The following is a 115,343-nucleotide window of genomic DNA, read 5'->3' as shown; positions in this document are numbered from 1 at the left end:
GAGAACTCTTTTTCACGCCGGCCAATTTCGTGCTGGGATTCGGCCGCATCGGCGGCCGTCGCTGCATCGCAGCGGGCGAAGATTACACGATGAATGCCGGCTCGCCCAATCCGGCGGGGCTGCGGAAGAGCATCTATACCGAGGAAGTTGCTTTGAGGTACCGACTTCCGCTAGTGCGCCTGCATGAAGGATCGGGAGCGAGCATCACGGGCAGCGGCGGCAAGAATGCTCACACCTTGCCGGAGCCGGTCTACGCTCCCAATCGTTTCGAATCGATGGCACGATGCCTAAACGCCGTCCCCGTCATCAGCGCGGCCCTAGGGGCGGTGGCCGGCCTTCCAGCCGGGCGCCTGGCGGCCTCGCACTACACCGTGATGACGCGGTCGGCGCAAATCCTTGCAGGTGGCCCGGCGCTGGTCGAGCGAGCCCTGGGCGTCAAGGTAACCAAGGAGGAATTGGGCGGGCCCGATGTCCACGCACGCAGTGGGCTCGTCGACGACGTAGTCGAGGATGAAAAGGCCGCGTTCGAGCGGATCCGACAATTTCTGTCCTACCTGCCGCATAACGTCTGGGAGCTGCCGCCGAAAGCACCGCCGCGGGATCCGCTGGCGGAGGCAGCCGCGGCGCTCGAGACTATCGTGCCGTCAAACCGGCGACGAACATACGACGCGCGCAAGGTCATGGACGGCATCTTCGATCAGTTCTCGATCTTCGAAATGGGCCGACGTTTCGGTCCAGGCCAGATCACCGCATTCGCCCGGTTGTGCGGTCATCCGGTCGGCGTCTTCGCGAGTGACCCGCGCCATAATGCGGGATCGTTGACCGCCGAAGGCGCGCAAAAGGTCAGGCGCTTTGTAGACTTGTGCCAACTATTTCATGTGCCGATCGTCACCTTGGTCGACGAGCCCGGATTCATGATCGGCCCGGAGGCGGAAGCTGCCGCGACCATCCGGCACGGCGCTGCGGCACTCGCTGCGGTCGCGCTTTCTACTGTGCCGTGGGCGTCGGTCATCATCCGCAAGTCGATGGGTCTTGGCGCTTACGCCCATAAACCGACGGGCACGTTCGTTCTCGCTTGGCCCTCGGCAGAGAGCGGCGCCATCCCGGTGGAAGGCGGCGTCGCCATCGCTTTCAAGCGCGAGATTGACGCCGCTCCGGACCCGGGTGCGAAACGGGCCGAGTTGGAGGAGCAGTTCGCCGCACTGCAATCGCCATTTCGTCAGGCTGAAGCCTTTGCCGTTCACGACATCATCCATCCAGTCGAAACAAGGGCACGCCTCGCCGAGTGGATCGACATGGCCGAACCGAAACTCGCGGGCGAATTGGGACCTCCCCGCTTCGGCTTCCGACCTTGAGACTTGCTAAAGCGGATGTAGGCACGTTGATCACAAGGCCGTCCTGGAGGAGCGAAAGCGACGAAGCAATCCAATTTCTCTGCCTGGCGCTCGGTTGACAACTACGAGTCACTTCAATTAACATACTTACTAGTCAATAACTAATTTCGGCAGCTGCTTGAGAGCCATACCGAGCGGACCCGAGCGACGCCGTTGGAGGAAGCAACATCGAGCGAGCTGCCATCCGAGCGTCTGTTCGAATCTTCATTTCGATCGGTGGCTGATCGAAGCCTTCGCGAAGGGGTCGGCCCGATACGTAGAGCCAGAGATTTGGCAGAAATGACTTTGATCAAACTGAAGAGCGGGCCAGGTTTATGGGACCTTTGGTATGCCAAAGCAGGTCACGGCGTGAAATCGCAGGAAGCGCGCCTTGCGTGTGACAGCCTGCTGTTCGCCATTCAGATGGCCGGCCTAGGCGTCTTCTTGGCGCCCTTTCCTCTTCTGATTTCGCTCATCGCAAACAAGCGATTGGCGGCTGTGAAGGATTGAACATGATTTCTCGTCGGAACGTGCTTTTTGGCATTGGCGGAGCGGCAGCGGGAGGGGCGCTTGCCAGCTCGCTAGGTGGGACGACGTTTTTCAACTATGGAGACGCTCCGGTAAACGTTCTTGACTATCGCGAGCTGGCAAGGACGCGCTTGCCAAAAATTGTGTTTGACTACCTCGAGGGTGGCGCGGGAGGCGAGTGGTCCTTGTTGCACAACAGGGAAATATTCGAACGCCTTGTTTTCCGTCCCAAACGGCTGCTCGACATCAGCAAACGAGACATTTCGACTGTCTTGTTTGGAAAGAAGTATGATGCACCGATCATTATTGCTCCGACCGGCTTGAATGGCGCGTTCTGGCCTAACGGGGACATCGCGTTGGCGCGAGCCGCTGAGAAGACCAACATTCCCTTTGCCTTGTCGACCGCTTCAACAGCGTCCATTGAGGACGTGGCGCAAAATGCGGGCGGGGACAAGTGGTTCCAGCTCTATGTGTTGAACAAGACGTTGTCGCAACAACTGGTAGAGCGGGCCAAGGCAGCAGGCTACTCAAAGCTCATTCTAACGGTCGATCTCGGGGTTGACGGGCTCAGAGAGCGCGACAATCGCAATGGCTTCAAGTTGCCGTTGAATTACTCATCGAGCTTGCTCGTCGATGGCCTGACGCATCCAAGCTGGGCACTCGACTTTGCAAAGCACGGCATGCCGAAGGTGGCGAACTTTACCAGAAGAGACGCTTCGGATACGGCAAGTCAGGCTGGGCAAATGAGACGAGGCCTGGACACGACCTTCAGCTGGAAAGATCTGAAGTGGCTACGCTCCATCTGGCCTCATCAGCTATTGGTCAAGGGAGTGTTGCGGCCGGACGATGCCGTGCGATGCGTCGCTGAGGGCGCTGACGGCGTAATCCTGTCAAATCACGGAGGTCGGCAGCTGGGGGACGCGATCTCCCCGCTTCAAGTCTTGGCCGAAACAAGAAGCAAGATCACACAACCGATCCTTATCGACAGCGGTTTCCGCCGCGGCGCAGACATCGTGAAGGCGCTCGCTCTTGGAGCAAACGCGGTTCAACTTGGTCGCGCGACACTCTACGGGTTGGCGGCTCGGGGCGAAATTGGCGTAACGGAAGTGCTCAACATGATGTTCGCAGAGATCGACAACACCATGGCACAAATTGGTTGCCCCTCGATTGCGGACCTCAGCACGGATTGCATCGCTGAAGATGGATTGCCTCTGGGCGCTCGCTCATGACTGGACGATCCCAGCGATCTTCTGCCGCTCTTTCCATCCGCGGCATGACCTTCGGCAGACATATGGAGCTCTAAGCGGAACCATTCTCCGATGAATAACGCCTAGCCGAATTAACCGGAGCGCGCGCGATACGTCCATCCTATTGTTCTCATGACAAACTCATTGGAGCCGCGAGGAACTGCCCGGCCCACAAGTCCCCTCGATCTACCCCGTGACGTAACCTGCCGCTGAGCGCCACAGCGGAAACAACTTCAGTCACCTCACCAACAATACATCCAAGGAGATTATCATGCACTCACGTCGAAAGCTGATGAAAGCAGGCCTTGCCGCGGCCGCCCTTGCCACTACTAAGGTCAGTGCGCAGGCTGCGGGGGAAACGGCGTCGCGGAGCAACGGGAGCGATGAACTGCCTCGCAAGCTCACCATATTGTCGATACGCCAGGACGACGGGCGCGAAACCATGGGAGTGAAGACCGCTGCCGGCGTACTCGACGTGGCCGCCGCGACCAAGCTCCTCGGATTATCGGCGCCGCTCACTTTGGAGGCGCTCCTCGTCAACGGCGGCAATGCCGAGCTGAAAACCCTCGTAGATACTGCTCTCAAGGCGCCCAACGCAAAAGCTGCATTCCTTGATGAATCGAAGATCAAGTTCGGGCGTCTATTCAACAAGCCTGGAAAGATCGTCTGCCTCGGCCTCAATTACCGAGAACACGTCGAGGAAACGGGCCAGAAACTGCCTCCTCTACCTATCCTCTTCAACAAGTACAACAACTCGCTTGCACCGCACATGGTGACGGTGCAACTTCCGCCGCGCGACGTCTGCTACAAGTTTGACTATGAGACCGAGCTGGTCGTCGTGATTGGCCGCAAGGCGCGCAATGTCCCCGTTGAGGATGCTCTGTCATACGTCGCCGGATACGCCGTAGGCAACGATTTTACATCGAGAGATCTGCAACTGGAGGTTCCCGGCGGCCAGTGGATGGTCGGCAAGACGCTCGATGATTTCGCCCCCATCGGACCATATTTCGTTTCCGCCGATCAGATCGATCCCAACAATCTGGACCTCGAGACTCGCGTGAACGGAGAAGTGCGGCAATCGTCGAACACGACGAAACTGATCTTCAATCCTCAGAAGATCATCGCGTACGCCTCCCGGCTGCTCGCTCTCGAACCGGGGGACATCATCTTCACCGGCACGCCTTCCGGCGTGATCGTCGGATATCCCAAGGAGAAGCAGGTCTGGTTGAAAGCCGGCGATAAGATCGAAAGCACGATCCAGGGACTTGGGACGCTATCGTTCACCCTCGCCTGATGATTGTGTTTGCGCTCGACGATCATAGGATGAGTGGCCATTGAGCCAATTGGGGCAGACACCGATATCGGTCCTGCAGCCAGGTTCATCAGAGCTCTTGGCCACTCATCCCAATTCCAGCACATGCCCTCGCTTCTCGGTGAAAGATCAAGATGCTTCGTTTCGACAGAGTAACGATCTCGCTTGCGGTCGTCCTGCTTTGGCTGTCGCCTTTGCACGCGCAACAGACCGGAGGCGCGCCGTCCACTTCAGCACAAAATGATCAGACGGCTCGTATGGCAGAAATTCCTTACAGCCCTCGGACGAAGATCACGGTCGAACGCCAGGGACAGGTCGTATTGATCGGCATCAACCGGCCCTACATCGACAACCGGATCGACCCAGAGGCGCTGGAAGGACTGGCGAGAGCATACTTCGACTATGATCGGGACCCGTCGCTTCGTGCCGCAGTGCTGTTCGGCCATGGCGATCGCTTTTCCAAAGGCATCGATGTCGATGCCACCAAATCGTTCGCCCAGTCAGGAAGAAAACTTCTGGACGGGCCAGGCTTCATCGACCCCACGGGTCGGATCAAGCCAAGGCTCACGAAGCCACTGATCATTGCGGTCCATGGCGACACCTGGAACTTGGCCCATGAGCTCTTCCTTGCAGCGGACATACGCGTAGCTTCGGAAGACACGGAGTTCGGCCAAGATGAAAATACGCATGGTCGATTTCCTGGAGGCGGCGCCACGATCCGCTTTCCCAGAGAAGCGGGTTGGGGAAACGCCATGCGATACATTTTGACGGGAGACCATTGGGGAGCCAAAGAGGCCTTCCGAATGGGAACCGTTCAGGTTTTGGCTCCAAACCGGGAGGCGGCTCTCACGAAGGCGATCGAAATTGCGAACAAGATCGCTGCGTCCGGTCCGCTCGGCACCAAAGCCTCTCTAGCCAGCTCCCGCATGGCGCTTGAAGACCCGGAGAGCGCGGCCATGGCCACACTTGGCGAACAATATCGTGCGCTGCTCATGACAAGGGATTTCCAGGAGGGCCGCGATGCCGAAGCGCAGAACAGACCGCCGGTTTACGAAGGGCGCTGATTGCGTCGCTCTCTCCTAGGCCGGACCTCAGCCCGGATTGCATCGCTGAAGATGGATTGCCTCTGGGCGCTCGCTCTGGACGATCCCAGCTGATCGGTCATGCGCGTCTCAGCTGATCTCATTCACGTAGTGATGATGCTTGGTCGTCGCGCGGTGCTCGCTGAGCAGCGTCAACGCGCCCGCCTGGTCGTAAGCTTCCTCGCGGATCACGAGGACGGCATTTGGGGAAGGCAGCACTAGCAGGCGACGGTCGTGTTTATCGGCAAGTTCAGCCGTGAGCTTCTCACGCACCGCCGCAATCCGAATGCCGTAAGCATCGAGCAAATGGAGGTAGAGAAGCGCGGGCACCCGGGCCGCCACATCCGGGAAATCGGGAACGCGGCGCGCAACCAGGCGAATTCGCGAATGCATCACGGGTGCTCTGCCAAGCAGTCGGATGCGGTGCAGACGGATAAGTGGCTCGCCGACAGGCTCTGCAAAGAGCGCAGCCTCTTCAGGATCGGCAGGTCCAATCTGCACCGACAGGACCTTGGGCGTGGAATGCTGCAAGGTTCCGTCCTCGCCATGCAGGCGAAAATACTGAAAGAAGAAGCGAAGACTGTGCTGCGGCGCGCGGCCGGTCACGACCGTTCCGGTCTTGCGACGGCGCACCAGCATGCCGTCACCCGTCAGATCGGCCAGAGCGCGGCGCATGGTGCCGACCGCAACTCCATACCGTGCTGCCAGCGCGACCTCGCCCGGCAAGACAGTGCCTGGGGATAATTCCCCGATGAGGATCGCCTCGGCGATCTGCCGTTTTACGTGCTCGTACAGCGGAACCGGCAGGCTCGAGGGGTCGCCGGTCGGTGCCTTTGCCTGTTTGCCGGTCACACGTGCCTCATTATTTGGAATTGACAGCAGTCGGCGTCCATCGTCTATTTCTTTATAGAATATAGAAATCGGCCGCCGCAAATGAATTCGCCTCCATCGCCGCCCGGGCCGACCTTGGCCGACAGCTTCGCCGAGATCGAACGCACCGCTGAAAGTGCGATCGACGATCTCGCGCGGATGATCGCAGTGGATACAAGTTTTCCGCCTGGCGCGGGATACGGTGCATTTGCCGCTCTGATGGAGAACGTGCTCGCAACGCTCCGCCTGGAATGTCAGCGCGTCGACGTACCCGACCATCTGTGGCGCGTCGCCGGCGGCCCAGCGCATGGCACGCGCACCAATCTCATTGCACGCCGCCGCTCCGGCAAACCGGCCCTGGGGTTGTATTTTCACATCGATACCGTGCCTGCTTCGCCCGGCTGGACAACCGATCCGCTGCGTTTGACGCGCGATGGCGATCGCCTGATCGGCCTTGGCGCCGCCGATATGAAGGGAACCATCGCCGCCGTGCTGCTGGCGCTGCGCGCCGCCGAAAGAACGGGCCTGCAGCTGGGCTACGATCCAATGCTGCTGCTCTGCACCGACGAGGAAGGCGGGCTCTATCCCGGAGTACGTTATCTCGCCGAGCAGGGCCTGCTCGAAGGGCACATCCTCAACTTCAACGGCGTCGCAGCGCCACGGATCTGGGCCGGGTGCTTCGGTCTGTTCACATTGCTGGTGAAGGTCCATGGCCGGACGGTTCATGCGAGCGAGGCCGCGCGCGCCGGGGCCGGCGCCAATGCCATCGAGGCCGCGTTGCCGATCCTCAATGCGCTTGCCGCACTAAAGCCGGAGATCGCAAAGCGCGTCTCCGCCCTGCCCGCCCCGCCAGGCGCGACGGGTCCGCTCGCCGCGCAGCTCGACATTTCCGCCGCGCATGGCGGCGAATGCGGCGGCCAGATTCCGTCGCAGTTCGAGATCCTCATCTGCCGCCGCTACGCGCCGGAGGAGGACTTCCTCGCAGCGCGCAGCGAAATCGAAAACGCGATCCGCACGGCCGCGCTCCACGCTGCGATCGAGATTGTCCTCACGGGGCACCTGATGCCGACGTCGGATCCGACCGGTCCTCACTGGCCGCGCTGGCAGGATGCACTGTCGGCCGGGTTCGGCTACGCGCCCGACGAATTCGCCAAATGGGGCGCGACGAGCTGTTCCGACTTCGGCTGGGTGCAGGCGACCGGCATGCAGGAGATCCTTCTCACGGGCCTTGGTCGCACGAACAGCCGCATTCACGCGCCCGGCGAATTCACGACGCTCACCGACATCGTCACGCTCGCGAAGTCGGTCCTCGCCTATCTGTCCGCCGAATTCCGTCCCGATCTCTCGCCCGAAGCAACCGCCATTGGCTAACTCGAGGAGCCTCTCCCATGCTGTCCGTTACCCGTCGCGTGTTTCTTGCCGGCACGGCCATCAGCCTCGTCACTCTTCCCAGGATCGCCGGCGCCGATACCCCCAAGCGCGGCGGCGTGCTGCGGATGTCGCTCGACCAGGCCGCGTCGGTGATTCACCCGATGCTGGCGCGGGTCAATCCGGAATATCTCGTTACCGAGCTGCTCTATTCCAACCTGACCCGGCTGAAGCCGGACATGACGGTCGAGCCGGACCTCGCGCTATCCTGGGAGCCAAACGAGACGCGCACCGAGTGGATCTTCAAGCTGCGCCCGGGTGTGACGTTCCACGATGGTTCGCCGCTGACGTCCGAAGACGTCGTCGCCAGCATCAAGGCTATCCTCGATCCGAAAACGGCCTCCCCCGGGCGGACCAATGTCGGGCCGATCCAGGAGGTTGCAGCGATCGATCCGCTGGCCGTCAAGTTCACGCTCTCCGGCGCCTACGCCGACCTACCGGTGGCCCTCACTTACCTCAACGCGCGGATCGTCCCGGCGAAGGTCATCGCGTCCGATCTCGCCAGGCTGTCCACCACGGCGAACGGCACAGGGCCCTTCAAGCTGGTATCCTATGAGCCCGATCGAAAGATCGTCGTCGAACGCAACGCCGCCTACTACGACCCGACGCGGCCGTACCTCGACAGCGTGGAACTGCTGGTCTATCCCGATCGCACGGCCGAAGCCTCGGCGATGATCTCAGGCGAGATCGACCTGCTTCTGACGACGACGCCTGGCGAATATGAGCGACTTGCGAAGACCGGTGGCGTCAAGGCGCTGCGCGTCCCGTCCGGCCAATTCCTCAATATCATCCTTGGATGCGATCAGAAGCCCTTCAACGACATCAGGGTTCGCCAGGCGCTCGCCCTGGCGGTCGACCGCGAGGCGACCGTCGGTTTCGTCGCCGGCGGGTACGGCACGCCGGGCAACGATACCCCCCTGAACTCCGCCTATCACTTCTACAAGAACATTCCGATGAAGAAGCCCGACATCGCCAAGGCGAAGCAGCTTCTGGCCGAGGCCGGTTATCCCAACGGTATCGATCTGACGCTGATCGCGTCCGACAAGCCGGCGACCCGCACCCAACTCGGCGTCGCGGTTCGCGAGATGGCCGCTGCGGCCGGCTTCCGCATCAACCTGCAGACAATGCCCCACGCGACCTATCTCGACCAGGTCTGGAAGAAGGGGAGTTTCTACGTCGGCTTCTACAACATGCAGCCGACGGCGGATGCGATCTTCAACCTGCTTTTTACCTCCAACGCGACCTGGAATGAGACACGCTGGAACAACAGCGCCTTCGACACAGTCATCAATGCGGCCCGTGTCGAGACCGATGAGGCGAAGCGTGCCGCGCTTTATACAAAGGCGCAGGAGATGATGAATATGGAAGTGCCCTCCGTGATCTCGGCATTCTTTGATCTTCTTGCTGCGCAGCGAGCCTATGTCGAGGGCTACACGTTGCATCCGCGCGGTTCAGTATTCCGTCTCGATCTCGTGTCGCTCGGCGCCGGCGCGCCGAAGCGCGGCTGACGCGGAGACTTCGAGTGTCGCTCGTCTGGTTTGGGCGCCGTCTGCTGCTGATGGTCTACACCGTCATCGTGGTCTCGATGCTGGTGTTCGCCATCACGCAGATTCTGCCGGCCGACGCGGCCCAGTCACTGCTCGGCGAAAACGCGACGCCGGAGATGCTGGCTGCGCTCAGGGCGAGGCTTGGGCTCGGCGCTCCGGCCTGGCAGCAATATCTGCGCTGGGCCGGCCACGTCTTCACCGGCGATTTCGGCATCTCGATGCGGACCAGCCAGCCCGTCGGACCGGAAATGCTGAGCGCGCTGTCGCGTTCGCTGCTGCTCGCGGCATCGTCCATCCTGGTCACGCTGGTCGTCGCCGTACCGCTCGGCGTGGTGGCGGCGCTGCGGCAAGGCAGGTTCGCCGACACAGGCCTCAGCCTGATCGCATATCTCGGTGTCTCGTTGCCCGAATTCGTTACTGCCACGCTGCTTGCGCTCCTGCTGGCCGACACGTTGCATTGGTTGCCGGCAACGGGCTACGTCTCGCCGCTGGAACATTTCGGGGAGGGCATTTCTCATCTGGCGCTGCCCGTGCTGACGATTTCGGTGATCCTCATCGCGCATGTGATGCGCATGATGCGCTCCGAGACGCTGGACGTGCTGAAATCGGACTATATCCGCGCAGCCCGCTTGAAGGGCCTGCCGGAACGCAGCGTGCTGTTTCGTCACGCGCTGCGCAACGCGCTGTTGCCGGTGGTGACGATCATCGCGCTCGATGTCGGCTACCTGCTCGGCGGCATCATCGTGATCGAGGAGATCTTCGCCATTCCCGGCATCGGACGGGCCCTGATGGTCGCAATCACCACGCGCGACCTGCCGTCGATCCAGGCCGGCGCTTTGATCATGGCGGCGACCTATGCGGTCACCAACACGCTTGCCGACATGGCCTATGCCCTTCTGGACCCGCGGATCCGCTATGATTGAGCTGTTCGTCCGCCTGATCCGAAGACCGCAGGGGCTCGTCGGCGTCACACTCCTGGCACTCATCGCCATTGCATGCCTGTTCGGGCCGTCGCTTGCCCCGTACGCGCCCGAGAAAATCGATTTTCTTGGCCGGTTTCGTCCACCCGGCTGGCAGAACTGGCTCGGCGCGGACCAATTCGGCCGCGACATCCTGAGCCGCCTGATGGTCGGCGCCCGGTCGACCGTGCCGATGGCTCTGATCGCGACTTTTGTCGGCAGTGCGGCCGGCGCCATCATCGGCGTCGGCTCGGCCTATCTCGGCGGCCGGACCGACGAGGCCATCATGCGCACGAACGACGCGGTGATGGCGATCCCCGGCCTTCTGCTGGCCCTGTTGCTGGTCTCGACGCTCGGCAACGGCGCCGGCAACGCCGTCATTGCCATTGCGGTGGCTTTTGCACCCGGCATGGCGCGCGTCACGCGTTCGGTTGCGCTCAACGTGCGCAATCAGGACTACGTCAAGGCGGCCATCGCGCGTGGTGAGGGCGCAGGCTGGATCATCTTCCGCGAGATGCTGCCCAACGTCATGGCGCCGATCGTGATCGAATCCACCATTCGGGTGTCCTTTGCCGTAATGCTGTTCGCAACGCTCAGCTTCCTCGGTGTCGGCGCCCAACCTCCCGCATCCGAATGGGGGCTCATGGTGGCGGATGCCCGGCAGTACATGTACCAGGCGCCGTGGGGCCTGATCGTGCCTGCCGCGGCGATCGCGCTCACCGCCATTGCCTTCAACCTGCTGGGCGATGGCCTTCGCGACGCCCTCAATCCGAAGGATGAGCGGTGATGCCGGCCCTTGCCGTCAAGAACTATACGCTGGACTACGCGACGGCTGCGGGGTCCGTGCGCGTACTGCGCGACATCTCGCTCGAGATCGCACCGGGCGAAGTGCTGGGCCTCGTCGGCGAATCCGGCTCGGGCAAGAGTTCGCTCGCCTGGGCCTTGATGCGCCACTTGCCGGACAATGCCCGCGAAATCGCAGGCTCCCTCCATCTCGGCGATACCGACCTGCAGGGCCTGAGCCCGCGGGAACTGACCAGGATCCGGGGACGCCGGCTCGGCATGGTGTTCCAGGATCCCTCGACCTCGCTCAACCCGACCCTCACCATCGGTCGGCAGGTCACGGAGACGCTGATCAGGCATCGCGGCGTGGGGCGCCGCGAAGCGGACGCGCTGGCCGTCGACCTGCTCGGACATGTCGAACTGCGCGCTCCCGCCGCGATCATGCGCCGATATCCACACGAGATCTCCGGCGGCGAAAAGCAGCGCGTCATCATTGCCACGGCATTCGGCTGCCGCCCCGACATCATCCTCTTCGACGAGCCGACCACGGCGCTCGACGTCATCACCGGTGCGCGCATCCTCGAGCTGTTCGCCCGGCTGCGGCAGGAAACCGGCGTTGCCGCACTTTATATATCCCACGACCTCGCGCTGGTGACGCGGGTTGCCGACCGGGTCGCAGTGTTGAAACGCGGCCGTCTCGTGGAGCAGGCCCCAGCCGCCGACATCTTCCGTGCCCCACGCCATGCCGATACGCAGGTCCTCGTGCAGGCGGTGCCGAGACCCGAGCGGCGCCTGGTACATGACAAGTCCAGTGACGAGATTCTTCTCTCGGCCTCGGACATCGAAGTCCAATACGGCCGCGCCGGCCTTTTCAGCCAGGTGCCGGCGCCCGCGACCAGGAGCATCGGGCTCGACGTGCGGGCCGGAGAAATCCTTGGTCTTGTCGGTGAATCCGGATCGGGCAAATCGTCGGTGGCGCGCGCGCTCACCGGTCTTGCTCGCTTCTCCGGCAAGGTCTGCTTCGCCAATCAGGTGATCACGGGCGCCCGCGACATGAACGCGGCCTATCGCCGCGATGTGCAGATCATCTTCCAGCATCCGGACTCCTCGCTCAATCCGCGCCACAAGATCGGCGAAATTCTGTCGCGCCCGCTGAAGCTCTATGGCGGAAACGCCGCCGAGATTCCCCGCCTGCTCGAACAGGTCCGCCTGCCGGCCTCCTACGCCGGCCGCTGGCCGCACCAGCTCTCAGGCGGCGAGAAGCAGCGCGTCGCCATCGCGCGGGCATTCGCCGCGCGACCGAAGCTCGTGATCTGCGACGAGATCACCGCGCCGCTGGACGTCTCGGTGCAGGCACAGATCATCGAACTGCTGCTGGCGCTGCGCGCCGCGACTGGAACCGCCTTTCTCTTCATCACCCACGATCTCAACCTCATCCGTCAGATCGCCCACCGCATCGCCGTGATGCGCCGCGGTGAAATGGTCGACCTGTTGCCGGCCGAGGATTTCGACGCAGATCACGTTCATCCCTACACGCGCGAGCTGATGGCCGCCTCCCCCGTGCCAGTCGGCTGACGACAAGGATCTTTTCTCCATGGATCACAACACCCTTCTCACGCGGATCGATGTGCCTACCGCCCTCGACCTTTTGTCAAGTATGGTGCAGCACAAGAGCTATTCAAAATCGGACGGCGAGAAGCAGCTTGCAGCCTTCATGGCCGGTCGCATGCGCGAGATCGGCCTCGACACCGAGCTCTCGCCATTCGGCGACGAAGGCCGCGTCAACGCCGTCGGCCGCTGGAAAGGCTCGGGCGGCGGCAAGAGCCTGATGTTCAACGGCCATCTCGACACCAACCCGGTGACCGAAGGCTGGACTGTCGATCCCTGGGCCGGCAAGGTCGACGAATCCTTCATCTATGGCATCGGCGTTTCCAACATGAAGGCCGGCGACGCCGCCTATTTCTGCGCCGTCAAGACGCTGATCGATGCCGGCGTCAAACTTCGGGGCGATGTCATCCTCACCTACGTCGTGGGCGAGCTGCAAGGCGGGGTCGGCACCTACTCGCTGGTCGAGCAGGGACTGCGCGCCGATTACTTCATCAATTCGGAGCCGACCGATCTGAAAGCGATGACCATGCACGCCGCGGCCTTCATGTTCATCATCGAGCTCACCGGCAACACCCGCCATCTGTCCAAGCGCGAAGAGGCGGTCGACGCGATCACGGCGGCCTGTGACCTCATCCCGCGCCTGAATGCGATGAAGTTTTCCGGCGCGCTCTCGCCGGAGCATGAGCGGATCAATCGAGTCCATGTCGGCGTCGTCCACGGCGCGCTCGGACGCGAGCTGCACGAATGGCGCACGCCTCAGGTCGCGGACTTCGTGCGGATCAAGGGCTCAGGCCGCTATGCGCCGGGGCAAACCGAGGCCGGCGCGATGACCGACATGCGCCGCGAACTCGACGCGCTCGAAGCAAGGTTTCGGGGCCTCAAGGCCGAAATCAGGTCGGAGGACCGCTCTGGAGTTCCGACCATGCCGCCGTTCGAGGTCCCGCGCACGAGCCCGATCGTGGCGGCGGTCAATCGCGCCTATCGTACGGTGCGCGGCGAAGATCAGCCGACCGGCCCCGTTGCGCCGAGCTGCTTCTACGGCACCGATGCCGGACACCTGCACTATTTCGGCAAGATGGAAGGCATCGTCTGCGGGCCCGGCGGACGTTACAACACCATGCCCGACGAACGGGTCGATATCATCGATTTCGTTGACATGATCCGCATCTACATGCTCGCCATTCTGGAGATCTGCGGATAGATGCGCTCCGACGCTCCAATCCATCATTGGGACGACGGAGAAGCGGATAGCCTTGCGATTTCAGCGCAATATCCGACATTGTGATTGGTGAGCTGTGCAAGACCGGAGCCTTGGCCATTCGTGCGCATCCAATACGGCGCGGGCGTCACGCTTCGGAGGTTAGACCAGATGCATGGCCGGCAAAGCCACCTCGAAGGTCGAGCCGTGACGACTGGATTCTGCAAGAACCAAGCTGCCGTCATACCTTTCGACGATCATGCGGCAGATCGGCAGGCCCAGTCCCATCCCTGCCCGCTTGGTCGTGAAGAACGGCTCAAAAATGCGGCCTTGGTCGTTCGGACAAATTCCCCCGCCGTTATCGCGAACGAAGAGGATAACAGCCTCGCCGTCGAGCCGTGTTCCAACGTTCAATCTGCGACCGTCGGTCAAAGCGGAGTTCACCGCTTCGATGGCGTTTTTCAGCAGGTTCAAAATCACTTGTTGCAGTTGCACGGGATCCGCACGCACCAAGGCGCCATCGACTTGAAAATCGGTCACGACCGACACTTCGTTCAACTGCAATTCGTGCTGCAGTAGCCGCAATACCTGGCGTGTGATTTCCTCAATGTTTATCGTCGCAGGTTGATCAGCGGCGTCCTTGAAAAGCCCGCGAACGCTCCTGATCGTCTCATTCACCCTTAAACTTGCTTCTTCCATATCCTTGAGAATGACGTTGATCTCGTCCAGCCGAGGAGGTTGTGCCTGAAGCATTTGGAGAGCCGTGCTTGCATTCAAAGTGATCGAGCCCAGAGGCGACCTGACTTCATGGGCGATCGCCGCGGTGGCAGCGTCGATGCTCACCAAGCGATTGGCTCGCTCACGCCGCTGCATTGTCAGGGCGCTGGCGAGCCGAGAGTAGAGCACGGTCATTTCGGTCAGCAGGACCGACAGCATGCAACTTGCGACCAGCGCAAAGCCGCGAGCCGCATACCAACCAACCGAAAAGCGAACCGAGCTCGCGACGGCTGCCACGAGGAAGTTAGGCAGCCACGCCAACAAGGTCACCATCAGCCAGAGATCAAGCACCGTTCGCCCGCGTGCAAAAAGCAGCAAGAACAAGAATGCGCCGAAAACGAACAAAGCGACGTTGATCTGATTACCGAGCCGCGTCTGCAGCGTGACACTCGTCGTGTAGAAGCTCGGCAGGTGCCCGACCCAAGTGGTCACAAGCGTCGCCGCTAGAACCACCACCCCGAACACGAACGCAAGCGTGAGCGCGATGCTGGCAGCGGGTGACCGGGGAATTGCCGCTTTCATCTCTTTCAGCAAGACGTAGGACAGCACGCACAAGGAAAACGTCGTGTGCCAAAGGACGAAGAACCAGGCCGGCGTATTGTAGCCGTCACCGATGATGCCGTTAGGTGCGTAGCCTCCCGGAAAACTCAACGTCTGCAAGAAAGCGAACGAGGCGCTGAAGAGGTATGCGCTGGCGATGGCCAGCAGCGATCGATGCGGCTGGACCGAATACTGGGCCAACAGCAGAATTGCCGTAAGCAGGTCGGCTGCGCTCAGGACGGTTTGAAGAACCGGAACGAAACTGTCGATCCTGCCGATCTGGAGATGCGCAAAAGGCGCAACTAGCGCTGCAAGAGCGATAATCACAATGGCAAGGCCAACCGCGACTGCTCGCTGTTTCGGCGTTGCGGGCATCAATGCGACTACGACAGGAAGATCCCGATCCGATGCGGGCGTGTAACGCTGCGTTTCGACGTTCAGCATGGTGGCCGCCTGTGCTCCGGCGGTTGTTGATACTGTGGTTGTTCGAGTGCGCGGCGGCCCGAAGATCAGTCCATGGCTCCCGCTCACCTGGGCAGCCTCGGGTTTTAACAGGGGACATCCTGCCACGGTGTAGTGACCGCAGCAACTGAGCTTCCAGGTGCGGGCGATGAGGCCGTTCTCGTCATCGAACCTTCCCGGTCCCCGACAAGCCTGCCGTGCAGCCTTCTGGCCTACAGTCTTGGGTTGGCCGTCAAACCCTCGACACTGAGACTTGCCGCCTAATGTGCGACAGAAGTGTCAATCGCCTGCAACCTCATTTCGCAAGCGATATTGTGATCCCGCTGAGGTTGGCGGCAAACTCCAGGCCAGCCTTCGGCCCTCGCAGGACGATCACAACCCCCTTGTCGTTGCGCAAGTGGACACCGTTCACTCCCCCGACGAGCGCCGCGCCGCCGCCAACTGAGCTGTAGGAACCCGCAAAGTCGGAGATTTCGCGGATGCCCGAAGCCCAGCCATCGAGCCGGCCGATGGTCGCGCCGGCCGTGATACCAAGGCTAATTCCGGACACTTGGAAGGGATAGTTGTGGCCGCGATAGGTCAGCACCCCGTTGCCCGCGCCAGCGCCGACGAGCAGGCCCGCCTTCACTATCTTGACCCTGACCTGGCCTGAGGCCTGCGCGAAGGACGGTGTCGCCGGAACGACCAACGCAAGGAGCGCGATCGTTCCGAGGTAAATCACCGAAGTCCTCAACAAGGCAATGCAGCGCTCAAGGTTTCTCTGCATCGACTTTCTTCCAGGTCTGGTCGGGATCAAACAAGGAGGTACGCCTGGCGACGAAGTCTGTGCGCTTGCCGAGATCCTTCTGGTAGACGGTACCGTCATGATTGACGAGGAAGGTCATCACGCCGGAATTGCCATACTCGGCAGGCCAGGCAATCAGCCCGAAGCCGCCAATCATCTTGCCTTTCACGACGTAGTTGAGTGGGCCGCCCGGCGCGTCCATCCCCTGCCCCTTCAAGATCCGAAAATAGTATCCGTGATATGGGCTCGGCCCTACACCTGCAGCTTTGTAGCCTTCGGCAGAGGCCTCCGCCGCAAGCGGACCGAGCGGGCTCGGGTCGTTGTCGTCGCGCCAGAACAGCCCATCCTTCTTGCCGGGATTGCTGACGATGCGTTGCGCGTAGACGCCGACGCCCTCACCGCGATCTTTGCCGGCATATTCATTCTGGGCGTCGACATAGGCGAGTGCGGTCTGGATCGCGTCGAGCTCGTTCCGGCCGATGCGGCGGCGGAGCACTTCGATCCGCCCCTCGTCAGTGTCGAACGCCCATCCGGACTTGGTGTTGATCAGCGGGATCGGAAACGGAAAATCGTCCGGACCCAGCATCAGGGTTGCGGTCTTGTTACCCTCCGCCTTGAGGCCATGCTTGGCGTCATACATCGACGTGAAGCGCTGGCGTATATCGTTGTCGGCAATCTCGTCACCGGAGAAGACGATGTCCTCGGCGGCCTTGCCGAGCACTTTCAGGATGTCGCCCGGCCCGCTCTTGACCGCCGCCGCAAGCGCCGCGGCAGCGTCTTCCGGCGTCTCGTACGATTGCTGGGCCTGTGACGCAGAGCCAAGCAGCGCCAGGGCCATGATGCCGGGCAGAAACGCGCGGCGTAACGATTTCAGACCGGTCATGGTGACACCTCCGCGGGGATCTTCGCGCCGCCGGCGAGCCAGTCGCGGTAGGTGCGGAATGTCAGTCCGAGCTTCTCGTAGTACACGCGCAGATATCCGTCGCTTCCGCGCGTTACGGCGTTCGGCATCACCTGCTCGACCTCCTGCGCCATGACACCGACATAGGCCTTGTCGCTGCCGACGTAGCTGAAGCGGTAATAGCCGAGGCCGTTGCCGAGATAGCCGAGCAGGACGACGTCGTGCTTCAGCGCCATATCGGAGCGCAGGCCACCACCACCGCCGCGCCCGCCTCCTCCGCCTCCACCGCGGAAGCCACCGCCGCCACCCATCGACATCCCGCCACCACCGCCACGACCGGCCATGCTCGGTCCGCCGCCGCCACCGCGGGGTATGCTGGCCATGCTGGATCGCCCACGTGCCGATGCCGCGGCCGCCGATCGGCCGGAGGAAACGTTCATCGCGCCGCCACGATTGCCGCCTCCGCCACGGTTGGCCGCACCGCCACCTGCGCGGTTAGCGGCCTTGGCGCGATCGCCGCCGCCCTTGCCAGCATTCTTAGCGCGGTCACCGCCGCCCTTGGCGCCCGCAGCACCGGCGCGGTCGCCCGGCCGATCGCCACGATTGCCGGCACGGTCACCCGCGCGATCTCCGGCCCGGTCACCAGCGCGATCACCCGGGCCACCACGATCACCAGCACCGTCGCCCGCGCGGTCACGCACTCCTTGATCCGGCCGCAGCACCTGGTTGCCGTCGCGGCCGCGGAAATCCATCCGGTCCGCCGCGCCAGTCTTTAGATTGTTGTTACCGAACCGCTGCTGAACATTGGCGTTGTTGTAGCGCACGCCCTGACGGTGCGCCGCATTGTGCTGCCAGCCGGTGTTAATGTTGGTGTTGCGATGGTTGACGTAGACGTTGCGGTTGCCCCAGTTGCAGCCGCCGCCCCAGTAATTGCCCCAGCGTCCGATAGCCCAGGCGGTGCCGAACGCAAGACCAGCCGCGACAACGCCTGCGCCGATATAAGAGGGATAGCCGAAATAGTAGGGCGGGTATTCCGCGTAAGGCCATGCCCCATAAACGGCGGCTGGCTCGTAATATGGCACGTACATCGTCCCGGGCTCGGCCGGTTCGATGACGACCACCTGCTTGTTCTCTTGCGTCTTGACGCTGACCTTCTGCTGCTTGGTCGTAACGAGCTTCTTGTTGTCATAGGCCTTGGTGCGCAATCGCTGGATCGCATCCATCACATCTGCCTGCTGGGCAAGAAAGGCGTCCCCGAGATTCTTGGTCCAGTCGAGCTTGTCGCTCATCATGGTCAGCACCTCTGCAGTGCTCGCCAGCGCCTTGACGCTGTCATCCCATGCCTGCTTCTCGACCTCGGCCCTGAGCGCATCGCCCTTCAGCGACTTGCGCTCCTTCAGCCAGCGATCGGCCTGCACGACTTCCAGCGGATAGGTCGAGGCCGCCAGCACATTTGCCAATAATTCGTCGGGATAGAGGGCGACCGGCGCGACTAGCGCTTCGAGCTGTTCAGGCTTCAGGAGTTCGGCGCTCGGCGGCGGCGGGCTCCCCGGCTGCGTTTGAGCTACTGGAGCTGCAGGATTGTCTGCTGTCTGCGCCGAGGCGACGACCGGCATAGCGGTCAATAGCGCAAGCGTCACCAGAGCTTTCGCACAACCACGCATCACAATCCTCCATCGAATTCGCGATTGGCAGGATCGGTCCGCGACTGGATCGTTCTTTGACAAAGATCAAAGGAAGTTCGCTCCGCCGAGGCTGGCTCAATCGCCCTGCTGCAACGCGAAGGTCGATCGCAGGATCGGAAGCTTGACCGTGAACACAGCTCCACCGGGCGGCAGATTTTCCGCCGAAACCGTTCCGTGGTGCACCTCGACGATGGTACGGACGATCGCCAGTCCCATGCCCATTCCCTGCGGCTTGGTGGTGAAGAACGGATTGAAGATCGTCTTGAGATCATCCGCCCGGACGCCGGGACCGGTGTCACGGACCCTGACCTCGGCAAAGCTCCCCGTACGACTCAGGGCCACGCTGATTTCTCGCTTGCTTGTCTGAGCCTCAGCAGTCGCATCCAGCGCATTGATGATGAGGTTGAGAAGGACCTGTTGAAGATGAATCGGGTCGCCCCGAACATAAAGCTCGCTCGTCGCGGGAGCGTAGCTCAGTACGACGCCACGTCCCTGCGCCAGATCAGCGACGAAACCCACGACCTCGCGGATGGTACTGTTCAGTTGAACGTCACGCACCTCGAAGGGAGTCTTTTTCAGCATGCTGCGCAGCCGTCGGATCACTTCGCTGGCTCGCTGGTCGTCGCGCCTGATATCAGCCAGGATCGCTCTGAGTTCATCGAGGTTGGGAGAGGCGCTCTTCAGCATGAGCTCCGCTGTCTCGGCGTTGGTCAGGATCGAGCCGAGTGGCTGGTTAAGCTCGTGCGCTATGGAAGTCGTCATCTCTCCGGCGGCCGCATAACGGCTGAGATGCGCGAGCTCCGCGAGGCGCTGCCGCGACTCGACGTCAGCCAGCCGGCGGCGGCGACGCTCGTGCAGCAATCCGCTGATCAGCCCGCCCTGGACCAGGAACACCGCTGCGATCATTGCGATCTGCCAACGATACCGCTCCCACATTCGCGGCTCGCGAAACAGAACCTCGCTTCCCGGCGGCAAATTGCTCTCGCTGATGCCCCAGCGATGAATCTCGCGCCAGTCGTATTTTGGTGGCCCGAGTTCAATTGCTTCGTATTTGATGTTGGCGGGCTTCTCCCCGCGAAGGATGCGGATAGCGGCATCGATGGTCTTCGAACTGGTCTCGCCAACCGAATGCATCGGGCCGCCGACGCTGCTCCCGCCGAAGAAGGGCTCCTGGTAGGAAAAGATCGGCGCGTTGGCGACCGCGTGCAGGCTGCGCAAGGCGATGTCGCCTTCGTGAACGATGCCTGCGGCATCGACCGACATCAGGCCCCAGAACAGTACTGTGTGGGGCGGAAGCGTTGACGCGCTCTTCAGGATCTCCTCGAACGGCAGATCCGAATACCAGATGAGGTCAAGCCGGCCCGCCAGGGGCTTTAGCTCCCGCTTCACCTCATCGATCCAGAACTTCTCGAGCGGTGAGGCACCGATGACGACGGCGACCGTCTTGGTGTCCGGCAGGACCTGAAGGATGTTGCCGAAGGCGGCCATGAAATCGTTGCGGACCGCCACGACAACGTCGTCGTCAGTAAGGTCGAGGCCGTTCACCAGCCGCTGCTCGACGACGGTCAGCACCGCCGGCGTTTTGGGGAAGAGCTTTGCGCGGTATCCCTGCACGAACCGCGCCGCGGGCGCTCCGATGCTGAGGACGATGTCGGGAGGCGCGCCCTGGTAAAGCGAGCCGAGATAGTTGACGAAGGGCGCTTCCGGCCCAGGATCGTTGAAGCGCGCAGTGAGAAGCGTGTGCTCCTGGATGTCGAGCGGCCATGGCGACTGCCGCTTGAGTTCGGCCTTGATGCTCCGCGCATATTCGCTCCAAGGCCGGAAATCCCGACCGAAGGAATGGAGCAGCAAAACCCGTTTGGGTTCATTGCGCTCGGCGGCGAGCGCCGCAGGCCGCAGAGCCCCCCAAAACAGCAGGCAAAGAATGAGCCGGGCAACCGTGATCGGCCAATCCGACTTGATCGGGGCTGTGAAGATGCGCCCGCTCATGCTTTCTCCGGAAGAGTGGCTGCCTGCCGCAGTTACTCTAACTCGAACCGGGCAGGAGCCAATCATCCCGTTGGGTTTGCCATTAACAGCGCGTGGTCACCCTGCCGTAGGCATCCACAACCTGCACACACGACGAACCATAGGCGCCAGCCGCGCCGGCCGCCGCACCAACAGCCACCGCCCGGCGCGTCGTCCTACGGGCAACGCCGGCATAGCTCATGGGGGTCAGCGGTCGCCCTACTCTCGCTTGCGCCTCCGAGACAAAGGCGCCTTCGGCAAGGTGGCGAGTCCCATTCATGAATAGTCCTGCGGCAACTGCTATTGCTGCGGATGCGTAGATGAGGATTTGTCGCGACTTGATCATTTCTTTGCTCCTGACGGAGTTCCGGGAGGGAGTTCGTCGAATTCGGCTATCGCGACGGAATCGAGACCGACCTTGGTCGCGCCCGCAGGGGCCTTGAAGATGAATGTGTCGGCATCCGCAAAAGCATCGGTCTTCCAGTCCCTGATCCGCAGCGTGTATTGGGGCGCACCTGAGAGCGTCTTGCTGGTGATCACGTATTTCCGCGGCACTGGCTTAGCACCCTGCTCGATCCAGATCTGCCAGTCGATTTCGGGGTTCCGAAAAGCAAGGTGCTCACATTCGACGCCATCGACTACGCCTTGGCCGATATGCTTGCCTTCGCTGGCGCTGGCCATTAGCTCGTCGAAAGCGTTGGAGAGGATGAGGTCGGTGCCGGGCATGCCGAGGCCCGAGCTGGCTTGCATCGTCGCGATCATCTGGTCCACCGTGCCCGGCGCCTCCGCCTGAATATAGGACTTGGCATCGTTGCCGTAGAGCGAGACCGTCTTGCCGTCATAGATCAATTCGATATCGGCATAGCCGCCGGTGCGCCTGACGCGGAGCTTGTCGGGCCGGCTCAATTTGAGCTGACCCGAGCTCGCAAACTGGATCTTCTGCAGCTCCGGCGTAATGACCTCGATGTCGCTGTCGAAGGCAGCGGACAGTGTGTTCTGCGCGCCGAGATAGTCAGTCATGGATTTCAGGAGCTTGGCTGGATCGTCAGCGCGGGCCGAAGCGGTCGCGGCAACTATCACCGCTGCTGCGGCAATCGCCGAGCTGGCGCGGCATTTTGCGCGAAGGAATTCTTTCTTCTTCATGAGGATACTCCCGTGATGGAAGCGCATTCAGGACGCACCGGTCCCTGCATTGTTGATTTGAATCAAGAAGAGCGTTGGCGGCAATTTCCGTTGCGTGTAACCGTGTCAGTGCCCGCTCAGAACCAGCGTCTTGATGGGAAGCAGCAGCGCCTGGATGCGCAGGAGCAAGGCGTGTACCAGGCCGACGCCATCGACGACATGCAGCGCGATCTTGCGGCCGGTACTGGTGCCCTCGGCAGATATTTCTTCGTGGTTGCTGGTGTAGGCATTGACGATGCAACTGCTGCCCGGCGTGACGCCGTCCAGCCCTCCCTTGTAGAGCGGCTCCAGGAACACAAGGATCGTGCCGGGACGCACGATGTTTTGCGGATCGATCAATTGCTCGCCTGCGCGGAACTGCCCGGCGGCGATATAGTCCTGCACTGTCGTGACAACCATCGGAATGATCACCCAAGGCCTGGAGATGCAGGTCGCCTCCGCCACCATGCCTTCCTTCATCACCTGGGCCTCAATCTGACCGAAGCCTGCCTGCAGAGACTTCCGGCCAGCTCCCTCGGGAACCAGCACACCGGCGGGCCGCATCAACTGGTTGACGACGTCGCCTGTGCGGATCAGGAACTGTTCGACGCGTCCGTCGATACCGGCTCGGATAAAGGTCTTGTCGAGATCGACCTGGGCTTGGGCGAGAGCAGCCTCTGCGCTCGCCTTCTGCGCAGGAATCAAAGTCGATACTTGCAGCGTCTCCGATTCCTTTACGGCTTTCGCCGCGTCCACTCCGGCCTGGCGCTGATCGACCAGAACCTGGAGCTTCTCAATATCACGCTGCGGCACGATACCGGGATTGCGGCGCTGAAGGTCGGACTTCGTGTCGAGTTCGTCCTTGGCTTGCTGATAACTGGCCTTTGCCTCCTGGATTTGGGCTTCGGCCTTGACCACATCGGATTGCGCCGCCGTCATTGATGCATCGACCTCGGCAACCTTGCGCTTTGCCGTCTCGAGCGCAGCCTGCTGCTTGGAACTATCGAGCGTGAACAGCACGTCGCCCTGCTTCACCGGCGCGCTGAAACCAACCTTGACCTCGGCCACCCGTCCCGATCCCTCAGGCAGGATCGGCACAGTGCGAAAATAGAGCGCTGCCGAGGTGGTGGACGGATGGAAGTAGAAGATCATGGTGATCAGCGAGACCGTGAGCATCAAGCAACCCGTGATGCCCCATCGCAGCTCATACCAGACCGAGAAGAAGGTGATCTCCTTGCCGAAACGTTTGCCCTGGACATACCGGCGATAGAGGTAATCTGGCAGTATTGTGAGGAGAGAGCAGAACATGAGCTCAAACATGGCTGCGCTCCTTCTCCTTCATGACGCGGGATTTTTCTTCCGGCGGCGAACCGCCCTGATCATCTGGACGCGGCGTTCCGTCCTCGGGCATCGACGATTTCGGCTCTGTCGGCTGCCCGTCAGCGATCCTCTCGACGGAGTCGGCGATGCTGCGCATTGGCGTACCGAAATCGGGAAGATCAATAAGTGCGAGCAACAAGCCAGCCACCCAGAAGACATGCATATGGGTAAAGAGCGAAATCAGACCGAGCACGGCGACAAATTCAAATTGCAGCTTCTGCGACTTGTGCGCCATCCGCTCTGGCAGGCTGTGTAATTTCCAATAGAGCGTGCCGACCCAGAACACGACGCCGATCAGGAAGATGCCCATCACCACCATCAGCGGATCCACGCCACTTCCCGGCGCGAGATAGAACGGCAGATGATGCGGAGCCATCGGATGAAGTTGCTCGCTCAACGTTCTCTCCTCATCTGAGGCATGTCCGCCTGATTTTCCAACGCAGTGTCCGCAGCGGGCTGCGGAATTGCTTGATCTGGATCAACGGCCTGAAAACGGCGCCACCTAGCGTCGCCTGAAAGCTGAAATAAAGCAACCAAGCAGGAGCCCCCTGTCATGCCCGGCATCGATGATCTCATTCCCAGTGCCACGCAGATCCGGAAGGAAGCGGCCCTCAAGGAGGCCGAGAAAGCAGACGAATATGTCCGCCTTGCCGCCGCCGCCGAAGCAGAGAAGCGGGCCCTGATTGATCGACTGACAAAGCCGTCGGGCAAGACCGAGGACGAGAAGATCAAGCTCGCTTCGACCATTATCCAGCGTGCGGTGCGAAATGGATTGACCGAGGTTCAGGTCTATCGTTTCCCCAACACGCTGTGCACGGACAAGGGCCGCGCCATCAATCAGCAGGAAAAGGGCTGGGAGAGCACCCTGACCGGCATCCCGAAGGAAATCTTCCAGCTCTGGACCGACTATCTGAAGCCGCGCGGCTATCGCATTGCCTATCAGATCATTGACTTCCCGGGCGGCATGCCGGGCGATATCGGCGTGACCATCTCCTGGGGCGATGACTAGCGAGGAAGGCAGTCAAAGGAACGGACATGGCCAAGGACGACTCCTCTGAGCGGATGAAGCGCAAGGATTACGAGAAGGAGCTGGAAAAACTCCAGGTCGAGCTGTGTCACCTCCAGGATTATGTGAGGCAGAACAAGCTCCGTGTCATCGTCCTTTTCGAAGGTCGCGACGCGGCCGGCAAAGGCGGCACGATCAAGGCGATAACCGAGAAGGTCAGCCCGCGCGTATTTCGCGTCGTGGCATTGCCGGCACCTTCGGACCGTGAGAAGACGCAGCTCTTCTTCCAACGCTACATGGAGCAGTTTCCCGCCGGCGGCGAGATCGTGATCTTCGACCGAAGCTGGTACAACCGCGCCGGCGTCGAATACGTGATGGGCTTCTGCACACCCGCCGAGCACGATCGCTTCCTGTCGCTGTGTCCGCAAATGGAAAAATACGTCATCGACGGCGGCATCATCCTGATCAAGTTCTGGCTGGAGGTCGGGATGGACGAGCAGGAACGCCGCTTCAAGGCGCGCATCGACGACCCGGTCCGGCAATGGAAACTGAGCCCGATGGACCTGGAATCGTATCGGCGCTGGTATGATTATTCGCGAGCCCGCGACCTGATGCTCCGGAAAACGAGCACGAAAGACGCGCCGTGGTATATCATCCGCTCCGACGACAAGCGCCGGGCGCGGCTGAACTGCATCGCGCATCTCCTGAAGTCCATCCCGCACAAGCCCATCAAGAAGGACAGGATCAGACTGCCGAAACGCTCCGACAAGGGGCACTATAACGACCAGGCGGGCTTGCGCGGGATGAATTTCGTCGCAGAGCAATATTGAAGATCAGGCCGCGCAATGACCGGCCCGATCGCATGACGCAGACCTGCCGACGGACCTCTAGTCGGCCCGTCAGCAGCGCGTGATATCAATACGGATACTGAGTCTGCGGACAATTGTAGTAGCCTTAAGCTCCAATTGCGGCTGCGCCGTAGGCGGCGTCGCGGCGTGAACCGCGCCGCCGCCACCGTGGAAGCCCCCCGCCGCGCATGCCCCCTCACCCCGTGAAAGCCGCACCGCCGCGACGGGCGTGGGCATCATCGGGAATCAGAGTGATCGCGAGAAGAACGAAGGCCGCAACAGCCGCGAGAATCAGTCCTCGCGTCGAGCCGCGTGTTGGGCGGTCCGACCGTGCTCCGGGTCTATTTCAAACGGATGGTCACACCGCCCACCGCCGCAGATACTTCCGCTCCGACCTTTGGCCCGGTGAGCTGAAGGATGACGCCATTGCCATTCTGGAGCTGAACGGCACCGGCGCCTGCGGCAACCGCACCGCCCGCTCCGCCCACCGCATAGGAACCCTCGATCGACGCCGGCCCCCTCAGATTGAGCGCGCGACCCACGAACTTCGTGGTCGACGCCCCAATGGTGAAACCGACGCTCATGCCAGAGACAGTGAACGGATACTTCTTGCCCCTGAGGAGCAGAACACCCTCACCGCCACCGATGCCGACGATGAAGCCGCCCTTGGTGAAGACGACCGCAACCTCACCGGTCTCGGCACGCGATGGCGTGCTGAAACCAGCGGTAGCTGCAAGCGACCCAATCAGAGCGGCGCCGATGGCAAGCTTTCTCATAACTCTTTCCCCTTAGTTATCATTGCGCCAAGATCATTGCGAAGTAGCCGAAGATGGTGAGCAGGATGCCCGAGACGGCATAGCCGACCGGGAATCCGATCCAGGGCACGGAGCTCTGGATCTCGACCGCGGCCTCACGGCACGGACCGGAATGCGACCTCGCCCCGGCCACCCCGCCCATCAGCACTGCGGGGTTGATCTTGAAGACGTGATAGCCGATCGCCCAGACGATGAAGGGCGGGACGGTGCAGGCGATGAAGCCGGCGATGAAGATCTTCAAGGCCACGGCGCCCGTGAGCTGTGAGAGCAATCCCGCTCCGGCGTTGATGCCGACGATGGCGACGAAGACGACGAGGCCGAGATCCTCCAGCACGTTGCGCGCAGCGTTGGGGGTGTTGCCGAAGAAGCGCAGCCGCGACACGGCCGAGGACACGATGACGCCAGACAGCAGCAGGCCGCCGGCATTTCCGAGGCCGATCTTGGCGCCGAAGGCCGGGAATTCGATCATCCCGATCAGGAAGCCGAGGATCATCCCGGTGGCCAGCGTCAGCAGGTCGGTGGAGGTGTTGGTGCGCGCGATGCGGCCCCACATGTCACCGAGCTCGTTGACGGCGGACTTCAGGCCGACCACAGAGACGATGTCCATTCGTTGCAACTCGGTCTTGAGACCGGCGGGTATCTGCACGCCGCCGCGCTCGACTTTGGTGACCTGCAATTGGCCGGCGATTGCCGTTTCGCGGAAAGACTCGAAGGTGCGTCCCACCATCTCCTTGTTAGTGACGAGAATGTCGGCCTGGTCCATGGGAATACCCAGGGTCTTGGCATCCGCGACCTCCGGGCCGATCAATCCCATTTTGTCGGTGAGATGCTCGGTCGAGCCGCCCAGCGCGACAATGTCGCCCTTTCGGAGGACGAGATCGGGATCGGCTCCTTGCGGCTCACCGTTGCGCCCCACGTTGACGATACGGTATTCAGGATTCATCGCGCGGAATTTTGCAATGCTCATGCCGACCTGCGCCGGATTCTCCAGCCGGTAGGCACGCAGCCCGAATTGGCGATAGCCGGTCAGGCCGCCGCCTTCGAGATCCTTGACGCCGAACTCCGCCTCGTACTGCTTCGCGGCGGCCTTTGCGTCGACGCCCCACCAGCGCGGCAAATACTTGCAGATCAGGATGATGCCGACGGTGCCCCAGATGTACGTAATGCCGTAGGACAGCGCGATCATGCCCGCGGCATCTTCGGGTTTCATGCCCTCCGGCAGCTTGACGACGCCTGATGTCACCGCCTGCTCGGCTGAACCGATCGCGGCCGACATGGTCTGTGAGCCCGCCAGCATGCCGCCGGCCGCCCCCGGCGGCAATGCGAAGAGTTTTGCAAAAATAACGACAAGCGCCAGACCAATTACGCTCGACACCGTCGCCAGGACGACAAACTTAAGTCCGTCGCCCCTCAAGCTGTTGATGAAGGACGGGCCGACCCGCAGGCCGACGCCGTACATGAAGAGATAGTAGAACAGGCTCTTCGCAAACGTGTTCAGCTCGAGCTTGACGCCGTAGATCGAGGCCCAGACCGAGAGGCCCGCGCCCACCACGATGGCGCCGGCGACCATGCCGAGGCCGTAACCCTTGATGCTGGCCCGTCCGATCCAGACGGCGAGCCCGACGACGAAGAACAGCAGCAGATAAGGATTGTGCTGCAAAAAAGAGAAGAAACCTTGCATGTTCGTCCCCTTTGCGACTTATGACGCGGCCTTGAGCTTCGGCTGCGTGCCGGGCTTCGGCTTGCCGAGTTTCGCCAAGGCCTCCGTGCGTACGAGCTTCAGGCCTTCCTTGGCGTCGTAGCCGTGAATTTCCTTCACATCGAGCTTGCGCATGAAGTCGATGGTCTCCTGGGTGATGACCTGGCCGGGCACCATGATCGGGAAGCCCGGCGGATACGGGATCACGAAATTGGCGGAGACCAGTTCGGGACCGGCCTTCAGCCGCCGGTCGATCTCGGGATCGCTGAGACGGAGATGCTCGCAACCTGCGACGTCATAGGCGGCGTAGAAGCCGGTGCGGATGTCGCCTTCGTTGGTCTTGGCGCCTGCATCGCCGCGGAAGCTCGGGTGGAAATGCGAGAAGTTCGGCAGATCAGGCACGTCCTTCATCAGGCTCGTGACCCGTGCCTCGAAGGTCTTCCTGGCATTGGCGCCGCCCTGGGCCAGACCTCGGTCAATCTCGCCTGCGACCTCGGCGAGGACGCGAATGAGATGCGCAACGTCGCTGCGGGTGTTGTTGATGTTGGACTGGACCAGGACCGAGTTGCGCGAGGTCTTGTTGACCTGGATATTATACTCGTTGGCGAGAATGCCCTTGAACTGCGTGCCGTCATAGCCGGCCATGCCGCACACCAGCGTCATGCGGGTCGGGTCGAGGCAGAACTCGTCGTCGTCCAGGCTCTTGAGCGTATTCGCCCAGTTGACGCCGGGGGCGAGAAAGTCGGTGAAGCCACTCTGGCGGTATTGTGCCGGCACCATGACGTCGGCACCGAGGATACGGAAATATTTCGAGATCAGCGGATTGTTGTTGACCGCCTGGCGGATCGCGAACGCGATTTCGATCGCATTGGCGACGAGGCCGTAGCCCTCCAGCTCCATCTGCCGCCGCGAGATGTCGAGGCTGGCGATCAGCTGCTGGTTCGGGCTGGTCGAGGCATGGGTAAACACCGCTTCCTTGAACTGCTGTTCGACCGTGTGGAATTCAACGTCCTTGACCGAAAGCATCGACCCCTGGCGGATCGCCGACATCGACTTGTGGGTCGAGTTGGTCTGGTAGACGCGCAGGCGGATTTGCCTCGGGTCGGGGATGAGCCGGGTCTTGAGCAGCACCTCGTCGGATGGATTTTTGCCGAGCTCGGTCTGCTGCTTCTCATAGGCCGCGACCGACTTCGGATCGCGCATCCACGCCTCGATCTCGTTGGCGGCGCCGAGACCGGTGCGGCGGCGCAGGAACGGCGAGAAGCGCGCGAAGCCGAACCAGGCTTCGTCCCAGAGGAAGATCAGGTCCGGCTTGATCGCGAGACATTCCTCCATTACCCGGCGGGTATTGTAGATGTGACCGTCGAAGGTGCAGTTGGTCAGGTCGAGCAGCTTGACGCGGTCGAGCCGGCCGTCGGCCTTGGCCCCGAGCAGCGCCTGCTTGATCGTCTTCAGCGGCACCGCGCCATACATCGAATATTCCGTCATCGGGAACGCTTCGACATAGAGCGGTTGCGCTCCGGCCAGCACCATTCCGTAGTGATGCGACTTGTGGCAGTTGCGATCGACGATTGCGATGTCGCCCGGCGCGAGCAACGCCTGCACCGCCATCTTGTTCGACGTCGAGGTGCCGTTGGTGACAAAAAAGACCCGGTCGGCTCCGAGCGCCCTCGCCGCCTTCTCCTGCGCCTTCTTGATGTTGCCGGTCGGCTCCAACATGCTGTCGAGGCCACCGGTGGTGGCGCTGCTCTCGGCGAGGAACAGGTTCGGGCCGTAGAATTCGCCCATGTCGCGGATCCAGTCGGACTTGAAAATGGATTTGCCGCGAGCGATCGGCAGCGCGTGGAACGTGCCGATAGGGCGCTGGGCGTATTTCTTCAGATTGTCGAAGAACGGCGTGTCGTAGCGATCCTGGATACCTTCGAGGATCGACAGGTGCAGCTCCAGAAGTTCTTCGACGGAATAGAAGATGCGGCGAACCACGTCCGCCTCGGAATTGCCGGCGAGCTCTTCCACGTCGCGGTTCGAGATCATGTAGAGATCGAGCTCGGGCCTGACGCGCTTGATGATCTGAGCGAGCCGCAGCGCCGACCCGTCGGTTTCGTCGTTCAGACCGGCTGTAGCCATGATCGAACGCAGCACCGGGGCGTTATGCCGCGAACGAAGGCCAAAGCCCTCGTTGATGATGACTGCTCCGATGTTCGGATTGAGCATCGTCGCGCAGAAGGCGTCCTCTAGGCTGCCGACGATGACGGGTTCATAGACGAAGGCATCGACGGGACGCCGCAGCTTGCGCCATTCGGCGGCGAGCGTCGGCCACTGGCCGGGTGACACACCGGTCACGATTAGGGTCTCGAAATAGGGCCGGCGCGCCGCGTGCGCGCCGAAGCTCGGCGGCACTAGTTCGGGCGCATCGCCATTGCCATCATCCTTGGCACTCCAGTCGCCAGCATGCTGGCGGAAGGATCGCGTGGCCAGCGCCTGGGCAATCCTCGTCGCAAGGGCGAACGAGGTCGCTCCGTCGCCGGCGGCGGCAGCTTCCCGCAGCGCCGCCATCAACTGCAGACCGGGATAGCCGTGAAATTCCTCGATGATGCAGAGATCGGCCAGCGCCGCATCGTAAGCCGCGCGATTGCCCACCCGCGCCCAAGTCTTCGCAGCCTCCACGAGATCACGCCAGTCGTCCGCCCGTGCCCCCGGCCCCGAAAAAAACTGGTCGATGCGCTTTTGCGCGAGTTTGGTGTCCTTGGACATGCGTCTCTCCCGATCCCTTGGAGCAAAGGTGATGCGGGATCGTGAGTACGGTGGCGGTCGCTCCATTGATCCAAGTCAACGGTCGTGCGCATTCTAATCAGCCCTGACGAGACCGTTGGCAGCGCAGCGCAACAGCGTCAGGCCCGTCTGACATCGCCCAAGACGCTGTCGAGCGAGCGTAGCCACTGGCCGCTGTCGGTCTTTTCCGCGAGCCCTTCGGCCCGTAGCAGGTCGCGGAGCTGCGCATGCGCGCCGACGATACAGAACGTGACCTCACGCGCGGCGAGTTCGTCGTACAGATCGTGCAGCATGCGCGCGCCAGCGAGATCGATATAGGGCGATGCCGAAAGGTCGCACGCCACCAGCCGGATGTCCGGCGATCGCCGGAGCGCGATCAGGACTGCCTCGAGGATCGTTCCGACATTGATATAGAGCAGCGAAGCCTCCGGGCGGAACGCGAGGATGCCGGCTAGGGGCTCGACGTCTTCGTGCCGCGCGCTGTCGGAATAGCGGCCGCTACCCGGCAGCCGGCCCAGGAATGCCACATTGGGCCGCGAGGCCCGTGCCAGCAACAGGAAGATAGATGCGATCGATGCCAGCAGGACACCCTGCAGGATGCCCAGCAGCAGCACGGAGACGAGCGCGATCGACGCGGCACAGAAGTCGATGCGGCTGACCTGCCACATCCGAAGCAGCGCGCGGATATCCACGAGCTTGTACACCGCGGCAAAGACAATGGCCGCGAGCACCGCCTTGGGCAGGTTGGTCAAGAGCCCGGTGAAGAACAGGAGGCACAGCCCCAGCGTCACCGAGCAGATCACCAGCGCCAGCGGCGTTCGTGCGCCGGCGCTGTCGTTCACTGCGGATTGCGACAGGCCGCCGGCGACGGGGTAGCCATGGCCAAAAGCGGCCGCGAGATTCGCGGCGCCCAACCCCAAAAACTCCTGCCTGACGTCGAGAGGATAGCCGTGCTTCGCTGCAAAGCTGCGGGCAGCAGAAACGCCTTCGATGTAGGCCAGCAGCACACATCCGGCGGCGAGCGGGAACAGATCGTCGAACTCCAGCAGCCCGAATGTGGGCATCCCCAGTACCGGCAGCCCCTCGGGTATCTTCCCTGTGACGGGCACACCGAGCGCCGGGAGGCCCAGCAGCGAAGCGGCCAGGATTGCCAGCGCCACGATGGTGATGCCGACCGGCTTGCCCGGCAGCAGCCGCTCTCCGAGCAGGAGCAACAACACGGCAAACGCGCCGATCGCAAGCACAAGCGGGGCGATATCGCCGAGCTGCCCCATCAGCTTGACGGCGCGGTCGAAGAAATCATGGCCGCCGCCGGCAACCCCGAGCAGGCTCGGCAACTGGCTCATGATGATGGTGAGTCCCGCACCGGCCTTGAAGCCGACCAGAATACTGTCGCTGACGAGGCAGACGAGCACACTCAGCTTGAACAGCCAGGCAATGAAGCACAGCACTGCCACGGCAAAGGCAGCAAGGCTCGCGATCTGCGCATAGCGCACCGCATCGCCGCCGGCGAGTGCGCCGACGGTGCCCGCAATCATCAGGGAGATCGCTGAGGTTGGACCGATCGCGAGTTGCCGCGATGATCCAAGCAAGGCATAGCCGATGCCTCCGAGCATGTAGCCGTAGACGCCGACCTGTGGCGGCAGGCCTGCCAGCGCAGCATAGGCGAGCGAAACCGGGATGGCGTAGGCGGCCAGGGTGATGCCGGCGACGGCGTCGGAGGGAAGCCATTCGCGCCGATAGGCAGCAAGCCAGCCGAACGGCGGAAAGAACCGTGTCCAGCCGAGGCCACGTGGCGCGTTCACGACGCCACCTCGCGGGGCGTCGCCTCGCAGCGCAGCAATACGGCGAGCAACGCAACCACGGGAATGCCGAGCGCGAGATCGGGGATGCTTTTGGTGACTAAGGCACCGATCGCCGCGCCAAAGCCAAACACGGCGCACAAGGCGGCGAAGATGCCTGAGCGGCGCAGTGTTCCGACCGCCGCGTCGCCGGATGTTACTGCAAACATATTCTCGACCGCCTGGCGCATATTGCCCGTGATCATCACGGTGCTGCAAAGGACGCCTTCGACCTTGGTGAAGATGGCGGTCTGCATCGCGGCGACGAGCGAAATACCGAGCGTACCTGCAAGATCAGGCATCCGGTTGTGCACAATGCCGATTGAAGCCAACAACAGGATCTCGATCAAGATGCTGACCGCGCCAGCTCGTTCGCCGGTGGCGCGACGGAGCCATGCCGCGATGACGATGCCCACTGTGAAGGCGAGGATCGGCGGCACGAAGTGAAGCGCCTTCGCCCAATTCCCGGCGGTCGCGTAGCCCCAGAGAAATATCAGATTGGCGGTCTGGGCGTTCGCCAATACGCCATGGATGATCCAGGTATAGGCGTCGATATAGCCGCCGGCAAACGCCAGCAGCAGCACCACCTCGACGGTCTCCTCGCGGCGCACCACGCCGGCTGCGACGTCCAGGGTGCTCATGTCAGCAATGACGGCTGTCGCAATAGCTGCATGAATTCATAGCGGCATCCCGTCGCCAACGGGGCTTGATCTGGATCAAGCAATCGCTCCGCGCCGCAAATCATATCAGGCCCAAAGCGCCGGGGGATTGCCACATGGACACCGTCAGGTGGATCATCACCACCGCTCCGGAGATATTCCTGCTGCTGGCGGTCGCCATCGGCACGATCCTCGGCCGCATTAAGGTTCGCGGCTTCTCGATAGGGACCACCGCCTGTATCCTGGTCGTCGCCGTGCTGATGGGGCAGCTCGGAACGTTCACGTTTCCGTCGCTCTTGCGCGTCATCCTGTTCAGCCTGTTCGTGTTCACGATCGGCTATCGGTCGGGACCGGAATTCTTCGCTTCCTTGAGCTTCCGCACCCTTGCCCAGGTCGCCCTGGCGCTGGTGCTGGGGGGCACGGGTCTCGCGATCGTCTTGTTGTTCGCGCACGGCTTCCGGCTCGATCCTGGCACCGCCTCCGGAATCGCGGCCGGAGCACTGACGCAATCCTCGGTCATCGGCACCGCGTCGGGCGCCCTGGCCCAGCTCGGCCTGCCCAAGGATGTGCTCAGTCAGCAGGAGGCGAACATCGCGGCGGGTTATGCCGTCACCTACGTCCTCGGCTATATCCTGACACTGCTGTTCGTCCCCTTCGTTGCCCCCAAGCTGATGGGGATCGATCTGAAGGTGGAGGCCAAGAAGCTCGAGGCGGAGCTTGCCGGCGGCGATCCGCCCAAAAGCGAAAATCTCTCCTACCGCAAGTTCCAGGCGCGCGCCTACCGCGTGACCGCAGCCGCCGGCCGCACCGTCCGGTCGATCGAGGAAGAGATCGGAAGTCGCACGGTCGTCGAGCGCATCGTCCGCGGGCGCGCGGACATCGAACCGCATCTCGAAACTGTGCTCGAAGCCGGCGACGACATCGTCCTCGCCGGTCGCACTGCTGCCATTGTCGCGGCGAAGCCGATCATCGGCACCGAGATCGATGCCGACGAGATCCTGAAGACGATGCCGGGCAACGTGCTCGAGGTGCTCGTGGACAATCGCCATCTCCATGGCCGCTCAATCCAGGAGATCGCGTCCCGCGTCGGCACCGACGCTCGGGGTGTCTTTCTACGCGCCCTCACCCGTATGGGCCGAGAGGTGCCTCTAAGCGCGGACACGCGGATCTATGTCGGCGACGTCATGACCCTGGTCGGCGGTACGCGCAACATCGAGCGTGCCGCAACGGCGATTGGCCAGATCCTACGTTCGGGCGATCGCACCGACATCGCATTTCTCGCGATCGGCATTGCGGCCGGCCTGCTCGCAGGGCTCGTCAGCTTCAGGATCGGCGGCATCGCCCTCTCGCTTGGCGGCGGCGGCGGCGCGCTGATTGCAGGCCTTTTCTGCGGCTGGCTGCGGTCGCGCAAGCCGACCATGGGAGCAATGCCGCCGGCTGCGCAGCAGACCCTGAGCGATCTCGGGCTCGGCGGCTTCATTGCGGCGATCGGGCTTGGCAACGGCGCCGCCGCCTGGGCTGCGATCCAGGCCCACGGGCTGCTTCTTGTCGGCATGGGCCTTGTCATCACCGTCGTACCTCTGATCGTCGCGACGCTGTTTGCACGTCACGTGCTGCGCATGAACCCTGTCATCACCTGCGGCGCGCTGGCCGGCGCCATGACCGTCGATGCCGCCGTGACCGGTGCCTGCGACGTCGCGGAGAGCCAGACGCCGGTGCTCGGCGTCGCCGTCCCGTACGCGGTCGGAAACGTGGTGCTGACCGTACTCGGTCCGATCATCGTGGCCGCCACCTACACCGGATGAGGAGACCCGCAATGCGGCAACCAGTCAGCCCGGCGCTCGGGTGGTTCGCGGCCATGTTGCTGGTGCTGGCCGCTTTCACGACGACCGCACGCGCGGAGAAAGATGTCTCCATCCAGGAGGAGATCTGGGCGCTGCCACTACCGCTACCAATGTTCGCCTACCTGGTGCGTCCGGTCGGCGACGGTCCGTTCCCGCTCGTCATCATGAACCACGGGGTCTCACTCAATCCGACGGACCGCAGCTTCTTTCCGTTGGTGGAATTCCGCGACGCCGCCAAATGGTTCGCAAAGCGAGGCCACCTGGTGGTGGCGCCCGTAGGGACGGGGTATGGCGCCTCGGCCATCGATATCCCCGAGCGCGGCATTTACGGCCCGTTCTTTTCCAAGGTCGGCAAGTGCACCAACCCTAATTTCCGCGACGCCGGCCTGGCAGTGGCGCAGGTCGATCTCTGGATTATCGACTATCTGGCTGCCGAGAAGCGCATTGTGCCCAAGGATGTCATTGTCGTCGGGCAATCCGCCGGCGGCTGGGCTTCCATTGCGCTGTCCAGCGTCAACCCGCCTCAGGTCAAGGCGATCATCACCTTCGCGGCCGGCCGCGGCGGCCGTGTCGACGGCAAGCCGAACAACAATTGCGCGCCGGACAAGCTCGTCGAGGCGACCGCGAATTTCGGCCGCATTTCGCGCGTGCCGATGCTCTGGATCTATATCGAGAACGACACGTTTTTCGGCCCCGATCTGTCCAAGCGCATGCACGACGCCTTCACCGCCGCGGGCGGCAGGGCCGAGTACCATCTGATGCCGCCGTTCGGCAATGAAGGACACTTCTTCATTGGTTCCCCGGACGCCATTCCGATCTGGTCGCCGCTGGTGACGAAATTTCTCGACGCGCCGCACTAGGCGCAAGGAGATGTGGCCATGGCTTATGCACGTCACTGTTTGTCGGGCTTGCTGGTCGTCGTCACTGCCGGCGTAGCGTCCTCGGCGGTCGCCGCGACACGGCAAAATTCACAAACAGCGAAGCCCGCCGAGGTGACGACCCGGGGCCAACGCGAGGCAAAGGACATCACTTATGGAGACTGGCGCAAACTCTGCTTTAGGGCGGGTGGCGCCAAGATGCTGTGCCGGACTTCAATCACGGGCACCTTCCCGACCGGTCAAACCGCCGTGCGTGTGGACCTGATCGAGCGCGAGGGCGAGCCCGTTGCCAGACTGCAATTGTTTGTTCCGGTCGGCATGTATCTGCAGTACCCTATCAAGCTGACGGTGGATCAAGGAAGCCCTTACCGCCTACCCTATAGCTGGTGCGTCACCAATGCTTGCATTGCCGCCGATGTCGCCGATCCAAAAATCGTCAAGGAGCTGGAATCAGGAAAAGTGCTGGTCCTGGAGGTCGTCGATTCCAACCTTCTGTCGCTGGCGACGTCACTTCCGCTGGCGCAATTTTCCGTCGTGCACAAGGGAGCACCGGCGCAGACGTTCGAGCAGTATGTCGATGAATAAGCGTCTCGGCCGCGCTAGATGATCCCGCCGCAGGCCCGCTCAATTGGCGCAATAAGTGAGTGCGCCGCGAAGGGCTTAGTCAGATAAGCGATACACCCTGAGTCGATCGCGGCCGCGCGGTTCGCCGCGCTGTCATTGCCGGTAATGTAGACGACGGGGGCCATCACGCCTTCGTTCGTAAGCCGCTTGCGCACCGCAATCCCGGATTGATCGCTCAAATTGATGTCGATGATGATGCAGATGACGTTTCCGAAATCATCGTGATCGAATAGCGCCTTCGCCGAGGCGAACAGCAGCGCGCCAAAACCGTGTTCTCGCAGCAGTCGCTTGATGCTCATGCGCATCGATGAATCATCATCCAGGACGAAGACGGATTCTCGGATCGGCACGATTGTCGGCCTCTTCGGTACGAAAAATATGCTGGGCGATCGTCAAACGAACGGCTTGTTCGCGAGCTAGGTCCTGCTTCGACAGCCGACGATCTCCAGCATTATTGCGCGCTTTCAGCGGCATCCTGTCAACAATCTATGTTATGCACCAACGTGCAGGTCCACCTTACGCAGACTGACAAGCGACATGGTTTTCTGCTACTTGCCCGCATCGCCGTTTGGATCGAGCATTCCCAGTCGCTCTGCGACCGAAACAAGTTCCGCGAACGAAAGCACCTGCATTTTTTCCATCACCTGATGACGGTGAGCTTTCACGGTGCGCTCGGTCGTTCCGAGCTGGTAGGCAATCTGCTTGTTGATTTTGCCACGCACCATGAGGTCGAGCACCTGACGTTCTCGCGGTGTCAGCGACGCGACCAGAGCACGAAGCGCAACGAGCTTGCCGTGCTGCGCGCGCGTCATCTCATGGCGCGACATGGCCCGCTCGACCGCGTTGATCAACTCCTCTGACGACACCGGCTTGGTCAGGAAATCTTCCGCACCGGCCTTGATGGCCCGCACGGTTGTCTGCGTATCGGCGTGCCCGGTGAGGAAGACGATCGGCAGCGTCGAACCGAGTTCGAGCAGACGCGCTTGCAGCTCCGGCCCACTCAGCCCCGGTATCTGCACGTCAAGCAGGATGCATGCCGGCTTGTCTTCGGCTGGCAAGAGATCGAGCAGATCCTGCGCAGACGCATAGGTGACGACGTCATAGCCGGCAAGCTTGAGACGGCGTTCCATCGCCGTTCGGAACGAAACGTCGTCGTCTACGACGTGAATGAGGCCGGGCAATTTTACCTCTTAGCCGCAATGTCTCCCGGATTGGCTTCTGGGGAGCCAAGTCAGCGGGAAAAGACGCAAGTGCAGTCAACTCTAGGAATGATATCAGGCATAGCGAAAATGTGCGAATTGGACAGAAGACCTTACGAAGATCCCACCCTCTCGGTGCGGACGAATTCTCATTGCGTGCACGCCTTTACCCTCACTGTCCTTTGGTACAACGCCCTTAGAGACAATGGTTTGAAATGCCTCCTTCGTCTTAAATCAACCCCGGCGGGAGTGGGACAGCGCGCATTCCTTGCGATGAAATATTCGGTTGAGACCAATTCAGCGATCAACGTTGAGGAGTTGGCCTATGCTGGTGCGCACAAAGACCGCCCCCCTGCCCCGCCCCAATTCGCTCCACGACTTCGGAATGAGGAGTGATTCGAATCCGATCATCTGTTTAAACGAATTTACATACAAAAAAGGAACGGAGGTCTACGGGGAGAAGGAGCCTGCCGACTATGTCTATCAGGTCAAGTCTGGTGCCGTACGAAGCTACAAGCTGCTGTCAGACGGTCGCCGCCAGATCGGCGCATTCCATCTTGCCGGCGACATTTTTGGCCTGGAGAACGGCAGCGAGCATCGGTTTACCGCCGAGGCGATCGTGGACACCACTGTGCAGCTCGTCAAAAGGCAAAGCCTTGAATTGGTAGCCGAAAGCGACGCGATGGTGGCGCGCAATCTGCTCAGCATGACGACAATCAATCTGCAGCACGCAGAGGACCACATGCTCCTGCTCGGTCGCAAGACGTCGCTGGAGCGGGTGGCGGCCTTCCTACTCGAAATGGACAAGCGGCTGACCGCATCCGAAGTCATGGCACTGCCGATGTCCCGGCGCGACATTGCCGATTATCTCGGCCTGACACTGGAGACCGTCTCGCGTGCGATATCGCACCTGCATGATCTCGGCGTCCTCGGCTTTATCGGCAATACCCAGCGCCAGATCGTGCTACTGGACCGGCGGGAGCTCGCCAGTCTCGATCTACAGCATTGAGCGGCAGTCTTTTCCCGGGGTGTGTCCGCCCTTGCCGGTTCACATTGTCAACGTCAAATCACCGAGCACCCGGCAGCTTGGTCATTCCGAGATCGTCGAGCGTCTTGCGCAAGACCTCGAACAGAACGGCGGTTGACCAGCCGAACATCAGGATCCCGTTCATCGCGGTCATCGGTCCCGTCAGCCGCCACTCTTGCACGGGAGTGATGTCGCCATAGCCCAGAGTGGTGTAGTTGACGAAAGCGAAATAAAGCAGGTCGCTGCCGGCAGGGGCCGCGCCGATCACGGCGTAGGTCAACGCCCAGACCAGAACCTCGATTGTGTGCGCCACCATCAGCGCCGCCGCTGTCGCAACCATCACGGCCATCAGTGGCAGCCTTGGCCGCGCAAGATACCGAAGCCCGACGGCCCGGGCGATGACGATGGCCGCAACGGTTACCAAAGCGTGGATCACGATGTTGATCACGCTGACGATTGAGCCGACCAACAATTGAACCACCACCATTTAGCAGTCCCCGGTCCCAGTCGCATTTTCGTCGGTTCCGCGACACGCCTGGAACAACTCTCGTACGCTTTGCATGTCGTGCTCTCCTTCCCAAAGCAACGATCAAATTGGCCAGACGCGTCGTTGGTCTCCATTGAGCACCGTCAGAATGGAGCGAATTCGATGCGCTGCTGGACCGCGGCAATTTTCTAGCCGCGCGTCCGTGATTTATGGTCGAGACGCGATCTCTGCGTTCTCATGCGCTTGATTTCCTCGTTAAGTTTCTCGGTCCTTTCATCGCGCCGCTGATCTTTTGATTTTGCCTGATCGCTGCTGCGCAATTTCTCAAGCGCCTTCTCTACCGAAAGCTTTGTCGTATCCGCCATTTGTGACCTCGTATCAATCGCGAGTGCCTGCGAGCCAATAGCCTTGTCCCTGCCTCACGGCAGTCTCAGTTCTTCTGTCCGAACATGCCGGTTGCCGCCTTCATAGCGGACTCGCCAGCGCTCCTCGCCTGGTCGGTCAAGGCCTGGATCTGGCCCTGAAAGAACTCGGTCTGAAGCTTGAGCGCGTCCTGAGCGTCCTTGGCTTGAACGAGCTTATCGCCAAGATCGAACGTCGCGTTGACGTTGCGCTGCATGAAACTGCAAAACTGCTTGGCCTGGTCGGCCATCGGCAGCGGCGAGGAACTGAGCCCCCTTTCCAGCAGATCAAAATACTCCGTATGGGCCTTTCTCAACCGGCCAAGGGCTTCGGTGAGCATCCCGCGGATATCCTCGGCGGATGGATTGATCTCTGCCATGACGTTGCTCCTTGTGATTATGCCGCAAGCCCCCCGAACCAGGCGCCGAAGTAGCCGGCGTAGAGAGCCGGCCGCTCGAGGTTCATCGAATGCCCGACGCCGGGCACGATCACGAGCCGGCAGTCCGGCATCGCCTCCGCCATGGCGCGAAGATCCGCGGGCAAAATCCAGCCGTCCCACTCGCCCCATAGCACCAGGTGCGAATGCCCGATATCGGGCATACGCCGATCGAGTTCGCGGCTCTCCCTCTCGCGGGTGAGATTGACAGGCGTTCCGATCCAGATTCCCTCGGAGACGCTGAAGGTCTGCTCGATGATCCGGTCGAACAGAGCTTGAATTTCGCCGAGTCCTTCCCGGAAACGGGGAATCGCATTCGGGGTCATGCTATCCGGCACGAACAACGAGGTCGCGGCGGTCGCCATCACGATCCTCGTCAGTTCCTTGCTCGCCATCATTGCCCGGAAAAGGCCGATCTGGTCGGCATCGAAGGACATGCCCAGCGGCGTGACCGGATCGAGTGCGAACACACGACCAAAGCGCCGAGGCTGCATCAGCAACATGCGGGCTGCGATGATGCCACCGGTCGAATGAGTGGCGAGGTGGCAGTATCCGATATCGAGCTTATCAAGGGCCGCCAGCATATCCAGCGCATGCTGCTGCATCGAATAGTTGGCATAGTCTGCAGCGGGCTTTGGCCGATCGCTTTCGCCGCAGCCGCGCCAGTCGATCGCGACCACCCGCAGCCCGTTCGGAAACATCGGCGCGGCGAGCTCGATCCAGTCCTTGCTGGCGAGATTGCCGTGGATGAAGACGACGGTGACGTCGCCTCGTCCCCACTCCCGCCAGCCCAACTCGATTTCGCCCGCCTGCACCTTCGGCATGGACCGGCCTTATTTGTTGAGGCCAGCCGTCGGCGCCGCACCAGGCGGCGTCGGCGCGACCGGCAGGGCTGAGACCACCGCGCCCTTGATCATGCGGTCGGTGCCCTGCGGTGAGGAGGTGTCGATGGTCCCCTTGGTGACGAAATCAACCACGTCGGCGGAGAATTCCACCGGGTTGTCCGTGTGGATGAAGTGACCAGTTTCCGGATAGATCTTGAGCATCGGCCGGTTGCCGGCATTCGTCATCCGCGTCATGAAGGGCGTGATGACGTCGCGCCCGAGTTCAGTCAGACCGTTGAACGCGGGGGTCGGAATGAACGGTTCCTTGTCACCGAATGACAGGAAGATCGGCGCCTTGATCTGGGGCAGCCGCTCGTAAAGGTTCTTCGGGTCATCCTGCTGCAGCTCCGCTCCGATCGTGTAGATGTCGTAGATGAAGACGTTGCACCACTGCTCCAGCTCCTTGGGATTGCCCTTGGTCAGCCCGACGCGCTGCTCGGTGTGAAGGCGGGCATATTCGCTGTCGCTGAAGAAGTAACCGCTCTTCGCCGCCGATACCGTGCCCGTGTCCGGATCGCGCTTCTTGAAGTAGAAGAAGTCCCGGATGTTCGGTTCATCACGGGCCTTCTCAGCGGCCAGGATGCCGGTCTGGTCCCATGTCTGCCTCCACTTGTCGAAATCACGCCCGAAAGCCTCGTCGAACAGACGCGCCTTCTTGTCCTTGGCAATGGTGATCTCGCGCGGATATTCCTCGAGACCCGACGGCGCTTCGAGCGCAAGGCCTTGCACCGTGTCCGGCCAGGTCAGGGCGTAGCCCATCACAAACTGGCCACCCAGCGAGTGGCCGAGATAGGTGGCCTTCTTGACGCCGAGTTGGTTGACGACGAGGTCATAGATCACCTCGCGCATATCCTGCATCGTGCGGGCCGGGCTCTTGTCGAGATTGCCGGGACCGGACATGCCATAGTGCGGCAAATCCGGCACGATCACGCGCAGGCCGCTGCGCAACGCGTATTGCATGATATTGCCGTAGTGCCCGCCGAACGCCCCCTTGCCATGGATGATGACGAGCACTTTCGGATCCCTGTCGGTCCCGGCGTACTCGTCCATGTATCCGATTTCCCAGGAGTTGCCGCTCTTGTCCTTGGCGCCGCCGAATTTGACCGGATAGGGATAGGTCACATTGGCCTTCCAGAACGACTTCTTCGGGTCGACTTCTTCTGCGACAGCCGGCACCCGATAGTTCTTGTCGACGAATTTCTGCGCGCGATCGAGGGCCGCCACGTCATCCATGAAAGCGACGAACTTCGGATCGTTCTTGCGCTGGTTGATGATCGGAAACACGCCGTAATGAGCGACCGGGCTCTCCTGCGCGATCAGATCCGCGCCCGGCACGCGATCGACGGCCTTCTGAGCCAGCTTGAAGTTCAGCCACAGGTCATTGGTGATGTGCATCACCAGCGTCCGTGCCTGGATGCGGCCGAGATAGGGATTTATGTTGTGGGTCTCGCCCACCCGGTTGCGCCAGACGAGATCGACGGCGTCATAGAGCTTGGCGCGATTGATAACGCTCAGCGCCGCCTTCTCGTTCGGCGGGGTCCAGTAGAAGATTTCAGGCTGGACTGCGCTCCAGTTCTGGGTCGTGCGGAAGCCGAAATCATAGCCCGTCATTCCCAGGATCGACCAGCCGAACGCAACGCCCGGCATGGGATGCTTCTCCTTGGGCTGCTTGTAGTAGTCGCCATTGGTCGCCTGCCAGACCGGATCGGACTCGATGGCGGCCGTCATCATCTGGAACGTCCAGTTGCCGACGGGATCCTCGCCGTCCGACTGCGTGGTCCCGCCAATGGGCATGAGCGCGCCGATATACTCCGGATGCATCACGCCCCAGACGTAGGTCTGCGTCCCGCCCATTGAGACGCCGGTCACCAGCGCGACGCGGGCAACTTTCAGCTCGTCCCGCAGCAGCCGGTAATTGGCCTGCACCATATCGTAGTAGCTGTACTGCGGAAACTTGATGCCGAGGCCATCGGACGGCTTGCTGGCGCCCCAGGTGCCGAGCGGATCGACCATGATGACGTAGTAGCGGTCGGTGTCGATCGGCCGGCCCGGACCAATGATCGGCACGCCGCCTGACAGCGCCGCGCCCTTGACCCACTGTTCATACATATCGCTGGAATCGCCGGAATAGTAGGAATTGATCACGATGGCGTTGGTGATCTCGCCGGCTGCATTGCGCCGCGCGTTGCCGATCGCGATATATGCGGTGCGGAGCTTGCCGCCGCCGAGGGATTCGAGCGTGACGCCGCCCTCTCCTCCATTCTCCCATTTGGCGGGCGTGGACAGATCGTACTTGCCGCCCAAGCGAAAGTTGGCGATCTCATAGGTCTTCTTCAGGCCATCGTGCTGCACCTGCGACGAGCGACGCGTCAAAGGTTGCGCAAGTGCGAGATCAGTACCGATCAGCAACACGATCAGACTGACGAAGCAACGCTTCACGGCGTCTCTCCCGGTCATCATGGCACGTCCTCCTGGCGGTGTTTTGCCTAAACGCTAGGGAGCGCGACCCGAGGAGCCTTGATCTAACGCAAGGGAATCCTTCAGGAGCGGCTCAAGATCGCAGCGTCAGAACACCTGCCGGTTTTCCGCATGCCCTGCCTCAGTCTCGGCTCATACCGGATCCGCTATGAGCTCGATGGGCCGGCGAACGCGCCCGCCTATGTGCTGGTGAACGGACTCACGCAATACTCCGAGCTCTGGTCCGCCTATCGCGAGGCGCTGCTCGCGCGAGGCTTCCGCGTCGCAACCTTCGATTTGCTCGGCCAGGGCGAGTCCGACAAACCGGCACTCTTCATCAGCCAGGACGATCAGGTGACCGCGCTCCACCTGTTGATCGGTGAGCTCGGTGATGGCCCGATATTCCTGAGCGGCATCAGTTTCGGTGGGCTGATTGCGTTGCGCTACGCCATCGAGCACGGCGAGCGCATCTCCGGCCTCGTGCCAATGAGCTGCTTCGCCGAGCTCTCGCCGCAGCTGCTTCTGCTCGGCAACGCACTGCGGACCGGTCTGATTCTTGGGGGCACAAGCTATCTCCAGGACCTTCTGCTGCCGATGAACCTCTCCGACCAGTGGCTGAAGCCGCTGCTCGACAAGCTCGACAGCGTCAAGCGGCAGGGCTGGCTCGTCAACGATCTCTACGCGCTCCAGAACCTGATGGAATCGTTTCTCGATTTCGAGCCATTAACGCCGCGCCTGTCCACGATCGCCGTTCCGACAATGATCCTGAACGGCGAGTTCGACTTCCTGACGCCGCGAGCCCTGCACGAGACCCTGCGCGTCGAGATCCCCGACAGCTCGCTCGTGATCATTCCGAAAGCCTATCACGCCTTCACGCTCGAGAAGAGCGCGCTCACGGCAGACCTGCTCGCCCGCTTTGCCGATGATGTGCTCGCCGGGCGCTGGCATGGCAACAGGGCGGTCTGGATCGCGCCGGAGGAGCCCGGTGGCGAGCTTGCGCTATTTCCGGCCGATTATGATCATTTGCGCGCCATTCCTGTCCGGGCAGCGCCGCCATGAGCCGATTTCTCGGACCGCTGGATTCGGAAGGCCGGATACCATCGCATCAGCAGACACGCATCGCCGCGTTCCTGATCTCGGCTCACGGCGCCTTGGCACGACAATACGCAATCGCCCTGCCGATGCGGATCGAGGCCGCGTGGCAGACCGAATTGAACGCCCAATTCTATCGCGAGTCCGAGATTGTCTCGCTGTTGCAGCGCTCGACCTCCTGGGTGCCCGACATGGCCTTGGCCTACATGGCGGCCTCGTGGGAGACGGCCTGGCTTCCAAAGCCGGTCGAGGGGATTGTCGATCGGCCTCTCGCCCTTCCGATTGATCTTGCGACACGAGCCCATGCCATTCATGCCGGCATCCGACCGGCGGCCCTGCTGCCGGTTGACGCGAACGCCAACGATCCTTTCGTATTGGCCCTGCGCCGCATCGAATTCGAAAGCGGCCGGCTGTTGCAGGCACAAATTCTCTTGCTGAAGAGTGACAGTCTCGTGCCGTTTCGGGACGCTGTCAGCACGGCGCTGGAACGGCGTCACGCCGAGGTTCGCAAACTATGGGCGGACGCGCTTGAGAGCATCGGCATCACCGTCAGGCAGGAACGATGAGAATCCTTGACGCAGATCAATAGAGTCGGCCGACCGTCCGCCAATTTTGTCTCTCTCCGTCGCCTTCCTTTGATCGCCTGTTGACTGGAGCTCCAAACATGAAGGCCGTTTCTGTCGAAGAAGCAGTCGCGATGATCCCGGCCGGCGCGAGCGTCATGGTCGGCGGCTTCATGGGTGTCGGAACTCCGGAGCGCCTGCTTGACGAAGTGACCAGGCAGCGCAAGTCCGATCTGGCGTTGATCTGCAACGATGCTGCCATTCCGGGGAAAGGCGTCGGAAAATTATTCGACGCTGCCCTGGTCTCGCGTCTGACCGCGACGCATATCGGGCTCAATCCGAAAGCGCAGCAGCAAATGCTGGCCAATCAAATCAACGTCGACCTCGTGCCTCAGGGGACCTTTGTCGAGCGCATTCGTGCGGGGGGATGTGGACTGGGCGGCGTCCTGACGCCGACCGGCGTCGGCACGCTGGTTGCAGAAGGCAAGCGCCAGATCGAAGTCGACGGCAGGCCCTTCCTGCTCGAGACGGCATTGCGCGCGCAGTTCGCGCTTGTTCACGCCTTCCTCGCCGACTACCTCGGCAATCTCAGCTATGCACTCACCTCGCGCAATTTCAATCCGATCATGGCGATGGCCGCCGATACCGTGATCGTCACGGCGGAGCACATCGTGCCTGTTGGCGTCATCGCGCCCGACCATGTTGTCACGCCGGCGCCACTCGTCGATTACCTCATTACGAACGGGTGATCTCCATGGACGCACAGACCATCATTGCTCGACGCGTCGCCAAGGAGCTCAGGAGCGGCGACCTCGTCAACCTCGGTATCGGGATTCCGACGCTGGTCGCGAACTACGTTCCTCCCGATCTCAAGGTGTTCTTTCAGTCGGAAAACGGTTTGATCGGCACGGGGCCGATTCCGGAGCAAGGCATGGCTCATCCGACGCTAACGGACGCTGGCGGCCGCCCGATCAGCGCCCTGCCCGGCGCCAGCACTTTCGACAGCGCCATGTCGTTCGGATTGATTCGTGGCGGCCACGTCGATGTGACCGTCCTCGGCGGGCTTCAGGTCGACGCGCAGGGACATCTCGCCAACTGGATGATCCCCGGCAAGATGGTGCCGGGAATGGGCGGCGCAATGGATCTCGTCAGCGGAGCCAAGCGGGTGATCGTCGCCATGCAGCACGCGGCGAAGGGGAAATCAAAGATCGTACCCAGATGTTCGCTGCCGCTGACCTCTGCGCGGCCGGTGAACCTCGTGGTGACCGACATGGCGGTCATTGGTTTCCCGGACGGCAGGGCCACTCTGCTCGAAACCGCACCCGGCGTCGGCATCGGCGAGGTGATGGCGGTGACCGACGCTGAGCTGGTCGTTCCCGACGAAGTCCCTGAAATGAAGATCTGAGCAGGTCAGCATCATGCGCACATTCAGCGACTTCGATGAGATCAAATCCGCTGTCGGCACCGAGATCGGCGTCAGCGACTGGATCGAGGTGACGCAGGATCGCATCAATCGGTTTGCGGAAGCGACCTGCGACGAGCAATGGATCCATGTCGACCAGGAGCGCGCAAAGAAGGAGCTGCCGGGCGGAACCACGATCGCTCACGGCATGCTGTCGCTCGCGCTGGCGCCGATGTTCATCCGTTCGGTCATCGGGCTGAAGGGACTGCGCAACACTCTGAACTACGGCGCGGACAGGATACGTTATCTGGCGCCGGTACCCGCGGGTTCGAGGTTGCGCGGCCGCATCACGGTTGCCGAGGTGGAGGACGTGCCGCCGGACGGTCTCCGCGTCAACTACCATCTCGTGATCGAGGTCGAAGGCGGCAAGAAGCCCGCATGCGTCGCCGAGCTGATCGCCCTGCACTATCGCTGAACGCGCTCAGTCGATGATGTGATAGCCACCATCGATGTAGAGGACGCCGCCGGTGATCAGCTTGGCGCCGTCGAGGGCCAGGAACGCCGTCGCATTGCCGACATCGTCGATGCTGACCAGGCTGCGCGCCGGCGCCTTCGACTGCGCCTTGTCCATGAGTTCATCGAACTCGGGGATGCCTGACGCGGCACGCGTCGCCAAAGGTCCAGGCGAGATCGCGTGCACGCGGATGCCTTTCGGGCCCAGTTCGGCGGCAGCGTAGCGAACGGCGGCTTCAAGCGCCGCTTTTGCCACGCCCATGATGTTGTAATTCTCCACCACCATCTGGCTGCCATAGTAAGTCATCGTGAACAGCGTGCCGCCATTCTTCATCAGCGGCTCGGCGAGATGCGCCATCCGTAGGAACGACCAGCAGGAGACATCCATCGTCTTGAGAAAGCCGTCGCGGCCGACGTCCACGACGCGACCATGCAGCGCCTCCTTCGGCGAGAAGGCGATCGAATGCAGCACGAAATCGAGCTGCCCCCAGTCCTTCGCGATCCGCTCGAATACCTGTTCGGTCTGCCCCTCCACCATCACGTCCAGCGGCATGAAGATCGGCGCCTCCAGCGCCTGGGCCAGCGGCTCGACGTGCTTTTTAGCGCGCTCATTGAGATAGGTGACGGCAAGTTCGGCTCCAAGTGCGCGAAACGCCCTGGCGCAACCCCAGGCGATCGACTGGTCATTGGCGATACCCACGACAAGGCCCTTCTTTCCCTTCAGGGCAACCTTGGTATCCGGGAACACGGGAATCATGACACCCTCTCTTGTCTCGGGTTGGTCGACGGCTTGGTCATCAGCAGCGACAGCGTGTGTTTTGCAATCATCAATTCTTCGTCGGTCGACACGACGTAGACGGGAATGCGGCTGTCGGAGCGCGATATCCGCGTCGAATGGCGTGCGTTCTCAGCCGGATCAAGCGTAGCGCCGAGCCATCCGAGCTGCTCCACCACGCGCGCGCGAATGGTTGCGGAGTTCTCGCCGATGCCGGCCGTGAAGACGAAGGCGTCGAGGCCTTGCAGGGCGGCGGCGAGCATCCCGGCATTGAGACCGATCCGGTAGGCGAAATACTCGATCGCCAGCTTCGCATTGGCGTCCGAGCTGGCTTCCAGCTCGCGCATGTCGTTGCTGACGCCCGAGAGCCCCTTCAATCCGCAGTCGCGATAAAGAAAGTCCTGCACATTCGAGGCAGACATACCCTTCTCGGAGATCAGATATAGCACGACACCGGGGTCGAGCTGACCGGGCCGCGTTCCCATCGGAAGGCCATCAAGCGCGGTAAAGCCCATGGTGCTCTCGACGCTCTGCCCCTGGCTCATCGCACACATCGAAGCGCCACTGCCGAGATGCGCAACGATCACACGGCCCTTGGCGATATCCGGCGCGATTTGCGGCAAGGCATTGGCGATGTATTCGTAGGACAAGCCATGGAAACCGTAGCGCCGCACGCCTTCGGCATGGAGCTGATGCGGGATTGCGTAATGGTCGGCGAGCGGGCCGTGCGTACGATGAAACGCGGTGTCGAAGCAGGCCACCTGCGGAAGCGTCGGGAAGCCGGCAAGAATCGAACGGATCGGCGCCAAATTGTGCGGCTGATGCAGTGGCGCCAGCATCACGAAGCGCTCGAGACGGGCTACCACGCCATGGTCGATCAGCACGGGACGATCGTATTCCGGACCGCCATGCACGACGCGATGCCCGACAGCGATCGGATGAATGCGAAGCTCGTCCCGCAACCATTCGCCGGCGGTCCCCATTGCGGCGGGAACGTCAGGAACCGCCTCGATCGGGTAAGCGCGATCGGCGATCGGGTTGCCATTCGCGCCACTCGCCCGCAACCGTGGACGACTGCCGATGCCGTCGATCTGGCCCTTGATCTGACGCCGGAGCTTGCCCTCTCCTTCAACAGAATAGACTTGGAACTTGACGCTGGAGGAGCCTGCATTGACGACGAGGATCGTATCCATGGCGGTCACGCGGCGACTGTTGGCGAACGTTGGCGCCTGGCATTGGCATAAAGCGAGGCCACCGCGCACGATGCCATGCGCGCACGCGGCGAGTCCGCGCGCGAGGTCAGGACGACCGGAACGCGGGCACCAAGCACGAGGCCCGCACCATCGGCCTTGGCGAAATAGGCCAGATTCTTCGCCAGCATGTTCCCGGCCTCGAGGTCCGGCACGACAAGGATCTGCGCCCGGCCGGCCACTTCCGATTTGATCCCCTTGATGCGCGCGGCCTCGATATCGATCGCATTGTCGAAGGCCAGCGGTCCGTCGAGCACGCCGCCGGTGATCTGGCCGCGATCAGCCATCTTACAGAGCGCCGCGGCTTCAAGCGTCGATGGAATTTTGGAGGTCACGGTCTCGACCGCCGAAAGGATCGCCACCCGCGGCGATGCGCCGAAGCCGGCCTGAACGTAGAGATCGATCGCGTTCTGGATGATGTCTCGCTTGGCATCGAGATCCGGAAAAATGTTGATGGCCGCATCCGTCACAAACAGGGTTTCGGCATAGGCCGGCACGTCCATCACGAATACATGGCTGATGCGACGATCGGTGCGCAGGCCGCCCACTTTCGCGGTCACGGCCCGCATCAGCTCGTCGGTATGCAGGCTGCCCTTCATCAGCATTTCGCCCTTAGCCGCGTGAATAAGCTCGACGCTTTTGGCAGCCGCTTCATCGCTGTGAGCAGCGTTGACCATCTCGAAGCCGGCGATGTCGAGGCCGTGCTTTCCCGCGATATCCCTGATCCTGTTTTCAGGCCCAACCAGCATCGGGCGAATGATGCCTGCTTGCGCGCTGTCGACAGCGCCGCGCAGCGAGGTTTCGTCGCAGGGATGCACCACGATTGTCGGAAGCGGCGGAACGGCCTTTGCTGCGACGATTAGTCGATCGTACTTGCTGGGAGACTGTGTTTGCCTTGTTTCGGCTGACATGATCTGGCTCCCGGTCCTTTCAGACAGCCTTACGACGCCTTCGCTTTTGGATCGAAAGGGGCGACGTTCGACACGCCCTCCCCGGCATCGACGCCAAACAAGGCGGCGACACGCTGCAACCTTCTTGCGCGCTCGCCCGTGATGTCGCCGCTCGCGGATAGCACCTCGCTGATCGCCGTGAAGGCGGCACGCCGCTGGGCCATATCCTCGGGCAACAGCTTCCGGATGGCTTCAACGGCGCCTTCCCGGTCGATCAGCAGCATGAAGAACTGCTCTCGAACCAGCATTTTGAACTCAGGCAACGTCATCCGCGGTCCACTGTAGTCCCGGCGGATCTGGCGCAAGGCCTCGATGCTGCGCTCATCGACCATTCCCCGCGCTGAGCCGATATAGAGCAGGCTGCGGATGGCTGCCTCGCGCAGACCGCCTTCGCCGATCATCGATTTCAGCTGCGCAATCCGCGTCTCCAGCATCGCGCGATGCTCGGGCGTCATCTCGCGCCGCCGGGATGGTTCGGACTTCGGATCGATTCCGACGGCCGCCTGCAAGGCTGGAGAGCCATAGAGGTTGAGGAAGATCGTTTCGCTCAGCGCTTCCTGTGCATCGCGCCAGCTATCCAGCGCGTGCACAATCTGCTTGGACATCTGCTCTTGGAAGGCGACGAAAGGATTATCCGCGGAAGCCGGCTTGCGGTTGTCCTCGATCTCCTCGGCGGCCGACTTCACCGCCGTCATCCATGGATTTTTGCTACTGGCGGCCTCATACTGCAGCCGAAGTGGATGCAAGTTGCGCATCATGTCCGCCATCTGCGGCGTCACCATGTTCTTGATCCAGGGCCGCACGAACTTCTGGTAGGCGGCAAGGTTGAGCTCCGAGACGCGCTTGGCGGCGGCGAAGCGCCGCTCGTCCTCGGGGGAGTTGCCACCCATGGCGCGGATATCGTCGAGCGTCCGCGCCTCGCAGCGCATCACCCACTGGCCGACGACGAGATCGGAGTTCGTGGTTTCCTCGCCCTTGGCCTCGAACGTCGCTTCGTAGAGTCCCGGCGGCAGCACGTCGATCAGGTCGATATTGCTGGAGAACTCGGCGTGCTCCTTCTTTGCAACCCCGCCAGAGACGAAGATGCCGAGATGGCCGATGCTCTGGTGAACGGTGTAGACGATGGTCTGCCCATAGGCCCGGATCTCGTCGACATCGGCATAGCAATCGAGGATCCAGTTCAGCGCCTGCTGTGGCGGGGTGACATTGTCGCCTTCGGAGCAGAACACGAGAATGGGCGATCGGATATTGCGCAAGTCGACCTTCTGGCCGTCGGACATCTCGATCTTGCCCGCGGCGAGATTGTTACCGATGAAAAGCTCATCGACGATGAACTGTATTTCCTCGGCGTTGAGGTTGACGTGCCCACCCCACCAGCGTTCGAATTCGAGATAGCGGTCAGCCTCGGTGTCGACCTTGGAATAGACGTTGTACTGCTTGGTCCAGAGCGTATTCGACGGATTCTGGTTCTCGAAATTCTGTACCAGCCAGGCGCCGTCGAACTTCCCGGCGCCAAGATCGGAAGTCATCGCCGTCAGCCAGCTCCCGCCTAGCAGACCGCCGGAATAGCGCATCGGATACTTGCCGTGCACGCCGGCCCAATAGGCGAGCGGCGCCCCGGCAATAATGAGCGGTCCGAACAATTCCGGCCGTAGCGACGCCAGAATCATGACCGCCCAGCCGGCCTGGCAGTTTCCGATCACGCATGGCTTGCCGTCAGCCTTGGGATGGAGGCTGATGACCTTCTCGACGAACAACGCTTCGGCCCGTGCGATGCGCTCGATGGTTTGTCCCGGCATCGGTTCCGGCAGGAAGCCGACGAAATAGCACGGATGCCCGGCCTTCATCGCAACGCCGATCTCGCTGTCGGCCTTGAAACCGCCGATGCCCGGCCCGTGGCCGGCGCGCGGATCGACAACGACGAACGGCCGCCGCTCGGGATCAATTTCGACGCCTTTCGGCGGAATGATACGAACCAGCGCGTAGTTGACGGGCTCGTCCAGCTTGCGGCCGTCGATGATCAATTCGGCGGCATATTGCAGGACATGCGGCGCGGTCTGCGCGACATGCTCCCGGTACTGGTCGCCGCGCCGGCGCATGATGTCGAGGAACAGGACGCTCCGCTGGCCGGCATCGACCATGTATTCGACGGCCGAGGCGACAAGCCCCGACAGCGGGCCGCTTGGCACTGTAGGTTTTTCCATCGACATGTTCCGACCTCATCGTCGCGCGGTTTCATCCAAGGCACTCAGAGTTGGCCGATGTTGATTTAGGTCAACGGTCGACGATGCTTGCGGCTGCGGAACGGCGCGGTCGGTCCTGATCCAGGCCATCATGAGCTCCCAGGCCACCGACAGGATGATCGGCCCGATGAAGAGACCGACGATTCCGTGCCCCAGCGTGCCCCCGATCACGCCGATGAGGATCACGAGCGTCGGCGTCGTCAGGCCGCGCCCCATCACGAGAGGTTTCAATATGTTGTCGAGAATGCTGACGATTCCGAGAAAAAGCGTCAGCAGCAACGCCGTGGTGAGGTCTTTGTCGGTCCAGATCCAGATGATCACCGGCAGCATGATGATGGCTGCGCCGATCTGCACGACGGAGAGCAGCAGCACGAGGAAGGCAAGCAGCCCGGCAATCGGGATGCCGGCCAGCTTGAATCCGATGCCGGCCAGCAGCGCCTGGACGACTGCGATCCCGATCACGCCCTGGGATACCGCGCGAATAGTTGCGCCCGCCAGGTCCAGGAAGTGCTCGCTTTGTTCGGGCACGATCCGTGACAGGAACTCCCTGCCCGCCGTCACGAGCTGCGGTCCATAGGGAAAGAGGACGCCGGCGACCGCGACCGATAGCAGGAACTTGATCGTGCCCACGCCGGCATCGCCCGCAACGCCAAGCAGCGTGCCCGCAAAGGGCTTCAGATACGGCACAATCCGCTGCAGAACCGAACGGAGATTGGTCGAGGCCTGATCCCAGAAATCGTAGAGCTGCGTTCCAATCAGCGGCCAAGTCTTGATCGTCGCGGGCGGCGACGGAATGGCCAGATCGCCCGCCGCCAGCTCGCCGGCGAAATCTCTGATCCCGTCGACCGCGCCGAGACCGAGCCAGGCCGCCGGCCCGATGACGATCGCGAGATTGATGGCCGTGAGAATGACCGCGGCGAGCTTCGCCCGGCCGCCCAGGATCTTTGCGAGCAAAACAAAGACGGGATTGAACGCGACCGCGAGCACGAGAGCCCAGACCAGGATCGTGACGAAGGGACGGACCAGATAGAACGTCCAAACGATCAGCAGAGCGAGCAATCCGAGCCGGATCACGAGCTGGATCACGTCCTCTCCGGTGAGAAGCTGGCGAAGTGTCTTCAAGGCGGCGTCCAGGTCCAGACCATCAGCAAGCGTAGCTCGCAGCTTGGCGATGCAATCTTGATCTGGATCAAACACTCCACGGGCCGCGGGGACCTGATCAGCCGACGCCGGGCCCTATCGGAGCCTGTTTGCCTTACCGGGAGCCGTGATGTCGGACGCCGCCAACTACAGCGCACGCGAGCACTTGCCAGATGGAAGTCAGGTCGAAATCCGGGCGCTTCGCCCTGAGGATGAGTCCGGCATGCTCGCCGCAGTGGAACAGACCGGCGCCCGATCATTGCAGCGCCGGTTCTTCGCGACGAAGCACCACTTCTCCGATCGCGAACGCGCCTTCTTCATGGACGTCGATTTCAGGAATCACGTCGCGCTGGTGGCGCTTGCGACGGAAGCCGGCCAAAATGCCATCGTCGGGGGCGGCCGCTACATCGTCTTCGAACCCGGGCGTGCCGAGATGGCCTTCATGGTGGTGGACGCCTGGCAGGGACGCGGAATCGGTTCGATGCTGGCCCGTACCCTCGTTGCAATCGCTCGCAGCGCCGACCTGGCCGAGCTGACGGCGGAGGTTCTTCCGGAAAACGCCAGGATGCGCAGCGTGTTCGACAAGTTGGGCTTCGCTCCCTCAGCAAAGCTTGATCCGCACACGATTCACCTGGTGTTGAAGCTCAGCTGATGCGGAGCCGTAGAGCTATCCTTTCGCTCACCATACGAATCGTCCCTCTGCGGTCTAGCGGCATCGACGAGCCCAATCGCGCGTACATCTTTTTTGTTCGCGATATCATCCCATTCTACGACCCACATGTGGTCGATCCGTACCCAAATGGCGTCGCCCTGTATTTCAGGCCATGAAGATGCAGAAACAAACGAGGGAGATCAGCAATGTAAGCTGGGTTCTCGACCGAAGCTTAGAATGGTCACCTGGCCTTCCAACTGAAAGACGTCCCCATGGACCGGCGCTCGTTCCACAACGGCTCATTCGGCGAATTGATGAGCCCAGCAGCCCAAGCAGATCGTAAGGGGTGGGTTGTCATTCGTCATCGCAATTCCTAGGGCAACCAGCCTGCCGGCTCGATCTTCAGACCGCCATAGGCGAGCTCAGCATCGCGCCGTCGTGTTCACCATTTGTCGGCCATCCCAACGATCGCCATATGCTCGCGCTCGCCTTCGCGAACGCGTCGACGAACTCAACAGGCACACTGAATGGCCGAACATCGGCGAGTGTGGGCGAAGAAGCCGGCGACCTTCATGATCATGGACGACACCTGCACGCGCGCCTGTCCATCGCCTAAGCGAACGGGCCGTTCAACCAGAATAAGGCTGATCGCTGGTCAGGAAGCCCATGGACGCGGGCGGCAGCCTGCTCAACATCGGGCCCTCGCGGTCGCGCTCCTGCTCGTCTTTAGCCAACGATGGAACACTTCAAATCAGCACGTCATGAGGCGCGGGTAAAATGGCATGATGCGGAAGGTTATGAACGGGGGCGACCGCGTGTTCGTCCAGTGCATTAGGGATCAATTTGCCGATGACGTGAAGATCCTTTTCCTGACCGAGGGAAACGTGCGGATCGAGCGGGTTATTAACCTCAACTACCGCGACGAATGTGGGAGGAGTTGCATAGCTATCGAAGCGAAACGCGAGTTCTGCGCCGCCAATTTCGGAGGCAACTTTAGCCGGCTGTACGTGTCCCAAGGCGGTTGCAGCAGATTGCCCGGCCTGCGGCCAGTTTCCGGCGTTACTGCCATTTGCGACGCTCGGTTCGACCATCTCGGCTGCTTCCGGTGCGTCTTCAGAGTGGCGTGAATCGTGCCCGGAGTTGCCCTGCTCCACGACGGTCGACTCTTCCTCGGCTGACGCTCCCGCAACATCCAAAACCGGAGCGTGATGCTTGGCGCCATTTCCCGGTGCGAAGCCAGCTTCAGTCAACTCTGTGGCCGCGTTTGGAGGCCCCGGCTCTGAAACGTGCTGTGAGCCACCACGGCCCGTGCTGCCAGCCGCTGCGATGCTCGGCTCACCGAGATCAGCTGCGTCCGGTGCGTCTGCAGAGGCTGAGTGCCCCGAATTGCCGTGTTCCACGGCATCTGCTTCTGCCGTCTTCGCTGACCCTCGCGAAGCGTCCGAAGCGGGGGAATGATGCTCGTTGTCATTGCCGACGCCATTCCCACGTATGACGCCAGCTTCAGTCAACTCCGCTGCTGCCTTTGCAGACCCTGGCTCTGAAGCGTGCTGTGAGTTACCGCGGCCAGGGCTACCGAGGCCTGGCTCACCAGCGTCGGCTGCTTCCGGTGGTTTTGGCGAGGCTGAGTGCCCCGAATTGCCGTGCTCCACGGCATCTGCTTCCGCCGTCTTCGCTGACCCTCGCGAAGCGTCCGAAGCGGGGGAATGATGCTCGTCGTCATGGCCGACGCCATTCCCCCGTATGACGCCAGCTTCAGTCAACTCCGCTGCTGCCTTTGCAGACCCTGGCTCCGAAGCGTGCTGTGAGTTACCGCGGCCCGGCCTACCGAGGCCTGGCTCACCAGGGTCGGCTGCTTCCGGTGGTTTTGGTGAGGCTGAGTGCCCTGAATTGCCGTGTTCCACGGCATCTGCTTCTGCTGTCTTCGCTGACCCTCGCGGAGCGTCCGAAGCAGGGGAATGATGCTCGTTTTCATTGCCGACGCCATTCCCACGTATGACGCCAACTTCAGTCAACTCCGCTGCTGCCTTTGCAGACCTTGGCTCCGAAGCGTGCTGTGAGTTACCGCGGCCCGGGCTACCGAGGCCTGGCTCACCAGGGTCGGCTGCTTCCGGTGGTTTTGGCGAGGCTGAGTGCCCTGAATTGCCGTGTTCCACGGCATCTGCTTCTGCTGTCTTTGCTGACCCTCGCGGAGCGTCCGAAGCAGGGGAATGATGCTCATTATCATTGCCGACGCCATTCCCCCGTATGACGTCAGCTTCAGTCAACTCCGCTGCTGCCTTTGCAGACCCTGGCTCCGAAGCGTGCTGTGAGTTACCGCGGCCCGGGCTACCGAGGCCTGGCTCACCAGGGTCGGCTTTTGGCGAGGCTGAGTGCCCTGAATTGCCGTGTTCCACGGCATCGGCTTCTGCTGTCTTCGCTGACCCTCGCGAAGCGTCCGAAGCGGGGGAATGATGCTCATTATCATTGCCGACGCCATTCCCACGTATGACGCCAGCTTCAGTCAACTCCGCTGCAGACTCTGCCTCAGGAGCGTGCTGTGAGTTACCGCCCGCTGAGAGGCTAGAGCCACCCCCCTCATTGATGGGCTCATTCTTCGATGTGAGATTTTCAACTACCGTCGCGCTATGAACAAGCACGATCGGTGAAACATGAGGCGACCCGCCGGACCCATCAGCGCTCTCATCCGTTGTACCCGCCGAATCGCTGCTGAGGGTTCTGAACCTTGTCGCTCCCCCTAAGCCGGTCCGAGCCTGCCCGAATTCGAACCCCAAGCCGTCGTCGGCCAGAATGTTCCAAACTCCAGCGATCCCGAGTGTGCTCTCGCTCGTCCCGACAGCTGTATGGGCACTGTCCGTACTCAGAACAGTCTCATCGCTTGCGGTCGCCGAAATCAGCGCTTCTTCGAGCTGCTCCAAGGTGATCGCGACAGCCGCGCCTTCCGGCTGGCCGACGAAATCCGACTCCGCAATGGAGACAATCCCTTGCAGATGGATTTCGAGCAGGGCCCTGTCCCCGACATCAAGACTCCGATCGGTCGGGTTCACGTAGACGATCGTTTCGTTGGTTGCAGGATTGTAGATCCAAGCGAGGGTATGCGGCGGTACAGACTTGCTTGCTGCTGTCATATGAAGCCAGGCAAGCGCTCCGAAAGCCGCAAGATTGATCCTGCTCGATCCAGATGCGAAATCGAAGCCAGAGTGGGAAGAGCTCGAATTAGAGTCGATCGCGGAGCCAGAAACAACATTTTCGCCAACGTTGCCGCCCATCTGTTGATCGTGGCCATCTCCGCCAATACCGGCCTCGTGACCAGTGTCCCGTGAGCCAAAAGGTCCTTGCAGGTTGTCATCCGCAGCGCCATGACTCATTTGGCTCGAAACGCCTTCTCCAGCAACGCGCTCGTTGCCGGTGGTCCCAAGCGCGGCAGGCAGCCGCAAATCGTGCAAAGGGAAAGCCGGGGGCGAGCCGTTTACCTCATTGGTATCAGCATCGGTGATCCCGGCGAGTTTTGTGGTCGCATTCTCGGCGGTGACCACCACGAAACTGTCGATCGGCGCTTTGACCGGGTCATGCGATTGCACGGCAAGATGGGGATCATTCAGTGCGTAGATCAACGCACCGGTCAAAGTGGCGAAGGTGCCATACCCTCCGTGAATCAACGTCGAAGTGGAATTAAGCCGCGGGAATTGATGTTCCGCGGTCGGGTCGCCACAGATCTGTGGGTCGCTGGCTCCCCGCAGTAATGGCGTAGGAAGATTGGGCGTGCTCGATCCAACTGGACCGTAGTCTTTCCACGCTTTCGAGCCTACGGATTGCTCAGCCGGCCGCAGCGCTTCTACTGCCGCCGCCGGGTTCGTGACTAGGCTCGCCTTGGCAAACAAGTCCCTCTGGGTGAGCGGGGGCGTCTCGCCGGATTCCTCGACCATGAGGTATCGGAGAATAGCTCTTTTCCAGGGCTCATATTCGGCATGCTCTCGCGCGCGACCGACGCTGTCGTCATCCGGATCCACGTCGTTCGCTTCCGACGCCTTGAGTTCGTCCGCAATTGCGAACGCCAGGAACGCCAGCGCAAGATGGCCGAAGCCGGACGGGCGCTGCAACAACGCGAGGGTAGCGAGCACAGTTCTGTTGGTAATTTCGAGCTTCTGAAATATGTTGTACAGGTGTACTTTGACTGTCCCTGGGGAAACGCTTAGCTGGCGCGCGATCTCCTTGTTCGACATTCCTTCTGAGACCAGTCGTACAATTTGACGCTCCCGGTGCGTCAACAGCTCCAGCATCGTTTCAACTTTGCCGCCGCCGTCAGCTCCCTCGTCGGCTGGCAACAGATCGGATTGCTCGGGCGACACGCTGCGCTTTGTCATCAGGCGCAGTAATCGCAGCATAGTGTCGGAGGAAGCATGCTTCGAGATTACGCTGGAGGCGCCAGCAGCAATAGCTGCGGTTAGATCGTGATCTGCTTCGGACTCGGTAAACAACACCAAGCGCGTGGAGAGATTCTCAGCTTTCGCAATCGCGAGGATCTCGGGTACCGTCAGATCTGGCAGGTTGTCAGCAACAAGCGTGACATCGGGTGCCAAATTCCGAATTGCTTCGAGGCAGCTTGTTCCATCGCTGCATGATGCGACAACGTCGAAGTCCTGCTCTGCCCCGAGCACCGACTTCAGCCCCTGTAGAACGATCGGTTGTCGATCTACGATCAGAAGCCGGATCCGTCTCTGCTTCACAGACACGTCTAACATGGTCTCTGCCTCGGCCCGACCATCTATGTACTTCGGCATATGGCCGAGGCCAAGCGGGATTATTAAAATACAATTAATTGCGTACGGAAAGAGGCTTAGCGGGCCAAAAACGACCTAAAATCACAAGCTTACAGGGATGTAGGCGAGAAATATGTCATTTGACCCATGGCCATTGCCATTGCCATTGACTGGCTCGATGCTTACCGCGCGGGCGACATCGAGGCGATCTTAGAAATGCATGCCGAAGATGCCGTGGTGCACTGCGGCTGCGGGGGCGTCAAAACCATTACCGGCCACGAGGCACTTCGTGCCTATTGGATTGATCGCCTCCGAGAATATCCGGCGGGCACATTGAGCGATCTCAATCCATTGCACGAGGGGACCATTATCTCGTACGTCATCAATAGTGGTGTCATGAGTGCGCTTTTCTCGTTTGACGTTACCGGGCAGATCAAGGCGCTAGACTGCAGTCCCTCACACTAGACCTGCGGCGCGATCGTTAGAGAAAGCATGTCGAAGGACGATACGCCTCCAGCGAGAATGCCAACTTGAGGCCTCCCAGCGACTGCACGGCCCATGCGGCGCGAGCGTGTGAAGGCGCTCAAGTCTCGGCTTCAACTTGAAGCGATGCCACCTGAACTCGTCTTCAACCAGGATATTAGCGGGGCCAGATGACGAGAGCACCTATCGCCATTGCCTCCGCTGCGGCATGCGATCGTCGGGCCGCGTATGCTCGCCATTGGCCATGGGAACCATATCTTTGGTGGTCGGTTGGCTTGCTGTTGAGCTGGCACTCTGCAGAGCAGCTCGACACATCGGCATGAGTTCTAGTGCCGAACATCCGTCGGGAGCCAATCCCATGATGGACCACGCGACCAGAGTTGGTAATCGTTTGTTAGCAGGGTTGCCACCAGCGGATTTTGCTTTGCTTGCGCCTCATCTGCGGAAAGTCGTGATCGAACGCGATTCCGTGCTCGTCCGATCGGGCGAACAAATTGAACATCTTCTCTTCCCCCTCAGCGGCGCGATCGCGGCGATCACAGGGCTGCCGAACGGGCAGACAGTTGCTACGGCGATAATCGGGCACGAGGGCGCTGTGGGTTTGACGTCAGCGTTTGGTGCATCCGCCGCGCCCGCGACGGCGGTCGTCCGCATATCCGGGGCCGCGTTGCAGATCTCGCCTGCGCAATTCCTGACAGCACAACATCGCAGCCCCGCAATCGCATCCATGGTGCAGGTCTTCACGATGTCGTTGTTGACGCAACTCCAGTACACGGCGGCCTGCAATGCACTGCATTCCGTCGAAGCCCGCCTGGCGCGCTGCCTTCTTCACATCCACGATCGTGCGGATGGAGGTGATCTGCTCCCGCTGACGCAAGAAACATTGTCGGAGTTGCTGGGCGTCCGCCGCACCACTGTCACGCATGTCGTGTGCACAATGCGCGCGTCAAGGGCGTTGAAATCCAATCGGCGCGGCCAGCTCGAGATTGATCGGCCGCGGCTCGAAGCCGTGGCATGCGAGTGCTACAAGGTCATGAGCCGCAGAATCGATCGGATAGTCTCGCGCGGCGCGGTCGGGCTCGGCCATGGGGCTCCAGCGCGGCCCCCTTCCCGCTCGCCCGGTAGCCGAATAGCCGGGACAGGCTCGTAGAACCGATTCGCTTCGCGAACCACTCGCACATGCACCCTCGCGATTCAGCAAAAAAGTGCCCGAGACTCGGTCGTTACAAATCGCCCCATCCTGAGCGAGCACAAGAACTTTGCAGCGATGGCTGGCGGTGAATCAAGGCAGCTCGGCTGGCCAGATGTGCTTTCGGCCTCGCGTTTGGCCTGTCGGAGCGCAAGGCCCAACCTGGCTTTGGCCGCCTAGCAGCCCATAGGGCTCCTTCATGGGCCGAAAAGTTCTTACCGGCTGGATTCGGTTGCGCTGGAGATCCGCGTATTAGCTCCGGGGCAATCGGCCTTGCGCTTTTCCTCGTTCTCTTCGTCTGCGCAATCGACCCCACCATTTGCGCTTGGAATTCCAGAGCTGCCACCGGTTGCGAAGGGCCCTTTGGCACTGCCTCCGCCAGCACCGGACCCGCCGGTACCGCCAGATCCGCCGCCGGATGTCCCTCCGGCACGAGAAGATCCAGCAGGGCGACCGCCAGGTGCTCCCCCGCCCCCTGATGATCCGCCACTGGAACCCCCTGCCGCGGATGACCGATTATTGTCGAAGAACGACTGGCCGCTGTCGCTTTGCCTCGCCCCCTGCAAGCCGCCCGAACGTGCAATGGCTTTTGAACTCAGGGAGGTGGACAGAAGCAGCGTCATGACAGGGGGCGTCACGGCTGCAAATCTTCCGCAGGTTTTCAAAAACGCCCGCCGGTCGTCGTCTTCGTTGCCGTCTCGGGTCACGACGCGCCTCCTCGATTTAAAATATTATTTACATTATTATATATTAAATCAATTCTCAACCACTAATTTTCTTGGCCTTGTGAGAGGTTGCTGAACGTGCGTGCCTCGGACAGAAAGCCGGCAATTTCCGGTCTCTTCCCCCGTTTTTGCCAGGGCACTCTGCCGACGCGCAAATTTGAGTTGCGTTATGGCATTTAATTAGGTTAATTTTCAATTAACCGGGCGCGGGCTCGGCTACAATGGACCCTTGCGATGCCACTGGAATTCTATCGGTCCGTCCGGGACATGGAGATCTGGAGTGCGAACAGCCACGGCTTCTCGTTCGTGATCAGTTTCGGAAGCCCGGGAGGTCCGGGTTTTCACGGACGCTCCGGCTACCTGGCAAGTTGGCGTCCGCTCCACAACAACCAGGCCGCAATCAAGATTGGCGGCTCGCCCTTTCGAACGTTGGCCGAGGCCGAAGGGGCCTGCCGCAACATGATTGAGCATCTCGCAGCGCGATAGACCGCCTTTCGCAGACTCCCGAAAACGCCAGGCCCAGCCTATCAATCAGCGCTGGCCGGATCCTGACGCAAAAGATCAAGGGAATCCAACTCACCTGGCGCTGAATGCAGCTCGTTTCGCGAAATCGCCAATGCCGCAAGAACCGTACGATTGCTGATATCCAGCTTCTGAAAGATATGATGAAGATGGACCTTGATCGTACCGTCGGCAAGATTCAACCGACGCCCAATCTCCTTGTTCGATAGCCCCTCCGATACCAGCCGCATGATCTGCCGCTCCCGGTCAGTTAGCTGTGTCAGGGGCTTCTCACCGGCGTGGGGCTTCTCGCTGACGTGACCGGTGCTCGAGGCGGCTGCTTGGCGCCGGGCAGCTTTCCGCAGAGTTGCGACCAGCATCTCCACACCCGAATCTTTCGAGAGGACGATGCAGGCGCCGTCCGAGGCCAGCCTTTGTAACTCACTGTCGCCCGCCATACCGGTGAAAAAGATTATCGGAGCACGGCGGCCGACGGCCTTTGTAGGAGCGAGGATCCGCTGTCGACTGAAGTCGGGTAGTGCAGCATCGACAAGCGCGACGTCCGGCGCAAGAAATCGAATTGCCTCGATACAGCTAGCGCCATCGCTGCAAGAAGCAACGACCGCAAAATCACGCTGCGCCGCAAGAACGCTCCTAATCCCTTGCAAGACGATCGGATGTCGATCAGCGATGACAATTCTGGTACGGCGCATGCTTCCCCTGCCTGTTGCTAACAACCCCCCTTGCGGCCGTTTAATCCCACCCCCCTTTTGAGACGCGCGAATTTATAACCAGTCAGGCCCCTCACTAGCGACGCGTCTTAGGTCTGAGACACCGCCTGGCGGCAACGCTCGATGGCCGCGCTACCGTAGCTCGCCCAGAGAATGCTTGCAGCACCGTAAGAATGCGGTGCTCAACGCAAAATAAGAAACCGCAAATTCCACGAGGATATTGAAGTTTCGTCTACAATTTTTGATAGCCCCGATCTGAAAATTCACTCCAAGAATGTCATCGGTCGTACTGATCGGGGGGTTATTATTATGGTCAACATCCAACTACCTTAGCTAGTGCCGGATATTACGAACGATATATAGGGACATTCGCGATTCAAATCTAACATTCGACGAAGTTTCACTGATGCGAGGCTGTTCGTGAAGCCCTCGCTTCGGGAAGAGAGGTGAGAAAAAGTATTACTATTCATCAAAGCAACGGCAGGTAGTCAAGGACCGAACAAGGCTGCTGTTTATCGTAGCCCGTGTAGTAACCGATGAAGTCCCAGTACCGCGCTTGAAGCTGATTCGCCAATTCAGCAACTTCAATGATCGGCACGGGTCGTCGTTGGCAATGAGTAGGTGATCACATGTATTCTTCGGCGATTTTGCATCAAACACATAAGGCCCTCATCGTTCAATTCACCGAATTGCAGAACTTACGTATTCGCGTGTTGAAAGCAGAGAAGCGATTGCTCGAGCCCAAGCGACGCCCCCCCGGACGGAGGGCGCTTGGGAAGCGACCGCGCGGTCGGGGACACAGCCTCAACCGCTAGCACCAAGTACTGCACTGCACACAAGCGCCGCCACGCGCTCGGATCGCGCTTGCCCAACCCTGGTATGACCTGATAATCCCCCTCCAGTTTCGGTTCGGAAGTAGCTGGGGACGGCTTCCATGGAGAAGGGTGACTGGGCCAACTTGACCACAGCCGAGCTGTGGCGGCTTTACGATGAGGTCACGACCGTTCTCAGTCGCAGGATGACCGCGGAAAAGGCCAAGCTCGAAGAGCGGCTGCGCAAGATTGAGGGGACCGCCGTGTCGTCCCCGACCGGGGAACGTCAGCGCCGTCCGTACCCCCCGGTGCTACCGAAATACCAGAACCCGAAGAACCCCTCCGAAACCTGGTCCGGCCGCGGCAAGCAGCCCCGCTGGCTGAAAGCGCAGCTGCGCGCCGGCAAGAAGCTGAACGATCTCCTGATCAACCGCTCGTCCGCACAAAGACGCCGCCGGACCGGCTGATTCCCAGCCACACCGCGGCGGCCCAAGGGCCGCCGATTTACCTATTGTCGTCCTCTTTCCCGTTGGGGGTGCCGTCACCGCCGCCATTGCCGAAGCCGTTGTTGCCACGCACAATGCGCCCCCCTGAACTGGCTATCGCGGCCGAGGTCAGGGAAGTGGAGAGCAACAGCGTCACTGTCGGAGGAGTAACCGCGGCGAATTTTCCGCAGGTCTTCAAGAACTCACGACGATCATCGCCTTCCGCGTCGAGTTGGGTCATCGGCTCGTCCTGCTAAAATCCAGCCCGATCTTGAAGGTAGACCAAAATCATCGCCTTCTCAAATTAAATAAGTTAATCGCGCGATTTGAGTTTCGCCGGTGGCGATCACGATTTGCATCGGCTGGCAGGTGCCTTCAATCTCTCGTGCGCCAGTTCGATCGCGAGCTCGTCGCTTTATTTTGACATTTAATGTTGAACCAATTCAATAACAGCATTTAATTTGCTGGCGGATTTGGGCCTGGCTCCAAGCGCTGCAACCGTCTGCGGCATTGCATGTTGATTTCCAACTTTTGAGCGGTCTCTTTGCTCGAAGGCGATAAGCCGACGAGAGCAGTCTCCAGGCTACATTAGTTAGCTCTGACTAGGCCGGACTAGCGCAGGGCAACCAAATGCCTTAGCACCGGCAGGAATATCCCTATTGACGAAAGAGTTGGTCCCTATAATAGCCTGATTGCCGATCGTGACACCCATCTGAACCACCGAGTTCGGGCCAATGTATACGCCATCACCGATCCGAGTGGGAGCGCAATCAATTGGCTCCCTTCCGAGCGATATTGAACGATTGACCGTATGATGCGTGTAGATCTGAACGCCCGCGGAGATGGAGCACCAATCGCCGATCTGCAAATCTCCACCTGATCCATCCAGAATACATCCCGGTCCAATCCAGGTATTTCGTCCGACCTTCACAGATCCCAGTACGAGCACGTTGTCGTACATCGTGCTGCCCTCTCCAAAGCCATATGCTGCGGCGTTATCCTCGCGCTCGGTGAGAAGGTCTCCGATCGACACCCTCCGATCGAACTGCTTCCGCTTACGAACTGCGAGCGCCCTCAAGAACTCGCGCGCAAATGCGAGCCATTGATCCACACGGTCATCGGACATTCTGGGATCTCGCAACATCGGAAGCACCACCAAATTTGAACTGCTAACCGCCTAGATTCGACTGCACGAAATTCATGGTCAGGCCAAAATTAGGAACACAACTTGTCGAATTCAACAACTCAATGATCGAATAGCTTGCTCACCCGCAACACAGTCGCACAAGCGAACGGGCAGCGACATGAAGCGGAGTCCAATTGTCATATTTGACCACCGATTAGCTCACTACTGCATCATATCACGCAAGGCGCCGTAGTAGCGCACCAATGCCCGCCGCTCGTATCGATCAATCATGACCAGCTCTGGAAGCGCCCGTCGCAAGGCTTCCGAAGTGCGCGCTGGTTCAGCGCGAGGTAACAGCTTTGCCGTTCTGAGTTGACGCGACCTTGGCATTTTGCCGTTCGCGAACGCCTTGTCAATTTGCCGCATCTCCCCGGGGGCTGAAGATGACGGGCTCAATCTGGGTCACCGCAAAGGAACGGTGCAAGCGGCCCACCGAATCGCCGACTACGTCGTCCGCTCGAAACGTGGCGCTACGAATTGTCTCCCCGGGCAACCATAGTCTTTGTACAACGCTTATCGGCTGCACAGGAAAAGATTAGCCCCCATCAAAAGATTAGCCCCCATAAAGAAGGCGGTAGCCCCGGGCACGATAAGCAGTGCTATGGCGCATATTCATAAAATGCTTGTACATGTCCGCTTCGCTCCGAAAGCGATCGTTTTTGTGCAAGCGCAGCAACTGACGCGCTGGGCAAGGGCGCAAGCAGTGCAGCATGTCAAACGCTGTTGGATCACCGCGTCGGGATGGCCGAGCAGTGAGGCGCGAGCGCAAACGTCAATTACACAATGCGTATTGTTTTGTTTCTTCGGCAGAGAGCCGCCTTCCTCGACTTTTCGTGGTTACGGCAGCAATCGTTAGACCCCCTGCCTTTGGGAGCCGCTCGGTCCGCGCCTCCAGGTGTTAGCACCCCAATCGGCTTGCTTTCGAGCATCGCATCGAAGGTCAGGCCTGTGCAGTGTCATAGTGCGGCGGTGCAGCACCTTCCAAAAAACAATCGCCTGACAGATCACAGTCTTGGCCCGCCTAGGGGAGAGTTGACAGCAGAAGGTCTGCCCAGGCTCTCGCGACCTTTTGCTCTCCCGAAGCGCCGAAATGACAATCGTCGTACCGATCCAGATCGCCAAGCAAGGCGTCTGAATTAACTCCGCTTCTCAGATTGGCGGCCGGATCGGGAAGCGCCAGTTGAGCGCGCGCGACCGGGTTGTCGGCAGAATGGAAGCGCGTTCCGCCGTTGCTTGCTCCCAGGCACTTGGTTGCGATGGCAACGTATACCGGCGCCGCAACGCCAAAAGATCTCAACGAACTGACCAGCGACACAAAGCGATCGCGGTAGTCCTTCTCGTTCGTTCCCCTCACATAGTCGATCTCACCTTGGACCCAGATGACGTGCGTCACAAGATAACCCCGCTGCTGCAGCTGGCTCGCTGTGTCGGTCATGGTTCTGTTCAGATCGCCGCCGGGCCCCCAACGAGACACCTCCGCGCCGCTAATGGCCGCGGGCGCCAGTACGACCTGATCAAACGATTTGTGATCCAGCAGAAGGTTGCCGAGTTGGGTCCAATATTCGCCGCCGATGCCGTCAGATCCCAGCAGGGGCGATGCGGCGACATAGCATTGCCCATTGAAGAAATTGACAACCTTCTCTCCGTATTCCGAGCGGAACCGCTGCCCTGCGTGATTTCCAGCGTTAGACTGCCCGATCAGCAGCAGCACGGCCGTACGGTCCGTCTGCTGCGGGCAAGTGACAGCATTCTTCCGATCGCCAGATGCGAGCCGCCCCGCTTTATCAAATGTGTAGAGGTCGTGGGGAGCCGTCGCGCCCGCGCGAGTTTTCAGCGCCTGAAACAACGGGAATGGAAACAGATCGTGGCGACCGCTATACCCTCCAAGCAAAAACGTCCCGGCCAAGAAGAGAATCGCTAGTAAAAAGCTCGCGGGCGACATGTGCATTCGAACACCTACAGGGTTGGCCCCGTCGCGTTTTGGAAAATAACGGAACGATGGGTGGCGCAAAAGGGCCTTGGCAAGCAGTGCGTTATTCTGACGCTGTTTACGCGGAGGTCTCATCGAGGTTGGTCAATCGCCTGCCTGTGGTGCAGCTCAACCTGGCGGCTTGGGCGTGTCGTCTGCCGGGAATTGATCGCGGTGGCCTACAGCCCGATGAGGCCAGAGGAACGGCCGACCATCTCGCGCAGCAGGTCGGCATCACGGCCTTTCTCCACGAGCGCACGAAGGTTCATCTTCTCGTCGGTCATCGGCGGTTCCTCGACTCAGGTTGGGTGTCAGCAACGCAACCCTACCGGCGAATTGCCGGTGACCACCGCAAAGCCGTCCGTCCGCTACGGCGCTATTTGAGGCCGCGCCTGCCGACGGCTTTGCTCTACCGGGACACGACCGGTGGCCCGGTGGCTGCCTTGCCGAGGAGTTCTCGTTCAGCTATCCGCCTAAGCGCGTTTGCCGGACACTCGGCGTCAAAGATCTTGTCCTGGAGACCGGCAGTTCGAGCGTGACCGCCTTGAAAATGGGACACAGAAGTCAAAGTCGCGCCGCGAAAAGGTACTTTGCCTTGTACCCTGTCAAAGTGTCCGCAGATAGCCAAGGATCGCTTGGAGCTCTGTCGTGCTGGCCTCACCCGCGAAATCCATTCTCGTCCCAGGACAGAAATTGCCTGGCGCTTTGAGAAACTCCGCCAGGCGTTCTTCGGTCCATGTGCCTCCCACCGCGCGCAAGCTTGACGAATAATCAGGATAGCTCTCGACCGACGCGACTCGACGACCCACGATGCCGAGCAGGTCCGGTCCGATCCGATTTCCGCTGATCAACTTCGACTGATGGCAGCTACTGCACTTTTCGGCAAAAAGGGCCTCGCCCGTTGAACCTTCTCTCGGCCGCAGCGAGATCAATGATTGATCATCCGTCCATAGCAAGAGGCTGCCATCATGACCCTCGATGATATCGCGAATGCCGCTACCGATCGGGACAGCCTCGAGGTATTTGACTTGACCGCCCCGAACGCGCGCACGAAACAGCGTCGCCGCCTTGAGTGTGGCGATCAGGAGATCACCTTGCCACTGCGAAAACGCTCCGCGCTCCACCCCGACTAGATTCGAAACTGCGATCGAGGGCACCCAAGCGAACACTGGAGCTTCATAGCCCTTCTGCTCCGCTTCAGACTTGTTCAGCGGCCACGAGAACGAACCATAGTCTGTTCCATAGGTCGCGTATGGCCAGCCATAGTTTGCGCCCCGGAGCAGCCGATTGAGTTCGTCGCCGCCCTGCGGCCCATGCTCGGTCGACCATATTGTCCCAGACGGGTCAACGTAGAGGCCTTGCGGATTCCTGTGACCGGCCGTGAAGATTGTAGCGTAGCCATCACGGATGTTGATCGCAATTGTTTTACCGTACGACGCGGACGGATCCTGCGGATAAGCATGAACTGAAGCAAGCCCGTCGAAGCCAAAATCACCGACAGTCAACAGCAGCGTATCTGCGCCCAGGAGGACCATCCGGCCGCCTCCAAAATAACCGACAAACGGAATGCCGCGGCGGCGGTGCTCGCCGCGGACCGGAAGACAGGGTGTGGTTTCAAACAGAGTTTTCCATTCGGAAGAAGCTTCGCCGCGAAGAATTGCGGCGCGGTCAGACTCCAGCACGGAGACTCGTTCGGTCCAACATTCCTCAGTGGCATGCCAGTAAGGATGCGAGACGAAGATGCGGGCAACCGCTCCGACCTCCTGAACTAGCAAGCCATACGCTCTGAACCACTCGGCATTGAGAATTTCGTGTCCGACCTGCCTCCTTTGGCCTTCCTGCGGTGCATTTGCCTCAAAGCGATCTGCCCACGGACGCCCGGCAGCCGCGGAAAACGCCTCACCGTTGATGGGCACCCGGGACGGCAGTGTAGAGACGGTCACGTGGTCCACTGCTTCCCAGGAGAAGACATGGAGATGACCATCTCCGCTCACCACAAGATAACGATCGCCGATCCGGGCGAGCGCACCGCCGCGCACCGCAGATTTTGGAAACGCGTTCGAATAAGTGTGAACGTCTAGGTTGTAGAACTGAGTCTTGATCAAGGTGTTGGTGTGCAGCGCCGTGGCCTCGGGCGTAACGCGCAATGCGAACGAACCCGCGGCGGCCGCTGCCAGCAGCCCGCCAAGCGCCAAAGCTTGGTGCAGCGCCGCAGTGCCTACGAAGTACGGGGCGGGGACGAGCACCAAGGCAGACGTGAAAATGCCGAGCGTGATGGCGCGGGAATAATCGGCTTTGGCTAGGACAAACCCCAAGAAGACCACACCAAAAATCGTCGTTGTGGCCACGATGGTCCTGCCCAATCGCAACCCCGGGGATGAGGGCGGGATCAAAGGAGTATATGCGGCGCTTAGGACGAAAGACGCTATAAGACAGCCAAATGGAAGCGACTGGGCGGCGGGAAGCCGCCACAATGACGGCCCAAAACTCAATATTGGAAATAGCAAAAGCAACGCGACAGAGGTCACATACCACAAGACCAGGTAACGCCATGAGGGACGTTGGCGCCGGCAAGGATTCGCTCTAGCTCCCGTTTGCTCGAGAAGCTCGAAGCGTCTCACCACACCTTTGCGCGAAGACGGAACAATCCTCGTCTTTCGAAATTCCTCAGTTGCTATTTCAATGTTCCCCCGGAGCTCCATTTTCTGCTCTCACGTTTTAGTCATTTAACCTCTCACACCCATATTAAATTCTCGATTTTATTTTACAATTGAATTAATGGGGCAAGGGGCTGTTATACAGTACGTTTTGTGCGGAGCGATGCTGGCGCCCGCGCGCTCACGCCCCTTCCTGCCCCACCGCCGCCCAAAGCCCATTGCGACTCGGACTTTGCACGCGAACCCAGCGATAGGGCGTCCGCGACCATGGCTTGACCTGCGGCGTGAGATTGTCGAGCACGAGATCGCCGCTCCCGGTACGTACGAGCAGCACCAGATGATGTTCACCGGAACTGACGACGACTTCGCTCAATAGCAGGACGCGAGCCGGCCAGCCGCGCCGAAGCAGCTCGTGGCGCTTGCTCACCGCGTAATCGTTGCAATCGCCACGAGCGGGATTGATGATCCACGCCTCGCCCGCAAGACCGAGCTCGTTGCGGGCCGGCTCGATCGCGAGATTGACCCTGCGATTGATCTCCCGCAGCTCCGCCCATCGCTCCTCAGTCAACCGGATCGACCCGCCCCGAAAGAATCGCCGCGGACGGCATTCGGCCTCATAGCGTAGGCAAAACAAGGTGAAAGTGAGGGGCGGAAGAGCCGGACGCCCCAGCTCGATGTGCGCAGGGTCCGCTTGGGGGAGCCTTGGCACGGCGAGCAATGCCGCACCGGCCCATTGAACGCCCCCGAAGATGATCACGACGGCTGCCGCGATGACCAAGCCTGAGGTTCGCTGCATTTGCCGATCCTCCTGCGAATGGCAGATCGACGCGGACCTCGGCACCACGCTGCCGATCGCGCAGATCACCCACTTCGTTATTTAATCTATATATTTATATTTAATTGGCGAAATTAACACAAGATTATTTATCTTATTTAAACGCGATGGCCAATTCGCGTCGCGTCAGCGACGATTGCAAACCAGGAGCGAGAATGGAGCGAGAAACCGGGCAAGACCGGCCCTTTTCCTGCAAGCCGCGCGAAGCGCGATCCCAGACAACCGGCGTCGCCACCCCAAAGCGAGACGGACGGTTTTCCGGTCGCAGATTATTTTATTGATTTAATTACCCGCCATGCTCAAATCGCAAAACACAGCCCTCGCAGCAGGACTGATTTCATATGCCAATTGAGCTGCTCGTCATTGTGGGAGCTGAAGCTTCAATACTCGGCTTCGTCGTCGCGATGACCCTGCGCGCCAAGCGGATGGACGTGCTGAGCGGACGGTCGCTTGAACGATCCGTGATCTCGGCACGGCGCGACAGACACTCACCGCGGCCGATCGGTCGATGGGCGCGCGATCTACTGCGGGGTCGGGCGCAGCAAAGCTGACGCCCCAGGTATAGGGGCGCCAGCTCGCGTGCGTTTCGTCAAGCGCTGCTCACGGCTTGCACCGAGACTCAGCGCTCCTTGAATGCACGCTCCGCCTGATCGTGCAGTGGCTTGAGCAGATACGACAGCGCAGTTCGGCCAGCCGTCTTGATGAAGACCTCGACCGGCATTCCTGGCAGCAGCTTGGCCGAGCCGAGCTTCGCCAGCTCCTCCGGCTTCAGCAGGATGCGACCCGTGTAGTAACTTGTGCCGGCGCGCTGATCCTGCGTGATATCTGCCGAGACCATGCTGACCTCTCCATCGATCTCCGGAGTGGTCTTCTGGTTAAACGCAGCGAACCGCATTGTCGCGGTCTGCCCCACATAGACCTGGTCGATGTCGCGCGGGGCGAGCTTGACCTCGACGGCAAGCGAGTCCGCGTCAGGCACGATCAGCATGATTTGCTCACCGGGTGAGATGACCCCGCCGACCGTGTGGACGCTAAGCTCGTGGACGCGGCCGGTCTGTGGCGCCCTGATATCGATCCGATGCAATTGATCGACCGCCGCAGTCTTGCGCTCGCCCAGTTCGGAGAGTTTTGAGCGCGTTTCGATCAGGTCCTTGCCGACTTCCGTCCGCAGGTCCTGGTCGATCTGAATGATCTGGAGGCCGATTTCGGAGATCTTGCCTTTCGATTGCGCAATCATGCCGGCCAACTGGCTGCGCTCGCCTTCGATGCGCGCGGAGTCGCGCTCGAGGGAATTAAGCCGCGTGATCGGCACCAGATTCTTCTGCCAGAGGCTGCGCACGCCCTCCAGCTCCTGGCGGATGAATTCGACTTCCTTCTGCTTGGCCTCGGTCTGCCCCGTATAGCCCTTGATTTCGTTCTCCAACTGCGCGCTTTTCTCCTGCAACTGCGCTTTCTGGCCGCTCCTTGCCTGACGGCGAAGGTCGAACAGCTTCCGCTCCGCAGTGATGGCGCGGTTAGCCTCGGAGTTGCTCTCCTTGGCTCGGTCGAGCAGCACCTTGGGAAACACCAGCTGCTCGGCACCATCGCGCTCGGCCTCCAGACGAGCCTGGCGCGCGAGCAGTTCATCGATGCTGTTCGTGACGATCGTCGCATTGGCGAGCGTCTGAGTCTCGTCGAGACGGATCAAAACGTCGCCTGCATTGACCCGATCGCCCTGGCGCACACGCAACTCACCCACGATCCCACCCGTGGCGTGCTGAACCTTCTTGACGCTCGAATCCACCACGACCACGCCCTGGGCGATCACGGCGCCCGACAACTGGCTCGTTGTAGCCCAACCGCCGACCCCAAATGTCACCAGACCGAACATGATCATACCGACGATCATGTAACGCTGGATGGACTGCATCGCCGGCGCCACCTGTCCGTTCATCGGCTGCCTCCTTGAGCTTCCGCGACCACCTTGAGGGGCACGGGATTTCGCAAGACCTTCTTCAGGACCTCCTCTCTCTTGCCGAAGGACTGAACTCTGCCTTCCCCGAGGCACAAGACATGATCGACGCCTTCAAGCGCCTTCGGACGATGGGCGACCACGACGACGATCCCGCCGCGACGGCGCACGTTCAGGATCGCCTCGGTCAGCGCCTCCTCGCCCTCGGCGTCGAGATTGGAGGATGGCTCGTCGAGCACGACCAGGAACGGTTTGCCGTAGAACGCGCGTGCGAGCCCGATGCGCTGCCGCTGCCCCGCCGACAGCGCCAATCCTCCCTCGCCGATCTTCGTGCCGTAGCCGTCCGGAAACGAGAGGATGAGATCGTGCGCGCCCGCGGCATGCGCGGCCTCCAGAACAGCGGCGGCGGTCGCCTGCGGATCGAACCGCGCAATGTTCATTGCAACGCTGCCATCGAACAATTCCACGTCCTGAGGCAGGTACCCGATGTGCTTGCCGAGGGCGTCAGAAGACCAATGATCGAGTGCGGCATTGTCCAGCCGTATGCGGCCTCGAATGCTCGGCCATACTCCCACCAGCGCGCGTGCCAGCGTCGATTTGCCCGATCCGCTCGGCCCAATGATTCCAACCGCCTGCCCGCGCCGCAGTTGGAACGACACTTCATTGACGGTGGGCCGCTCCGAGTTCGGGGCGCCGATACAGAGATGCTCGACGGTGAGAGCTTCAACAGGAGGAGGCAATGCCAGCCGTTCTTCCTCGCTGGGGAGTAGCTTTAGCAAAGCATCGAGCCGTTGTCCCGACTGCCGCGCAGCGACGAACCCTTTCCAGTTCGCAATGGCCAGTTCGACGGGCGCCAAGGCCCGCGCGCTGAGGATCGATCCGGCGATGATGATGCCGGCCGTCGATTCCTGGTTGATGACAAGGACTGCGCCAACGGCAAGAACCAGCGACTGCAGGATGGCCCGGAAGATCTTGGAGGCGCCGCCGAGGCTGTTTGCTACATCGCTGGCCCGCTCATGAGCCGCGAGATACTTCGCGTTGACATCCTGCCAACGCAACGCCGCCTGCTGCCGCATGCCCATGGCCTGCAGAACCTCCGCATTTCGTCGGCCCTCGAGCGCGAGTGCCGTTCGCGAGACCGCGAGGCGGGAGGACGCCTTCGCCGGCCCCCGCGTCCGGGTTTCTGTGAGCATGGTAATGCCGATCAACACCAACGCGCCGGCCAGCGCAGTGACCCCAATCCAGAAGTGGAAGAGGAAGCAGACGCCGAGATAGATCGGCATCCACGGCAGATCGAACAGCGCCGTCGGCCCGCCGCTCGACAAAAAGCTGCGGACCTGATCAAGATCCCGCACCGGCTGCAGGCCGTCGCCATCAGCCCTGGTCTTCAAAGGCAGGCGCACAAGCGCGTCGAATATGCGAACGCCGAGCCTTTCATCGAAATACCGGCCGACCCGCGCGCTGATCCTGCTTCTGACGAAGTCGAGCCCACCCTGAAACAGGTAGAGGACCGCGGCCAGGACCATCAAGGCGATCAGCGTCGGTATGCTGCGCCCGGGCAGCACCCGATCATAGACTTGCAGCATGAAGAAGGAGCCGGTGAGCATGAGGAGATTGCTCATCCCGCTGAAGGCCGCGAGAGCCCAGAAAATCCGGCGGCAAGACCGCAGGAAAGCCGACATCTCTGACTGCGGCTCGTCATAATCCTTCGCCGGCTGGGATCGACCAGCAAATATCCGTTGCCGCAGGACTTCGACCGAGCGCTTTGCCCAGCCGATCAGTCGCGGCGTCCGCAGTTCGGTGTCATCCGCCAACTGTCCTCCGCCAGCCCATAGTCCTGATATGCGCAGAAGTGGAATGCGAAAAAGATTCGCAGGCGGGGGGATCACCCCCCGCCGTCTAAAGTCCATCATGGCAGCCGCCCTTGAGTCATGCCTTGTCGGAGGATCCCCCAAGAGATCCCCCGAGGCCGTTGTTGAGTACTAGTCTATGTGGTTACGCAGTCCCCTACGCGAAGTGGAAGTCGTGGCTGGTCAACGCATCCAGCTTGGTGTTCTTCAGCGTAAGCGTGTCGCTTCCCGTCGCGATCACGACGTCGGTGCCTGATTGGGCCGCGTGGGAGAGAACGCTCGCGAAACTGTCGAACACGGTCTTGCTGAACTCGACCGTATCGTGGGCAGGTCCGCGGGCAACAAAGCCCTTGATGACGTCGTTGCCGAAATTCGCGGCAAACGAGAAAGTGTCGGCCTTGCTGGTGCCAACGAAGACGTCATTGCCTGACGTGCTCGTCTGTGTGTTGCTGCCCGTCGAGCTCGACGGAGCAACCTGACTGGTGCTCGTAGACGACGTAGTTACGCTGGAAGTACCGATCTGCCCGTCACCATTGAGATCCTGGTGGAAGCTGGTCTCGAGCGATTTAAGCCCAGAGTTCGTACCCGACACGGAGCCGCCGGACGTGGAGCCGGTCAGGCTGCTGACATGAGAAACATAGTTGCCGTTGCTATCGGTGTTCCACGCCGTGTACTGACCCGTGCTCGCCTCCTTCCAGACGACCTGATAGCCCGTAGCCGTCTTCTCCGCACCAATCGGCGCCCAGGTGCCATCTGACCCCTCGACAAACTCCACGCCGTGATACTTCAGCGACGGGCCCGTCCCGGTGCTGCTGTTGAGGTAGTATTTGTCGCTACTCTCAACGAGACGTGTTGCACCAGCCGACTCGATGACCGTGCCAGCAGTTGGCGTTGGCGACGTCGGTGTGGTCGAACTGGTAGCAGCGATCTGCCCGTCACCGTTCAGATCCTGGTGGAAGGTCGTCTCGAGCGATTTAAGGCCAGAATCCGTACCGGACACCGAGCCGCCTGACGTGGAGCCGGTCAGGCTGCTGACGTGGGAAACGTAGTTGCCGTTGTTGTCGGTGTTCCAGGCCGTGTACTGACCGGTGCTCGCCTCCTTCCAGACAACCTCATAGCCCGTCGCGGTCTTCTCCGCACCAATTGGTGCCCAGGTGCCATCTGACCCGTCCACAAAATCCACGCCGTGATACTTCAGCGACGGGCCCGTCCCGGTGCTGCTGTTGAGGTAGTATTTGTCGTTACTCTCAACGAGACGTGTTGCACCAGCCGACTCGATGACCGTGCCAGCAGTTGGCGTTGGCGACGTCGGTGTGGTTGGGGATGTCGGTGTGGTTGGGGACGTCGGTGTGGTTGGGGACGTCGAAGTCCCGATGCTAGCCGCGAACGCCGTGGACGCCGCGCCGGTGTTGCCCGCCGCGTCCATTGCCTTCGCGGTGAGGCTGTGCGAACCGGCCGCAAGACCGGCCGTGGTATAGGCCCACACGCCGCTGCTGTTGGTCGTCGCGGTCCCGATCTGGGTCGTGCCGTCGAACACCTTTACGACGCTGCTCGCCTCGGCCGTGCCCGACAACACCACCTGATTTGCACTGTTCACCGTATGGCTGGCAATGGTCGGCGCAGTCGGCGCTTTGGTATCGACGGTGACGGTCAACGCAGACGACGCCGCGCTGGTCTGCCCCGACGAGTTGGTTGCCGTTGCGGTCAGCGTATGCTTCGCATCAGTCAGGACCTTTGTGATGTAATCCCAATTGCCACTTGAGTCCGCCGTCGTCGAACCGATCTGGGTCGTACCGTCGTAGAACTTGACCGTGCTGCCGGCAGCAGCGGCCCCCTTGAGCTCGATGGTACTGTCGTTGGTGATCTTGTCGCCAGCGGTGCCGCTATCGGTCGAGAAGGAGGCGATGGTCGGCGCGCCCGGCGCTGTCGTCGACGGTGGGGTCGTGGACGGTGCGGTTGTTCCCGATGAAGGCGTCCCGCTCTGGCCACCCAAATAGGTCCCGGTCACCATATTTGCGTTGTTCGATTGAGTGACGGTCCCGTGGTATGGGCCGCCGCTGCTCCCATTGTAATTTCCAACGTACTCCCAACTACCGCCGCCCCCATTGGCGCTCCCGATATTGGTCGTATCGAAGTAGTTGTTTTGAATGGTGGCCGTTCCAATCAGTCGGGAGGTATCGAGGATGATCCCGTAATTGACGTAGGAACCGTTGTTGGCAATGAACGTGTTGTTGTTGAACGACTCGGTCTGCACCCCACCCGCTGTCGAACCGCTATTGGCCGAAAAAGCGCTGATGCCTTGGGTACGCCCCTGAGCGATGGGCGTATCCTGAATGAAGGTGTTGTAGTTCACCTCAAAGCTGTTCGTATTGTGGCCCGGAAGGTTGTAGGTCTGTATCCAATCACCATGGGCGCCTGCGTTGTACCCCAATCCGGCATCTTTGATCACGTTGTACTGAACAATCCAATTCTCGCCGCCGACGTCGGAGCTCATTACAAGGTTTTGGCCCCACGCATTCTGGATCATGTTGTATTGAATCGTCGTGGTGCCTGCGCCGTCCGCCGCAATCAAGATCTGCGTCGAGCTACCCGCGCCATCGATCAGATTATTCTGAATGGTCACGTTGCTGGCATTGGGGCTCACATAGATCGGCGTGTTGCCGTTGCTCCCAACAACAAATTTGCTGTTCTCAATCGCAACGTTCGTGCCGCCGTTGACGGACACTTGCCAGCCGCCGTTCAGTGAGAAGTCGTATCCACTCAGCGTGACGTTGCTGCCACTGACGTTGATTATATGGTTTGCGCTGTCCACCGACACCCCGGCCATCGAGATAGTCGACGGCGCCTTGAGGATCGTCCCACTCGCATAACCAACGGCGTAGTCGACGCCCGCAACATTCCAGGTCGGTCGGACCGCATAGCCGCTCAGTAAGTTTGGCAGCTGCGGTGTGTTGGCAGGTGCATTGGCTGATCCGTCGTTCAGAGCCATTCAAATCCCCTAGTTCATAGTTTGAGAAGTTTGAGAAAGTTTGCTTCTCGTGCGCGCGCTCAAACCCGATCGAGCAACCCAAAGCGCGAACAGCAGGCGCGACACGAATGAGCGCTTGATGACCGTCCACCGGAGGCTTTTTTTGGACGACATCGCGGCTCCGCAAAGGTAATTTAAGTCATCCACCTCTCTATATTGAATTTAAACAACCAAACACTGGCGCTCTTCAGTGAAACAAATTCACCATTTAAAAAATAAAACTGTTTTCCAGGCCCCCTCATAAACTGCGCGACATCCGCACCGAAAATAACTGAGGCCGAAGCATTCGGCGCGAACTGACTGCAAGCAAGGAATCGGACAACTATCGTCGGGTCCAACAGCATGCCGTCCTCGCGCAACTCAATCGGCGCGTAGATGCCTTCTTCAGAGCGACTGCTTTGAGGATCGCGGCGCGTAAGTACTCGGGCGAATTAAGCCGATGTCATCTGCCATGACGAACCCGACCTCCGGTGAACCCAGGCGCCGCCCCACCGGCGAACCGTTTCGAGCCAATGAATCGGTCCTCACGCGTCCGGCCGCTTGGCGTATGGGAACGGTCGATCCTGGCCATCCCTACGGCTCCGACCACATTCCACGTCGCCGGAGCAGTGGATTAAACATCCAACTCCAACCTGCATTGACGGTTATGACCTCGCGCAAGCTCACGCTCGCCCCCATCAGGTCGCGAGCCACTGATTGTGAGCTCGCCATCTCAGTTTATCGCTCCGACAAATGGCCGCCCGGCTCGAACAACCTTACGTCGCCTACCAGGCAGCATCCCGCTTAGCCGGAGCTCAATCCCTTCTCCGCTATTGCGACGTTTTGCCTTGGCATTGGCGGCCCAGAAACCTCAAACCGTAATAACAACCCGGAGAACACGGCGACCGTCGTCCACAGTATTGCCCTTCCACCGGAATCAGACCGAACTCGGCTCACGCCATCGGTTCGCGGATCAAAACTGGAGATGCATTAGTGAGTAGCTCAAGATAATGGCTCTGCACCCCAAACAGGCTGTCCGGCAACACTCCAGCCTGTTTCAAAGTACATTTACGTTGAGCGTTTCAGCGCTTCCGGCCGCTATTAAAAAAGGTTCGATGCAAACATACTGGCACCGGTACGTGCCGGCCTCGGTGGGGGACGATTCTTAAAACTCGCATTCCGGCTTCGACCTCTGCAATACGTTCGGCTGTAACGAGACATGCTGAGCATTGGCCAACAGTACCGATGCGTTGGAGAGATGCGCCGTACGCATACGACGAGGACCGCCTGATTGACGCATGCGCGCGGGCACGGCGAGCTCTATGATGGCGTTGCGTGAAGGTCAGGCGGCCTGCTGAGCGGCGGGCTTGTCGGCTTGGCGCAGGAGCTTCCATTCCCAGGGCAGCAGTTCGTGCAGACGCGACGCGGGAAGATCGGCGATACGGGCGAGGACGTCGGCGAGCCAGGCCTTGGGATCGACGTCGTTGAGGCGACAGGTCGTGATCATCGTCAGCATGATGGCGGCACGGTCGGCGCCACGCTGGCTGCCGGCGAAGGTCCAGTTGCGCCTTCCCAATGCGATGCCCCTCAATGCGCGCTCAGCGCAATTGTTGGTCAAGCAGATCCTGCCATCGTCGAGGAAGCGGGCGAAGTCGTCCCAGCGCCTGAGCATGTAGTTCATAGGCTTCAGGACCTCGGAGGAGCGCGAGAGGGTTTCGCGCTCACGCAGCAACCAGGCGTGCATGTCCTCGAGAAGCGGCTTGCTCTTTTCCTGGCGCACGGCGCGCCGCTCGTCGGCGCCGCGGCCGTTGATGGCGCGCTCGATCTCGAACAACGCATCGAGGCGTCTGACCGCCTCCAGCGCGATCGGAGAGACCGGTTTGCCCTTCTTACCTTCCCGAGCATTTTTCTCGATGTCAGCCAGCTCGAAGAAGCCCCGCCGCGCATGGGCCAGGCAAAACGCCGGTGTGATCGGCATCGCTTTCTTTTGCGGGTCGAACAGCGGCTCGAAGCCGTTGTAGCAATCGGCTTGCAGGATACCGGCGAAGGCGGCCAGATGCTTCTGGGGGTGCTCGCCTCGTCGGTCGCTCGAGGCGTAATAGACCGCCGCCGGCGGCGCAGGCCCGGCAAAGGGCCGGTCATCCCGCACATAAGTCCAGATCCGCCCGGTCGTGCACTTGCCCTTCGCCAGGATACGGATGGTGGTGTCGTCGCCATGCAGGCGCTCGGCAGCGAGTACATGGCGTTCGATCAAGTGGAAGAGCGGCATGACGGCAAAGGTCCCGTGGCCGACCTGGTGGGCCAGTGTCGACAACGGCAGGTCGATCCCCTCGGCCTTCAAGCGCGCGCTCTGGCGGTTGAGCGGGATATGCATGCCGAACTTGTCGAACAGGATCGTCGCCAGCAATTGTGGGCCGATGAAGCCGCGCGGCGTGGCATGGAACGGCGCGGGCGGCTGGCTGATCTTCTCGCAATCGCGGCAGGTGAACTTCTCGCGTACCGTCTCGATCAGCTTGAAGCGGCGCGGGATCTCCTCCAGCGTCTTGGTCACATCCTCACCGATCTTCGCCAGCCGCGATCCACCGCAGCAGGCGCAGGTCGTTGGAGCCTCAATGACGACGCGCTCGCGTTCGATGTCGTCCGGCCATGGCTTGCGCACCGGCCGCTTGCGCGTGAAGGCGCGTACGCTCTGCGCCTTTGCCGCCGCGGCCTGCGCGGCGAGCTCATCCTCGCTCGCCGTGGTGACGAGTTCTTCAAGTTCCAATTCCAACTGCTGGATCAGCCGCGCCGTGCGCTCGGAACGCGGCCCGTACAGTTCGCGTTTGAGCTTCTCGATCCGCAGCTCGAGATGCGCGATCAGCGCCTCATTGTCCGACAGCTTCGCCCGCGCGTTCGCCGCTTCGGCTTGCCAATTGATGGCTTCGGCCTGTATCCGGCTGACCTTCGCCGCGGCCGCATCGCGTTCGACCTCGACCCTCAGCCGCGCGTCGCGTTCAGCCCGCAGCGCCTCACGTTCGATCAACAGCGCCGCCTGGGCGCTGGCGAGATCCGAAGGAAGGTCATCCGGCTTCAAACTCATGAAGCCAGTGAATCAGATTTCCCGGTAGGTTCAATCGCAGAATGCTATCCAACTCGCGTTGGACGCACAGTTTCTTGAGGATTCCGCCAGTCGATCCCAGATAGCAGGTAAGAAAGCTGCGCCGGAGAGATCGTCACGGCTTCACCGGCAGCCGAAGGCCAGATGAATCTTCCTCTTTCGAGTCTTTTTGTAAACAGGCACGCTCCCTGAGAATCGTGCCAGATGATTTTTATCAGATCTGAACGGCGCCCCCTGAAGCAAAACAAATGACCCCCCCAGTGGGTCATGCTTCAAGACCTCCTGCACCTGCAAAGCCAGGCTCGGAAAGCCGCGCCGCATATCGGTATGGCCCGTCGCCAGCCATACCCGCACGCCAGAGGGGATCGGAATCATCGCAGCGCCTTCAACACCGCCGACACCAGCAAGGGCGGCGCCGACCCGCAAATCCTGATCCGTCCGCTCCCCGTCAATTCCACCACGATCACTTCACCGGACGGTGCCGCTTCCTTGATCGGCTCCGCTTCCATCGCCGCTTCCACAAAGCCCTGGTCAGCAAGGTCCTGGCGAAGCCGACGCCGCCAGGTGTAAATCAGCCCCGTTGAAATATCGTGATCCCGCGCAACCTGCGCCACACACGATCCCGGCGCAAAGGCCTCCGCAACGATCCGGCACCGCTCATCCTCGCTCCAACGCCGCCGGCGTTCCGGACCCGTCAGCACCGAAATCTGACCCATCAATCGCTCTTAAGCTCGCTCTTAAACACGTGCTTATGAGTGCTCAATCCGCCTCTCAGAACAAGGCGGCCTTCATCGTGGGCGTACGATGCGCCTGCAACAATAAGAACAGCTGATCAGGAGCTCTTCATCGCCACACCGCCAACCATTGAACTGGCTGCTTTGCCGGCCTCCACAGCAAATAGGTCCGGGCGAGGCGCGCCGGCAGAAACACTATGTTCTTCGTCGCCCCGCCGGACGGACCGACTATCCAAATGCACCAGTCGCAACTTAACTTTAAATAAAACCCAATTGCATCAAAATATAATATCGGGCAGAATGGCGCACATTGGAATAAATTCGGTCGGGCGACTTACATTAATTGCCACCCACCGATCAAACGGGCTCAAAGATGTCCGGAATCAACGAGATAGTCACGGACAACTGGTTTTGCAAAGCGACAATGAGGCAGATAAATATCTGCGAGGAAACCCGTGAGCTCAATCAGAGTGCGGCTCAAGGAGGGCTATAGTTGAGTTTTATGATGGCTAACCATAGCCGGCGCCTGATTCACTGGAGCGAATGTTTACGAGGCCGCGTCCCGAAAGACCCGGACTGGATCTCGCTTCTCGGCCTGGCGAACCAAACACTGACAACGCCTGCTTTGATGCGGTTTGCTACCCGTTTCAAAGATCAGATCCCCGAGGATGTCTACTTCTACATTGAGCAATTGTTCGAGCGCAATGTGATACGCAACAAGCGCCTAGTCGATCAGCTGACTGAGGTGGTAGGGGCAATAAACGATCGGGGCGTTATTCCCGTATTGCTAAAGGGCGCCGCTATCCTTGCGACGGCGCCTCAAGCGGACCATGGCTTAAAGCTGATGTCTGACCTCGACATCATGGTTTCGCCCGACGAGACCGAGCCGACGTTGAAGGCTCTCCTTGCCCTGGGCTACACGATCGACTATCAGCCCCTACCGGATTCGGTAGGAAATTGGCACGTAGACCTTAAAAGATTTTGTGACGTGGGCATGATTGATTTGCACCGCGCACCTCCCGGGCCCGCTTTTTTTTACCGCGCGTCAGGCGATGTGAAGCCACATTGCACCCTCACGCATATCGGCCGAGGATCGGTCTACATACCGTCTGCAACCTATCGGGCTCTGATCCTGACGGTCCACGATCAGTTTCAAGATTCCGATTATTGGAGTGGCGACATCGATCTGCGGCACCTTTTGGAATTGAGAGAACTAGCTAATTCTCCCGAAGGTATCGATTGGGATCTGCTAGCGTCTTTTGTCCCAGACAAGCTTGCGAGGAACGCCCTCGAGACTCACTTGGTCGCGCTCTATTCTCTGCTCGACGTTGACGTACCTGTTCGCATGCGCAGCCGATTTATCCCCCGCCTTCAGCACCGGCGGCGGTTGGCCCAAGCAGGATTTCCGCTATTGCGTCAGGCGCTGCTACCCATCACTGCTCTCGATTACCGCAATTATCGCAATGGGCTCGGCGCATCGACTAAAGAAAAAACGATTGTCGGCGATCGCAAATGGGCGCTCCCGAAGAGCAGTACGTTAGGCTGGCTGCTGTGGCTGTCTCACGAGCGTCGCACGGGCAAGGTCTAGCTTAGAAGTTCTACGGCTGAGCAAGGGCCAGGCGCAGCCCATCAACCTGCCCAGCGAGGCGGACTAACGGACAAAACTAATCCCTGTGCGCACCCGCGCCCGACTGTGGGGCAAACTGGGGAATCCCTTTGAGCGCAAGGTCCGCCATTTGGCCGCGCGTGTTCTTCACGCTCGCACCGTTGGGGTTGACGGCTGTCACCGGTAACAACGGTGATTTCTGTTCGGATGTGACCGTGTAACTGAAGGTAAGGGCAGTTGTGCCGGAACCTCCCGTATACGTCGCGACGCCGCCATCGCTGAGGGTAAGCGTGGGGGTGCCGCCTGAGACCGTCACTGCCGCGCTGAAGTCAAGCGTTACAATAATTACGATGGCGAAACCACCGTCGTCGCCCGAACGGGACGCAACAACTCCTCTAATTGACGTCCCATTCTGCCTGAAATAGGTCCCGGTCACCATATTTGCGTTGTTCGATTGAGTGACGGTCCCGTGGTATGGGCCGCCGCTGCTCCCATTGTAATTTCCAACGTACTCCCAACTACCGCCGCCCCCATTGGCGCTCCCGATATTGGTCGTATCGAAGTAGTTGTTTTGAATGGTGGCCGTTCCAATCAGTCGGGAGGTATCGAGGATGATCCCGTAATTGACGTAGGAACCGTTGTTGGCAATGAACGTGTTGTTGTTGAACGACTCGGTCTGCACCCCACCCGCTGTCGAACCGCTATTGGCCGAAAAAGCGCTGATGCCTTGGGTACGCCCCTGAGCGATGGGCGTATCCTGAATGAAGGTGTTGTAGTTCACCTCAAAGCTGTTCGTATTGTGGCCCGGAAGGTTGTAGGTCTGTATCCAATCACCATGGGCGCCTGCGTTGTACCCCAATCCGGCATCTTTGATCACGTTGTACTGAACAATCCAATTCTCGCCGCCGACGTCGGAGCTCATTACAAGGTTTTGGCCCCACGCATTCTGGATCATGTTGTATTGAATCGTCGTGGTGCCTGCGCCGTCCGCCGCAATCAAGATCTGCGTCGAGCTACCCGCGCCATCGATCAGATTATTCTGAATGGTCACGTTGCTGGCATTGGGGCTCACATAGATCGGCGTGTTGCCGTTGCTCCCAACAACAAATTTGCTGTTCTCAATCGCAACGTTCGTGCCGCCGTTGACGGACACTTGCCAGCCGCCGTTCAGTGAGAAGTCGTATCCACTCAGCGTGACGTTGCTGCCACTGACGTTGATTATATGGTTTGCGCTGTCCACCGACACCCCGGCCATCGAGATAGTCGACGGCGCCTTGAGGATCGTCCCACTCGCATAACCAACGGCGTAGTCGACGCCCGCAACATTCCAGGTCGGTCGGACCGCATAGCCGCTCAGCAAGCTTGGCAGCTGCGGTGTGTTGGCAGGTGCATTGGCTGATCCGTCGCTGGGTTTCACGACCGCAATGCGGGGCGTCGTCAGCGACTGGCGCGTGTTTGCATCACCTGCAACACTCGCCGAGATGGATGACATCAAGGCGATGACGATCAGCCGACAACGACAATCTGGCATGAGCATGCTCCTCAACGCCACCGAAAACCAGGCAGGATGATTGTGATAGCTGCAGGGCCCCCTTGGAACTTGCACTATTCCTTATCAAGATTGTTAGACCGGGCCTTCCGAGGGACCGATGGCTTCCAGGTGGATCTCCCTCATTGGGCGCAGAGGCGATGCGCCAGTTGCTTATTATTATGAATGCATATAATATTAAAGCAATTAAATCATTTTAAAATAATAACCCGAAAATGATGCAGTCGACATTGAGGACGAAATGGACCTGGCACGCGCGCAGAAGCCCTCGATTTCCGTCATCATCCCGCATCTGGATCAGGTAGATGGTCTTGCGGCATGCCTGGGTTCTCTACAGGCTCAAACCTTGGATAGCTCGCTGTTTGAAGTCATTGTCGTCGACAATGGCTCAACCTGTCGTCCCGAAGCCGTCACTGCACTGTTTTCCGGAGTGCGCTTGTTGTACGAACTGGAGCCCGGGCCGGGTCCGGCTCGAAATCTCGGCGTAAAATATGCCGCCGGCGACATTTTTTGTTTCATTGATGCTGACTGCCGTGCTCATCCACACTGGCTTTCCGCTATTCTCGATGCCTTCAATCGCCTTCCCAGAGGCACTATCCTCGGAGGCGATGTCCAGATCTGGCGTCAAAATCCCGAAAAGTGGGGAGCTATCGAAGCTTACGAAAGCATTTTTGGATATCGGCAAAAGTTGCACGTGGAATACTATGGCTTTTCAGGCAGTGGCAATCTGGCGGTACGCGCCGAAGATTTCCATAAAGTGGGTCCGTTTGGGGGGATTTTATTGGCTGAGGATAAAGATTGGGGGGCCCGAGCGCGGGCCCGCGGTCTCGTCTTTAAGTATATTCCACAGATGATCGTATTTCATCCGGCACGTCCGTCGCTTCGTCTATTGTGTGTTCAATGGGACCGTCTGATTCAACACACACTTACAGCAACCCGCCAGCATAAGAGTTGGAGACTACTATGGCTCGGCCGTGCGGTCGCCGTTTTCGGCTCGCCCCTCTTCGATGTAGGCGAAATTCTAACCTCCGATCGAATTGATGGATTTCTCACTCGGGTTCGGGCCTTGGGAATACTTATTGTAATTCGCTCGTATCGTGTGTGGAGGATGCTAACTCTTGTGGTATGGTCAAACCGAGGAGTTGTGTGGAATCGCAACACCCCTGTAAGCGTAGCCAAAGAATAGGTTTCTGCGCTGACGCTGCAGCTGGCGGCAACCTTTACTCTACTCATTTTGGACGAATTAATCGCTCAAGAGCGCGATCTGGAAGATCGTGACCACTGATCGCCTATCATCACCACGGCTTGGCGCTCAACGGCGAAAGCAGATCCCTATTAGTAACGCCTGGCGTCATATTCTGCCAGCGAGGCCCTAATTCCAACGCACAAGTTCAAGAACAGCCACGTTGCACCCCAAAAATGAACCGTTAGCCCAACCAAAGCAATGGTTACGACGGATAAGCTAAGCCCCGTTTGGACATTGTGCGTCCCGGGAGTCGGCGTCTTATTCAATAATGGGGAGAACATTGTCATGATCAGTAAGATGACCGCCGGAACCCCATAGCGAAGCGCCTCGAGCAACCAAAGGCTGTCGACACTCCGCAGGAAGATCCTCTCGTCTACCGAATGGCCGAGTTCTACTAAGCCGTGACCTGTAAATGGAGAATGGCTGATAATTGGCAGGGCGGCACTCCAAGTCTCGATTCGGAAAAATCCAGTTTGCGGATCCAATGTAAAGTGTATCAGCATCCACTCTATGGGATGATCGTGGACCACAGATATCATGATGATGATGCAAGCTAACGCACTCACCAGGGCTTTCCATCTCCAAGCATGTCGCTTCAGAACGTGGTCGTACAAAGAGACCGCCATAACAATACAGAAACCCAGCAATGGTCCTGATGACAGCGACAACGCACATCCAAAAGCGCAGAGGCCGACATAAAGGACACGACGAATTCCGTGTTCCGAATAAAGAAAGATCGCAGCCGCGGCGACGCAAAATGTTCCGTAATGCTCGGCGCCGTCAAATACAGAAGCCGCGCGCACCCAGCCGAAACGCTCTGCCCAGGAATTTGGTACTCCGAAACTATCCAGCGTGATGTAGCGCCCCGACACAATATCGAGTACCGCGAGCGCGACGAGCACAGGCGTGATCAATTTGAGCGCTCGGATGAACGCGAGAAAATTGGCAGGACCGAAAACAAAAGCGCGCCCGACCAAATACGCACCGAGGAGTTCAAGCGCTTCCGCGCCAACATACGGCCTAAACCCACCGCTTAACACCGACGATGCGAGCATCCAAATACTCAAGGCAGTAGCAAAGAAATCGGATGCCACGCCGTGTCGTCCGCGCGTTACCAACAGTCCAACCGCCGGGAGGATAAGTACGATCACAACGAGCCGACCTACGGTAACATTTAAGTCGCCAAGCGGAAGGAGGGTTGGAGGACAGAAGATTCCGACCAGGGCAACCAAGATGATGAAGGTGTGCTGACGCTCGGGAGAACGCTCCACCCCCTGGATGGCTGCATTGCTGACACTTCTGAACCCTGGTACGGGAACACTGGACGTAGTCATGCTAGTCAACATTAGCTGCCGCCTGTGTAGAGCCGGGTTGGTCTTTTGGTGCTCAGCATCAATGTCGCTCGGCTTCGGCGATACCCACCTCTGGGCGCGCACGGACTTCTCATATGCGCGACGGCTTCCGGGAACGAACGGCTAGCCAACACTTCAGTTGGTACCCTTAGCTATCGATCCAGTTCTGTCCGCAAAGCATCAAAGACCAGACGCATATTGTCCTCAGTCATCTGCGCGTAAATTGGCAGCAGAATCGAACGATCCTGCGCGAGCTCGGATTGGCGAAGATCATGGCGTTGCGCCGCCTTTGCGTAAGGCAGTTCGCGGTGCGAGCACATGATGCCACGTCGCGTCGCGATTCCCTTATCGAGCAAGTTTTGCATGACGATCCGCTGATTGAGACGGTCCGGAAGACGCACGCAATAGCTCTGCCAGTTGGACCTGGCCCACTCCGGTTCGGTTGGTAACCGCAGGCCTTCCAGATTGCCCAGTAGCTCGGCATATTTGGCGGCCACCGTTCGCCGGCGGCCGATCAATTCTGGAAGCCGCTCGAGCTGTCTGCGCCCAATTGCCGCCTGCATATCCGTCATTCGGCAATTGTAGCCCAGAACGACGTACTCCTCGAAGATCACGCTCGACGAGTTGTGTCGCACCGTATCCGGAACGCTCATGCCGTGCTGGCGCAGCAACTTGAACTTGCGGTCAAGCTCGGCATTCGCAGTCGTGAGCATCCCCCCCTCACCTGTCGTGATCACCTTTCGCGGATGAAAGGAAAAGCAGGCAATATCTCCATGCGGCGCGCCGATCGGCGCCCATTCCCCGTTCATCCGGATCTGCGATCCGACGGCACAAGCTGCGTCCTCGATCACGGCGACGCCGTGGCGGCGCGCTATGGCCATCAGTGCAGCCATATCACATGGCATGCCCATCTGATGGACCGCGATGATCGCGCGGGTGCGCTCGGTGATAGCTTCCTCCAGCCCGGCGCAATCCAGATTATATGTCTCTGGCTCGATATCGACAAAGACCGGAGTGGCGCCCTGATGTCGGATGACGTTTGCGGTCGCGATGAAGGAATGGCTGACCGTGATCACCTCATCGCCCCTGCCGATACCCAGCGCGGCCAAGGCGAGCTGCAGGGCGGTCGTGCAATTCGCGACCGCGCAGGCATGCGGGGCGCCGACAAGTGCGGCGAACTCGTTCTCGAACGCAGCCACCTGAGGACCTTGCGATACCCAGCCCGACAGCACCACGGCGCGCGCAGCGTCGGCTTCTTCGTCCGCAAGCAGCGGAGCTGCGATCGGGATCACGATGTCGCCACCTGGCGCTGACGATCCGAAGCGAGTTCGCGTTCTGATCGCCACCATTTCACGAGGTCGGCGAGCCCCTGCTCGAGCGAAACCGTGGTGCGGAACCCCAGCAGACGCTCGGCTTTGCCTGTCGATGCCAGCCGTCGAGGCACCGGATTGACCGAGCGTTCCGGTGCGAATTCCGGTGTCAGGCCGCGGCGTCCCATCACGGATGCAAGCGCCATCGCCAGCTCGGTCAGGCTGGTTTCGGTGCCGCTCCCGACGTTGAAGACCTCATCGGTAACCTTGGACCTGGCCGCAAGGATATTCGCGCGCGCGATGTCGCGGACGTGGACGAAATCCATGGTCTGGCGGCCGTCACCAAAGATAATGGGAGGCAATCCGGCTTCCAGCCGTTCCATCCAGCGGATCAAGACCTCGGTGTATCGCCCGTGGATGTCCATGCGGCTGCCATAGACGTTGAAGTAGCGGAACGCCACATAATCGAGACCGTGCATGTCATTATACGCGCGCAGTAGGCCTTCATTGAACGCCTTCGCGGCCCCATAGAAGGTCCTGTTGTTGTAGCAGTTCTGCCGCTCGGTTGTCGGAAACTCCTCGGCCATGCCATATACGGATGCCGAGGACGCCGCGATGATCTTCTCGATATCGTGCTTGATGCACAGCTCCAGGAGGTCGTAGGTGGCGTCCACCATAACCTCCTTGGCCAGGCGTGGCTCCGCCGCGCAGTGAGTGATGCGAAGTGCGGCCTGGTGAAACACGATGTCGGCAGCTTTCACCAAGGCTTCCATCAGTTTACGATCGCGTATGTCGCCGTGAACCAGTCTCACCGGCCCACGCCTGAGTGCGCGCCGGAGATTTTCCGGCCGGCCTCTGACCATGTTGTCGAGGGCAACGATCTCGATGCAACCCTCATCGCAGAGCAGATCGACAATGTGGGAGCCGATGAATCCTGCCCCGCCAGTGACCAGAACGCGCTTACCCTTGAGCTCAATCAAGACGCCCTCCTGTTGCAGGACCTTGTTGTGACGCTTTGTGATTGCCCGGCTTGGTTGTTGACGGCTTCGCTAGGTCGCAATGCTCCGGCGCTCCTCAACGTGGAGACAACTTCGGTCGCCCGGTCCGGCAGCAGCTCCGGATAAATGGGAAGGGAGAGAAAGTCGTTCGCAAGCATCTCGGTTACCGGCAGATCACCGGCCTGATAACCGAGTTCAGCATAGGCCTTCTGCAGATGCACCGGAATGGGATAGTGAATCCCTGCGCCGATGCTGGCGTCGCGCAATGATGTGAGCGCGTCGTCGCGCCGCTGCAATCTGATCGAATAGACATGATACACGTGGCGGGAGTGCGAGGGCGGCCGCGGACGCGCGAATGGGAGCTCAGAAAGCAGTTCGTTGTATCGTTCTGCGAGCGATCGGCGGGCCTCGGTCCAGCGTTCGAGGTAGTCCAACTTGACATTCAGTATCGCGCTCTGGATCTCGTCCATGCGATAATTGTATCCGGGAATGACGTGGTCGTATTTCGCCTCCTGCCCCCAATCCCGCAGCAGCGACACGCGGCGCGCGAATTCAGGCCGATCAGTCACGACGGCTCCCCCCTCGCCGAATGCTCCCAGATTCTTGCCCGGGTAAAAGCTGAAGCACCCCAGATCTCCGATCGAGCCTGCGCGGCGTCCCCGGTACTCCGCGCCGTGCGCCTGCGCAGCGTCCTCAATGACGACCAGACCGTAGCGCCGCGCGATCTCCATGATGGGATCCATGTCGGACATCAGGCCGTGAAGATGAACCGGCAGAATGGCTTTGGTTCGCGGTGTTATCGCCGCTTCGATCAAGCCGGGATCCATCGTCCATGTGACCGGGTCAACGTCGACGAACACGGGCTTGGCGCCGCTGTAGAGAATGGCCGCGGTAGTCGCGACGAACGTCATGGATACTGTGATGACCTCGTCACCGGGTCCGACGCCCGCCGCCAGCAAGGCAAGGTGAAGCGCCGAAGTACCGCTGTTCACCGCCCGGCAATGGGCGGTCTTGCAATAATCCGCAAAGCGTTCCTCGAAGGCTGTAACCTCGGGTCCGAGCACAAAGTGCCCGCTGCTGACAACCCTCGCCACCGCGGCGTCGATTTCCGGCTTGATCTGGCTATATTGCTCTTTCAGGTCCAGGAAGGGTATCAACATTCAAAACCTTGGATCGGGTTGAATTTATTATAGCGGTTATTTAAATCTCGTTATTCAATTTAATCAAGAATTAAATTTAGGCGGAATATATCTTAACGGTAATATGCTTTTCGACCATTTCAGCAGCCGCGACCGCTCCTGCCGCTGTCGTCGGCTGCGGGCAGAGCCCGAGCGGGAACTCCGGCGACGATGGCACCGGGCGGAATGTCCTTCGTCACCACCGCACCCGCGCCTACGCAGGCACCCGCACCGATCGTCACACCGCATAGAATGGTGGCATTCGAGCCGATAGACGCTCCCCTGCCGACATGAGTGCGCTGCAGCGTCCAGTCCGACGCTTGCTGAGGACGACCATCCGCGGTTGTCGCCTTCGGAAATTTGTCGTTCGTGAACATCACGCCATGACCAACGAACACTTCGTCCTCGATCGCGACACCCTCGCAGATGAAGCTGTGCGACGATATCTTGCAACGCGCGCCGATTTTTGCCCCCGCCTGGATCTCGACGAAAGCCCCGATCCTGGTCTCGTCGCCCACGACGCAGCCGTAGAGGTTGACCAGTTCCGGATGAAATATCCTGACGTCGCTGCCAAGTTTTACATCCTCCGTAATAGGCATCTCTGTCTCCAAACTCGCCATGACGCCTTACATGGCTGAACGCGATGGCCTCAGTTTTGGCGCAACGCGGGCCAGACCAGCTGCAAAAAAATGAAGCTGACGCAGCAGCGGATGGCCAGTCAGTAGCAGCCCAAGCCACCAGCAAAGCGCCGCAGCCAAAAATGCCAAGACCAGACCGGCAAGGGATGTCAATATTCCTGCTTCCGTTAGCGCCGCACAGCCGGCGACTCCGAGCGCAGTTGCAGCCGTGACGAAACTACTCTTCCTCAACACGCGAGCAATATCCATTGGCCTGAGGCCTATGTGCCGCCCGATGAAGAAGATCGCGACTGCAGCCTGGAACGGTAAGGTAAAAAGAGCAGATGCAGCGACAGCTTGCACATTGAAGAAGGATGCGCACAAAATTACGAGAAGCGACGGCGGAAGAGCAATGAAAGAGGAGATCAACGCGTTGCGCACGCTTCCAGCAGCTACAAGAACCGGATAACTCAAGCATCCTGCAAAAAGCGCCATGTTCGCGATGCAGAGCAGACGCACCAGAGGCACGACCTCCAGCCAAGTCTCGCCTAGCCAGACCGAGATGATCGGTCGCGCCATAATCGCCACGAACAACAGGAGTGGCCATTGCACGACCGAAAGTAGCTCGATGGCCTCGAGGTACACCGTCTTCAAGTCTTCTCCGGCTTTGCGCCTTGCGGCAATCGCCGGCAGGATGACCGGGTTCAATACCTCCGCAACGAACCTGTCAAAAACCTGAGTCAAGTTGATCGCGCGGCTGTACAGACCCACTGACGAGAAATCGAGAATTCTCGCGATGAACAGTTGAGGCGCGAGATTGTAGAACGTATTGATGACACTCACCCCGCTGGAATAGAGGCCAAAGCCGACGACCTCACGGTACTCCAGCAGGGACGGGCGCAGTGCACCGAAGTTTCGATGTCTGACCAGCAGCATGATAGCCAGGATCATATTCCCCGCGACGCCGCCCCATATGGGGGCCATGTAGCTGAAACCCGCCACCCCAAGCGCGATCGAAACCACGGCGATCGTTGCATTCGCGATGAGCCTGCAGACGGCGAGCGCGCCGAATTTCATGTCTCGGCGCAAGAGAGCGGATATGGTCCCGGAGAAGGGGAACAGCAGAAAATTCAACGCGGAAACCTCGATGCCTCTCTTCAAGCCCTCCAGCGCGAGCAATTGTGATAGCGGCCCGGCTAGGAGGAACAGGAGAACAGCAATGGCCGCCGAGATTCCGAATGTCACGGTGAAAGCCGAGCGAACGTCTGAGCGGGACAGTTCGGGCTTCTGGATCAGATAATTCGCCCCCCCGAACTCCTGAAAGGATGCTCCAATAACGGCCGTGACGGCGCTGACGAAGGCATAGACTCCGAATTCTCCTGGCGTCAGCAGGCGCGAGAGAACCGCGGTCGCAATAAAGAATAACACAACGTTGCCGTACCGGTCGGCTGCTGAAAACAAAACGGAGCGCTGTACTGAAGTCATTTTCGTTCCGAGGTACAATTGCCGGCTTTTGGACTCATACTGCTGTTCCGCTTCCTCGACCGTGTGCGAGACGCGCGCGCCGAACACGCTTGGGAAACGCCCGTACTTACCTAAACGACGAAAAATGTTGAGTTCGGTCTTCTTTCGCGGTCCCCTGGCCTTCGACCGCCTTGCCCGCCACTTTCAGCACCGACCGGCCCTCACTTCGAGTTCTATTGATCTGAGTACCTTATGGAAGGGCAGACTGATAACGTCGGGGTTCAGCCGGCAAGCGCCTTTGCCTTCCCAAGAGAGTTCAAGCGAACGGGATTGCCTTGCGCCACAATAGAGCGAGAAGCTGCCTCCAAGATCTGAACTACCTGCAATCCGGTAGTTCCGCTGGTTATAGGACTGCTTCCCTCATGGATGCTATCGATGAAATGCTGCGCTTCGATACTGAGTGCCTCGCTTGCACCCAGATGTGGCGCCCACATGTCGCCGGCTCGATAGCCGATCCGAAGCTGGTGCGCGGCTTGCGCTGACCGATCAACGGTGATGCCCTTGTCATACACCTTGATTTTTTCGGTGGGTTCAAGATCATCGTACACGATCATCTTGCGACTGCCGCCAATGAATATCTGCCTAACTTTAATTGGAGAAAGCCAATTGACATTAATGTGCGCCACACAGCTGTTTTCGAAGAATAGCGTCACATGGGCCATGTTCTCCGGTGTACCGTGAACGTGCGTCGCCCCCGTCGCCGAAACGGCGACTGGCGCTTTCTTCAAGATGTGCTGAATGATCGATACGTCGTGAACAGCGAGATCCCAGATCACGTTGACGTCATCCTGGAAGAGACCGAGGCTTGCCCGATTGCTGTTGTAATACAGGATCTCTCCCAACGCGTCTTCGCAAATGAGCTGGCGAATCTTCTGCACAGCCGGCGTGTAGACGAACGTGTGATCGACCATAAGGATTAGATTGCGCCGCTGCGCTTCCTCGATCAGTCGACCGACTTGGTCCGAGGTCCGCGCCAGCGGTTTTTCGACCAACACGTGCTTTCCTGCTCTGAGGGCCGCCATAGCAATCTCGAAATGGGTATGCGCGGGAGTTGCAATAGCGACGGCATCGATGTTCGAGCTCTCGATCACGTCACGAACTCTGGTCGTGGTCGTCGCACTCGGGTGCAGGCGCGCGCATGATGCGAGCCTTGAAGGCTGGAGATCACTAACAGCCACAAGCTCGCAGCCGTCAGTGTTCGCAAAGTTGCGCACAAGATTGGGTCCCCAATAGCCGTATCCTACCACCGCGACCCTGATTAATCGCCTTGACATCTTTCGCCTACCCTATGGACAAAGTTGCGCGCTTCTCTGCCTGTATTAAAATTAAATCGAACGATGTATTAAAATAGTATTTATAGCAAGAAGAAATTTAATTAATCTCAGCGTTAGATTCGATGCCAACTTCGAGAGCTGGCAAGCGCGCACCACTACGATCGGGCGAGATACCGCTTATTCGGTGCGAGAGGCTGGGGGGTGGGCCCCGCGAAGCCATTCAACCAGGCTGCCTTCCGCGTCTAGAGTTTTCAGTGGCCGCCGCAGTTACGGCAGCCTCCGTCCATCCATTTATCCAGCGCCACCGGTTCCGCCACACCCCGTACCACTCGAGGCCATTCTTTCGATAATCCGCTTTCCGCAGGAGGGCTGCGGCCGCTTCATAGGTCAGCCACCGTGTTAAGGGCATCAGCAAATACAACTGCCTCCCGATTTTTCGGGAAACAGACGACCAGTGTCGATCCATTAGGGTCACGCGACCGGCCAGCATCTGAATTCGGAACTCGCTCTTCTGAGGATACGAAGCCCCACCGTAATGTATGATTGTTGCAGTGGGAGTTATCTGCGGTCGCGCACCAAGTTTTTGCGCCCGAATGCATAGATCGGCCTCCTCCGCATACATGAAGAAAACCGGGTCGAAGCCGCCAAGCTCCTGCCAGAGAGCTCGATCGATCAGGAAGAAACAACCAGATACTATGTCAACCGATCGAACCGAATCACGTTTCCAATGAGGATAACCTTCTGGGTTAAAAAGCATGCTGCTCTTAAGCAAGTTCAATCCAACAGCCCAACAAAAGACACTCCACAACGTCGCATACTTCCAGCATGATGCCGGGTTCAGCGATCCATCGGCGAAGATTGTTCGCCCTCCCCATATGCGAGACTCGGGAGTTGCGCTGGCAAATTCATTCAGACGATCGATCGCGCGGTCCAGGACCACAGTATCCGGATTGATGAGCAATAGCCTGCGGCCCTGCGCAACTGTTGCTGCGATATTGTTGGCCTTCCCGAAACCAACATTCTCTGCCGAGCTAATAAGCTTGACTGTCGGAAACCGTTCTCGGATCGCTTCAGAAGAGCCATCAGTTGATGCACTATCAAACACTATCAACTCGTATTTCACGTGAGTAGTTTGCTCAAGTATGGAACGGATACATTCAATCGTCATCTGGCGAGTGTTGTGCGTGACGACAATAACACTGACATCCATTGCAAGCTCCGGTAGGGGCACAAGCGTTCTCTCCAGCTAAGCGGACCAAAAACAGACAGCGCCGTGGTGGGCGCGCATAGCCGCTGATTCCGCGACGGCCCCAATAAACGTGGTGAGAAAGTTCGGCATGCGGACCAGGACCAATGTATGCGCAACTTCTTCCTGAGCGCCTGCTCCAGCCGGATCAACAAACGGCCGCCGTACCCGTCGGAGTTGGGCGGCGAGTGCCTGCGTTAGTGACTGACTCAGGGAATGAAGCGAGAGAAAGCAGGCGCTCTCGAGCAGCTGCCCGCCTCAGAACCTCGGCGTGACGCTGGAGGCAAACGTCCGCGGAGAACCGTAGCGTGGATTCCGCGCGCAAATCATCGCGCGCCTTCCGCCAGCGGTCGCGATCCGCATAGACGGTGCATAGAGCTTCAACCAGCGCATTATGATTTACTTGTCGTTGAAACCGCGCTCGCGATATGCTGTGCCAGTCCACTGCCTCTGGATCACCCAACGGATTTCCTACAACAAATCCTCGGCTTCCGTTTTCGCCCACCTGCTCCCGTGCGCCACCCACCTCGCTCATGACAACAGGAAGTCCAGCGAAGAGCGCCTCCATAGAGGCCAAGGACCAACCTTCAAAAAAAGAGTCAAGGACGAACGCGTCTGCTGCTGCCAATACGTTGGACGCATCAGGACAGTTTCCACGCAAATTTATCCGGCTGGCGCTCGGTAACCCATCGCGGAGTCGTCGCACCTGCTCGAAGTAATTTATGTCGTCGACACGACCCGCAACCAAGAGATGCGCGCCGGGGCAGGCGAGCGCGACATCGGAAAACGCCCTAACCAGCCCGAACGTGTTCTTCTGCATGTCATATCTCGCAAGCGAGACGAAGAGGAACTCGTCGCGCAAACCTAGCCATTCGCGCGCTCGCGCTCGATCACGAAAACTAATGTGCTGGTTATCGACGCCATTGGGGATGGTAACAATACGGTTGGATAGACAGCTCGGGTTTGCCTTCATATACTGCCGCCGGACAAGTTCGCTAACAGCGACGAAACCGGCGATCTTCTCGCTTCGCAACTGCTCGCCTGACCACGTCTCACGATTGAAGAACGAATGAGCGCCGTGCAACGTCTCGATGATCGGAATGTCGGATTCAGCGGCCTGGGCGACCAACCAGTCGGGTGCCCCGTGCATGCTAATGACATCCGGACGGTTCGCCTTAAACCATCGTTGACCGTCATGGGCTGAGAGTTCGACGACCCGGACACCGTCGAGGTGCAGCGCATCGCCCGTTCCGCTGTGACGACGTTCATCAGTGGCAGTATGCACAATTGTAGTTTCGATGCCGTGTAATGGCAGGCCTCGAGCCAAAAGAGCCGCGACTCTGTCCAGTCCTCCGACATCCAGGAATGGTGTTGCGACCACGCAGCGCAAGACCGGACTCGTGCATGCGCGCATCGGGCCCGTCCTCGAGTCACTAGGAGCGCACGGAACCGTCGGCTCGAGCGTCGGGGGCGCCATCGAGCAGTCCCTTCCGGCTCCAGAAACGAGAGGACGCGACCATTCGTCCAAGCTCACGGGTCTCGTGCGTTCGTTTGCTCTTGCAAGGAGAGGACGCACAGCACCCCGAATAGCTGCCGGGACCGGCCAACTGCGGCGTTGTGCCCACAGAGACATCTCAAGCATCAAGGCTCGGCACCAAACCAACAACCTACTCATCTTTGGTTCCTGTGATCCGCGTCAGGACGGGAACGAAGCGCAGGTAGGTGAGCGCGAATCCGCACTCCGAAGCCTCCATCTGGCCCAAGCTACATTTTCGCTTTGTTTCAACGTCTTCGCTCGACATCGGGACTCGTCTCATCGCATCGTGCACACTCGGGTGAACTCTCGCCGTACCAGAAGCTAGCTCCGCGCAATCAACCTCCCCGTTGCTTCTTTGATGACCGACATTGCCCACTTGCGACCCACGGGTCCGGGAATTTTTAAGAACTTCCATACTGGCGGTACATACTGCAGCCGAGGGTCGAGATTCATTGACCAGCGAAGAAGCGGAAGACCGCTTCTAATTTGCCCCCGCCGCACAAGGTTCGTGCCCCCCTGAAACGCCCTCGCGGCCAGCATCCGGTTAGCCCGCACCGATAGACTCCGCGATATTTTCGGATGCGCTTGGAAAAACGAATCGAACGCTTTCTTGCGCTGCTGACAATCCAACAACGTCGCGGTCCAATGCGAGTTGGACATGGAAGATGGGTGACTTCTATAAATTGCTTGTACCCCATCGATGCGGACGACCGCACCATAAGCCGCCAAGCGGAGCCACATCTCCATGTCGGCGCTGTGGGGTAGCGATTCTTCATATCCGCCAACGGCCTTCTGGGCGCAAGTTCGCACTACGGCCGTTGGCGTAGATACGAAATTGACCCCGGTCGTGCACATATCCTGAATCAGATCCTGTCGCGCGAACTCGTAATTTTTCTCCACGTCAATCCGAGGAAATGGAAGACTGTCCTGCCAAACAACGGCCTTTCCATGCGTAAGCACGACCTCCGAGTCACGATCCATCACTTCGATCGCACGCGCGAGCGAACCTGGCGTCAATAAATCGTCTGCTGACAGTAGGAGAAAGTATTCGGCCGAAGCCCACGCAATGCCCTCATTATACGTACGAATATGGCCCTGGTTCTGCGGATGAGAGATGATCGAGATGCGACAATCAGCTTCGGCGAGTTTACGGGCTATGGAAAGAGTATCATCCGACGAGGCATCGTCGATGATTAGCACCCGCAGATCCCGGACGGATTGGCGCAGGATGCTGCCGACGCACGCTTCAAGAAAACGTGCGTAGTTGTAACACGGAACAACTATGTCAACCTTCACCATGCTCTCGCTTCCTGTCGCCCCACTCAACGACATCAGGAACAGGCTCGTGCTTGCCTGCGCAACATGCTCGCATTGTGTTATCCGCCAGTCCTGACAGCAGGCACGAACCATCAAAGGTCATATAGCGCCAACTCACATACCCCCTCCGACGGGTGCTCTATTCTCGACGCGAGCATGTCCCGTCTCGATAAATGTCCGAATGGTGTCGATCAGATGCGATGGTGCTTCTGCGCTAAGTCGTTCAGCCGAGCTAGCGAACTCGAGCTGATCCAGCTTATCGACCAACTCCTGTTCGTCGAATGCAACTATAATGCGGCCTTGTTCGGCGAACCTTCTAGCTGTTGCGACCTGATGGTCGTTCCGGTGCTCCCCTAAGCTCGCTCGGCGAGGCATAACTATGATCCGTTTTCCCAGTTCGAGAGCCGTAATTATCGAGCCCATGCCGGCATGTGCTACGACAAGGCTTGCCGATTCCACGCATTGCCGAAACTCGGCAGGATCAACAAACGGTTTGGCGCGGATGTGCGCGGCATAGTACTCTGATGGGCCGGTCTGAGCGAAGACATCGGTCCTTCCATGCACATCCGCCCAACCGTCAATCGTCCGGATCAAGCGGTCAAACTGTCCCTGCGTTCCAACCGTCACGAAGATCATAAGACGGAGCCTCCGTAGTAGGGGCCTTCGGGCCGCGCCAAGTGGGGCCACTGAGTTAGCCAGAGGTCGGCGCAGCGGCCGATTCTAAATCCCGACATTGAAAGCTCTTCGACGTTAGCGACGCTGTCGAGCCAGATGGTTCGAGCACCCATCATTCTTCCGAGCCGGAGCGCTAAATATCCTGGAGCGGCGCCCGTAGAAATGACGACATCTGGCCTCTCACTCCAAATGATCCGGGCGAGGCCTTGCGCGGCTTTTACAAGCCTGATCTTCGTCCAGCGATTCGCATCATTGACTACATAGAATTTATGACCAGGCACCTGCGTGCGATACGACTCGTGGACGGTAACGAAAACGACTTCACAGCCTTCGAACGCTTCCTTGATGCGCAAGAGCTGTACCCAGTGGCCTCCGCCCGAAGAGACAGCCAGCAATTTTGGACGATGGCCAGACTGCTCTAGCGAGCACCTCTCGTCATTGTGCAGCACGATACTTCGAAGCATGCGCTGGTTCCCTCTCCGGGCTTCGGAACTCCACCGAATACAATCGAACAGGATTAGAAATTATTATGTCTGTTTTCGATTTCTATATTAAATCTATTGCAACGTCAATTTAAATGTTTAATTATTTAAAACCGCGCAGCGGACATCGATCTATCAAGGTGCCTTGATGCTGAATTTAAGGTGTCGCGCCGTTGGCGGCGCCTGGAGACCTCGCCTACGAAATTCGCAGTTCTGATGTGGTGAACATATGCGCGTGACGCTTGTACTGCCCTATGCGGGTCTGAGCGGTGGCATTCGGGTCCTTTCGATTTATTCCGAGCGGCTATACCGGCGTGGACATGAGGTAACAGTCGTCTCGCAGCCGCGGACAAGAAAATCCTTATTGGGAAGCTTGAAGTCGCTAGTGCTCGGCAAGGGATGGCCGAACGAGTCAGGGACCGAGCCGTCCTTTTTCGACGGTTGTCCAGCGCGACACCATGTACTCGATACGGCAAGACCGGTGATGGATGACGACGTGCCCGATGCAGACGTGGTCTTGGCGACGTATTGGAAAACCGCGCCGGGAGTGGCCGCGCTGTCGCATCGCAAAGGGGCAAAGGCAATTCTGTTGCAGGGGTACGAGACCTCTCCAGGGCAGTGGGAACGCGCCATCGATGCAGCTTGGCGGCTACCCTTGCATAAGATCGTAGTCTCCAAATGGTTGATGGATCTCGCGCGGGATAGATTTGACGATGAGAACGTACACCTGATTTCCAACAGCGTTGATGCCGAACAATTCCATGCTGCGGCACGGGGCAAGCAGGAGAGGCCAACCGTGGGCATGCTCTATTCAACTCTACACCTGAGGGGAGTTGATGTGAGCCTGGCGGCGATCGAGAAGCTGAAAAAGCAAATGGGCAATCTGCGCGTCGTGGCTTTCGGGGCCGAGCCGGTGTCGCCCCGTCTTCCCCTGCCGGAGGGGGTCGAGTTTCACTATCGCCCGCCCCAGAGCGAACTTCGACTGCTCTACGGCCAGTGCGATGTGTGGCTGTGCGGCAGCCGGCGCGAAGGATTTCACCTTCCGATGCTAGAGGCAATGGCGTGTAGATGTCCGGTCGTTTCAACGCGCATGGGTGGGGCGACAGACGTTGTGAAAGACGGCGTCAACGGCTTTCTGGTTGAGGTGGAAAACCCGACGAAACTTGCTGAGCAGTTGAGTAGGGTGTTGAGCCTAAGCGACACGAACTGGCGGGGCATGTCCGAAGCCGCATTAGCCACGGCTATCAGCTATACTTGGGACGACGCGACTGATCTGTTGGAAAGCGCTCTTCGCGACATTATCCGCGATGCTGCGCCTCCCTCCGGAGCCGGCCGTTTATCCGTCGGCGAACATGCAGGCGCGCCGACTGCGCCCTCCCAGAGAGGGACGCAACATGCAGCCCTTCGGGGCGCCGCGGCTGATCATGCTTTGAGGGAGGCTGGATGTGACGTTTCCCACTCCTAAGAAGAACCGCAGTCTGGTGCTTGCGACCGTATTACGTGTGCGAGAGGGACTCGTCGCTTTACGACTATGGTTCCTCCGCAACATCGTCAAAATGGACATCCAACCCACGGTCAAAATATCGCTGAGGGCGAACTTGGATCTGACGAACCCGAGTGGTGTGCATATTGACCACGGGACCTATATCGCCTTCCATGCCGTTGTTCTGACACATGACATGTCGCGCTTGATCATGACTGACACTTACATCGGAAAGAATTGCTTCATTGGCGCTTACTCGATCATCTTGCCGGGGATTCGAATCGGAGATGAGTGCGTCGTGGGTAGCGGATCGGTAGTGACCGCGGATGTCCCTTCACATTCCGTCGTCGCTGGAAATCCAGCGAAAATAATCCATTCGGGAATTCGAACCGGCAAATGGGGCATTCGGGAAGGTGCCTATATACACGCGCAGGCTGTGGAGGTTGTGCCTCAGCCGGAGGCAGCACCGAAAGGTAGAAGGCCAACGACTTATGCGCCGTGAAGCAGTGTAGGGCGTCGATGCGACAAGCTGGGTTGCAACTGGCGGAGGCCGATATGAGATGACCGAGAGCACGCGTGGCGATCAATGAAGCCTTGGCAAATAGTGATGACATTTCTTGTATACTGCCTCGCAAGTGATCCCGGCGCCTTGGCTGAGGCAGGAGCCGAAGAGAGGCCTCTGACGGTGGTGGCCCTCGGCACTAGTCTCACTCACAGTGGTGGCTGGCTGAAGCCGCTCGAGACGCAACTGTCCGAGTGTCTTGATCGATCCGTCAACGTACTCAACTTCGGTCGCGACGGCGCAACATCCGATTGGGGAGTTGCCGTCTTGGAAGACGTCGTTCATGCGGGGCCTGACGTTGTACTAATTGAGTTTTCAATAAACGATGCAGCATTGACTAAGGGGACCTCACTCAGACGAAGCCGAGAGAACGTAAAAACAATTGTGTTAAGGCTTAGGGACGCCCTGCCCCGCCTCAAGATCTTTCTCATGACCATGAACCCCGCCTTTGGCCCGCGTGCGTGGATTCGTCCTCAGATTGCCGCCTACTACGATGTTTACAGAACTCTCGCTGCTGAATTGGACGTCGGATACATCGATAATTTGCCGGACTGGAACAATCTGACAGAGCTCAGAGCGCGCATTCCAGATGGCTTGCATCCAGTGCCAGAATGGGCGGGTCGTATTCTAGTGCCCACGATTGCCAGGGCAATCGCCAGCACCGAATGTGTCGAGACAAGAACGAAGCCATAGCTTCCGCAATGACAAGGGTCTAGCAGCACAGGATGCAGCGATGTGTGGAATTTTCGGGTGGGTGTTGGCCGGATCTCGACGACAGAATTACGACGCACTAGTTTCCACGACGGATTTGATGACACATCGTGGCCCCGATGGGGCGGGCTATTGGATTGGCGAGAGCGCCAACACGCTTTACCAAATCGGCCTTGGTCACCGGCGGCTTTCCATAATCGACATACAGGGCGGCGGTCAGCCGATGTGGAGCGCGGATCAGACCATCGTTCTCGTTTTCAATGGAGAACTCTATAACTACATCGAACTCCGCAAAGATCTGACAGCTCTCGGACATGTATTCCGCACGTCCTCTGATACGGAAGTCCTCATCGAGGCCTATCGGGCCTGGGGTCCCGATGCGGTTGCCCGTTTCCGAGGCATGTTCGCATTTCTGCTTTGGGACGTAAACGAACAGCGCTTGCTTGTGGCACGAGACCAGTTTGGGAAGAAGCCCATCTTCATTTCCGAAATGTCGGACGCTTGGGTTTTCAGCTCCGAGATCGAGCCGATCATGCAACTTGCGGGAGTCGATCGAAGTCTGGATCACGATGCTCTCCAGGACTACCTTTTGAATCGCTACGTTCCGGGGCCTTCCACGCTATTTCGAGCTGTAAAGAAGCTGCCGCCTGGTTGTTATGCACTGTGGCAAAGCGGCCATTTCTCCATCTCGCGCTATTATAACCCTCCGTTTGCAACTACAACTCCGGATGTCACGGATTTCAACGATGCGGTCCAACTGTTCCGAGAGACACTCGAAGACTCTGTGCGGATTCGTATGCGTAGCGACGCACCATTTGGCGCATTTTTGTCGGGCGGCCTGGATTCATCAACGATTGTTGGCATCATGGCTCGCCAGACCTCCGACAAGGTGCGCACTTTTTCTGTGGGCTTTCGAGAGGCCAAATTCTCGGAGCTCGAATTCGCACGGACGATAGCTCAGCGCTTCGATACTGACCATCACGAGGTCGTGGTTGATCCGGCCCTGTTCATGGAGCATTGGCTCACAGCTGTGTTGCGCAGGGGTGCGCCAGTGTCTGAGCCCGCCGACATTCCCATTCTCATTTTGTCGAAACTGGCCTCTCGTACAGTGAAGATGGTTCTCACAGGAGAAGGCTCTGACGAGCTAATGGGTGGGTATCCCAAACATCGTGCTGAGCGTTGGATCGAATTGTACCATCGCATCATGCCACCGGCAGTTCATGACAGTGTCATACGGCCCGCCGTCCGTGCCTTGCCCTACACGATGCGAAGAGCAAAGATCATTGGAATGGCCGCTGGGGAACGAGAGCTGACCAACAGAATGAGGGTGTGGTTTGGCGGCGTGACGATGGAGGATAGAAATGCCCTGGTTGGCCAGGCGGTGCCGTCGGAGCCCCGCGAACCGTATCCATTTTCTTTAAGAACTGGATCAACTGTGCGTCGCACGCTATTTTTCGATCAGACATCCTGGCTGCCGGACAATCTGTTGGAGCGCGGAGATCGGATGATGATGGCTGGATCCATTGAAGGACGAATGCCATTCATGGACACTAACCTGGCAGCGCTGGTCGCACGTTTTCCTGACAGATTCCTGGTTGGGAAGATCAGAGGCAAGCTCGTTTTGCGCGCAGCCATGGACAAAATATTACCCAAAGACATCCTTGTTCGTAAGAAGGTCGGATTCCGCATCCCAATCGATGAATGGTTCCGCGGACCCTATCGTGACTTTGTCCGTGACATGCTGACGAGCGATGCCTCACAGATCAACCGTATTTGCAACGGTGCAGTCATATCTCGGCTTATGAATGCACATCTCGAAGGACACGCAAACAACGAGAAAATCCTTTGGTCATTGGTGAACCTTGAGCTGTTCTTGCGGACATTCAAGCCAGCCAATATCGAGGCAACTTTGACCAGGGCGGCTTGAGCTACCGTGCAAACGACCACCGGACCACGATGCCTTGATACCGGCCCCTTTCTACCTTGGGACAGTAAAATCGGCATGTCGACAAGAGGCTCGGCAATACGGGAGAATCGCCCTCGACGGCTTCTTCGACGAAAGCGTCATTGGAAAACTCCTCGCCCACTATCCCGGAAGAGTTCGATTGTCATGAAACTCCTCGATGCCGGAATCTATGAGGAACAGAAGCTCGGTCTAGATCGAAGAACTCCCTCCTGCATTCGGCAATTCTTCAAACGGAGGCCGGACAATTGTCGTTCTCCAAGTCGGTCCCGCTAAGATGTTCCCGCCGACCGAAGGCATCCAAGAACCAAAGCGACCTACGCCAGGTCCGACGCATAACGCCGATGCGCCCGACACGACAAACATGAGATTCAAAGCCCCGGCTGGGCTCGTACTAAATCTCTTTCTATCAATCTGACCATTTATATTATATTATGCCAAAACTTAATCCCAAGCTCCCACGATTAAACGTGATATCGCAATGACAACAGTTTCTTCGCGGACTTTCGACATAGCGCGCGATTGGAAGAATTCAGACTATTACGATAAAGCGGAATCGGATGCCTGGACCGACGTGTTTTGGAAGCCGGGCACGCAATTCCGACGCCTGTTCGAGAAATTGGATATGGCCTCGACCGTCGAACTCGCGTGCGGGCATGGTCGGCATTCCGCCCGCTTGTTGAGCATCAAGCGCGAGCAGACCACGCTTCAATCGCTGGTCCTGCTGGACGTGGTCGAGGAGAACGTGCGGCACTGTAAGGAAAGGTTTTCGGATGTTTCTGAAGTAAGTGTACACACCAACAGCGGCTACGATTTCCATCCTATTGAAGATGGGTCCGTCTCAGCGATATTCTGTTTTGATGCGATGGTGCATTTTGAATTTGATGCTGTTTTTTCATACCTTCAGGATGCTTCTCGCATCCTCAGACATGGCGGCCGCGCACTATTCCACCATTCAAACTTGGACAAATACCCCGGTTCAGATTACAGCAATAATCCCCATTGCCGCAATTTTATGAGCAAGAACCTGTTTGCGCACGCTGCCAATAGATCGGGTTTGCGGGTGCTTGAGCAAATTACGATAGATTGGGACGAAGCTTCGAATTTGGACTGTCTGACGCTTGTGGAGAAGCCCTGGGATGGCTCGCTTGTGGTGGAAATACCAAGAGCACCAAACGCAAGTAGCGGGCTTCGCCACTTTAAACACAAATTGAGATCGCTCTTTGGTCACTCTCAGGCCCGACGCTAGAGCTGCCCCCATGGCCACGGAGCGCGCGCACACTAAAATCCCTGCCGTACATGCCGCGGCTCGACGGATTGAGAGCGGTCCCAGTTATTGGCGTTTTCATTGAACATTGGAAGCACCGCCGCTTTTCAAGCTCCAACCAGTTCGGTTCCTGTTTGATAGGATGCGCGAGCGTTTGGATTTGTTCGGATGTTTTAGAGCCCGGGAGCAAGACCCTATGCGCGCTCACCGGCCGAACGAACAAGGAATCTGGCTAGGCCCGGCGCTAGCTGAATTCAGTTCAATATTCCCGGATGCTTTCATCCAGGCCGCGAAGCAGAGGATAGAGGAAATATGAAATCACCGTTCGCTGTCCGACCTTCATCTCGGCGGTAACCGCCATACCGGGTATCAACTGAACGCGCTCGGACGGCAGCCGAAGGTGCGTGTCCCGCAGATCGATCAGTACGCGGTAATAGGGAGCTGACGACCTGCGCACACCTTCGGCCTTCGCCTCTGGCGAGAACGAGTCCTGACTAATGACTCCGACCTCGCCAGTAGCGGTGCCGTACTTCTGAAATGGAAATGCCTCGAACTTCACTCGTACGGCCTGCCCGACCGCCACCTGACCGATATCCCTCCCCTCCACGTTGACCTCCGCCCGGAGCGCCTCGTCCCGAGGGACCAGCACGAACAATGTCTCGGCCTCGCGGACCACCGAACCTACCGTCCGATTGGCAATGTCGAGCACCACCGCATCCGCTGGTGCGTTCAGCACGATCAGCTGCCGGCGGAGCTCCGCCTTTTTGAACTCCTCGGCAGTGCCATTGCGCTTTGGCAATGTCTCGACGAGTTCCTGATAGGCAGCGCGGCGAAACTCGGCGGCGAACACCTTCTGGTCTGCGCGGGCCTTGTCCAGCCGATGCGTGTTGTCGACGATGCTGCCGCGGACTCGCGCCAAGTTGCTTTCGACCTCCAACCGCGCATCCCGTGATAGCAGAAAGTTCAGTCTTGAACCGACCTCCTTGGCCATCAACGCATTTCGCATGGCTTCAATGGACTGCATCGTATCCAGCCGTTGGGCCAGGACCAACTCCTCGCTCTGAGCCGTTTTTAGATTGGCCTGTGCGGAGGCAATCTGCGCGTCATAGTTCTGGATCTGAAGGTCGTAGGCGGTCTTTCTCTGGAGAAATACCCTTCTTTGCAGCACCTGATCTGGATTCGTGGAATCTTCGGCGACGTACTCAGCACCGTCCAGCTCTGCCCGAAGGCGATCGATGGCGGCATCGAAACCGGCGAGCCGGCTGCGTAATTGAGCAAGATCGGCTTGAGAGAATGTCGGATCGAGGACCGCAAGCACGTCGCCGCGATTAACGGAGTCGCCGGCCTTGACCCGAATCTCCCGAACGACCGACGTTTCCAGCGGCTGTACGACCAGGTTGGGACGCGTCGTGATCAACTTGCCCTGAGCAGTCACAATCATATCAACGCGAGACACGCATGCGAATGTGACCGCCGCAGCGATCAGGGCGACGACACAATAGAGCGTGATCCGTCCCACACGCGGTGGCGTCAGCTGCTCGATCTCGGCTGCGTCTGACTGAAATTGCGCGACAATGCGAGAACCTGTGGGCGCGGACCTCAAGAGCCGGCGTCTCGTCAGTGAGCGGGACGGAAGTCCGGATCTGGCCGAGGCCGCCTCAGCTCTGGTCTTTTCAGCCGCACTCATGCGATCTGCCTCGTCTGCTGATTCCAGAGATGCCTGTAGAAGGTGCACTTCGACAGCAGTGCATCGTGACGATCCACATCGACGATCCGTCCACGGTCGATCACCAAGATCTGGCTTGCGTCCGACAGCATCGAAAGCCGGTGCGATACGATGATGACGGTCCGTCCCTCGGCGATACGTCGCAGATTGCGCCGGATGATCGCCTCGCTCTCGGAGTCGAGCGCGCTGGTCGCTTCATCGAGGATCAAGATGCGCGGGTTGACAATCAATGCCCGGGCGATCGCAAGCCGCTGCCTTTGCCCGCCCGACAGATTCGATGCCTGCTCCTCGAGCATGGTATCGAACCCTCTCGGCAGCCGCTCGATGAACTCGTCGGCTCCGGCGAGCTGGGCTGCGCTGACAACTTCGTCGAAGGTGGCATCACGCTTCACGCAAGCGATATTCTCGCGGACAGTGCCCCGGAACAGGAAATTTTCCTGGAGCACGACCCCGAGATTGCACCGCAGATGCGTGAGATCGATCTCGCGCGAATCATGGCCGTCAATCCGCAGCAATCCCTGTTGTATCGGATACATTCCCGCGATCAGTCGCGTCAGCGTCGTCTTGCCCGAACCGCTCCGGCCGACAATCCCAAAGATCGCCCCGGGAGCGATTGAAAACGTCACGTCGTCCAACGCCGGCGCACCCTCGCCATAACGGAAAGTGACGTTTTCAAACTCGATCTGTCCGGCGAAATCGGGGCGCAGTCCCTCGCGATGACCATCCCGCTCCAGCTCCTTATTCATAACCTCGCCGAGCATTTTAACCGCGAGCGCGACCTCCTGATATTCGTGAACCATGGTCACCATCTGCACCAGCGGGCCCGAAACGCGTCCCGCCAGCATGTTGAAGGCGACCAGCGCGCCGATCGTCATCTCACCGCCGAAGACGTCGAGCGCGCCCAGGGCCACGATGCCGAGCGTCATCATCTTCTCGAGAAAGCCGGTCAGCGCCTGAGCGCCCGCCGAGATCTTTTCAACGCCAAACCGCATCGATACCGATTGCGCGCAGCGATCGTCCCATGCCCTGTTCTGGCTGGGCTCCATGGCCAACGATTTCACCGTGCGCATCCCGTGCACGGTCTCGACCAGAAGAGCCTGGCGTTCGGCTTCGGCCTGATAGAGCTGGTAGAGCCGCCGTCGGAACGGTCCCATCAAAATCGCAATCACACTCCCGCTGACGGCGGTGAACGCCAGCACAACGCAGGTCAGCTTGACGCTATAGAGCGCGAGGACAGGCAGGAAGACAAACAACGAAAGCGCGTCCAAGCCGGTCAGGAAAAGCCGACCGGTCAGAAATTCGCGGATCCGCCCGGCTTGCTGCATGTGCTTGACCAGAACGCCGGCCGAGATGCGCTCAAAGAAGGTTACGGGAAGTCCCAAAAGATGCCGAAATGTCTTGGTCGCAACCCGGATGTCGATCTTGTTCGTGGCATACAGCAACAGGTAACGACGCAAAAAGCTGAATATGGCGTCGAAGGACAGCGCAATGATCGCGCCAGCCGAGAGCACGTAGAGTGTCGTGAGGCTCTCGTGCACGAGAACCTTGTCGATCACGAGTTGAAAGAAGATCGGAAGCGCCAGGCCCAGCGCATAGAGGAACACCGCAGCAATTGCGACGTCAGAAAACAGCCGCCACTCCCGCAGCATTTCGGGTACGAACCAGCGTAGCCCGAAGGGTCTCTGGCCCTGCGATGGAGAGCTCTCGCGCTTGAACAGAACGGCCTTTCCGGACCACCTGGCGCAAAAGCGGTCCGCATCGATCAGCAGGTGCTCTCCCCTTCGCTCGGCCAGAGGATCGAGGACCGTTACAGCGTCGCATTCCGGCCCAGCGCCGACCACGAGAACCCAGTTCAGGTTCGAGAGCTGGACAAGCGCCGGATAGGCTTCGCCGAGCTGGCATATCGCCTTCCAATCGAGCTGCGCCGTGCGGGCGCGAAGGCCTGCATCATGCGCCATGCGCAGCACGAGATCGGTCGAGATGCCGGTCTCGTCGACGGCATAGGCGTGCCGCAGCCGATCGGAAGGCAGATCGATGCCGTGATGGGCCGCGATCCTTGACAGGCATTCAAGGGCGGTTTGAGCAGCTCGACGCGGCTCGTCCTCCGACGAGGGCGGTTCCGGTTCGAACCTCTCGATTTCAACGGAAGTTGGCTGAGACATTTGGGGATCGTGAGCTGTCCGAGATCGATGACGCAGGCTCAACTCGCGCAGTCGCTTGCGGCGCTGCAGTCGGCGGTTTTGGCCGACTGCGCTGGACCACGCCGGCGTCCACGAGACCCTGAAGCGCGTTTTGCATCACCTCGACAGAGTTCGCGAAGGACTCCGCCGAAAAGATCAGTCTTTGGCGAAACACCTTCTTGGGCGCATTGTTGGCGTCACGTTCCGTGGGCGAGAGACTGATCAAGTCCACCCGCACGATCGACCCGCCAATTGTGACCTCATCCACCCCATCGGTATAGATTTCGGTATGCATTCCGGTTCTCCTATGCTGCGAGCTGGGGCCTGAAGAGGACGTCAACCGCGTAGCTGGTCGCGTTGAAGGTGTTGGTGGGGAAAAGGCTTCCGGATCCGTACGCATAGACGCCGTTTCCCCCGCTGGAGGCGGATGACGGGGCTGTCAGCGGTCCGTTGGTCACCGAACTGGCAAACAGGTTGGGATCGGCCGAGTAGTTTCCCGCGGTGTGATAGGACGCGATATAGGTTGTCCCCGCCGCTATCGTCACCGGCGTACTGAAATTGACCTGCTGCCAGCCGCTTGCTGTCTCGTTGGTAAAAGTGGCAGTAGCTAGCAACGTGCCAGTGCTGCTCCATAGATCGGCGACGTGTGTGCCCGTATTGTTAGCGCCTTTGTAGAAGCGCAACCCGACAATGTCGCCTGTGGTGGAGGCCTGGAATTTCATGCCAAGTTCCACCGAACTTGGATCGTTGACGGAGACAATGCTCGGCGTGGGATTGGAGCTGAACAGGCTCACGGTGCTGGACGAGGGCGCCCGGACGGTGACGCTTGCTGTTGCGCTGGCGATACCACCCCGGCCATCGGAGATGGCATAGTCGAATGAGGCCGGTCCCGTATAGCCGTTGGCTGGGGTGAACGTCACCGTGTTGTTCTGAGCGTTGAGGCTGGCGGTGCCGTTGACGGCCCCACTGACGCTTGTAATCGTCAGAGCGTCCCCGTTTGGATCGGTATCGTTTGCTAGAAGTGATGTTCCGGGAATGCTGAGGGCCACGTCTTTGGTCGCGTTGAAGCCGCTGTCGTTGTTGGCAATCGGCGGCTGGTTGGTTCCGCCGCCGGAATTGCTAAAAACGACATCCACCCAGTAATTGGTGGCATTGAACGAGCTCGTCGGAAACAGATTCCCCGTTCCATAGGTGTAGACACCATTGTTGTTCGCGGAGGCCGTAAGCGGCCCATTCGCGTGAGCCGTGGTGAAGTAGCTGGGTGTGTCGGCATAGCGGCCGTTGCTATGGTAGCTCGCAATATAGGTGGTGCCGGCCGTGATCGAGACCGGACTACTGAAAGTGACGGTTTGCCAACCGCTAGTGGTCTCGTTTGTGAAGGTGGCCGTCGCCAGAAGGGTGCCTGTGCTGCTCCAAAGTGATCCGGTATGGGTGCCGGTGTCGTTCGCGCTCTTGTAGTACCTGATGCCTGAAATCGTGCCGGCCGCGGAGGACGTAAATCGTACCCCCAAATTGACTGGTGACGTGTCGGAGTCCGATAGCACCGAGGGCGTATCGGAGGTCGAGAATAGACTGACCGTAGAGGAAGTTGTGCTCACCGCAATATTGAATGTTTCACTTGCGGAGAGGCTTCCGAGATCGGTTGCCGTGGTGTTGACGCTGACAGTCCCCACGTTTGCGGATGTCGGTGTACCGCTGAAGGTGCGGGTTGAGGTATTGAAGCTCAGCCAGGAAGGCAGCCCGGTCGCTGAGTAGGCGAGCGAATCCCCGGAATCAACATCGGTGAAGGTGCCCGCAGGCAGTGTCAGGGAGAACGCCGTGCCGACCGTCGCGGTCTGGTTGGCGGTCTGGATCGCCAGCACCGGTGCGTCGTTGGCGCCACGAATCGTGATCGTGACCGTAGACGATGATGTCGCACCGGCAGAATCGCGCATCGTGTAATTGAAGGCATCAGCCACCGTATTGGTCGAGAGCCGCAATGCCTGCACGGCCGGATCGGTTTCATTGACCGTGTAGGTGAACGCGCCCGAGGCGTTGAGGACCAAGCTGCCGTGCGCGCCGTTGAGTGACGACCCGAGCGTGCCAGACGCCGAGCCAAAGCTGACGGCGGTCACGGTCTTGGTGTCGCCGGAATCCGGATCGGTATCATTCGTCAGCACATTCCCCGTGCCGGGAGAGCCACCCGTGCCATTGTTAGTCCCACCCTTCTCCGTGGCGTCGGCGGTATCGGCGACGGCCGTCGGCGGCCCGTTGGCAGTCGTCGTCACGGCGATATTGAACGTCTCGCTCGCAGCGAGGCTTCCGAGATCGGTTGCCGTGGTGTTGACGCTGACAGTCCCCACGTTTGCGGATGTCGGTGTACCGCTGAAGGTGCGGGTTGAGGCATTGAAGCTCAGCCAGGAGGGCAGCCCGGTCGCTGAGTAGGCGAGCGAATCCCCGGAATCAACATCGGTGAAGGTGCCCGCAGGCAGTGTCAGGGAGAACGCCGTGCCGACCGTCGCGGTCTGGTTGGCGGTCTGGATCGCCAGCACCGGTGCGTCGTTGGCGCCACGAATCGTGATCGTGACCGTAGACGATGATGTCGCACCGGCAGAATCGCGCATCGTGTAACTGAAGGCATCAGCCACCGTATTGGTCGAGAGCCGCAATGCCTGCACGGCCGGATCGGTTTCATTGACCGTGTAGGTGAACGCGCCCGAGGCGTTGAGGACCAAGCTGCCGTGCGCGCCGTTGAGTGACGACCCGAGCGTGCCAGACGCCGAGCCAAAGCTGACGGCGGTCACGGTCTTGGTGTCGCCGGAATCCGGATCGGTATCATTCGTCAGCACATTCCCCGTGCCGGGAGAGCCACCCGTGCCATTGTTAGTCCCACCCTTCTCCGTGGCGTTGGCGGTATCGGCGACGGCCGTCGGCGGCCTGTTGGTGCCACTGCTGGGGACAAACACCACGTCAGCCCAGTAGTTCGAAGAAGCAAACGTACTGGTCGGGAAGATACCGGCCGTGCTGGTACCACCGTAGGAATATACGCCGTTGCCGCCAGATGTGGCGGACGAAGGCGCCGTCAAACTACCGCTCGTGAAGGAATTGGCGAAGAAATTGCTCGTGGCGACATAGGCCCCGTTGGTATGATAGGAGGCGATGTAGGTTGTATTGGCGCTGATTGAGATGGGGGTGGCCAGATTGACCGTTTGCCAGCCGCTTGCTGCCGTGTTGGTGAAGCTCGCGCTGGCAAGCTTGGTACCGGTCGAGGTCCAAAGATTAACGAGGTCGGATCCACGGTCGCTCGGACTGCGATAAAATTTCAACGCGGTGATTTGACCGGCCGTGGCGGAGGTAAACTTCACGCCGACTTCAAGCGGGCTGCCATCGTTCAAGCTGGTCTGGGCCGGTACGTTGGAAGCACTGAAGAGGCTTCCTGTGCCGCTCCCGCCTGTGACGTTGACGCTGACCATGGCGGGAGTCGTCTGCATATTGACACTGTCATCCGTCGCGCGCGCCTCGATGACTCGCGTACCGGAGCTCGAAGCAACCCACGTATAGCTCCAGTTCGTCGTGCCGCTCGCCGGGTGCCACGTCGTACCGCCATCAGTGGAAACTTCGATACCGGCCACACGTCCGCCGGCGTCCGACGCTGTGCCGGTGATCGTGACCGTCTGGCCCTGGCTGATGTTGGTCCCACCTGTCGGGGAGTTGATGACAGCTGTTGGCGCGGTATGGTCGGTGGACGCTTGGGCGCTCACAAGGCCCGCCTGCAACGTTTGCGGCATAACCCCCATGTCGGCGAGGAGATTCACCATCGATTGCTGCACGGCCGAGCTGACTGGGGCGGTAAGGCCCTTGTACGGAACATATTGGTCCGACAATCCCCACGGATACATGACCGTGCCGGCACCGAAAACCAGAGCACCGCTCTCTGGATCACGGTAGAGCGTGAGGTTGTGCGTGGCCGTCCCGGGGCCGGTGGTCAATCCATTGTCCAGCAGCAAGGTGTTGACATTTCTTGTCGTCGACGACATGTCGATCAACCCGGCTGGCCGGAAGCCGTTATCCAGATCGCTGTCCCACTCGTAGCCAAGCAGGCGCGTCAGCGTTCCTCCGTTGCCACTGGCAATGCTGGTGTTCCGCCAAAAGCGCAGCTGCGACATGCTCGCCGGAACGCTGATGTTGTCGAGCGTACCGAGGTCGTCGACGGTGAAGATCGTACCGGAGAGAGAGTTTTCCGGAGTACCAGGTCCATAAACCGGATCACGAAACAGGCCCGCTCCTCCGTTAGCGGTGCCATTCGGGTCGAGTTGCGCGCCGCTCCAAATGTCCTTGTACTCGACGATCGTTCGATTGGCCGTATGGCTCGTGTCGAAGCTCGCAGCAAGCTCGATATCCCAATAGATTTCGTTGCCGCTCAAGAAGGCGAGGTCGACTCCCGCGTCGCGGGCGGCAGTGACATTCGCGAATTGCGATTGCGACCAATATTCGTCGTGGCCAGCGTCCATGTAGGCGCTGGCGTTCAGCAGCAATCCTGGACTGGTCGAGGCATCGATGCCTGAAATGTAACTGACGTCGTAGCCGTTCCGCTCCAACCAATAGATCGCCGCATATTCCTCGCCAAAAACGAAATCCGTCGGCTGAGCCTGGTTGGAGTTAACATTCATAGCGATCGGACGGTTGTAGCTAACGGCATACGCACGATCGCTATTGGTTCCGCTGGGACCTTGATACAGATTATATCCGCCCCAAGGATTGTACGCCTCCCATGTCGTGTCGCTGGTTTGGTACAAGACGTCCGAAAAGGTGCCGTCATTGCGAACGATGAACGGAATCATGTTCTGGAAGTTGCCAGTGTCGGTCGTCAGCTTCGCAAAATAGACGCCAGAAACGGCGGTGGCAGGAATCGTCCATGAATCTGTGATGGACCAATTTCCGGCATCAACGGTGTTGGTCGGATCATTAAAGAGCGGAGCCGGTTGGTTGGCAGCGCCTGTATGATGCATGCTGGTGATGAGACGCGCACCATTGCCACCGTAGTAACCAAGACGGTAGATACCGACCGTGTAACCGCTCGAGGCTGTGTCCACCTTGAAAGAGACGGTCTGTCCGGCATTGGTGCTGATCTGTGTCGCGAAGCCTTCAATCTGCGAGTCGCCCGCGTTCGCGATCGAGCCGTGGATCGCCCATGTGCTCTTCGGCGTGCCCGGTAGTTGATTCTCCGTGACAATTTTGTTACCCGCGTCGCTAAAGGTCGTCGTTCCCGATTGGGCGCCAGAGGTCGCGGTGAGTTGCAATGTGGCTCCGGTCGCTCGGCCATCAGCGGGCACCTGCCATTGCGCGGCGACTGTCCCATTGGCCAGCCCATCCATGTCGCCGATGCCGCCATCCTTGATCGTGAAGGGCGAATAGACATCGGCAATGCCGTTAGCGCCGGGCGCGCTCGATAGGTCGGCAATATTGAATGTGACCGACGCCCCCGACCCGATGTCGGCTACGGTAAACGTTGCCGTACTGCCTGGCGCGTAGTCCGCGCTGTTCGTCATGACGGACAGCGAACCTGTTGGAAGCGAATTGGCGACAGATCCGCCAGGTGTCGCGAAAGGCAGTGCAGCCTCGGCGGGGGACGGCAGAAGCGAGACCTGACTATTCAACGTCGCAGGCGTGGACGACCGATCCAGCAATCCCGAGGTAGACTGGCCTGGCATTCCCGCAATCGCATCGGGCTGTAGCTCTGTCCCGCTAGATGGCTCCACGCACAGTGGGATCCCAAGCCCCTGCAATGCGGATGGACCGTAGTGGTCGCTTGAATTCGTCCAAAGAGTGGTACCTGAGTTCAATATCGATGATGCCTGCGCCACCTCCCGGTCGGGCATGGACGAGAGCGCCGGGCCCGCTGCGTTGGGACCAACCACCAGGCTTGCCGAACTCGAGAGCAGAGCGGCCAATCTCGACTGGAACGACGGCATACCGGAGCCCCGCGTCCTGCCCAAGCCGCCACGCGACAGCAATGCAGTTGCCGCCTGACCAGCGTTGATAGCCGGCATTGCCTTGGACAGGAGATCCTCCCCGCCGACCGACTGATCTGCATTCGGCGAGATCCAAAACTGATTCAATGCCCAAGCGCCGGCGATGGGCTCCAACCATGCGCCTCGTGCGATGACATCTGGCCAGCCAGCGCCTTCTTCCAGCGAAAGGGGCTTGGTTCCTCGATCAAGGACGCTCGCCTTTTGGTTCAGCATGGCCAGCCTCTCGAAATTCACATAGCAAAGACATTTAATTTAAAAACAATAAGCCGGTCAATTCGATGATAATAATTAATTTTAATTTAATGGGCGTCAGCTCCGGTTGTCGCATCGGCAGTCGGGAGCCGTATGATTTCCTTCAGATAAATACCATAGCCGCTCTTCTCGAGCGGTTGAATCAGAGCAAGAAGCTGGTCTCGATTGATAAAGCCCTGCCGAAAGGCGACCTCCTCGAGACAAGCCACCTTCAT

The 115,343-nt window shown here is 59.8% G+C and carries 91 protein-coding genes and 1 pseudogene (2 of these 92 only partly in view); 33 read left to right on the top strand and 59 right to left on the bottom strand.

Annotated elements, in window-relative coordinates:
• From IVB26_RS16390 to IVB26_RS16370, 5 genes are all read left to right on the top strand, one after another.
• Positions 1 to 1,355, top strand: the 3' portion of a protein-coding gene (locus IVB26_RS16390; protein ID WP_247972594.1) for an acyl-CoA carboxylase subunit beta. It extends 205 nt beyond the left edge of the window; 1,355 of the gene's 1,560 nt are visible here — the last part of the coding sequence; the start codon falls outside the window, past its left edge; its stop codon occupies positions 1,353 to 1,355.
• A gap of 255 nt (positions 1,356 to 1,610) precedes the next feature.
• A complete protein-coding gene (locus IVB26_RS16385; protein ID WP_247973184.1) occupies positions 1,611 to 1,883 on the top strand; it encodes a type 2 periplasmic-binding domain-containing protein in 273 nt (90 codons plus the stop codon).
• A gap of 2 nt (positions 1,884 to 1,885) precedes the next feature.
• Positions 1,886 to 3,130 carry an alpha-hydroxy-acid oxidizing protein gene (locus IVB26_RS16380; RefSeq protein WP_247972593.1) on the top strand — a complete coding sequence of 415 codons (1,245 nt, stop codon included), beginning with the start codon at positions 1,886 to 1,888 and terminating at the stop codon, positions 3,128 to 3,130.
• A 289-nt stretch (positions 3,131 to 3,419) separates the two neighbouring features.
• Positions 3,420 to 4,442: a fumarylacetoacetate hydrolase family protein gene (locus IVB26_RS16375; protein WP_247972592.1), complete on the top strand. Its 1,023-nt coding sequence runs from the start codon at positions 3,420 to 3,422 to the stop codon at positions 4,440 to 4,442.
• A gap of 152 nt (positions 4,443 to 4,594) precedes the next feature.
• A complete protein-coding gene (locus IVB26_RS16370; RefSeq protein ID WP_247972591.1) occupies positions 4,595 to 5,524 on the top strand; it encodes an enoyl-CoA hydratase-related protein in 930 nt (309 codons plus the stop codon).
• 108 nt (positions 5,525 to 5,632) lie between these two features.
• On the opposite strand, the gene IVB26_RS16365 is transcribed toward IVB26_RS16370, so the two are convergent.
• Positions 5,633 to 6,394 carry a GntR family transcriptional regulator gene (locus IVB26_RS16365; RefSeq protein ID WP_247972590.1) on the bottom strand — a complete coding sequence of 254 codons (762 nt, stop codon included), beginning with the start codon at positions 6,392 to 6,394 and terminating at the stop codon, positions 5,633 to 5,635.
• A gap of 81 nt (positions 6,395 to 6,475) precedes the next feature.
• Between IVB26_RS16365 and IVB26_RS16360 the strand changes: the two genes are divergently transcribed.
• The 6 genes from IVB26_RS16360 to IVB26_RS16335 are packed head-to-tail and all read left to right on the top strand — an operon-like array spanning position 6,476 to position 13,938.
• Positions 6,476 to 7,783: a M20 family metallopeptidase gene (locus tag IVB26_RS16360; RefSeq protein ID WP_247972589.1), complete on the top strand. Its 1,308-nt coding sequence runs from the start codon at positions 6,476 to 6,478 to the stop codon at positions 7,781 to 7,783.
• 17 nt (positions 7,784 to 7,800) lie between these two features.
• The gene (locus IVB26_RS16355; protein ID WP_247972588.1) at positions 7,801 to 9,348 is read left to right on the top strand and encodes an ABC transporter substrate-binding protein; all 1,548 of its coding nucleotides are present in this window, start codon (positions 7,801 to 7,803) and stop codon (positions 9,346 to 9,348) included.
• A 14-nt stretch (positions 9,349 to 9,362) separates the two neighbouring features.
• Entirely contained in the window at positions 9,363 to 10,310 is a 948-nt protein-coding gene (locus IVB26_RS16350) for an ABC transporter permease (RefSeq protein WP_247972587.1), read from the top strand.
• Entirely contained in the window at positions 10,303 to 11,133 is an 831-nt protein-coding gene (locus IVB26_RS16345) for an ABC transporter permease (protein ID WP_247004552.1), read from the top strand. The genes IVB26_RS16350 and IVB26_RS16345 overlap by 8 nt, the downstream gene beginning before the upstream one ends.
• Positions 11,130 to 12,704, top strand: a complete 1,575-nt coding sequence (locus IVB26_RS16340; RefSeq protein WP_247972586.1) for an ATP-binding cassette domain-containing protein — start codon at positions 11,130 to 11,132, stop codon at positions 12,702 to 12,704. The genes IVB26_RS16345 and IVB26_RS16340 overlap by 4 nt, the downstream gene beginning before the upstream one ends.
• Before the next feature lie 19 nt (positions 12,705 to 12,723).
• On the top strand, positions 12,724 to 13,938 hold the full coding sequence (locus IVB26_RS16335) for a M20 family metallopeptidase (protein WP_247972585.1): 1,215 nt from the start codon (positions 12,724 to 12,726) through the stop codon (positions 13,936 to 13,938).
• Positions 13,939 to 14,097: 159 nt separating this feature from the next.
• On the opposite strand, the gene IVB26_RS16330 is transcribed toward IVB26_RS16335, so the two are convergent.
• From IVB26_RS16330 to IVB26_RS16290, 8 genes are all read right to left on the bottom strand, one after another.
• On the bottom strand, positions 14,098 to 15,696 hold the full coding sequence (locus IVB26_RS16330) for an MASE4 domain-containing protein (RefSeq protein ID WP_247972584.1): 1,599 nt from the start codon (positions 15,694 to 15,696) through the stop codon (positions 14,098 to 14,100).
• Between the two features lie 313 nt (positions 15,697 to 16,009).
• The gene (locus tag IVB26_RS16325; protein ID WP_247972583.1) at positions 16,010 to 16,435 is read right to left on the bottom strand and encodes a hypothetical protein; all 426 of its coding nucleotides are present in this window, start codon (positions 16,433 to 16,435) and stop codon (positions 16,010 to 16,012) included.
• Positions 16,436 to 16,463: 28 nt separating this feature from the next.
• Positions 16,464 to 17,381, bottom strand: a complete 918-nt coding sequence (locus IVB26_RS16320) for a DUF2950 domain-containing protein (RefSeq protein ID WP_247972582.1) — start codon at positions 17,379 to 17,381, stop codon at positions 16,464 to 16,466.
• The gene (locus IVB26_RS16315; protein ID WP_247972581.1) at positions 17,378 to 19,063 is read right to left on the bottom strand and encodes a DUF3300 domain-containing protein; all 1,686 of its coding nucleotides are present in this window, start codon (positions 19,061 to 19,063) and stop codon (positions 17,378 to 17,380) included. The genes IVB26_RS16320 and IVB26_RS16315 overlap by 4 nt, the downstream gene beginning before the upstream one ends.
• Positions 19,064 to 19,159: 96 nt before the next feature.
• On the bottom strand, positions 19,160 to 21,073 hold the full coding sequence (locus tag IVB26_RS16310) for a sensor histidine kinase (RefSeq protein WP_247972580.1): 1,914 nt from the start codon (positions 21,071 to 21,073) through the stop codon (positions 19,160 to 19,162).
• Between the two features lie 360 nt (positions 21,074 to 21,433).
• Positions 21,434 to 22,234 carry a DUF2092 domain-containing protein gene (locus IVB26_RS16300; protein ID WP_247972578.1) on the bottom strand — a complete coding sequence of 267 codons (801 nt, stop codon included), beginning with the start codon at positions 22,232 to 22,234 and terminating at the stop codon, positions 21,434 to 21,436.
• A 105-nt stretch (positions 22,235 to 22,339) separates the two neighbouring features.
• Positions 22,340 to 23,572, bottom strand: a complete 1,233-nt coding sequence (locus IVB26_RS16295; RefSeq protein WP_247972577.1) for an HlyD family secretion protein — start codon at positions 23,570 to 23,572, stop codon at positions 22,340 to 22,342.
• The gene (locus IVB26_RS16290; RefSeq protein WP_247973183.1) at positions 23,565 to 24,008 is read right to left on the bottom strand and encodes a hypothetical protein; all 444 of its coding nucleotides are present in this window, start codon (positions 24,006 to 24,008) and stop codon (positions 23,565 to 23,567) included. Before IVB26_RS16290 ends, IVB26_RS16295 begins: the two co-directional genes overlap by 8 nt.
• A gap of 177 nt (positions 24,009 to 24,185) precedes the next feature.
• Here IVB26_RS16290 and IVB26_RS16285 point away from each other — a divergent pair, with 177 nt between their 5' ends.
• The gene (locus tag IVB26_RS16285) at positions 24,186 to 24,641 is read left to right on the top strand and encodes a hypothetical protein (RefSeq protein WP_246916299.1); all 456 of its coding nucleotides are present in this window, start codon (positions 24,186 to 24,188) and stop codon (positions 24,639 to 24,641) included.
• A gap of 26 nt (positions 24,642 to 24,667) precedes the next feature.
• Positions 24,668 to 25,468 (top strand): polyphosphate kinase 2, encoded by an 801-nt coding sequence (gene ppk2 / locus IVB26_RS16280; RefSeq protein WP_247972576.1) that lies wholly within the window; start codon positions 24,668 to 24,670, stop codon positions 25,466 to 25,468.
• A 359-nt stretch (positions 25,469 to 25,827) separates the two neighbouring features.
• Here the strand turns inward: ppk2 and IVB26_RS16275 are convergent, their stop codons facing one another.
• The 5 genes from IVB26_RS16275 to IVB26_RS16255 form a co-directional block, all read right to left on the bottom strand.
• The gene (locus IVB26_RS16275; protein WP_247972575.1) at positions 25,828 to 26,262 is read right to left on the bottom strand and encodes a hypothetical protein; all 435 of its coding nucleotides are present in this window, start codon (positions 26,260 to 26,262) and stop codon (positions 25,828 to 25,830) included.
• Between the two features lie 19 nt (positions 26,263 to 26,281).
• The gene (locus tag IVB26_RS16270; protein WP_247972574.1) at positions 26,282 to 27,982 is read right to left on the bottom strand and encodes an aspartate:alanine exchanger family transporter; all 1,701 of its coding nucleotides are present in this window, start codon (positions 27,980 to 27,982) and stop codon (positions 26,282 to 26,284) included.
• 18 nt (positions 27,983 to 28,000) lie between these two features.
• Positions 28,001 to 30,754: a decarboxylase gene (locus IVB26_RS16265; RefSeq protein WP_247972573.1), complete on the bottom strand. Its 2,754-nt coding sequence runs from the start codon at positions 30,752 to 30,754 to the stop codon at positions 28,001 to 28,003.
• Between the two features lie 137 nt (positions 30,755 to 30,891).
• Positions 30,892 to 32,577, bottom strand: a complete 1,686-nt coding sequence (locus tag IVB26_RS16260; RefSeq protein WP_247972572.1) for a SulP family inorganic anion transporter — start codon at positions 32,575 to 32,577, stop codon at positions 30,892 to 30,894.
• Complete coding sequence (locus tag IVB26_RS16255; protein WP_247972571.1) at positions 32,574 to 33,254, bottom strand: YoaK family protein; 681 nt, start codon at positions 33,252 to 33,254, stop codon at positions 32,574 to 32,576. The genes IVB26_RS16260 and IVB26_RS16255 overlap by 4 nt, the downstream gene beginning before the upstream one ends.
• A gap of 134 nt (positions 33,255 to 33,388) precedes the next feature.
• Here IVB26_RS16255 and IVB26_RS16250 point away from each other — a divergent pair, with 134 nt between their 5' ends.
• From IVB26_RS16250 to IVB26_RS16240, 3 genes are read left to right on the top strand one after another with little or no spacing between them, the layout of a single operon-like run.
• The gene (locus IVB26_RS16250) at positions 33,389 to 35,077 is read left to right on the top strand and encodes an aspartate:alanine exchanger family transporter (protein ID WP_247972570.1); all 1,689 of its coding nucleotides are present in this window, start codon (positions 33,389 to 33,391) and stop codon (positions 35,075 to 35,077) included.
• An 11-nt stretch (positions 35,078 to 35,088) separates the two neighbouring features.
• Positions 35,089 to 35,976: an alpha/beta hydrolase family protein gene (locus IVB26_RS16245; protein WP_458309354.1), complete on the top strand. Its 888-nt coding sequence runs from the start codon at positions 35,089 to 35,091 to the stop codon at positions 35,974 to 35,976.
• Positions 35,977 to 35,994: 18 nt separating this feature from the next.
• Complete coding sequence (locus IVB26_RS16240; RefSeq protein ID WP_247972569.1) at positions 35,995 to 36,579, top strand: invasion associated locus B family protein; 585 nt, start codon at positions 35,995 to 35,997, stop codon at positions 36,577 to 36,579.
• Positions 36,580 to 36,593: 14 nt separating this feature from the next.
• Here the strand turns inward: IVB26_RS16240 and IVB26_RS16235 are convergent, their stop codons facing one another.
• Positions 36,594 to 36,968: a response regulator gene (locus IVB26_RS16235; protein WP_247972568.1), complete on the bottom strand. Its 375-nt coding sequence runs from the start codon at positions 36,966 to 36,968 to the stop codon at positions 36,594 to 36,596.
• Between the two features lie 198 nt (positions 36,969 to 37,166).
• Complete coding sequence (locus tag IVB26_RS16230) at positions 37,167 to 37,799, bottom strand: response regulator transcription factor (RefSeq protein WP_247972567.1); 633 nt, start codon at positions 37,797 to 37,799, stop codon at positions 37,167 to 37,169.
• Positions 37,800 to 38,142: 343 nt separating this feature from the next.
• Between IVB26_RS16230 and IVB26_RS16225 the strand changes: the two genes are divergently transcribed.
• Entirely contained in the window at positions 38,143 to 38,826 is a 684-nt protein-coding gene (locus IVB26_RS16225) for a helix-turn-helix domain-containing protein (RefSeq protein ID WP_247972566.1), read from the top strand.
• 58 nt (positions 38,827 to 38,884) lie between these two features.
• On the opposite strand, the gene IVB26_RS16220 is transcribed toward IVB26_RS16225, so the two are convergent.
• From IVB26_RS16220 to IVB26_RS16200, 5 genes are all read right to left on the bottom strand, one after another.
• The gene (locus tag IVB26_RS16220; protein ID WP_247973181.1) at positions 38,885 to 39,328 is read right to left on the bottom strand and encodes a potassium channel family protein; all 444 of its coding nucleotides are present in this window, start codon (positions 39,326 to 39,328) and stop codon (positions 38,885 to 38,887) included.
• A 191-nt stretch (positions 39,329 to 39,519) separates the two neighbouring features.
• The gene (locus tag IVB26_RS16215; RefSeq protein ID WP_246916320.1) at positions 39,520 to 39,696 is read right to left on the bottom strand and encodes a hypothetical protein; all 177 of its coding nucleotides are present in this window, start codon (positions 39,694 to 39,696) and stop codon (positions 39,520 to 39,522) included.
• Positions 39,697 to 39,761: 65 nt separating this feature from the next.
• Positions 39,762 to 40,112 carry a phasin gene (locus tag IVB26_RS16210; protein ID WP_247972565.1) on the bottom strand — a complete coding sequence of 117 codons (351 nt, stop codon included), beginning with the start codon at positions 40,110 to 40,112 and terminating at the stop codon, positions 39,762 to 39,764.
• 17 nt (positions 40,113 to 40,129) lie between these two features.
• Positions 40,130 to 40,993 carry an alpha/beta fold hydrolase gene (locus IVB26_RS16205; RefSeq protein ID WP_247972564.1) on the bottom strand — a complete coding sequence of 288 codons (864 nt, stop codon included), beginning with the start codon at positions 40,991 to 40,993 and terminating at the stop codon, positions 40,130 to 40,132.
• A gap of 9 nt (positions 40,994 to 41,002) precedes the next feature.
• Positions 41,003 to 43,510 carry an alpha/beta hydrolase gene (locus IVB26_RS16200; protein WP_247973180.1) on the bottom strand — a complete coding sequence of 836 codons (2,508 nt, stop codon included), beginning with the start codon at positions 43,508 to 43,510 and terminating at the stop codon, positions 41,003 to 41,005.
• 132 nt (positions 43,511 to 43,642) lie between these two features.
• On the opposite strand from IVB26_RS16200, the gene IVB26_RS16195 reads away from it, so the two are divergent.
• The 5 genes from IVB26_RS16195 (at position 43,643) to IVB26_RS16175 (ending at position 47,042) form a co-directional block, all read left to right on the top strand.
• On the top strand, positions 43,643 to 44,569 hold the full coding sequence (locus IVB26_RS16195) for an alpha/beta fold hydrolase (protein WP_247972563.1): 927 nt from the start codon (positions 43,643 to 43,645) through the stop codon (positions 44,567 to 44,569).
• Complete coding sequence (locus IVB26_RS16190) at positions 44,566 to 45,168, top strand: hypothetical protein (RefSeq protein WP_247972562.1); 603 nt, start codon at positions 44,566 to 44,568, stop codon at positions 45,166 to 45,168. Before IVB26_RS16195 ends, IVB26_RS16190 begins: the two co-directional genes overlap by 4 nt.
• A 98-nt stretch (positions 45,169 to 45,266) precedes the next feature.
• Positions 45,267 to 45,914 (top strand): CoA transferase subunit A, encoded by a 648-nt coding sequence (locus IVB26_RS16185; protein ID WP_247972561.1) that lies wholly within the window; start codon positions 45,267 to 45,269, stop codon positions 45,912 to 45,914.
• A gap of 5 nt (positions 45,915 to 45,919) precedes the next feature.
• Entirely contained in the window at positions 45,920 to 46,570 is a 651-nt protein-coding gene (locus IVB26_RS16180) for a 3-oxoacid CoA-transferase subunit B (RefSeq protein ID WP_247972560.1), read from the top strand.
• Positions 46,571 to 46,583: 13 nt separating this feature from the next.
• Positions 46,584 to 47,042 carry a MaoC family dehydratase gene (locus tag IVB26_RS16175; protein WP_247972559.1) on the top strand — a complete coding sequence of 153 codons (459 nt, stop codon included), beginning with the start codon at positions 46,584 to 46,586 and terminating at the stop codon, positions 47,040 to 47,042.
• Between the two features lie 6 nt (positions 47,043 to 47,048).
• Here IVB26_RS16175 and fabI read toward each other — a convergent pair whose 3' ends face one another.
• From fabI to IVB26_RS16150, 5 genes are read right to left on the bottom strand one after another with little or no spacing between them, the layout of a single operon-like run.
• Positions 47,049 to 47,837 carry an enoyl-ACP reductase FabI gene (gene fabI, locus IVB26_RS16170; RefSeq protein WP_247972558.1) on the bottom strand — a complete coding sequence of 263 codons (789 nt, stop codon included), beginning with the start codon at positions 47,835 to 47,837 and terminating at the stop codon, positions 47,049 to 47,051.
• Positions 47,834 to 49,048, bottom strand: a complete 1,215-nt coding sequence (locus IVB26_RS16165) for an acetate/propionate family kinase (protein ID WP_247972557.1) — start codon at positions 49,046 to 49,048, stop codon at positions 47,834 to 47,836. Before IVB26_RS16165 ends, fabI begins: the two co-directional genes overlap by 4 nt.
• 5 nt (positions 49,049 to 49,053) lie before the next feature.
• On the bottom strand, positions 49,054 to 50,016 hold the full coding sequence (locus tag IVB26_RS16160; protein WP_247972556.1) for a phosphate acetyltransferase: 963 nt from the start codon (positions 50,014 to 50,016) through the stop codon (positions 49,054 to 49,056).
• A 29-nt stretch (positions 50,017 to 50,045) separates the two neighbouring features.
• Positions 50,046 to 52,265: a DUF3141 domain-containing protein gene (locus IVB26_RS16155; RefSeq protein WP_247972555.1), complete on the bottom strand. Its 2,220-nt coding sequence runs from the start codon at positions 52,263 to 52,265 to the stop codon at positions 50,046 to 50,048.
• Positions 52,266 to 52,274: 9 nt separating this feature from the next.
• Entirely contained in the window at positions 52,275 to 53,420 is a 1,146-nt protein-coding gene (locus IVB26_RS16150; RefSeq protein WP_247972554.1) for an AI-2E family transporter, read from the bottom strand.
• 148 nt (positions 53,421 to 53,568) lie between these two features.
• Between IVB26_RS16150 and IVB26_RS16145 the strand changes: the two genes are divergently transcribed.
• On the top strand, positions 53,569 to 54,090 hold the full coding sequence (locus IVB26_RS16145; protein ID WP_247972553.1) for a GNAT family N-acetyltransferase: 522 nt from the start codon (positions 53,569 to 53,571) through the stop codon (positions 54,088 to 54,090).
• A 746-nt stretch (positions 54,091 to 54,836) separates the two neighbouring features.
• Here the strand turns inward: IVB26_RS16145 and IVB26_RS16140 are convergent.
• Positions 54,837 to 58,832 (bottom strand): response regulator transcription factor, encoded by a 3,996-nt coding sequence (locus IVB26_RS16140; protein WP_247972552.1) that lies wholly within the window; start codon positions 58,830 to 58,832, stop codon positions 54,837 to 54,839.
• Positions 58,833 to 58,997: 165 nt separating this feature from the next.
• On the opposite strand from IVB26_RS16140, the gene IVB26_RS16135 reads away from it, so the two are divergent.
• Entirely contained in the window at positions 58,998 to 59,315 is a 318-nt protein-coding gene (locus tag IVB26_RS16135; protein WP_247972551.1) for a nuclear transport factor 2 family protein, read from the top strand.
• Positions 59,316 to 59,691: 376 nt separating this feature from the next.
• Complete coding sequence (locus IVB26_RS16130) at positions 59,692 to 60,483, top strand: Crp/Fnr family transcriptional regulator (protein WP_247972550.1); 792 nt, start codon at positions 59,692 to 59,694, stop codon at positions 60,481 to 60,483.
• Positions 60,484 to 60,896: 413 nt separating this feature from the next.
• On the opposite strand, the pseudogene IVB26_RS43530 reads toward IVB26_RS16130, so the two are convergent.
• Both IVB26_RS43530 and IVB26_RS16115 read right to left on the bottom strand, forming a co-directional pair.
• A pseudogene (locus IVB26_RS43530) lies at positions 60,897 to 61,229 on the bottom strand (hypothetical protein); the annotation flags it as partial.
• Between the two features lie 545 nt (positions 61,230 to 61,774).
• On the bottom strand, positions 61,775 to 62,461 hold the full coding sequence (locus tag IVB26_RS16115; protein WP_247972548.1) for a response regulator transcription factor: 687 nt from the start codon (positions 62,459 to 62,461) through the stop codon (positions 61,775 to 61,777).
• A gap of 952 nt (positions 62,462 to 63,413) precedes the next feature.
• Here IVB26_RS16115 and IVB26_RS16110 point away from each other — a divergent pair.
• On the top strand, positions 63,414 to 63,758 hold the full coding sequence (locus IVB26_RS16110) for an H-NS histone family protein (protein ID WP_246916349.1): 345 nt from the start codon (positions 63,414 to 63,416) through the stop codon (positions 63,756 to 63,758).
• Positions 63,759 to 63,795: 37 nt separating this feature from the next.
• On the opposite strand, the gene IVB26_RS16105 is transcribed toward IVB26_RS16110, so the two are convergent.
• From IVB26_RS16105 to tnpA, 12 genes are all read right to left on the bottom strand, one after another.
• Positions 63,796 to 64,017: a hypothetical protein gene (locus IVB26_RS16105; protein WP_247972547.1), complete on the bottom strand. Its 222-nt coding sequence runs from the start codon at positions 64,015 to 64,017 to the stop codon at positions 63,796 to 63,798.
• A gap of 351 nt (positions 64,018 to 64,368) precedes the next feature.
• Entirely contained in the window at positions 64,369 to 64,902 is a 534-nt protein-coding gene (locus IVB26_RS16100) for an acyltransferase (protein ID WP_247972546.1), read from the bottom strand.
• Positions 64,903 to 65,983: 1,081 nt separating this feature from the next.
• Positions 65,984 to 66,910, bottom strand: a complete 927-nt coding sequence (locus tag IVB26_RS16095; RefSeq protein ID WP_247972545.1) for a sialate O-acetylesterase — start codon at positions 66,908 to 66,910, stop codon at positions 65,984 to 65,986.
• A gap of 626 nt (positions 66,911 to 67,536) precedes the next feature.
• Positions 67,537 to 69,279: a PQQ-dependent sugar dehydrogenase gene (locus IVB26_RS16090; protein WP_247972544.1), complete on the bottom strand. Its 1,743-nt coding sequence runs from the start codon at positions 69,277 to 69,279 to the stop codon at positions 67,537 to 67,539.
• A gap of 490 nt (positions 69,280 to 69,769) precedes the next feature.
• A complete protein-coding gene (locus IVB26_RS16085; protein WP_247972543.1) occupies positions 69,770 to 70,384 on the bottom strand; it encodes a transglutaminase-like cysteine peptidase in 615 nt (204 codons plus the stop codon).
• 658 nt (positions 70,385 to 71,042) lie between these two features.
• A complete protein-coding gene (locus IVB26_RS16080) occupies positions 71,043 to 72,356 on the bottom strand; it encodes an HlyD family type I secretion periplasmic adaptor subunit (protein WP_247972542.1) in 1,314 nt (437 codons plus the stop codon).
• A complete protein-coding gene (locus IVB26_RS16075; protein WP_247973179.1) occupies positions 72,353 to 74,056 on the bottom strand; it encodes a type I secretion system permease/ATPase in 1,704 nt (567 codons plus the stop codon). Before IVB26_RS16075 ends, IVB26_RS16080 begins: the two co-directional genes overlap by 4 nt.
• Positions 74,057 to 74,381: 325 nt before the next feature.
• On the bottom strand, positions 74,382 to 77,213 hold the full coding sequence (locus IVB26_RS16070) for an Ig-like domain-containing protein (protein ID WP_247972541.1): 2,832 nt from the start codon (positions 77,211 to 77,213) through the stop codon (positions 74,382 to 74,384).
• A gap of 1,360 nt (positions 77,214 to 78,573) precedes the next feature.
• The gene (gene tnpC / locus IVB26_RS16065; RefSeq protein ID WP_247971195.1) at positions 78,574 to 80,310 is read right to left on the bottom strand and encodes an IS66 family transposase; all 1,737 of its coding nucleotides are present in this window, start codon (positions 80,308 to 80,310) and stop codon (positions 78,574 to 78,576) included.
• Positions 80,311 to 80,354: 44 nt separating this feature from the next.
• Positions 80,355 to 80,534, bottom strand: coding sequence for an IS66 family insertion sequence element accessory protein TnpB (gene tnpB, locus IVB26_RS43205; protein WP_346732887.1), 180 nt, complete (start codon positions 80,532 to 80,534; stop codon positions 80,355 to 80,357).
• On the bottom strand, positions 80,452 to 80,649 hold the full coding sequence (locus IVB26_RS43200; protein ID WP_346732886.1) for a hypothetical protein: 198 nt from the start codon (positions 80,647 to 80,649) through the stop codon (positions 80,452 to 80,454). Before IVB26_RS43200 ends, tnpB begins: the two co-directional genes overlap by 83 nt.
• A 50-nt stretch (positions 80,650 to 80,699) precedes the next feature.
• Positions 80,700 to 81,044, bottom strand: coding sequence for an IS66-like element accessory protein TnpA (gene tnpA / locus IVB26_RS16055; protein WP_188106852.1), 345 nt, complete (start codon positions 81,042 to 81,044; stop codon positions 80,700 to 80,702).
• A 520-nt stretch (positions 81,045 to 81,564) separates the two neighbouring features.
• Here tnpA and IVB26_RS16050 point away from each other — a divergent pair.
• Positions 81,565 to 82,650 (top strand): nucleotidyltransferase family protein, encoded by a 1,086-nt coding sequence (locus tag IVB26_RS16050; protein ID WP_247973178.1) that lies wholly within the window; start codon positions 81,565 to 81,567, stop codon positions 82,648 to 82,650.
• A gap of 76 nt (positions 82,651 to 82,726) precedes the next feature.
• Here the strand turns inward: IVB26_RS16050 and IVB26_RS16045 are convergent, their stop codons facing one another.
• Entirely contained in the window at positions 82,727 to 84,199 is a 1,473-nt protein-coding gene (locus tag IVB26_RS16045; RefSeq protein WP_247972540.1) for an autotransporter outer membrane beta-barrel domain-containing protein, read from the bottom strand.
• Positions 84,200 to 84,458: 259 nt separating this feature from the next.
• Here IVB26_RS16045 and IVB26_RS16040 point away from each other — a divergent pair, with 259 nt between their 5' ends.
• Complete coding sequence (locus tag IVB26_RS16040) at positions 84,459 to 85,403, top strand: glycosyltransferase family 2 protein (protein WP_247972539.1); 945 nt, start codon at positions 84,459 to 84,461, stop codon at positions 85,401 to 85,403.
• Between the two features lie 149 nt (positions 85,404 to 85,552).
• Here IVB26_RS16040 and IVB26_RS16035 read toward each other — a convergent pair whose 3' ends face one another.
• From IVB26_RS16035 to IVB26_RS15980, 12 genes are all read right to left on the bottom strand, one after another.
• Positions 85,553 to 86,797, bottom strand: a complete 1,245-nt coding sequence (locus IVB26_RS16035; protein ID WP_247972538.1) for an O-antigen ligase family protein — start codon at positions 86,795 to 86,797, stop codon at positions 85,553 to 85,555.
• Between the two features lie 170 nt (positions 86,798 to 86,967).
• Positions 86,968 to 88,164: a DegT/DnrJ/EryC1/StrS family aminotransferase gene (locus IVB26_RS16030; protein WP_247972537.1), complete on the bottom strand. Its 1,197-nt coding sequence runs from the start codon at positions 88,162 to 88,164 to the stop codon at positions 86,968 to 86,970.
• The gene (locus IVB26_RS16025) at positions 88,104 to 89,105 is read right to left on the bottom strand and encodes an NAD-dependent epimerase/dehydratase family protein (protein ID WP_247972536.1); all 1,002 of its coding nucleotides are present in this window, start codon (positions 89,103 to 89,105) and stop codon (positions 88,104 to 88,106) included. The genes IVB26_RS16030 and IVB26_RS16025 overlap by 61 nt, the downstream gene beginning before the upstream one ends.
• The gene (locus IVB26_RS16020; RefSeq protein ID WP_247973177.1) at positions 89,102 to 90,280 is read right to left on the bottom strand and encodes a DegT/DnrJ/EryC1/StrS family aminotransferase; all 1,179 of its coding nucleotides are present in this window, start codon (positions 90,278 to 90,280) and stop codon (positions 89,102 to 89,104) included. The genes IVB26_RS16025 and IVB26_RS16020 overlap by 4 nt, the downstream gene beginning before the upstream one ends.
• 122 nt (positions 90,281 to 90,402) lie before the next feature.
• On the bottom strand, positions 90,403 to 90,900 hold the full coding sequence (locus IVB26_RS16015; protein WP_247972535.1) for an acyltransferase: 498 nt from the start codon (positions 90,898 to 90,900) through the stop codon (positions 90,403 to 90,405).
• Positions 90,901 to 90,927: 27 nt separating this feature from the next.
• The gene (locus IVB26_RS16010; protein WP_247972534.1) at positions 90,928 to 92,490 is read right to left on the bottom strand and encodes a lipopolysaccharide biosynthesis protein; all 1,563 of its coding nucleotides are present in this window, start codon (positions 92,488 to 92,490) and stop codon (positions 90,928 to 90,930) included.
• A 173-nt stretch (positions 92,491 to 92,663) separates the two neighbouring features.
• On the bottom strand, positions 92,664 to 93,716 hold the full coding sequence (locus IVB26_RS16005) for a Gfo/Idh/MocA family protein (protein ID WP_247972533.1): 1,053 nt from the start codon (positions 93,714 to 93,716) through the stop codon (positions 92,664 to 92,666).
• Between the two features lie 220 nt (positions 93,717 to 93,936).
• Entirely contained in the window at positions 93,937 to 94,926 is a 990-nt protein-coding gene (locus IVB26_RS16000) for a glycosyltransferase family 2 protein (RefSeq protein WP_247972532.1), read from the bottom strand.
• Between the two features lie 184 nt (positions 94,927 to 95,110).
• A complete protein-coding gene (locus IVB26_RS15995) occupies positions 95,111 to 96,343 on the bottom strand; it encodes a glycosyltransferase family 4 protein (protein ID WP_247973176.1) in 1,233 nt (410 codons plus the stop codon).
• A 477-nt stretch (positions 96,344 to 96,820) separates the two neighbouring features.
• Positions 96,821 to 97,798, bottom strand: coding sequence for a glycosyltransferase family 2 protein (locus IVB26_RS15990; protein ID WP_247972531.1), 978 nt, complete (start codon positions 97,796 to 97,798; stop codon positions 96,821 to 96,823).
• 132 nt (positions 97,799 to 97,930) lie between these two features.
• The gene (locus tag IVB26_RS15985) at positions 97,931 to 98,452 is read right to left on the bottom strand and encodes a glycosyltransferase (protein ID WP_247972530.1); all 522 of its coding nucleotides are present in this window, start codon (positions 98,450 to 98,452) and stop codon (positions 97,931 to 97,933) included.
• On the bottom strand, positions 98,449 to 98,955 hold the full coding sequence (locus IVB26_RS15980; RefSeq protein WP_247972529.1) for a UDP-N-acetylglucosamine--LPS N-acetylglucosamine transferase: 507 nt from the start codon (positions 98,953 to 98,955) through the stop codon (positions 98,449 to 98,451). Before IVB26_RS15980 ends, IVB26_RS15985 begins: the two co-directional genes overlap by 4 nt.
• 502 nt (positions 98,956 to 99,457) lie before the next feature.
• On the opposite strand from IVB26_RS15980, the gene IVB26_RS15975 reads away from it, so the two are divergent.
• From IVB26_RS15975 to IVB26_RS15955, 5 genes are all read left to right on the top strand, one after another.
• Complete coding sequence (locus IVB26_RS15975) at positions 99,458 to 100,438, top strand: glycosyltransferase family 4 protein (protein ID WP_247972528.1); 981 nt, start codon at positions 99,458 to 99,460, stop codon at positions 100,436 to 100,438.
• Positions 100,419 to 100,958, top strand: coding sequence for an acyltransferase (locus IVB26_RS15970; protein WP_247972527.1), 540 nt, complete (start codon positions 100,419 to 100,421; stop codon positions 100,956 to 100,958). The genes IVB26_RS15975 and IVB26_RS15970 overlap by 20 nt, the downstream gene beginning before the upstream one ends.
• Positions 100,959 to 101,042: 84 nt before the next feature.
• The gene (locus tag IVB26_RS15965; protein WP_247972526.1) at positions 101,043 to 101,711 is read left to right on the top strand and encodes an SGNH/GDSL hydrolase family protein; all 669 of its coding nucleotides are present in this window, start codon (positions 101,043 to 101,045) and stop codon (positions 101,709 to 101,711) included.
• Positions 101,712 to 101,751: 40 nt separating this feature from the next.
• Positions 101,752 to 103,656 carry an asparagine synthase (glutamine-hydrolyzing) gene (asnB, locus tag IVB26_RS15960; RefSeq protein WP_247972525.1) on the top strand — a complete coding sequence of 635 codons (1,905 nt, stop codon included), beginning with the start codon at positions 101,752 to 101,754 and terminating at the stop codon, positions 103,654 to 103,656.
• A gap of 517 nt (positions 103,657 to 104,173) precedes the next feature.
• Entirely contained in the window at positions 104,174 to 104,941 is a 768-nt protein-coding gene (locus tag IVB26_RS15955; RefSeq protein ID WP_247972524.1) for a class I SAM-dependent methyltransferase, read from the top strand.
• Positions 104,942 to 105,218: 277 nt separating this feature from the next.
• Here the strand turns inward: IVB26_RS15955 and IVB26_RS15950 are convergent, their stop codons facing one another.
• The 5 genes from IVB26_RS15950 to rfbA all read right to left on the bottom strand — a co-directional run.
• Positions 105,219 to 106,562 carry an HlyD family type I secretion periplasmic adaptor subunit gene (locus IVB26_RS15950; RefSeq protein WP_247972523.1) on the bottom strand — a complete coding sequence of 448 codons (1,344 nt, stop codon included), beginning with the start codon at positions 106,560 to 106,562 and terminating at the stop codon, positions 105,219 to 105,221.
• Between the two features lie 80 nt (positions 106,563 to 106,642).
• Positions 106,643 to 108,847 (bottom strand): peptidase domain-containing ABC transporter, encoded by a 2,205-nt coding sequence (locus IVB26_RS15945; protein ID WP_247972522.1) that lies wholly within the window; start codon positions 108,845 to 108,847, stop codon positions 106,643 to 106,645.
• Complete coding sequence (locus tag IVB26_RS15940; protein ID WP_247972521.1) at positions 108,825 to 109,160, bottom strand: hypothetical protein; 336 nt, start codon at positions 109,158 to 109,160, stop codon at positions 108,825 to 108,827. The genes IVB26_RS15945 and IVB26_RS15940 overlap by 23 nt, the downstream gene beginning before the upstream one ends.
• Positions 109,161 to 109,170: 10 nt before the next feature.
• Positions 109,171 to 115,089 (bottom strand): DUF4082 domain-containing protein, encoded by a 5,919-nt coding sequence (locus tag IVB26_RS15935; RefSeq protein ID WP_247972520.1) that lies wholly within the window; start codon positions 115,087 to 115,089, stop codon positions 109,171 to 109,173.
• Positions 115,090 to 115,175: 86 nt separating this feature from the next.
• Positions 115,176 to 115,343, bottom strand: partial view of a glucose-1-phosphate thymidylyltransferase RfbA gene (rfbA, locus tag IVB26_RS15930; protein WP_247972519.1) — the 3' portion only. It continues 738 nt past the right edge of the window; 168 of the gene's 906 nt are visible here — the last part of the coding sequence; its start codon lies off the right edge, out of view; it ends in the stop codon at positions 115,176 to 115,178.

Source organism: Bradyrhizobium sp. 195, assembly GCF_023101665.1.
Taxonomy (GTDB): domain Bacteria; phylum Pseudomonadota; class Alphaproteobacteria; order Rhizobiales; family Xanthobacteraceae; genus Bradyrhizobium.
This window is presented reverse-complemented; position numbering and strand designations above follow the sequence as displayed.

Coding starts and splice junctions, on each gene's coding strand:
- IVB26_RS16165 (WP_247972557.1), bottom strand. CDS start 49,048: ATGGATACGATCCTCGTCGTCAATGCAGGCTCCTCCAGCGTCAAGTTC.
- IVB26_RS16135 (WP_247972551.1), top strand. CDS start 58,998: ATGGCCATTGCCATTGCCATTGACTGGCTCGATGCTTACCGCGCGGGC.
- fabI (WP_247972558.1), bottom strand. CDS start 47,837: ATGATTCCCGTGTTCCCGGATACCAAGGTTGCCCTGAAGGGAAAGAAG.
- IVB26_RS16155 (WP_247972555.1), bottom strand. CDS start 52,265: ATGTCGATGGAAAAACCTACAGTGCCAAGCGGCCCGCTGTCGGGGCTT.
- tnpC (WP_247971195.1), bottom strand. CDS start 80,310: ATGAGTTTGAAGCCGGATGACCTTCCTTCGGATCTCGCCAGCGCCCAG.
- IVB26_RS16250 (WP_247972570.1), top strand. CDS start 33,389: ATGGACACCGTCAGGTGGATCATCACCACCGCTCCGGAGATATTCCTG.
- IVB26_RS15945 (WP_247972522.1), bottom strand. CDS start 108,847: ATGTCTCAGCCAACTTCCGTTGAAATCGAGAGGTTCGAACCGGAACCG.
- IVB26_RS16030 (WP_247972537.1), bottom strand. CDS start 88,164: ATGGTGGCGATCAGAACGCGAACTCGCTTCGGATCGTCAGCGCCAGGT.
- IVB26_RS16000 (WP_247972532.1), bottom strand. CDS start 94,926: ATGGATGTCAGTGTTATTGTCGTCACGCACAACACTCGCCAGATGACG.
- IVB26_RS16185 (WP_247972561.1), top strand. CDS start 45,267: ATGAAGGCCGTTTCTGTCGAAGAAGCAGTCGCGATGATCCCGGCCGGC.
- ppk2 (WP_247972576.1), top strand. CDS start 24,668: ATGGCCAAGGACGACTCCTCTGAGCGGATGAAGCGCAAGGATTACGAG.
- IVB26_RS16265 (WP_247972573.1), bottom strand. CDS start 30,754: ATGTCCAAGGACACCAAACTCGCGCAAAAGCGCATCGACCAGTTTTTT.
- IVB26_RS16040 (WP_247972539.1), top strand. CDS start 84,459: ATGGACCTGGCACGCGCGCAGAAGCCCTCGATTTCCGTCATCATCCCG.
- IVB26_RS16270 (WP_247972574.1), bottom strand. CDS start 27,982: ATGCAAGGTTTCTTCTCTTTTTTGCAGCACAATCCTTATCTGCTGCTG.
- IVB26_RS16245 (WP_458309354.1), top strand. CDS start 35,089: ATGCGGCAACCAGTCAGCCCGGCGCTCGGGTGGTTCGCGGCCATGTTG.
- IVB26_RS16275 (WP_247972575.1), bottom strand. CDS start 26,262: ATGAGAAAGCTTGCCATCGGCGCCGCTCTGATTGGGTCGCTTGCAGCT.
- IVB26_RS16195 (WP_247972563.1), top strand. CDS start 43,643: ATGCCCTGCCTCAGTCTCGGCTCATACCGGATCCGCTATGAGCTCGAT.
- IVB26_RS16015 (WP_247972535.1), bottom strand. CDS start 90,900: ATGCCTATTACGGAGGATGTAAAACTTGGCAGCGACGTCAGGATATTT.
- IVB26_RS16075 (WP_247973179.1), bottom strand. CDS start 74,056: ATGTCGGCTTTCCTGCGGTCTTGCCGCCGGATTTTCTGGGCTCTCGCG.
- IVB26_RS16070 (WP_247972541.1), bottom strand. CDS start 77,213: ATGGCTCTGAACGACGGATCAGCCAATGCACCTGCCAACACACCGCAG.
- IVB26_RS16300 (WP_247972578.1), bottom strand. CDS start 22,234: ATGAAGAAGAAAGAATTCCTTCGCGCAAAATGCCGCGCCAGCTCGGCG.
- IVB26_RS16315 (WP_247972581.1), bottom strand. CDS start 19,063: ATGCGTGGTTGTGCGAAAGCTCTGGTGACGCTTGCGCTATTGACCGCT.
- IVB26_RS16100 (WP_247972546.1), bottom strand. CDS start 64,902: ATGTCCGATGACCGTGTGGATCAATGGCTCGCATTTGCGCGCGAGTTC.
- IVB26_RS16105 (WP_247972547.1), bottom strand. CDS start 64,017: ATGACCCAACTCGACGCGGAAGGCGATGATCGTCGTGAGTTCTTGAAG.
- IVB26_RS16210 (WP_247972565.1), bottom strand. CDS start 40,112: ATGGCAGAGATCAATCCATCCGCCGAGGATATCCGCGGGATGCTCACC.
- IVB26_RS16225 (WP_247972566.1), top strand. CDS start 38,143: ATGCTGGTGCGCACAAAGACCGCCCCCCTGCCCCGCCCCAATTCGCTC.
- IVB26_RS16320 (WP_247972582.1), bottom strand. CDS start 17,381: ATGACCGGTCTGAAATCGTTACGCCGCGCGTTTCTGCCCGGCATCATG.
- IVB26_RS16355 (WP_247972588.1), top strand. CDS start 7,801: ATGCTGTCCGTTACCCGTCGCGTGTTTCTTGCCGGCACGGCCATCAGC.
- IVB26_RS16200 (WP_247973180.1), bottom strand. CDS start 43,510: ATGACCGGGAGAGACGCCGTGAAGCGTTGCTTCGTCAGTCTGATCGTG.
- IVB26_RS16035 (WP_247972538.1), bottom strand. CDS start 86,797: ATGACTACGTCCAGTGTTCCCGTACCAGGGTTCAGAAGTGTCAGCAAT.
- IVB26_RS16360 (WP_247972589.1), top strand. CDS start 6,476: ATGAATTCGCCTCCATCGCCGCCCGGGCCGACCTTGGCCGACAGCTTC.
- IVB26_RS15985 (WP_247972530.1), bottom strand. CDS start 98,452: ATGATCTTCGTGACGGTTGGAACGCAGGGACAGTTTGACCGCTTGATC.
- IVB26_RS16110 (WP_246916349.1), top strand. CDS start 63,414: ATGGAGAAGGGTGACTGGGCCAACTTGACCACAGCCGAGCTGTGGCGG.
- asnB (WP_247972525.1), top strand. CDS start 101,752: ATGTGTGGAATTTTCGGGTGGGTGTTGGCCGGATCTCGACGACAGAAT.
- IVB26_RS16335 (WP_247972585.1), top strand. CDS start 12,724: ATGGATCACAACACCCTTCTCACGCGGATCGATGTGCCTACCGCCCTC.
- IVB26_RS15965 (WP_247972526.1), top strand. CDS start 101,043: ATGAAGCCTTGGCAAATAGTGATGACATTTCTTGTATACTGCCTCGCA.
- IVB26_RS16180 (WP_247972560.1), top strand. CDS start 45,920: ATGGACGCACAGACCATCATTGCTCGACGCGTCGCCAAGGAGCTCAGG.
- IVB26_RS16345 (WP_247004552.1), top strand. CDS start 10,303: ATGATTGAGCTGTTCGTCCGCCTGATCCGAAGACCGCAGGGGCTCGTC.
- IVB26_RS15990 (WP_247972531.1), bottom strand. CDS start 97,798: ATGGTGAAGGTTGACATAGTTGTTCCGTGTTACAACTACGCACGTTTT.
- IVB26_RS16160 (WP_247972556.1), bottom strand. CDS start 50,016: ATGTCAGCCGAAACAAGGCAAACACAGTCTCCCAGCAAGTACGATCGA.
- IVB26_RS16085 (WP_247972543.1), bottom strand. CDS start 70,384: ATGCAGCGAACCTCAGGCTTGGTCATCGCGGCAGCCGTCGTGATCATC.
- IVB26_RS16330 (WP_247972584.1), bottom strand. CDS start 15,696: ATGCTGAACGTCGAAACGCAGCGTTACACGCCCGCATCGGATCGGGAT.
- IVB26_RS16095 (WP_247972545.1), bottom strand. CDS start 66,910: ATGCACATGTCGCCCGCGAGCTTTTTACTAGCGATTCTCTTCTTGGCC.
- IVB26_RS16140 (WP_247972552.1), bottom strand. CDS start 58,832: ATGTTAGACGTGTCTGTGAAGCAGAGACGGATCCGGCTTCTGATCGTA.
- IVB26_RS16080 (WP_247972542.1), bottom strand. CDS start 72,356: ATGAACGGACAGGTGGCGCCGGCGATGCAGTCCATCCAGCGTTACATG.
- IVB26_RS16175 (WP_247972559.1), top strand. CDS start 46,584: ATGCGCACATTCAGCGACTTCGATGAGATCAAATCCGCTGTCGGCACC.
- IVB26_RS16050 (WP_247973178.1), top strand. CDS start 81,565: ATGATGGCTAACCATAGCCGGCGCCTGATTCACTGGAGCGAATGTTTA.
- IVB26_RS16205 (WP_247972564.1), bottom strand. CDS start 40,993: ATGCCGAAGGTGCAGGCGGGCGAAATCGAGTTGGGCTGGCGGGAGTGG.
- IVB26_RS16190 (WP_247972562.1), top strand. CDS start 44,566: ATGAGCCGATTTCTCGGACCGCTGGATTCGGAAGGCCGGATACCATCG.
- IVB26_RS16145 (WP_247972553.1), top strand. CDS start 53,569: ATGTCGGACGCCGCCAACTACAGCGCACGCGAGCACTTGCCAGATGGA.
- IVB26_RS16375 (WP_247972592.1), top strand. CDS start 3,420: ATGCACTCACGTCGAAAGCTGATGAAAGCAGGCCTTGCCGCGGCCGCC.
- IVB26_RS16215 (WP_246916320.1), bottom strand. CDS start 39,696: ATGGCGGATACGACAAAGCTTTCGGTAGAGAAGGCGCTTGAGAAATTG.
- IVB26_RS16370 (WP_247972591.1), top strand. CDS start 4,595: ATGCTTCGTTTCGACAGAGTAACGATCTCGCTTGCGGTCGTCCTGCTT.
- IVB26_RS43200 (WP_346732886.1), bottom strand. CDS start 80,649: ATGCGGCGCGGCTTTCCGAGCCTGGCTTTGCAGGTGCAGGAGGTCTTG.
- tnpA (WP_188106852.1), bottom strand. CDS start 81,044: ATGGGTCAGATTTCGGTGCTGACGGGTCCGGAACGCCGGCGGCGTTGG.
- IVB26_RS16115 (WP_247972548.1), bottom strand. CDS start 62,461: ATGCGCCGTACCAGAATTGTCATCGCTGATCGACATCCGATCGTCTTG.
- IVB26_RS16005 (WP_247972533.1), bottom strand. CDS start 93,716: ATGTCAAGGCGATTAATCAGGGTCGCGGTGGTAGGATACGGCTATTGG.
- IVB26_RS16130 (WP_247972550.1), top strand. CDS start 59,692: ATGATGGACCACGCGACCAGAGTTGGTAATCGTTTGTTAGCAGGGTTG.
- IVB26_RS15935 (WP_247972520.1), bottom strand. CDS start 115,089: ATGCTGAACCAAAAGGCGAGCGTCCTTGATCGAGGAACCAAGCCCCTT.
- IVB26_RS15940 (WP_247972521.1), bottom strand. CDS start 109,160: ATGCATACCGAAATCTATACCGATGGGGTGGATGAGGTCACAATTGGC.
- IVB26_RS16255 (WP_247972571.1), bottom strand. CDS start 33,254: ATGAGCACCCTGGACGTCGCAGCCGGCGTGGTGCGCCGCGAGGAGACC.
- IVB26_RS16310 (WP_247972580.1), bottom strand. CDS start 21,073: ATGAGCGGGCGCATCTTCACAGCCCCGATCAAGTCGGATTGGCCGATC.
- IVB26_RS15980 (WP_247972529.1), bottom strand. CDS start 98,955: ATGCTTCGAAGTATCGTGCTGCACAATGACGAGAGGTGCTCGCTAGAG.
- IVB26_RS15955 (WP_247972524.1), top strand. CDS start 104,174: ATGACAACAGTTTCTTCGCGGACTTTCGACATAGCGCGCGATTGGAAG.
- IVB26_RS15975 (WP_247972528.1), top strand. CDS start 99,458: ATGGATGACGACGTGCCCGATGCAGACGTGGTCTTGGCGACGTATTGG.
- IVB26_RS16240 (WP_247972569.1), top strand. CDS start 35,995: ATGGCTTATGCACGTCACTGTTTGTCGGGCTTGCTGGTCGTCGTCACT.
- IVB26_RS16380 (WP_247972593.1), top strand. CDS start 1,886: ATGATTTCTCGTCGGAACGTGCTTTTTGGCATTGGCGGAGCGGCAGCG.
- IVB26_RS16295 (WP_247972577.1), bottom strand. CDS start 23,572: ATGTTTGAGCTCATGTTCTGCTCTCTCCTCACAATACTGCCAGATTAC.
- IVB26_RS16045 (WP_247972540.1), bottom strand. CDS start 84,199: ATGCCAGATTGTCGTTGTCGGCTGATCGTCATCGCCTTGATGTCATCC.
- IVB26_RS16285 (WP_246916299.1), top strand. CDS start 24,186: ATGCCCGGCATCGATGATCTCATTCCCAGTGCCACGCAGATCCGGAAG.
- IVB26_RS16290 (WP_247973183.1), bottom strand. CDS start 24,008: ATGGCTCCGCATCATCTGCCGTTCTATCTCGCGCCGGGAAGTGGCGTG.